Here is a 115343-nt window from a genome sequence, read left to right as displayed (position 1 = left end):
GGGCCGCGTTCACCGAACGTGGATGGCTGGACATGACCCACGTGCGCCGCGAACTCGAAGTGGCCGGTATTCGCATCGCGGCCGCCGGCGTCGACGATCCGCACCTGAAGCGTGATCGCTACGACACCGTCGCCGGAACACCCAATCCCGTCGCCCAGCTCAAGCTTGGTCTGACGCACTCGCCCGAACCTCGAGTTCTCGATCGGTTCGCCGACGACGGTTACGACCTTGTGCTCGCCGGCCACACGCACGGTGGTCAGCTGTGCCTTCCGTTCTACGGCGCGTTGGTCACCAACTGCCAGATCGATCGATCCCGGGTCAAGGGGCCGTCGAAGTGGGGCGCGCACACCCAGCTGCACGTCTCCGCGGGCATCGGCACTTCGCCGTGGGCTCCGGCACGCTTCTGCTGCCGCCCCGAGGCAACTCTGTTGACTCTGGTTCCGGCCACCAGGCGCGAACCGGAGCACGTCTCCGCACACAGTTCCGCAGAGTCTCCAGCGTCAGTTCTACGCAACTGACCTGCGGATTTAATGTCAGTCGACTCGGTAATGTAAGCTAACCGAGGTTCGACACGGGGTGTGGCGCAGCTTGGTAGCGCGCTTCGTTCGGGACGAAGAGGTCGTGGGTTCAAATCCCGCCACCCCGACAGTGAAGAACAGCAATCGAGGCCCTTCCGCTCACGCGGGAGGGCCTCGATTGCGTTGACGATAAGGTGAAGCCGTGGCATCCCAACCAGACTTTGCGCACAACGACATGGCGAGCCGTAGCCGACGCGAGAAAGCCGTCGGCCTGGCCAAGTTCGCCTGGGATCGCGATATCAGTAGCGCAGAGTTGCTCGAGATGCCCGACGATCGGCTGCGCAAACTCGCACGTGCGGCCGGCGCCAATCCGCCGAGCACGCGGGAGACCTGGACCATCGCGGCCGGACTGCTCGACGAGAAAGCTGTGTGGGCAGCCGCTAACCCTGACCGTCCCGAAGCTCGGCGTGAGCATCCGGACGAGAAGATCATGTGGGTGAAGAAGCCGATCGAGCCGTGGCTGTGACAGCCGAATTGAGCGCAGCTGTGACAGCCGAATTCAGCACAGCTGTGACAGCCGAATTGAGCGGAGCTGTGAAACGGTGATCGGGCAGGTTGATGAGGTGGTCGTCGACTGCTCGTCTCCTATTGCACTGGCGAAATTCTGGGCCGGCGTCCTCGGCGGACAACCAGTGGAGCGAAACACCGCATGGGCGTTTGTCGACCCACCCGGATGGACCCGCCTCGCGTTCCAGCGCGTACCGGAATCCAAGCTGACGAAGAATCGTCTACACATCGACGTCAGCGTGGATGACGTCGTCGCTGCAACCGAGGCCGCCGAGCGCCTCGGCGCAACTCGGGTCGGTACTGTCCAGCAGGACCCGGCCGGTACCTTTCAGGTGCTGCTGGATCCAGAGGGAAACGAGTGGTGCGTCGTCCGAAGTATCGGAAGGTGATTCACACTCCCGCTACGGTTTCGCGAGCCCAACGGTAGTCGGCCTTCCCACTGGGTGAGCGGAGGATGCTGGGTACCAGCACGATCGACCGGGGGATCTTGTACCCGGCGACATGGGTGCGGCAGTGCTCCGACAATGATTCCGTCGCAACATCTTCGAACCCCGGCCGAACCTGCACGACAGCGGCAACCTTCTCACCGAATCGTGCGTCGGGCGCGCCCGCTACCAAGGCGTCGAAAACTGCCGGGTGAGTTTTGAGCGCCTGCTCCACTTCTTCGGGGTAGACCTTCTCGCCGCCGGAGTTGATGCACATCGAACCGCGCCCGAGCAGCACGATGGTTCCGTCGGCTTCCATCGTGCCCATGTCCCCGAGTACCGCCAGCCGCACCCCGTCGACGACAGGAAAAGTTGCAGCAGTCTTGGCGGGGTCGTCGAAGTAGGCCACGGGGACATGGCCGGCCCTGGCGATGAACCCGGTTGTGCCCGAGCCTGGTTCGATGCGACGAAATTCGTCGTCGACAAGAATCATGTTGGGGTTGGATCGAATTCGCTTTGAACCGTCCTCACCGAATTCGACGACGCCGTCGTTGCCGGATTCCGAAGCACCGAAGGCATCCTTGATCACCAGTCCCGGTAATCGGGTTGTCAGTTCTGCCTTCAGGTTCGGGGAGAACAATGCGCCACCCGACCCGATCAGCTTGAGAGTCGAAAGGTCGTAGCGGCCTTCGCTTGCGGCGATGGCGTCGGCGATCGGCCGAGCAATCGCATCGCCGACGACCGTGATTCCGGTGATCTTCTCGGCCTCGACCAGTCGCAACACTTCCATCGGATCGAAGCTGCGGGTCAGTACTCGGGGCGCTCCCATGAGGAAAGCCGTGAGCAGTGAATAGATCGCGGCTCCATGCATGAGCGGCGGGATGAGTAGCAGCACAGTTGGATTGGTGTTCGCCACGGCCGCATCCACAACCTCTTCGAGGCTCCGACGCGGCGGCCCGCTGAGGTTCGCTCCGGACAGCGCGGCGAAGAAGAAGTCCTCGTGCCGCCACACCACGCCCTTGGGCATTCCGGTTGTACCGCCGGTGTAGATGATGAAATGGTCGTCGTTGCTTCGCGGGCCGAAGTCGCGAGCATCAGTCTGCGCGGCAAGGGCGTTCTCATAGTCGTCGCCGACGATCAGCACGTGGGAGATCTCCGGACACTGCGGAACCACGGCCAATGCCGTCGGCGCGAATTCCTCTTCGACGAGTAATGCCACCATTTGAGAGTTGGTGTAGATGTACAGGAGTTCTGCATCGGTATAGCGGAAGTTGACGTTGATCGGCACCGCTCTGATCTTCAAGCAAGCCAGGAGCGCTTCGACGTACTCGACGCAGTTACGCATGTGAATACCGACGTGCTGCCCCGGCTCGACGCCGACGGACTGCAGATGATGTGCGAGTCGGTTCGATCGCAGTTCGAGTTCGGCGTAGCTCAACCGCGAATCTTCCAGAATCAAGGGAACCCGATCGGGGATCGCATCGGCAACGGCCTCGAACAGATCGGCAATGTTCAGGGTCATCGAAATCCTCACTACACGCGTCTTCGCTTACCAGTACAGGTCTTTCGCGAAGCTAACACGTTGGTCGCACCCTGTAGTCCGAATTGCGTAGCGGTCCCGCTGAGCGAGACCTGACGCGCTGCTCACCTGATATCAACGGTGCGGATACCTCTCTGACCAAGCCCGATAGCCGGAAGGTAGGGTAGCCTAATGCATTCACGCACCACTCTCCGGAGCCGCACGTCGGTCCGGGTCGCCATGGTTGCCCTGGCGACTGTTTTTGCCGCTACGGCCTGCGGTTCTTCCGACGCCGGCGGCAACGCAAACGGCAACACCGATGTCGCAACCGGCGGCAAGCTGTTCAGCACCGCCGACACGGAAACCGCGAAGCTCGGCAGCGATGCTGCGCCCGGCGAGTTCCCACGCACCATCACCCATGCTCTGGGCGAGACCACCCTCGAGGCCAAGCCGACCCGTGTCGTCGTCCTCGACAGCGGCGAACTCGACGAGGTCCTCTCGCTCGGGATCACCCCGGTCGGCATCGCCAGCCCGGAAAGTGCCGCCGGTCAGCCGTCGTACCTGGCTGACAAATTGGTCGGCGTTCCCGATGTCGGCACGACCAACAACCTCAACCTCGAGGCGATCACCGCACTGCAGCCAGATCTGATCCTCGGCAGCAAGTTGCGCCAGGACAAGCTTTACCCGCAGCTCGCGGCAATCGCGCCGACGGTCTTCAGCATCCGCCCCGGCTTCCCGTGGAAGGAGAACTTCCTCCTTGCCGGTGACGCACTCGGCGAGGAGACCAAGGCCGAGCAGGTTCTCAACGACTACCAGACGCACGCGGATCAGGTCCGTGAGTCGATCGACGGTTCGCCGACCATCTCGCTGGTTCGCTTCATGTCCGGGAAGCTGCGCCTGTACGGCAACCTGTCGTTCATCGGCGTCATCTTGAAGGATGTCGGCCTGCCACGCCCGGCGATCCAGGACATCAACGAGTTGGCCGTCGAGGTCAGCCCGGAAACGATCACCGAGGCAGAGGGTGACCGAATCTTCTACTCCAGCTACGGAAATCCCGCAGACACCGGTCAGACCACCGTTGTTGCCGGCCCGCTGTGGGCAAGCATGGACGCAGTCAAGGAAGGCCGCGCCACCGAGGTGAGTGACGAGACCTGGTTCCTGGGCCTCGGCCCGACAGGCGCAGGCCTGGTTCTCGACGACCTGCAGGCCAAGCTCGGCAAGTAGCCGTCACCGACACAAAAAAGCCGCCCGACTCTCCGGAGTCGGGCGGCTTTTTTGTTCAGCGGTTGTCTTGCTCGAGGTGTTCGTTCATCGTCGAGTGCAGGTCGACGAGAAATTCCTCGAATCGACTGAGCAGTTCGGGCGGGTATTTCTCCATCATGGCGTCGAGTCGCACGGCAAGTGGGCCGAAGAACTCGTCCGCGAGGTCCTGCACATGCGCACTGCTGTGCAGCGTGACCACGCGACGGTCTGCATTCTCACGGGTCCGGACGATATGTCCCGCCTTCTCCAGGCGGTTGAGCAACGCGGTGGTTGCGCCCGACGTCAGCGAGATCCGCTCTCCGAGGCGGGCGGGCGAGAGCGGCGCCCCCTTCTCCTCGGCAGCGGTGATTTCCATCAAGGCAGTCGCGTCGGTGGAATGCAGGCCGAGCCACGACGCGAATCGATGACTGAATTCGGTGAACGTCCCACCGTACGCGCGGAATTCGTCCATCAGCCGCTCCCGCTCCACGGAGATGTCGCGCGGTGCTTCCACCCCGTGATCCCACCTTTCCTGTGCCAGACGGCGGCCGGTCGAGCCCAGCGCGCACGTTGACAACTTACCGCCTCAAATATACCTTCACTGTGAAGTTACTTCACAATGGAGGTTTATTCGTGAACATCTCACCCACCACTCGCAAGTGGTTGGGCCTGATCGCCATCGCACTCGGCGTGGCACTGATCGTCGTCGACACCACTATCGTCAACGTCATAGTTCCCTCGATCATCGAAGATCTCGGGATCAACTCCGTTCAGGCTCAATGGATCCAAGAGTCCTACGCAATCGTGTTCGCGGCGCTCCTGCTATTGGTCGGCAGAGTTGCGGACCTGGTCGGCGCCCGTCGCATCTTCATCGCCGGTGTCGTCGTGTTCGGCGCAACGAGCCTGCTGGCCGGACTGGCACCGAACGGCGGCCTGCTCATCCTGGCGCGATTCCTGCAGGGCGCCGGCGCGGCCATGATCCTGCCCACCTCACTGTCGCTTCTGAACGCGATGTTCACCGGCAAAGCCCGCGGCCAGGCCTTCGCAGTCTGGGGTTCCACCATCGGTGCTGCCTCCGCCCTCGGCCCACTACTCGGCGGCTGGCTTGCCGAACATGCCTCATGGCGTTGGGCATTCGGCATCAATATTCCGCTTGCTGCGCTCATTCTGATCGGCGCGGTGCTGTTCATCGCGCCCTCACCCCGCACCGCTGGGCGCATCGACGCCACCGGAGCGGCACTGTCCATCGCCGGCCTGGGCCTGCTCGCCTTCGGCCTCGTCGAGGGACGTACGTATGGGTGGCTGACGACGAAGGAACCCTTCGATCTGTTCGGCCTGTCATGGTCCAGCGGACCGTCGCCGGTTCTGGCGGCGTTGGTTCTCGCCGTTCTGTCGCTCGGTGCGTTCGCCTACCGTCAAACCATGCTCACCCGCAGCGACGATCCGTCGCGGGCGCTGATGGACGTACGGCTGTTCTCCATCTCGTCGTTCCGCAACGGCAACATCGCGACGCTGATCATCGGACTCGGTGAGTTCGGAATCGTTGCGGTGCTTCCTCTCTGGCTTCAGTTCACGCTCGGGTACAGCGCACTCCAGGCAGGGCTCGCGCTGGTTCCCATTGCCATCGGCAGCTTCGTCGCCAGTGGTGCGAGCTTCGGAATGGCGTCGAAGGTCTCGCCGTTGGGCTTGGTCCGTATCGGTTTGGCCCTCGAAGCGCTCGGTCTCGCCGGTCTCGGATTCATCGCGGCGACAGACAGCCCCTGGTGGACTATCGCCGCAGTGCTCTTCTTCTACGGCATCGGTGTCGGTTTTGCGACTGCGCAGGTGACCAACGTCGTGCTCGAGGAGATTCCCGAGCAGAGCGCCGGTCAAGGCTCCGGCATTCAGAGTGCGTTCCGCCAACTCGGATCCGCACTGGGCATCGCTGTCCTCACCACGGTCTTCTTCAGCACTCTCAATTCCACGCTGAACAACGACCTCACCGAGTCCGGTGTCGACCAAGCTCAGGCTGATCAGTTGACGCGTGCTGTCACCGACAGCGCGGGCGCCGCCATCGACTCGCTGGCCGGGTCACCGAGCACCGCTTTCGTCGCCGACGCTGCACAGTCTGCAATGACTCACGGGATCACACTCGGCGGATACCTTGCGGCCGGATTTGTCGTGGTCGGCCTGATCGCCACCGCGCTCATCCCGAACAAGCCTGCCCCGTCGACCGAGGAGGAAACAAAGGCAGCAGCCGACGCCTGACGGCCGGATCGGTGCAGTACGGTGCCGGTATGCGATTGCCCTGGTCACGGTCAGCACCGTCACGGTCAGCACCGTCACGGTCAGCACGGTCACGTCAGCCTGCAACGGTGCTCAGCGCGGCCGACATCGTGGCCGTCCGTGAGCAAGCACGCGAATTGGTAGTCCCCGGGTTCGCGACGTTCGATGAAATCTGCGAAGCCGCCCGAGACTGTGTCGAGGGCGGTTTCGAGAACGATGAACTCGGCAGACAGATCGACGCAGTAGTGCGTGAGGTCTGGGACCGAAGGCTCGGGGAGCAGACCCAGTGGGCGGGTCCCGGCGACTTCGAGCGCGTATCCGCCGCCTTCGCAGAACTCGAGCGCAACGGCATCGTGGCCCGCATGAACTTCACCTGCTGCATGCAGTGCGGCACTACCGAAATCGACGACGAACGCACGCCGTCCGAACCGGACGAGAACGGGTATCCCTTTGCTCAGTGGGCGTACACGTTCTTCCACATGCAAGATGCGGAGCGTCTCGGCGACGAGCCGTCCGATCTCTACTTGTCCTACAGTGCGTTTCGTCCGGCCCACGATCTCGATCCCGCGCTGGTCTCCGCCGCGTTCGGCGGCGACGAAACCGCCAAGGCACAGATGATCGCGCACACCGATCAGACCGTCGGGCGCCAGGTAGCCGACGCACTCCGAGCCCAGGGACTGAGCGTCGACTGGAACGGTGACAACAATCAGCGCATCCGCATCTCCGACGTGCGCTGGCGCAAACCACTACCGCAGTAGGAGATTCAGCTGGGTGGCAAGACGCGGTCGATGAACGTATTGCTGAAGACGCGGTGCGGGTCGTGTTCGTCCAGAGTGGCGAGAGCGAAGTCCCAGTTCCCGTCGCCACCGGCACGGAAGGTGGCAGGCACTGTGCTGGTGAGGAATTCGTCGTCCTGGTACGCAGCTTGATCGGTGAATGCCCATCCCTTGGACCACTCCGGACGGAAAGTCGCGTAATCGCCGGAGTAGTTCGCGACCATCCACCGTTCCATCTCGCGAAGGAACGCGGGCAATCCCGCGGTGCCGGGAATCGAGACCACGTTCATCCAGATCGCCGTATCCCAGTCCTGACGATCCGCCCGGGGCCGCACCGCTGACAGATCCGGCACGCCGGCGCTGTCGACAAGGACTTCGCCACTGTCATCGACACCACAGAGACGCACTTCGAACGGCATGTTGACGGGATACTGCCCCAGCGACGCGTAGTGCGTCATTCGCTCGTTCAACCAACTCGTCATCTCGTGGACGACTCGGCCGATGTTTGACCGCTTGGTGATCACCGCGCCGCCGCCCGCTACTACGCGCAACGTCGTGTGCCGCAGGTAGAACAGAACATCTTTTGACCAGCCCCACAGATCGTCGGTGTCGGTCAGCGCCAATCCTGCTGCTACAGCTCCGAACTGAGAGGCGCCGAACAGCGGTGTCGCAGCTTGAAGGCCCTGCGCCACCATCCCCAACGGGGTGGTGACTTCTTCGGGAATCGCGTCGGAGAAGAAGTAGTTGTACGGCCCGCTCACCTCTCGGGACTCCGGTGGTTTGACCGGGGTCGGCGTCCAGACCTTGAGCCACGGTGTTTGCGTGAACGGGAACCAGATCGCCTCCACCCGTCCGGATTTCTCGACAAAACTCTCGTAGGTACGCCCTGGCGAACCGGGAGCAGCAAAGAGTTCTTGCCACGGAATGTCGGTGAAACTCTGGCACCGCAGCCGATAATTCTCCCCGGCTTGCAGCGTCACGGAGGTGACGAAGGTTCGGCCCAGGTGAGTCAGGAAAGCCGTGATCTCGTCATCTGATCGGTGAAAAGTCTTCAGCCCGTAGCGATTGCTGCCTTCGTCCCACGCCACCACCGTGATCTCGGTGATCAGGTTGCTCAGCGACCCGTACGACTGGCCAGGGGTAATCGTCTCCCCCACCGCCGGATACGTTGCCCCGTGAGCGCCGATCGCCAGTGCCCCGGCGATGGACAGCTCACCGATCGCCGGAGAATTGGCCCACCCGAGCCCCTCGCGCTCGAGCGCTGTCAGAATCGCTTCGATACTGGCGCCGGCGCCCGCCGTGACTGTTGCGGGCGTGCCGTGCTGCACCACAACCGAATTCAAGTTCGCCATCGTATCGACCAGCAGAACTCGATCCGAAGGCGCGCCGGGCACCACCGTCAACGGACTCCACCCGTGCATCGTTCCCTTCGCACGCACTGTGTACCCGTTGTCGAACGCCCAGTTGGCGAGGGCGACGACGTCGTCGCTGTGACGCGCCGTCGCCGTCCACACACTCTCGAGCATGATTTCTCGCGACCAGTTCGCGTATGCCTGCTGTGACAACGGAATGTCCGACGGAAATCCGGGCGGTGGCGCGATGGTCGATGCCGAGCCCCAGGGAACAGCTCCCGCCGGTGCCCAGGAAATACCCGCGAGAGCAGCTGCGCCGACACTCGCTGCGAGAAATCCGCGCCGGCTCACACCGTCTTCTCTCGAGCTGTGCTCCGCCTTGCGCTCTGCTTGATGCACCACTGCTCACTCCGTCAGCCGACTCGGTTCATGTCAGGGACGAACGTAGAACAAATATGATTACGATGCCAGTGGTTCCGTAATAAAAGATTTAGATGCTCACTGCACCATCGGAGCGAAGACGGCGTAGATCGCTTCCGGGGCGCCGTCGAAAGCACTGATGATCAACCAGGCAGTCAGGACCGTCAGCGCCGGCCCGATCAGAATCTTCTCGAGGTTCCCACCTGCGCGGATGGACAGAAATGACGGCAGCCGTTGTTCCCACCACCGCTTGCCGCCGAGCGGAATCAGGGGCGCGAGAAACGGCACCCCTTCCTTGGTGATCGCATCGCCGAGACAGTGTGTGGCGCAGCCCAGTGCCACTGCAACACCTAGCCCGGTGGATCCGGCCTCACTCGGATACCACTGCCAGGTGAGGGCCGAGAGCACCAACGCAACGGCGGAGACGGCGAGCCACCCCTTCTCCTTGGCCAATTCACCCGCCAATCCTCGGATCGCCAGCCCGAGGCAGAAGAACAGCGTGATGATGATGGCGGGCTTCCCGAACTGAACAACCAGCGCCGAGACCCCGGCCCCAAGACCGGCGGCAAACAGCGCGGTGTGCGTGAGCGTCCGATGTCCACCACGACGCTTGCCGTCCTTCTTGCCTTTGGTGATGCGGTAGAAGGTCACCGAAATTGCGTCGATACCTTTGGCCAGCGCTTTGCTGAGCGGACCGAATGATCGGGAAACCGTCGACTGACCGGTATCGAGGTCGGGAAGCAAGGCGGCTCCCGCGCACACACCGGCAAAAGTCAAGGTTTCAGCGGTGGATGTGGGCCCTCCCCAATCGAGAGGCAACAACTCTGCAACCACCAACCCCACAGCAGCACCGGACATCGCGTGGGTGGGGCCCATGACCATGAAACACAACACCTTTCGAAACGCGCCCCGCATCAGGCCGTACCGGACCCTCTGCAAGACACCACACACATGACGCCGTCGGCGACGGCCCCGGCATGCTCGCCGAGACCGCCCCGAACGTAGCAAGTGCTACCGACAGGGTTGACCAACCTCCGGACCCGGTTGAGTACGGCCGTACCGTTCCAGGTCAAAGCGGTTCATGCGGAGCTTTTTTCGCTCGTCAGCCCGCAGCAACCGCGCATGACAGGGCAACGCCTTCCTCCAGCGGAGCGACGCCTGCCATGTTGAGCACCTCTGCCGGAACACCCTCGATCGCCGGAGCCCATTCGACGGTCGGCAACGCCGGCACCCCTTCACGCGCAATGAATGTCGCGGCGTCGCCAGGGACTTCGATCGTGATTGCGGCTGTGCCCGCCTCCTCGGCGCGCACAACCTTGCCCTCGTCGATGAGCTTCTGCAGCTCCTCGTCGGAAATCGGCGTCGCGGCACCACACGCTACTTCCGGTGCCACACCTGCCTCTGACGGAGCGGTCGCGATCGATCGCACCGCCACCGGCGACCCGTCGGAAATCGGGTTGGAAGCCCAGGCGATTCCCGGCGCCACGGCCATACCGAGGACCGCCACCGACGCCACCACCACACCGGTCCGGCTGGCCCGCTTGCCGTTCACTTTCAATCGCGTCATCGTTGTTCTCCTTGATCGAACGTTCTCGAATTCTCGGCGCGGTCGCATCCGAGAAACCCGAGGTTATGAAGCCAACACTGCAGATCTGTTGTCGGTTTCTTAGGAGTTGATGAGAATGCGGCGGCCCTCGCTCCGAGCGAGGCCCCAGGTCGCAATCCGATGGCACCATGGCTGGAGTGAGTACACGCGAGCGCATCCTGATCGTTGACGACGACGCGAAGGTTCTGAATTCGCTCGAACGTGGACTCCGATTGTCGGGCTTCGACACGGCAACTGCCGTCGACGGACGATCGGCCTTGTCATCGGTGAACAAGCAATGCCCGGCCGCACTCGTTCTCGACGTCAACATGCCCGGCCTCGACGGCGTCGGAGTGGTAACCGCCCTGCGCGCGATCGGCAACGAGGTTCCGATCTGCGTACTCAGCGCCCGAAGTTCCGTGGGTGACCGCATCGCGGGGCTGGAGGCGGGCGCCGACGACTACCTCACCAAGCCCTTCGAATTGGCCGAGCTCGTCGCCAGACTGCGCGCATTGCTACGACGCACGACGCGAGCCACTCCGTCGGTCGACCATCCGATCACGGTGGGACCGCTGACGGTCGATCTCCGTGGCCATCGAGCACACATCGACGGTAGGCGAATCGAACTCACCAAAAGAGAATTCGACCTGTTGTCGGTACTCGCCGAGCATGCCGGTGTCGTACTCAGTCGCGCACAACTCCTGCGACTCGTCTGGGGTTACGACTTCGCTGCCGACACCAATGTCGTCGACGTCTTCGTCACCTACCTACGCAAGAAACTCGAAGTCGACGGGGCGCCCCGCGTGATCCACACGGTGCGCGGAGTGGGCTTCGTCCTGAGGGCCGAACGATGAAGCGGCCGCTGTCACTTCAGACCCGGGTAGCCATCGCGTCGGGCCTGGCCGCCGGAATCGTGATTGCCGCGATCGGAATTGCGTTCGCGGTCTTCCTGCGCGTCAACGGATCCGAACAACTCGAACGCACTCTCGATTCCGTCACCCTGGGCGTCGCAGCGAGTGCGCCGAGCCCCCTGTTCATCGAAACACCAACTGCAACAACAGAACCATTCGTGATCAGCCCTGGATTCAACGCCACGACCGTCAGCGCCTTGGCTACCACCGATGTTCGCAGTCGGGATGTTCTCGTGCCCGGCGACAGCGGCGCCGCATTGGCCGTCAGCATCCCCGAAGATCCACTGACCCAGGCAATCCGTGAACAGCAGTTCCAAGTGGCCGCTGCGGCAGTGGTCGCCATCCTTGCCGCGGCCGGGCTAGGCTGGTTCCTCACAGGCCGAGCCGTCCGGCCCCTACAGCAATTGACCGAGACCACCAGTTCGATCGGCAACAACCTCGACGTCGAAGGACTCTCGCGCCGGGCACCGTCGGTGCGCGGAACGCGCGAAGCCGAAGAACTGTCGGAGGCAATCCACAGCATGCTCAGTCGCATCGAAACCGATAGAAGCCGCACCGAAGAGGCGTTGGAGTCGGCACGCGATTTCGCTCGCGTCTCCGCCCACGAACTACGCACACCTCTCACGTCGATGCGTACCGATCTCGAAGTTCTCGCAACACTGGATCTCACGGAAAGCCAACGCCGCGAACTGTCCAGCGAGTTGTTGGAGGCGCAGCGCCAGATCGAGCGCACCCTGACCGATCTCGAGACGCTCGCCCTGGGTGAAGTGGCCGATCCGGAGGATTGTGCCGACGTCGATCTCGTGGAGGTTGCCGATCGCGCCGTCGCTGACGCCGGCCGTTTGCACCCTCAGGTCGACGTTCGTTTGAAAGCACCGGAAGAACTTTCGGTTCAGGCCTTTCCCGCGGGCATCCGTCTGGTGTTGACCAACGCCGTCACCAACTCCGTTCGGCACGGCAATGCCGACGAAGTCGAGATCACCGTCCGATCAGGGGCTGCCACCGGTTCGGCGACGGTATTCGTCGACGACAACGGCACCGTGATCGCGCCGTCGGAACGCGAAGCGATGTTCGAGCGATTTGTTCGTGGTACCGGAGCCGGTGACGCCGGAAGCGGTTTGGGGTTGGCCCTCGTCGCACAGCAGGCGCGGCTGCACGGCGGTAGCGCGCGACTCGACGCGAGCCCCCTCGGCGGAACTCGATTGATTTTCTCGATCAACCCAATTCGACATGCAGAGCCTCGAGCAGTGGCTTGGCTGCCTCGTCGAAGAATCGGTCTTGGGTATCTCCACCGATCTGTACCAACGCCACATCGGTGAACCCGGCATCCGTGTACGCCTTGACTGCCTCCACGATGACATCGAGATCAGGGCCACACGGAATACTTTCCGCCACATCCTCTTTGCGCACGAACTGAGTCGCACCTGCGAAACTCGCCGGTGTGGGTAGTTCGGAGTTCACAGACCACCCTCCACCGAACCACCGGAACTGCTGATGAGCGCGAGCGATCGCCGTGTCGCGATCAGGATCCCACGAGATCGGAATCTGACCGATGGTCCGGCCTGCTGGCGCCAACCCGTACGCCCGGCCGTGAACGTGCTTCCACTGGTGCACCAGATCCGAATCCGGTTGCACGGCAATCAGATCATCGGCCATCGGACCGAAACGCTCGACGGACTTGTCGCCGGACATGGCCAGCGCCAGGGGAACCGGGTTCTCCGGGAGATCCCAGATCCGCGCGGACTGAACGTCGAAGTACTCCCCCTTCCAGCTCACCAGATCTCCGGCAAGCAGTGCACGAATAATGCTCACTGCTTCCTGCAGCATGTCGTGCCGGGTGTCGACGGACGGCCACCCCTCACCGACCACATGCTCGTTCAGGCTCTCGCCACTTCCCAATCCCAGTGTGAAGCGCCCGTCCGCGAGGATCTGGATCGTCGCGGCTTTCTGCGCGACCACGGCAGGGTGGTACCTGACGGTCGGACAAGTCACATACGTCATCAACCCGACTCGCTCGGTGGCATGGGCAACTGCTCCCAGCACCGACCAGGCGTAAGGCGCATGCCCCTGCTCGGTCAGCCACGGCGAGTAATGATCACTCATCACTTCGAAGTCGAAGCCGACTTCTTCGGCCCGAACTGCATGGCGGACCAGTTCTTTCGGGCCGGCCTGTTCGGTCATCAAGGTATAGCCGAATCGTGCCATCACTGATCAACTCCCGGTATCTTGGCCTGAAACGAGTTCGGAAATCACACTGCCGTCGAGGTGGTCGAGAAGGTCGCGGGCGTCGTCGTACACCCCCGCCGCACCCGCGCCGTCGAGTTCGTCGGTCGACATGCCGCCGCTGCGCACTCCCACAGCCACAACGCCTGCCGATGTCGCCGCCTTCATGTCCCAGACGGCGTCTCCGACCATGACCGCATCGCCCGCGTCGACACCTGCCTTCGCGAGCGCGATTTCGATCAGGTCCGGATCAGGCTTGGCCTCGTCGACGGATTCCGAAGAGGTCGCGGCGTAGATCATTTCGTCGATGTCGAGCGTCTGGCGCAACAACTCCAGTTCGTCGTCGGGCGCCGAGGTAGCGAGCACGACGTGCAGTCCGAGCGAGTGAACTCGGCGGATCAACTCTCGCGCTCCCGGCAGTACTCGGAGACGGTCAGCCGACTGCCGGTAGTACTTGGTGTGAAGTTCCTTGGCCCGAGGCCCGCACCCGTCGATGTCTTCGCCGAGCAACGTCTCCAGTAGTTGGTCTCCGTCCATACCGATGCTGCGGTGCACCCGCCAGGCGTCAACCGGGCGACCCACCTCGAAGAAGGCTCGTGACCACGCTTCTACATGCAGATAGTTGGAATCGACGAGCGTTCCGTCGATGTCGAAGAGAACTGCACCTGTTGCCATGGGAATTGACTGCCCAACACTTCCGTTCGCGAAACTTGTGCCCCGAGCATTCTCCGCTCGAGAAGCGGATCATGGAGAGTGCGGACAGCAGAAGTGCACGTCGAACAGGGGTGTCGTCATGGAGTCAGTGGTTGTGTTCCTTCTGGCATGCTTCGTCTACTGGTTCGCACTGCTGTAGTTGGGCAGACAAAAACGGACCGCTGCGGGGAAGTGATTTCCCTTGCAGCGGTCCGCATTCGGTAAACCTAGGCGATGCTCATGTCAGCGGGTCACTGACCTGCGCGTACACCTTCTTCGACGCGCTTGCCCAAATCTGCGTCGACGTTCTTCCAGTACTCGAAGACACGCAGTAGAACTTCTTCGCTGACGCCGGCAAGGGCGTGGCCGACGATGTTGCCCACCAGGCGCTCACGAGCTGCGTCGTCGAGAACTTCACGGACCAGCGTTCCGGCCTGCGTGAAGTCGCCGTCCTCGGCGTGCTCGATGTATCCGGCGCGCACTGCCTTGCCGTCGAACGACCACAGGCCTTCGTCACCGGCAACAGACGGATCGGCGTGAGGTCCGCCGTACGAGTTGGGTGCGTACACCGGCGTCGACGGGGAATTGAAGCTGTACCGCATGGCGCCCTCCTTGGAGTAGGAGTTCACCTCGTTCTTCGGGGCGTTGACCGGCAGGTCGGCGTAGTTGGTGCCTATGCGGTAACGATGTGCGTCGGCGTAGGAGAAGACGCGGCCCAGAAGCATCTTGTCCGGGCTGAATCCGATGCCGGGCACCACGTTCGACGGCTCGAAGGATGCCTGCTCGATCTGCGCGAAGAAGTTCTCCGGGTTACGGTTCAGCGTCCACTTGCCGACCTCGATCAGCGGGTAGTCCTTCTGGGACCAGACCTTGGTGAGGTCGAACGGGTTGAAGCGGTAGCCTTCGGCCTCGTCGACCGGCATGATCTGAACCTTGAGGGTCCAGCTCGGGAAATTACCGGCCTCGATGGCGTTGTACAGATCCGCGCGGTGGTAGTCGGGATCGCTACCGGCGAGGCTGTCTGCTTCTGCCTGCGTCAGGAACTCGATGCCCTGATCGGTCTTGAAGTGGTACTTCACCCAGAAGCGTTCGCCCGCAGCGTTGACCCACTGATAGGTGTGCGATCCGAAGCCGTCCATGTTGCGCCAGGTCTTCGGGATACCGCGGTCACCCATCAACCAGGTCACCTGGTGAGCCGTTTCGGGACGCAGAGTCCAGAAGTCCCACTGCATGTCGTGGTCACGAAGACCGGAGCCTGGCAGTCGCTTCTGCGAACGGATGAAGTCGGGGAACTTGATGGCGTCCTTGATGAAGAACACCGGGGTGTTGTTGCCGACGAGGTCGTAGTTTCCCTCTTCGGTGTAGAACTTCATCGCGAAACCGCGCGGATCGCGCCAGGTGTCCGGGCTGCCCTGCTCACCGGCGACGGTGGAGAAGCGGACGAGCGACTCGGTCTTCTTACCCGGCTGCAGGAACGCGGCCTTCGTGTACTTGCTGACGTCGTGTGTGATGACGAGTTCACCGAAAGCGCCGCCGCCCTTGGCGTGGACGATGCGCTCCGGGACACGCTCGCGGTTGAACTGCGCGAGCTTCTCGATCAGGTAGTGGTCGTGAAGGAGCACCGGCCCCTGAATACCCGCGGTCAGCGATTCGTCATCACTTGCGACCGCGATACCGAAATTGTTGGTGGTGGGCTTGGTCATGGCGAAGCCTCCTAGCGTTGTGGGCTGGGCGTCAGAGGAGCGGGGCTGCATCCGAGCCGAACGCATGGGCTGCATGCGAAGGGGCTGGCTCGGAGGTTCTGGACGCATCAATTCGATTCTGCGAGACCGTGTCCGACGCGGTGTCGGATTCGGCAGAATTCTTCAGGCAATCTTCGCAACGGCCCCAGAACACGACCTCGGCTTCGTCGATTTCGAAGCCGTGATTATCGGAAGGTTCGAGGCAGGGAGCTTGGCCGACAACACAATCGACGTCGACGACCTTGCCGCAGCCGCGACAGACGAGGTGATGGTGGTTGTCACCAGTTCTCGTCTCGAACCGTGCGGGTGAACCCGCCGGCTCGATGCGTCGCAGCAAACCTGCGTTCACGCATGCCTTGAGCACGTCGTAAACGGCCTGTGTGGATACCGATCCGAGCTGCTGCCGCACGAGTGCTGCAACAGAATCGGCGTCTGAATGCGGTTGGGCTGTAACCGCATCCAGCACGGCGAGGCGCGGAGCAGTGATCCTCAACCCGACGGCGCGAAGTTGCGCTCGGGGGTCGAAGTCATGCTCTCCGTCTCGCATGTTTCCCAGTATGCCGCTTTTCTGGAATTAGTCAAGAAAAGGATTGCCTAAGTTGAATCGAGACCGGCGTCACATACCCGGGACGGGAACAAATGCGGGGCGACCACCGTTGAACACCCTGTCGGCGTCCGAACAAGCCCCGGGCCCCACCCCTTTTGTCGCTGCGAGCGACCACCCGCCGAGAGGCGCCTGTGGGACGTCGACACCTAACTTTTTACACAACACGAGCAAGGCCGCCCAATCACTGAGGGCGGCCTTGCTCGTTCTTTCGCAGGTCAACCCCCTGCTATCGGTGCTTGGCTGCTCCCGTAGTCATTTTTCCGCCCAGAATCACGACGCCGTGATGAGTGCCCGATGCCAACCAGTTCGGCAGTGTCGGCCCCTCTGCCTCGACGCTCACGCGCGCATATCGGAACGACCCCGTCAGCCTGGCCGACGCGATCGCCAGACCTCCACCGGATTCCGGCTGCGCAAATCCCAACGCCCCGACAATCGGCAGACGCGGCCCGAGCATCCGCGTGTCCGAACGCACCCGCCATCCGTCGCCGGTTGCAATGAATTTCTGCTGCACGTCTCCGTCGAACTCGGCCAGGACCTTGGGTAGTTGCCAGTGGAACCGTCCGCCGTGCACCGACGGTTCCGAATCCACCGCGATGAAAGGGACCGCCATCCGCGGCATAGGCCCGATCCGTTTCCCTGGCGCATGCAAGACCGGACTGGCGAGGATCTCGCGATACGGGCCGACCGGCGAATCGAGGTAGTCCACCATCATTGCTACCGTCACCGGAATCGTTCGACCGTCTGGCCCGAGTTCCCGCGCCGCCGGCGTACTGCGGTGCCACCACAGTGTTGCGCGAACGGAAGCGGGCCACGGCGGCGGATCGCTCACCGGCCAGTCGACGCGGTCACTTGTCGATTCAGGCACGCTCCACATCGGACACCTTCTCAGCTCGAACGGTCAGGGGAAGCCGCAAAGCACCTGGTGCATGCGTCGGCACCACCGGGTTGGACGGCAACGTCGGATCGATACGTACGTATGGTTCGCCGGTCTTCGGGCGGGCGTCTGCGGCACCTCTGTTCGGCCACATCGCGCACGCTCGTTCCGCCTGCGCAGTGATGGTCAGGGAAGGATTCACGCCGAGATTCGCGCTCACCACCGAACCGTCCATGACGTGCAGGCCGGCATGTCCGTAAGCACGGAGATACGGATCCACGACGCCACTCGCCGCGCTGTCACCGATTGCGCAGCCACCCAGAAAGTGCGCCGTCATCGGGATATTCACGATCTCGGCGATGGAACCGCCCGGGTCGCCGTCGATCTTCTCGGCGACCTTGCGAATAGCTGTATGGCCCTGCGGAATCCACTGGGGAGGTGGATCACCCGGTCCCGGCCTACTGGTGAGGGAACGCCCGAATCGTTTGGTGTTCTTGGAAAGCTCGAGGGAGTTGTCGTCGGTCTGCATCACCAGCGCGATGACGGTTCGCTCGGACCAGTTCCGTACCGACAAGGACCGGAAGAACGCACCTGGGTGCCGTGCCGCGACCGCCAGAGTCTTCAGCACCCGGGGAGTTCGCCCGCCGCCGTCACTCAGGACGGTCTGCAGAAGTCCTATTGCATTGCTGCCCTTGCCGTATCGCACCGGCTCGATGTGCGTGTGATCATCCGGGTGAAAGGACGATGTGATCGCTACGCCCTGCGTGAAGTTCCGTCGACGCGACTTCGACGTTGCGGCCAGTACGGCTTCGGAATTGGTACGTACAACGGTGCCCAGAGTGTCCGACAGGTCAGGCAGGGCACCGGATTCCTTCATACCGAGCAGCAGTCTCGCCGTTCCGTACGTTCCGGCGGCTACCACCACCTGATCGGCGGTGAACAGAACTTCTCGCCGGCGGACGCCGTCCGTTCGCCTCGCGAGCAGGTGATAACCACCGCTTGCGCTCGGCCGAAGTTCGGTGACGGTCGTGAGCGGATGAACCCTGGCGCCCGCTTGCTCGGCGAGATGGAGGTAGTTCTTGACCAGCGTGTTCTTCGCCCCGACTCGGCACCCGGTCATGCATCCCCCGCATTCGGTGCAGCCGGTGCGTTCGGGCCCTTTTCCGCCGAAGAACGGGTCCGGCACGGAAACTCCTGCCTCCCCGAAGAAAACACCGACGGGGGTGGACGTGAAGGTCTCCCCCACGCCCATCTCTTCGGCTACGTCTTTCATCACCGCATCGGCCGGAGTGAAGGACGGATTGGTGCGAACACCCAACATCCGTTTGGCCTGGTCGTAGTACGGCGCCAGTTCGTCGTGCCAGTCCGTGATGTGCGCCCACTGACGGTCTTCGAAGAACCGCTTGGGTGGCTGATACAACGTGTTGGCGTAGTTCAACGATCCGCCCCCGACGCCGGCTCCCGCCATCACGAGTACGTCCGGAAGAAGGTGGATACGCTGAACCCCATAACATCCGATCCACGGCGCCCACAGGTACTTTCGCATCCGCCAACTGGTTTCGGGCAACTCGTCGTCGGCAAACCGTCGACCGGCTTCGAGCACCCCGACACGGTAGCCCTTCTCCGTCAGGCGAAGAGCGGCGACACTGCCACCGAATCCCGATCCGATTACCACCACGTCGTAGTGCGTCGTGGTCATGCCTGGACGCTTTCGATCTTGCGAGCGGAGTAGTTCTCACGATCGAAATGCTCCAGCAGCGAACGGAATTTGAATGTGAACGTCGGCCACTGCACCGAGTTGCGCCCCTCCGGATCGATGTACCAACTCGAGCATCCGCCCTTGTTCCACACCGTGTGCTGCAACTCGTGCTGAATTCCCTTGTTGTAGTGCACCTGTACCGACTCGTTGACATCAAGAGCGTCCAGTCGCTCACGTTTCATGGTGTTCAACGCGTCGTTGACGTACTCGGCCTGGGACTCGAGCATGTACACGATCGAACTGTGTCCGAGGTTGGTGTTCGGACCGTACATGAGGAACAGATTCGGGAACCCGCTGACCGCAGTGCCCTTGTAGGCATTGGGGCTACCGTTCCAATGCGCGGCCAGCGTTTCGCCACGTTTTCCGGTGATCAGATGCGCCACAGGCGGTTCCGTCGGCGTGAACCCCGTGGCGAAGATGATGGTGTCGACCTTGTGCTCGACTCCGTGCCCGTCGACCACCCCGCCCTCGGTGACCGAGACGAGCCCGCTGTCGACCAGGCTCACGTCCGCGCGGTCGAGGGTGCGCAACCAGTCGTTGGACAGAAGCATGCGCTTGCAACCGATCGTGAAATCGGGAGTCAGTTTCCGGCGCAACTCCGGATCTTTCACCTGTCTGCGCAGATGGAGGCGCGCGGCCGCCTCGAAGGCCGGCAGGACCCACGTCGCATGTGACATCGCGGCACCGAGCAACTCGCGAAAACCGTAAACCGCTCCGCGAACAACTTTCTGCGTAGCGGGAATCCGCGAATAGACGGCCTTCTGCGCCGCAGGCAGGGTGCGATCCATTCGCGGAATCACCCAGGCCGGAGTTCTCTGGAACACGGTGACATGGGCAGCAGGGTCGGCAATTTCGGGAACGAACTGGACTGCCGACGCTCCCGTTCCGATCACTGCTACGCGCTCACCACGCAGGTCGTGTTCGTGGTTCCACGTCGCCGAATGGAAAGTGGTACCGGAGAACTGGTCGAGACCGGGAAAGTCGGGAATCTTTGGAGTCGACAACGCCCCGGTCGCAGCGACCAGCGTCTTGGCCGTCAATGCCCCTCGGGATGTCCGAACACGCCACAGCGCCGCATCCTCGTCCCACACAGCAGCTTCGAGTTCGCAGTTCAGGACTACGCGATCCACGATGCCGGTGTCTGCCGCCACCTTCTTCAGATAGTCGTAGATCTCGGGCTGACGAGCGAAGGTATGACTCCAATCGGCGCTCGGCGCAAAAGAATACGAGTACAGCGCCGTCGGCACGTCACAGGCGCACCCTGGGTAGGTGTTGTCGCGCCAAGTGCCGCCGATGTCAGCTCCGCGCTCGATCAACACGACGTCCGCCGCGCGATTGTCGCGAAGCATTCTGGCTGCCAAGCCCATACCGGCGAATCCGGCACCGACGATCAGCGTTTCGACATGTTCGGGAAGCTTCACTTCTTCTCCACTCGGGATTGCCAGGCCGGCAACAGTCGCGCTCTGAGCGCGTCGTCGGCTTCGGGTGTACGGAAAAGGGCTGAGACTGCAAGACCGCGGACGAGTTCGATGGTGAGTTCGACCGACTCGGAATCGAATCGATCGCCGAACAACTCGGCGCTACCGAACTCGAGTGCCTCACTGACCTTGCGTTCGAGGGGCACCGTCGCCGCATGCAGAACAGGATCGGTTCGCGCCGCGACCCACAATTCGAGCGCAGCGTAGAACAGCGGCCCGGAGAACGCGTCCGCCAGGACCTCGAGACCTCGGCCGCGATCCACTTCAGCGGTGAGGATTTCTTCCAGTCGCTTGTCGACCAGATACTCGACGGCGGCAACGACCAGCGATTCCTTGGTCGGAAAATGATGCAGTTGCGTACCTCGCGAGACGCCTGCGCGACGGGCGATCTCCTGGGTGCTGGTCCGGGCGTAGCCCAGTTCGACAAGCGATTCGACGGCGGCGTCGAGCAGGCGCCCACGCATCGCGGCAGTTCGTTCGGCCTGCGTACGGCTTACTTTCGCATCGGAAGTGGTCTCGGTCACAAAACAACTGTAGAGCCGAAACGTAAAACAGTCCAGGCTGACTTCAAATCTTGATACGTAACATACCGATCAGTCAGCTCTGCCTGATAACGTCCTCGCATCGAGCGGAGGGAAACAATCGCTATGCCAGAGCAAACTGCATTTCCACACCGCCGTGTCGGACTGGTGGAAGACCACGAGTCGGTGGCTATCGGCTTGTCCGTGATGCTGAAGGACGAGCCGGATATCGAGTTGGTGTGCATCGCGACCACTGTGTCCGAGATGCTCGCTCAGCACGTCAGCTTGGATCTGGCAATTCTCGACCTCCGACTGGCCGACGGTTCATCGCCCAAGAGCAACGTCGAGGAACTGCGGGCCGCGGGGCTCGAGACATTGATCTTCACCGGGGCGGAAAACCCGTTCCTCGTTCGCTCGGCTGCCCGTGCCGGTGTGCTGGGCGTCGTGCGCAAGTCCGAACCGACTGCCGTCGTGATTGATGCAATACGCGCCGCCGCGTCGGGAAGGCAGGTGGTGACGACAGAGTGGGCTGCCGCAATCGACGGGGATCCAGGTCTCGACGAGGTGGGTCTGAGCCCTCGACAACTCGAGGTCCTCGAACTTTACGCATCCGGAGAGAAGGCAGATCGCGTTGCGCGACTCACCGGTTTGGCGCCGCAGACGGTCAACGATTACCTCCAACGCATCAGGCAGAAATATGCGGCTGCCGGACGGCCGGCCCCCACAAAGACAGATCTGTACAAACGCGCGGTCGAGGACGGGGTGTTACCGATTCCGGAACGCAGGAATCTCGGTAGAAATCTGACCTTGACTAACAATGACCTTCAGTAATGAAAAAGTTCGGTAACGATTGATTTCGCTGAGGCTGCCCCTGGAAATATGGGCAGAGGAATTGATGTCTGGGAAAAATGGCCAACTTCGACTTACATTCACCTGGTAAGAAGACGGCGCTGTCGGGGAGTCTGTCATTCCGCTAGACGAAAGAAAGACGAAACTCATGACCGTCACTGTGGAAAACTGCATGACACAAGACCCTGTCGGACCGCACCTTTCGGAGCGCGAAGTCGAGGTTCTCAGGGAATGGCTACTGAGTGATTCGAAATCACGCGTCGCTCAAAACCTCTACATAAGCGTGGGAACGGTGGGAACCCACCTGTCCCGGATTCGCGAGAAGTATGCCGACGTTGGAAGGAACGCACCGACGAAATGCGAACTACTCGTGCGAGCGATACAAGATCAGATAGTGACGATCGACGAACTCTGATCGACAAAGTTGCTTTCGACAAAACAGCCACTGCTTCGGACGAAATTCTCAGGCTCTTCGGCCGTTTCATCGGCGCAGGCTATGTCTGTTATCTGATATTGCTCGCCCCTGCCATTGCCGAAGCCACTGCGATGTCCGCGTCTTGGTGGACCCCGCTGGCAGTGGTCGCAACTTTCGGTAGTGGACTGGTATTGGGAGCATCGACGTTTCACGCAGACACCCGGTGGGTGAAACGAGCCGCGAGTGCAAATGCGCTCCTCTACGTCGTGGTCATCCTCCTGTGGTGGCCGGCCTGGAATGGTGAGCACGTCACGGATTTCACCTTGTGGATTTCCAATTTCCCCGGCGTCGCCAGCCTTGCGGCAGCTGCGGCTTGGCGACCGGCCGCTGCCGTCGTGCACCTTTTCGTGGCGGCAACACTCGCACAGTTGACCAATCACATAATCCGGACGAGTCCCACGACGCACCTGCTTGTTCCCGACCTCGCCTTCGCCTGGACATTTTGCGCGGTATTCGTCGCAGCGGCCGTCATGGCCTTGCGTACCGGTCGAGTGCTGGATGCAACTATCGCCACCACTCATGCCGCTGCGGCAGGCGCCGCCGCGGCCGAGGCCAAGTCCGTCGAACGCGAGAGATTCGACGCACTCATCCACGACACCGTGATGTCCACCCTGCTCGCTGCTTCGAGAAACGATGCCGATCCCTCGGTCATCGCTCAGGCACGAAGGACTGTCGAGAGGCTTGACGAACTCCGCTCCGGAACCGATCACGAGACGAGTTTCGACTTCGACGGAATCCTCGCTCAGTTGCGTTCAGCCGCTTCGGAAGTGGACGAAAACATCACGTTCGAGACCGCCCTGTCAGTCGGGTCCGATCCGAGCGGATACGCGCCCGACTCGATTCGTGCGATGGCCGGTGCGATGGCCGAGGCGCTGCGCAACAGCGTCAAGCACGCCGGAAGCAGTGCACGGCGTTCGGTCACGGTCACGGCAACCACCACCCACCTCGAAGTAGTCGTCGCGGACGACGGCGTCGGCTTCGATCCGAGCTCCGTCGAGACGCATCGCCTCGGAATCACTGTCAGCATCCGCGGCAGAATGCGCCAACTCGACGGCGGATCGGCAACCATTCGATCGTCACCCGGCCGCGGCACTTCGGTGACTCTGACCCTGAGCTTGCCCGCAGCGGTGATGGCATGACCAGACCGGACGGACGAGATGTCCGCGATCTCCTCGGTATGCACAGCCGTGCTGCTCGATTCATGGCTGCATGCTTCGCGCTCACCTGCGTGATCTCGGTCGCGTACACCTCCTCCGACGTCCGCGCAGTCTGGCCGATGGTCTTGGCAATTATCGTGTGCTCAACTGCGGCTTTCACACTCGTTCTGAGCCGAGGCGACCCGATGCCGCTGGGGCAGAGCGTTCTGGTGTCTCTGACTGGCGCCGTCACGAGTGGCCTTGTGTTGTCAGTGGTTCCAGTGCCCGTCAACGACATGACTCAATTGTGGATGTTCGGGATGTCTACGGCCGTTTTCACCTTCATGTGCGTTCGTGGGCGTACAGCACTCGCGTGGCTCGGGCTTGGGCTCATGGTGTTGGTGACCGCCATCTGGTCCTCCACTACCGGCCAGGGGGCCATGTACGGAGTGTCGTTGACGGTCATCAACGCGGGCCCTGTTCTGATGTCGACCTTCTTCGCGTACACCATCCGTCCTCAAGCCAGGGTTATCTACGAACTTCGGGAGCAGTCCACCCAACGAATTGCCTCCGCATCCGCTAGCGCTGCGATTCTCGAGGAACGCGACGCGCAACTCGACAGGCTCGATCTACTTGCGCGCCCACTCCTCGAACGGGTCGCTTCCGGGATTCCGCTGACAACCGCCGAGCGGCAAGAATGCGAACTCCTCGAGGCGCAACTCCGAGATTCGCTGAGGGCGCCTGGCTTACAACAGACAGATGTCATCGATGCTGTGCATGCCACTCGAAACCGCGGCGTCGAGGTAGTCCTGCTCGACGACCACGGAATGGATGGCGCTGACCCCGCCGTGCGCGACCGAATCCACGCGAGCATCGTCCGGGAACTCACCGCGATCACGCGAGGCAAAGTGACCATTCGGATCCTTCCACCTCGGCGCACCGCTATGGCCACGATGCTGGTCGACACTGAAGACGTTCGACGAATCGAGTTCGATCACAACGGAATGCAGCTGTTACGGCAGGGAGATCAGAGGGAACTCGGCACCTCGTCCATGTCCGTCGATCCGACTACAGACAGCGCCGTCTATCCCGAATAGCTTTCGAGGAGAGTGAGATTCACCGCGTCGATCACCAGGAGAAATGAATGATCTTCGAACTGCGTCCAGCACATGTTGCACGCGCCCTTGCCGCACTGTGTGCCCTTCCGATTCTGTGGACCTTCGCAGTCGAGGGAATCACCACGACAACGGAATACGACTACAGCACGGGCGAAGTATCCTCATCGAGCGACCTGGGCTCTCAGATCGGAAGCGTCGCGATCTGGATCGTCCTCGCGATCGCATGTGCCGCCGGTGCATGGCATCTGGAGAAACAGCGCATCGGTTGGCCGCCGGCGGCACACGAGCAGCTGGTCAAACTGCAGCTGGCATCACCCAACCGAGAAAAGTAAAGGTCCCTATCGCTTCCGATCGCCGGCGCGGAGAAGATTACTGGGAACCGTATGGCCCACTATCTCCTCTGCAACGGCAGCGGCACGAATGCTCGCATCCAGGTCGATACCTGTCGCAATGCCCATGTCTTCGAGCATGTAGACCAGTTCCTCAGTCGCGATATTGCCACTGGCACCGGGAGCAAACGGGCAACCGCCCAGGCCACCGGTGGACGCATCTAGGCTTCGAACTCCGTGCTGCACAGCCGCCAACGCACTGGCAAGACCAGCGCCACGCGTGTTGTGGAAGTGCACACCCAAGCCGAAGTCACCCACTCTTTCGCCGACAGCGTCGATCAACCGTCCGACGCGTCCCGGTGTGGCAGTGCCGATGGTATCCGCGATCGAGAACTGATCAGCGCCGAACTCTTTGGCCTGCTCCGCAATCCGCAGAACACGGTCCGGATCGGTTGGACCGTCGAACGGACAGTCCCAGGCTGTGGCCACGATGACCTCCACCCGTCCACCAGCCTCGTGGACGATCCGGACGACCTCTCCGATACGTTCGGTCGCTTGCTCCGTCGTCGACCGAGTATTGGCCTCGCTGTGGCTATTCGATGCCGACACCACATATTCGACGGTTTTCATTCCTGCAGCAACGGCCCGTTTCGCTCCACCGATTCCGGCGACCAATGCCGAGAACTCGATGCCTGGCCACTGGTGCAACTCTGCGGCCAACAACTCCGCGTCGGCCAGTGCCGGCACCGCACGCGCTGACACGAACGACGTCGCCTCGATGCGCGAAACACCTGTCGCAGCCAGAGCTTCGACAAGACGAAGTTTCTCCGCCAGCGAGACCGGGTCTTCGATCTGCAACCCATCCCGTGGCCCGACTTCACGAATGCTGACCGCGGGAACACCTGCTTCAGGTACCGACACGTCAGATCACGCCCTTCTTCTTCAGTTCTGTCTGCTCGTCGCCCGAGAGTCCGAGGAGCCCACCCCAGACCGAAGCGTTGTCGTACCCCGGCGACGCTGCTCCCGCGTTGCGAACGGATCCGGGTGTCTCACTGAATGTAGGCACGACGCCCAGGCCGAGGACGTTTTCCCCGATCCGCTCGTCGTAGTGGTCGACGAGCATCCCCCGTTCGATCAGCTGCGGATCCTTGACCACATCTTCAACCGTATTGATCGGCCCGGCAACAACTCCCACTTCCGTGAGGCGTTCCACCAGACTGGTGGGATCTTGGAGCGCAACCCAGGCGCTGATCAATTCGTCGAGCTCGTCCTGATGTTTGCCACGCGCAACATGATTGGAGAATCGGTCGTCTTGCGCTAGTTCCGGTCGACCCATGATGGTGCACAGACGCACGAAGAGCGTGTCCTGATTGGCCGCGATCACCACCCAGTTTCCTTCAGAGGTCTGGTAGATGTTGGACGGCGCGATACCCTCCAACCTCGTTCCCGAGGGCTGCCGGATGATCCCGCCCCGATCGTAATCCGGGATCGTGGATTCCTGCACCGCCAGACAGGATTCCGTGAGGGCGACGTCGACCACCTGACCACGGCCGGTCCGCTCTCGCGAGAGCAACGCCGCCAGCACTCCCTGAACGGCGAACATCCCACCGAGAGAATCTCCGAGTGAAAGGGCAATACGCGGGGGTGCCTGCCCTGGATAACCGTTCAGATGCCGAAATCCGCTGACTGCTTCGGCAACCGAGGCGTAGCCGGCACTCTTGGCTTGCGGTCCGCTCTGCCCGTAGCCGGATACCCTGGCCAACACCAACTTCGGATTGCGCGCGCTCAGCACGTCGAATCCCAGACCCCACTTCTCGAGGGTGCCCGGCCGGAAGTTCTCGACCACCACGTCGGCATGTTCGATCAGATTCAGAAACAGGTCGCGGCCCGCGTCGACGCGAAGGTCCAACGTCACACACCGCTTGTTGCGGGCGTGAACCGTCCAGAAGAATCGATGACCGTCCTGCTCTGCCTGACCCCAGGTACGAAGCGGGTCTGGACGGTCCGGTGATTCGATCTTGATCACGTCGGCTCCCATGTCGCCGAGCAATTTCCCGGCGAAGGGCCCGGCGATCAAGGTTCCGAGTTCAATCACCCGATATCCGTCCAGGGGCCCGGTGGGCGCACCTTCCGACACAGCTGCCTCCTCTGGGAACTTTTCTCCCTTTGAAGGCTACGTCACCACCCGGTATCGCAACATCATGTCGTGGTCTTCGTGATCGAGCATGTGGCAGTGCCAGACGTACCCCTGCAAGTCCCCCATGCCAGCTTCTCCGTGCGCCGAGTGATCTGCCATGGAACCTCTCGCGAAAGTTGCATCCGGATCGAAGCCCAACTCGTCGGCCGTCGGAAAGCGCACGATCACGCGGGTGATCGAGTTGGCATCCACGATGACCGTGTCCTTCTCCCCCGTTTCCCACACTTCGGGAGGCCGCAGCGAAGAGGTCACGAATTCCTCCGCCGACGGCGTCCACCGGACCCCCAAGTCAGGCACCGGATACCGCTGCATCAGTGCTGCAGTGTCGAGGCTCTGGCGTCCCACAACGCGGAACGCCACCAGGTGCAGATGAATCGGATGTGGTTCCGTGGTGATGTTGATCAGATTCCATTGCTCGACGGCCCCCTGACGTGGCAGTTCGATATCCGAATCGGTGAACCTCAAATTGTTGAGCGACATAGTGATCGACGGGTAATCCGACGGACGCGACAGCTGCATGATCGTGAGATTTCGCACCACATCCGGGGACGCCGGTTCGGCGGCAACGGAATTCAGCTGCTGCGGGATCGAGCCGGTGAATCCCTTTGCGCTGCCCACGTCGAACCGACAGAACACCGGCATCACCTGCGTGCCGCGTTGAGCCACCGCAAGGGGTACCGGTTCGTCGTTGCGCAATTCCACCGTTGTGCCCGGCTCGAGCATACTGAAGTCGACCAGCAGATCAGCGCGTTCACCCGGACTCAACCGGACGTGATCCGTCGGCGCCGGAGCGGCCAGTAAACCGCCTTCGGACCCGATCACCCAGAACCGCATACGATTTGCGAAGTGCAGATTCCACACCGAATAGGTTGCGGCGTTGAGCAGTCGCAATCGATACAGGCCGCGGGCAACCTCCACTTTCGGCCACACGACGCCGTTCACCACGCCAACGTCACCGGGTGTCGCCGGATCCCAGGAACCCTGCGGAGTGAGCCACGTGGAACGGACACTCTGTTGACCGTCGGAGGTGAAGACCTTGTCCTGCAGAATCATCGGGAGTTCGAACTCACCGGACGGCAGGCCGAGAGAATTCCCGGCGGCGCCCGTGTCAACGTCGTCACGGAGAAAATACATCCCGACCAATCCGGCATAGACGTTGAGGCGCGTCATTCCCATGGCGTGATCGTGGTACCAGAGATTGCCGGCGGCACGACCATTCGTGTATTCGTGGACCAAACCTTCGCCCGGACGCTGGATCAACTCCGGATGTCCGTCGAACTGTGGTGCAGTAACTCCTCCGTGCAGGTGAAGCGAGGTGGGGACCTGTGTGCGGTCGAGGTCGCTGACGCCGTGCAGACCCGGATCGACATCCGCGGCAAGCGGATACGCAGAAATGTCATTGGCATATCGGACTGTGACGAGCTGATCGACGTGAGCTTCGATGGTGGGGCCCAGATGATCCATTCCGCCGTAACCCAGCGACGGCGACGACGGTAGGTCCGGATGGAAACGGTGCATCGACGAAGCCGCGCGAAGCTCCAGGTTGCCACCCGAAATGCCCGGCAGGACAGGAAGGGTCTCCCGAAACGGTTCCAGCCGGGGTGACGGAAGTTGGAATGGGCGTAGCGGATCGATGTCAGGGGGTCGAGCTGTCGCTGATCCAGCGGACAATGCACTCAGGCCGGCCAGCAAGCCAAGCCCTTGAACAAACGATCGTCGACGGATCTTGTGTGACTCGTCCACTCACGGCCCCCTCACGCTGACGGCATCCGGAGCGGGTTACCCGTGTGCTCGCACGGTCAAACACCGACCACCTTCTCCAACCAACGTTTGAGAATGGGTAGAACATGAGCCGGTTGCATTGCCTGCGTGTGATCCAGACCGTCTAGTACCTCGATATCCCACCCTGCTGACCGAGCGGCGTCGAGGTCGAGATCGGCCGGCGCGACCCGTACCCCACCCCATCGGTCACCGTATTCGATGACGTCTTGCGAACCGACGAAACACATTCGCGGACAAAGGATGCGCCCTTGAATCGTTCGATCGTCGAATTCACCAAGTGCGAGGTACAGCGTCACGAACTGCCGGGTCTGCGCTCCGGTCAACGCGATGTCGATGGAGTTCCAATCGAACTCGTCCGGCGATGCCGTGGGCTGCGATGTGCGCCGGGGCGGTTCACTCGTCATGCGGTGTGTAGCTTCGGTAACCTGGAGCATCGCCTTGTACGGCCCATCCACCGGCGGGAAACCACCCATGACCAGTGCGGTCAGACGATCGGTGCGCAGCGCCAACTGCAATCCGCACAGAGCCAGCCAGGAGTATCCGTAGTAGGCGAACTGGTCGATCCCAGCCGAATTCGCCACAGCCAGAATGTCGGACGTGATGTTGTCGGGAGTGAGCGTGTCCGGAGCGGGCGACGCCATCCGGTGCCCTTCGTAGTCGAAGGCAACCACAGTGAAGTTCGACGCCAACCCTTCCATGAACGTTCGACCGAGCGAGGGGTCAACGCCCCAGGCGCGCAGTTCGTCAGCCTTGATGCCGGTAGCCGAAATCGGATTCACGGGCATCAGCACGGCGGGGCCATGTCCGAGAACCTCGACATCGATAGTTGTCCCGTCGTGAAGTCTTGCCTCAACCATGCCCATTCCCAAATCTTTACACTGTAAAGTAATTAAGAATAGCGCGACTCCACGAAAGCGACAAGATGAACAAACAGGCAGGCCGACGCGATATCGCACGCACGATTTCACTTCTGTGGCGTCAACCCGATACGCCTTCCGGCCGCCGAGGACCGAAGCCCGCGCTGTCCACGGACACAGTCGTTGACGCCGCGATCGAAGTCGCCGACGCCAACCCCACGACACCGTTGTCGATGCGCATGATCGGCGACCACCTCGGCCGCACTGCGATGTCGTTGTACACCTACATACCGGGAAAGGACGAACTACTGGACCTGATGTACGACCGGGTGCATGCCGAGCTACCGCCGATCGCAGACACCGGCGACTGGCGCATGGCACTGTCCGACTGGGCCGCCGCACTCTTCGCCCTACATACACGCCATCCGTGGACATTGGATGTCTCGTTGGCGCGCCCCGTCCTGGGTCCGCACGAGCAGGCAGGACTCGAATCACTCCTGTCCATTCTCTACTCCACGGGTCTCGATGCTCCGACCATCCGCCGATCGGTGAGCATGCTTTTCCATTTCATCCGGGGGTCCGCGCGGACCCTAGCTGAGGTCCGGAGCGCCTCGACCATCGGAGATTCCGAATCTCATTGGTGGGCAGAGTCTTCTGCTGCACTGGCCGATGCTGCACCGGATTTCGCAGACGACTTCCCCCACACGATGCGGTTGGGTCGGGAGGCCCCACCGGTACCGGGCGGCGACTTCTATCTTGAACGAGAAACCGAAGAGTCATTTACTCAGGGCCTACAGATCCTCCTTGACGGGATCGAATCGAGGATTCGAAAACACTCTTGACTCGAACGCATGTTCGAGTACGATTTGGGGAGGGGATCGGGGGATTCAATGAGTGTTCTGTTGTCGGATGTGGTGTCGGGTTCTGCGGTGGGGTTGCGCGGACGCCTGTGGCGGTTGTCTGCTTCTGAGTTGCGTACCGCTGCGGTGTCGGCGAGTGCGGAGATTCTTCGTCTCGAGGCCGTTCGGGTGGCGGTGGTGGACGAACTCTCGATGCGGCCGGATGATCAGGTGATCGCCAGCCGCGGGGTGGGTTGCTGGTTGGCGGCGAACACGATGCTGCAGGTTCGGGACGGAAAGAATATCGCCGCCCTGGGGGCTGCGCTACGGCCGTTTCCGGCGGTGGCTGCCCGGTTCGATGGCGGGGATTGCTCCTTCGAGCATGCCGTGTTGATCGTGGCGTTCTGCGAATCACCACCGAAGGGCATGCCGGAGGAAGCGCTCCCTCGCTGTGTCGATTTGTTGTTGGCTGCCGCGTCGGGGGTGGAGGCGACGACGACGAAGGTGCGGAGTGTTATCGCGACCTTGGAGCGAGTGTTCGAATCGGATGACATTCCGCCCGCCGAGGATGTGGATCGTAACGAGTTGCGGATCGCGTCGACATTGAACGGTCGGGTGGTGGTGCGCGGAGATTTCGATGCCCTCACCGGGGAAATGTTGTTGTCGGCATTGTCGAATCTGACGATGCCCACCCCGGCACCCGATGGAACCCCGGACGCCCGGTCCGCAGCGAAACGGACCGCGGACGGGTTCACCGAACTGATCCGCCGCTACCTGGACTGCGCCAAGACCGGTTTCGATGGTGGTCAACGTCCGCACGTGAACGTGCACATCAACGCCCGCGACTTCGCTGAGCATCGGGACTGCGCCGCAACATCCGCTGCTTCTGGTAGTGGAGTGGCTGTGTCGGATCTCGATGTCGGGCACATGCCCTGGCTGGGGCCACTGTCGGTGTCGCAGAGCAGACTCCTCGGCTGCGATTGTTTCCTCTCCACTGTCCTGCTCGACGATCACGGGGCGCCGTTGGATGCGAAACCCGGGAAACGGTTGGTCTCTGCCGAACAGCGAGTGGCGTTGATCGCCCGAGACAAAGGCTGCGCATTCCCCGGCTGCACATGCGTGCCCGCCTGGACCGATGCACACCACATCCGGCACTGGGCCAACGGCGGCCCGACGGTGATGAACAACCTTGTCCTACTGTGCCGTTCACATCACCGGCTGATGCACCGCAAAGCCGGGTTCGTCGGAAAATGGGTAATCCGCATCGGCGTCGACAACAAACCCTGGTTCATCCCACCACCCTCGATCGACCCGCAGCAGCACCCGCGGCCGGCGAACACCACATTCAAAACCTGAGAAGAACCTCAGGCACAACAGAACACGGCCCAGCACCGCATCGAGCAGATCTCGATGCGGTGCCGAAAGCCGTGAATTCCGTCAGACCGCCTGCGGAACTTTGGTGGCGCGTGGGAATCGCTCCCGAATCTCCGCTGGGGTGACAACTCTCGGGTCGAGGGGTTGCTCGTCACGCAGGTGGCGCTCCAACACCTTGCCAGTCATCGGCGCGATGACCTTCAGAGCAGTGGTCATGTTCTTCGGTGAACTGCCGACCCGGACCGCAGTTCGCACCGCGGGCGCAATTGCCCTGTCCAACAAAGCGGGTTGATCGAAGCCGCCCATGGTTCGCATCCAGCCCGGCAATGTTGCGATAGTGGCCGGCGCGACCAATCGGCTGAACGTCGCGAACTTCGTCTTCCCCTGCGCCCTTGGCGTTCTCAACAAGTAGTGCATCGCCCGGTTGGCACGCTCGGAGGTACACAATCTGGGCCTGACTTCAGCGAAGTACTCCCGTACCTCACCTCGCGAGCGCGGAACGTCGGACGCTTTGCATGTCTGCAGTTCGGCGGCGATCACGCATTCTTCCCAGTACCGCTGCTCTTCGACGGCGGAGAGTGGGCCCGGCCCGTACATCTCGTAGCACTTGAGCACCGAATGCCAACCGGTCACGTGGATCCACAGTTGTGACGCCGGATTGTTTGCACTGTAACGAGTTCCGGTGATCGGTTCGATACCCGTGGCCTGAGCGTGAACCGTCATGAGATGGTCGGACAACGCCAGTGCCGTCCGCCCGTCGGCAGTGGCGACGGTCAGGAAGTACGCCAAGGTTCGGTCGAGTCGCCCGGCGGGATCGCTGTAGATCCCGCTCATATCTGCCACCGCGGCAGCAAGGAAGGGGTCGAAGTGCTCGAGCACCACTGACCGCTGGAAACCGATCAATGCTGTCGGAGCCGCCCAGATCTTCCAACTGGGTGATCCTGGGCCGAAGAAGCCGTAATCCTCACGCGGTCGATTCATCGTCAGTTCAGACATTTCATTCCTCCCCGTTCGTTGACCCTGCACCGTTCATTTCGTAGGCACCAGACAAGGCGACTACTTGCTGCCAGACGTACTCGAATCGCTCGCCCGCGAACGCGGGGCGCCGAATAGATGCGAGAGCCAACCGCTGCTGATCTTCACTGGCGCTGGGTTTTCCGTGCAACTTCACCGCTGCAGCACTGAAGTCGCGGACCAGGACGTCGAAGATCTGATCCAGCACCCCATCGCTCCGCTGCCCCTCGTCCAATCCCAAGATCTCGGCTTGTTCGAGGATCAACTGGCCGTAGACGACGAGGGTGAAGAGTTCGGTGATCGCCAGGCCGAAGTCCAAGTCGACCTGCTGCGCCGCATCCGGTGCAGCTTCGGCAAGGAGGGTCACGAGAGCTTCGGCCTGCTCCACGAACAGTGCGACGTTGGGAACATCCGCAAACTTCGCGTACACCGCTCGCCAGTCGTCGAATCGAACCTTGGACAACCCCCGTGCCGGGCCCTGACGGAACAGGAACTCGTCGTCGGCTGCGTCGTTACGCGTCGGAATCGCCGGAAATGACTCGGGGGCAAAGAGGTACGCCGGCATGAACTTGGCGATCAGGGCGAGATTGACGGCGACGGTCCCCTCGAGCTTGGGCAGCCCGTCGACATCCATCTTGGCCACCGCGAGGTAGCTGTCCTTCTCGAAGCCCTTTGCCGCAGCGATGTCGGAGAGCAGTCCGATCACCTTCTGTGCCTCGGTTGTCACCTTCATCTTGGTGACGGGATTGAACAAGAGGTAGCGGCGGTCCTCGGGCGATGCGGTGCGGAAGTAGTCCACCGCACGATCCGAGAAGAGCCTCATCGCCAGCAGGCGCGCGTACGCGTCGACGAATTCACGTCGTACGTGTGGGAACGCCGTGACGGGATTGCCAAACAGGATTCGATTGTGCGCGTGGGTAATCGTCTCGTACAAGGCATGAGTCGACATACCGATTCCGCCGAAACACAGGTTGAATTTTCCGATGTTCACGGTGTTGAGTGCGGCACTGAATGCTGCCTCGCCGGTATGCAGGATATCCTCTGCCGCAACGGGATAGTCGGCGAGTGAGAACTCCGCTACGTACATCTGGGCCGGAACGATGTTCTTCACCACGGTAAATGCCGGATGGCCCGAGTCGGCGTAGAAGAATACGTACTGATCGGCGCCCTCCACTCCGTCGACGCGACCGAAGACAGAGACCGTGTTGGCGCAGTTGCCATTTCCGATGTAGTACTTCGAACCGCTGGCCAGGTACCCGCCGCTGCCGTTCGGCGTCAAGACCATGTCGGTGGAGTAGACGTCGGCGCCGTGCTCTTTCTCGGACAATCCGAATGCCGCAACGCCTCCGGAAGCCAAAGCGGAAGCTGCTCGCGCCCTTGCAGTCTCGTTACCGCTCTGCCACACCGGCCCCAGGCCGAGAATGGTCACCTGCCACGGGTACCAGTAGTTGAGTCCGTAGAAACCGAGGATCTCGGACAGCGCGGCGATACGGCTGGTATCCCAGCGCTTGTCGGAGTCACCGCCGCTGTCGCGGGTGGGGGTCAGGAAAGTCGCGAACAGGCCTTCCTTTGCCGCGAAGTCGAGGAAGTCGGAGTAAAAGGTCTTGTCGTGATAGTCGGCCAGAAGTCGATTCTTTCCACGCGCCTCGAACCAGTCGACGGTCGCGCCCAGCAGTCTCCGCGTGGTCGCGTCGAATTCCGGCCGATCGTAAGTGGAGGGATGGAGCAACAGATCATTCGGCACTAAAGAGGTCGACGCTGTCATCGCGGTTGTTCTCCTAGAGATCTCGGCAGAGGCGCCTCACTGACCGCCTCTTCGAATACAACGCCACCGTAACAATTGATGACGACGAATACAACGGTTGCGTATGATTCACGAAGAATTGGCAGGCAGATTAGGGTGGGAGCGGAGGTGAGGCACACGATGACCAGGTCACAAGCTGACGCAACGGATACACCGCGACGCAAATACGCCCCGCGCATGGCGCCCGAGCAACGACGCGAACAGCTCCTCGACGCAGCATTCGAGGTCACCGGCCGCGCAGGCCTGCACAACCTCAGCATGGAATCCGTCGCTGCCGAAGCCGGCGTCGGCAAGCCCGTCCTTTACACGATTTTCGATACCAGGACCGATCTCGTCGCCGCACTCCTGCGCCGCGAGCACGAGCGAGCCATCGCTCAGGTGCTCGAAACCATGCCGACGGATCTGAGCGAACTCGGCCCAGCGGCGTCATACACCGGAACCGTTGGCGCCTTCGTCGACGCCGTACTGGAGAACCCGACGCGCTGGCGCCTGATTCTGACGTCTGTGGAGAACGCCCCCAGCGAGTATCACGGCTTGCTGAAGCTCTCTCGCGGAGCTGTCTTCGCCCGCGCCGAAGAACTGGCGCGTGCCGGGATTGCCCTCGAACCGAAGCTCGAGAACCTTGATCCGGTTCTCCTCGCACACACGATGATGTCGTTTGCCGAAATGCTCGGACGGTTGGCCGTCAGCGACCCCGAAACCTATACCCGAGAACGCCTTTCCAGCTTTGCCGTTGCGCTCGCTCAGTCGGTCGGGCGTTAGCAGACCACTGAAACCTGTCGGTCGGATCTGCTTCAATACACGCATGACATCACCATCGATCGAACCGCTACAGCTTTTCGAAACGTCTCCGGGCAACTGGTCACTGATGCTCACCGACCAGCATTTCGGCAAGGTAGCAGCGGTATTCGAGCAGGTAGAGGGTTTCGAAGGCTCCGGCTACGACTGGGCGTCGGTCGCCCACGCAGTGGTAGGCCGCGATGCACCGCATCTGGAGGGCCGCTTCGGCACCGATCCCGAAGCGGGCATGTTTGTTGCGTACGGCAGCGACAACGAAGCTCTTGGTGAACTCGGAGTGCTTCTCGCCAAAGCGTATTCGGATGCCGAGTACCTCGGCGGCCTGGTCGCCATTTCCGAACTCGACTAGAGCTCCTGCTGAAACGACACCGGCCCCACACCTAGGTGCGGGGCCGGTACCGAACAAAAGATCTAGCCGACCAACAGCTCGGCAATCTGAATCGTGTTGAGAGCGGCGCCCTTACGGAGGTTGTCACCCGAAACGAAGAGCGCGAGTCCGCGTCCCTCCGGGACACCCGGATCCTGACGGATACGACCGACCAGCGACGCGTTGCCGCCGGCAGCGGCCAGCGGCGTCGGAACCTCGACCAACTCCACTCCGGCAGCGTCGGCGAGGATTTCCTTCGCACGAGCGACCGAGAGCGGGTTCGCGAACTCTGCGTTGATCGCGAGCGAGTGTCCGGTCACGACGGGAACGCGCACGCAGGTGCCCGAAACCAGCAGATCAGGAAGTCCGAGGATCTTGCGGCTCTCGTTACGGAGTTTCTGATCCTCGTCGGTCTCGCCACTTCCGTCGTCGACCAGCGAACCTGCCAGCGGCAGGACGTTGAACGCGATGGGGGCGACGTAGTTGTTCGGGGCCGGGAAGTCGACGGCGCTGCCGTCGTGAACCAGCTTCTCGGCGTCACCGACAACGGCGCGCACCTGGCCGAGGAGTTCCTCGACGCCGGCGATCCCGCTACCGGACACAGCCTGGTAGCTGGAGACGATCAGACGCTGCAGACCGGCTTCGTCGTGCAGAACCTTGAGCACCGGCATCGCTGCCATGGTGGTGCAGTTGGGGTTCGCGATGATGCCCTTGACCAGGTTCTTCGTGTCCTGCGGGTTGACCTCGCTGACCACGAGGGGAACCTCGGGATCCTTGCGCCATGCGGAAGAGTTGTCGACAACCGTCGCACCGGCCGCGGCAAAGCGCGGAGCCTGCGCACGAGACAGCGTCGCACCGGCGGAGAAGAGGGCGATGTCGATGCCCTTCAGATCCTCGTCGGACGTTGCTTCGGCATCCTCGACAACGATCTCTTCGCCGCGGAACGTCAGCTTCTTACCGGCGGAGCGTGCCGATGCAAAGAACCGCACCTTGTCCGCGGGGAAGTTACGTTCTTCGAGCAGAGTGCGCATGACGATGCCGACCTGACCGGTCGCACCGACAACAGCGATTGTTGTCATCAGAAATTACCGTCCTGTTCCTGCGTGTACTACGGCTTCTTCGTCGCCGCCGAGACCGAAAGCGGCGTGGATAACGCGCACGGCGTCGTCGAGTTCGGTGTCCTTGACCAGCACGGAGATGCGGATCTCGGAGGTCGAGATGAGATCGATGTTGATGTCGGCCTTGGCCAGTGCCTCACAGAACGTGGCCGTGACGCCCGGGTGGCTCCGCATTCCGGCACCGACCAGGGAAACCTTGCCGATGTGGTCGTCGAACAAGATCTGTGTGAAGCCGATGTCTTCCTGACGCTTGGTCAGGATCTCGACGGCGCGGGGGCCGTCGGCGGTCGGCAGCGTGAAGGTGATGTCCGTCTTGTTGGTCTCCACCTTGGAGATGTTCTGCAGCACCATGTCGATGTTGATCTCGGCATCGGAGACAGCGCGGAACACCTTGGCAGCATGTCCCGGTGTGTCCGGCAATCCGACAACGGTGATCTTGGCTTCGCCGCGATCGTGCGCGACTCCGGTGATCAGGGCCTCTTCCACAGGAATGTCCTCCATCGATCCGGACACGATTGTTCCGGGCTTGGTGGTGTATGACGAACGGACGTGCACAGGCACGTTGTAACGACGGGCGTACTCGACACACCGGAGCATGAGCACCTTGGCACCACACGCTGCGAGTTCGAGCATTTCCTCGAAGGAAACCGTCTCGAGGCGGTGAGCGTCAGGGACGATGCGCGGATCGGCGGAGAAGACGCCGTCGACGTCGGTGTAGATCTCGCAGACGTCAGCGTTGAGTGCAGCTGCCAACGCCACGGCGGTGGTGTCGGAGCCACCGCGTCCGAGCGTCGTGATGTCCTTGCTGTCCTGGCTGACGCCTTGGAATCCGGCGACCAGAACGATCGAGCCTTCGTCGAGGGCGGTGCGAACACGGCCCGGCGTGACGTCGATGATCTTGGCGTTTCCGTGGCTGCCGGTCGTGATGACTCCGGCTTGTGAGCCCGAGAACGAACGAGCTTCGGCGCCGAGGGAGTGAATTGCCATCGCTACCAAGGAGTTGGAGATGCGCTCACCCGAGGTCAGCAGCATGTCCATTTCACGGGCCGGCGGGGAAGGGCACACCTGCTGAGCCAGGTCGAGCAGCTCATCGGTGGTATCGCCCATCGCTGACACCACGACGACGACATCATTGCCGGCCTTCTTGGTCTCGACGATCCGTTCAGCGACTCGTCGGATGCGCTCGGCGGTTGCCACCGAGGATCCGCCGTACTTCTGGACGACGAGAGCCACGCGTTTCTACCTCCAGGTCGAAATTGTTTACAGATACCAGAGGTCGAGCTTACCGAGGTGGTCCTGGGACTTCCCGATGCGTACTGCTGTTCGCCTCAGATCCGCGCGGGATCAGTTGCGAGATCCGCGCTCGCATCAACGTCGCAGAACGCGAACCACCGGCAACGTAACCGACCACCGCGACGGCAACTCCGCAGGCGAGAAGCACGCGGATACTGCTGACCAGGGAAACTGCCAGCGCGTCGTACACCGCCACAGCCGCCTCGGACGACGGTATGTCTGAATTCTGTAAATAGACCCGGCGCACGACGGCCAGCGCCACCAGCAGGGCGATCATCGCCACCGCCGTCGCCAGCCCGACCAGGGACAGCGCGCGCATTCGCCCCGGTGCAACTGCGACGGCCGCAATCGCGCAGGCCACCGACGCCCACGGCAACCAGGCTGCTGCTCGGTCGAGAGTGTTCGAGAAATCCTGGGCCCGCACCAACTCGTCGGATTGCAGGATCTCGAACTGCGGATCGAGCGCCGGGAGGCGATCGATCACGGTGAATCCGCGATCGCGCAGGTTCGTCCTCAGTTCCGTCATGACCGGTTCGAGGGAGACGGTGACCGTTCCGCTTTCGTCGGCCCGAACTATGCCGTCGGCGGCTCGGCCGGTCACCATCGCGGCAAGTTGCGCGTGCGCTCGACGGTTGGCCGCGGTCCAGAGCGTCGCAAACTGGTCGCTCGAGACCAACGACTGAGCGGCCTCACGAACAAGTCTCTCGGCCTGTCTCGTCACCACCTGCGGAAACTCGTCCAACCGCTGCGTCAATTCCTCGGTCAGCCGATCAACGACCGCCGATTGGACAGCGGGGTCGGCAGCCAGCGGGGCAACGGACTCGACATAGCTGTCGGTGTCGTTCACCTGGGTGTGGACGAACAGCGCGAGCACCGAGCCGGCAAAACCGAGACCAGCGAGAACGATCAGCAGTGAACAGACGATCCAGCGGATCGAGCGCATCACGTGTGCTTGGCGCGCGCCGGTCGAATCTTCGCGGTGATGTGGTGAATGCGGTGATCGTCAGCGGGTATCCGGAAGGTCTCGGTAACCCGAACGGTCATCAGGTTGCGCCCGAACAACCCGGCGTCAAGGAGGTAGTCAGCCGTCAGGTCGTCCCCGTCGACCGTCCACTCCACCTCACGAATGTCGCGGATCACGCGATACTGAGGACCTCCGGAAAGGCTGCGCCGCAGATGATTCCCCGAAAATCCGGTCTTCAACCCGACCTCGCGACGTACCGCGTCCGGAGCCAGCGGTACGGAACTGCCATCGTGACTACGGAGCGCGTCGAGGTACGTGCTCGCCACGGCGATTCGGGGATCCATGGACGACAGTCCACCATTTTCGAGGCCGAAACGGCAGCACAATTCGGCGACAAATTGGACATGAGGGCGAACCCCACCGATTTCTCGCGAAATCCAGGAGTAGAGTGCTGTGCATGCAGCGCGCACTCCTTCTTGGTTGCCGCGACGGGGTCTGATCCAGACTGGCCTCCCGCCGCGGGGTTTTTGTGCGCCGGTCGACCAAGCCTTCCGGACTCATGGTCTTGACCAACAGGTCATCAGGCCAGGTCCACAATCCTGGAGATCACACCAATGTCCCCCGCTGACGCATTCACCACCGGCACTCGCACCATTACCCCGCCCACGAAGCCGGCACATTCCGACCAGCCTGCGTGGAACACGCAGAAGAACTCGTCGATGCCGACGTTCCGCTACCGCCCGTTCGCCGAAGAGGTCGAGACGGTCACGCTGCCCGACCGCACCTGGCCGGACAAGATCATCGACCGAGCACCCCAGTGGTGTGCCGTTGACCTGCGCGACGGCAACCAGGCGCTGATCGATCCGATGAGCCCGGCGCGCAAGCGTCGCATGTTCGATCTCCTGGTCCGTATGGGCTACAAGGAGATCGAGGTCGGATTCCCGTCCGCGAGCCAGACCGACTTCGACTTCGTTCGCGAGATCATCGAGGACGGCGCGATCCCGTCCGATGTCACCATCCAGGTGCTGACGCAGTCGCGTCCTGAACTGATCAAGCGCACATTCGAGGCGTGCGAAGGTGCCGAGAACGCGATCGTGCACTTCTACAACTCCACCTCGATCCTGCAGCGCCGCGTCGTGTTCCGCGCCGACAAGGACACGATCAAGAAGATCGCCACCGACGCCGCCGAACTGGTCCTGGCCGAGTCGAAGAAGTACCCGGACACCAACTGGCGCTGGGAATACTCGCCCGAGTCCTACACCGGCACCGAGCTCGAGTACGCCAAGGAAGTATGTGACGCCGTCACCGAAACCCTGGGTGCGACGCCTGCCAACCCGGTCATCCTGAACCTGCCCGCCACCGTCGAGATGGCGACACCCAACGTGTACGCCGACTCCATCGAGTGGATGCACCGCAACCTGGCCCGCCGCGATTCGGTCATCCTGTCGCTGCACCCCCACAACGACCGCGGCACCGGCGTCGCTGCAGCCGAGCTGGGCTACCAGGCCGGCGCGGACCGCATCGAAGGCTGCCTGTTCGGTAACGGTGAGCGCACCGGCAACGTCTGCCTGGTGACCCTCGCACTGAACATGTTCACGCGCGGCGTGGACCCGCAGATCGATTTCTCGAACATCGACGAGATCCGTCGCACGGTCGAGTACTGCAACCAACTGCCCGTCCACGAGCGTCATCCGTACGGCGGCGACCTGGTCTACACCGCGTTCTCCGGCAGCCACCAGGACGCGATCAACAAGGGCCTCGACGCCATGAAGGTCGACGCCGACAACCAGGACTCGGACGTCGACGACATTCTCTGGCAGGTCCCCTACCTGCCGATCGACCCCAAGGACGTCGGCCGCAGCTACGAGGCCGTCATCCGCGTGAACTCGCAGTCCGGCAAGGGCGGCGTCGCGTACATCATGAAGGCCGATCACGGTCTGGTGCTGCCGCGTCGTCTGCAGGTCGAGTTCTCGCAGTCGGTCCAGAAGATCACCGACGGCGAAGGCGGCGAGGTCTCGCCGAAGGAAATGTGGGACGTCTTCCACGAGGAGTACCTCGCCCCCGTCACCCCGCTCGAGCGCATGAAGCAGAAGGTCACCGCCTCCGAGGAGGACGGCGGCACCGACGCCATCACCGCCATCGTCAAGGTGAACGGCAAGGAGCAGGAGATCTCGGGAACCGGTAACGGCCCGCTCGCTGCCTTCGTCGACGCGCTGGGAAGCATCAACTTCGACGTTCGTGTCCTCGACTACTCCGAGCACGCAATGTCCGCCGGCGACGACGCCCAAGCGGCGGCCTACGTCGAGTGCGCAGTGACTGGCCCGGACGGTCAGAGCACCGTCGTCTGGGGTGTGGGTATCGCCACGTCGATCACGACGGCGTCGCTGCGCGCCGTGGTTTCGGCAGTGAACCGCGCGAGCTGACACTCACGCAATACGAACCCGGCTCTTCAACAAACCCTGGTCTCACCCGATTTTCGGGTGAGACCAGGGTTGTTTTCACGGCACAGAAGTTCTTCGGTCCGCGTTTTCGCTTCGGCATGACATAGGTCCCGAAAGAGTCGCTTAGCGAAGTTAACAAACAGGATTCACCCATCGAGGATGATGCAGCCGACCCCGGCACGTGAGATAGTCACCTCAGACAAATCCGACTTGTGAAATGGGGCTCGACAATGGATTCCTTTTGGGACTTCCTCTGGCTGATCATCATCAGCTTCGCGTTCATCGCGTACCTGATCCTGCTCTTCTCGATCATCACCGACCTATTCCGTGATCACAAGACTTCCGGCTGGGTAAAGGCAATCTGGATCGTCTTCCTGTTCTTCATTCCGCTGCTCACCTCGCTCGTCTATCTGATCGTCCGAAGCGACGGAATGGCCCAGCGCTCCATGGAGGCTGCTCAGCAGGTCAAGAATGCACAGGACAGCTACATCCGTGAGGTTGCCGGAAAGTCCCCGGCCGAGTCCATCGCAGATGCAAAGGCACTTCTCGACGCCGGCACCATCAGCGAAGAAGAATTCGCAGCGCTGAAGGCCAAGGCCCTCGCCTGATTCAGGCCCTCACTAATCAGTGAGGATTGCACTACCGAAACGGGAGCGACACTAATCGTGTCGCTCCCGTTTCGTATTCATTCACCATCCGCCGTTCATGCACCGACAGCCGTTCATGCACCGACAGCCGTTCATTCACCGACAGCTCGCGCGACGTCGCGAAAAGCGTCGAGAACCACTCCGATAGCCGGGCTGCGGTCGATGTGTAATCGAGTTGCCAATTCATAAACGCGTGCAGCGCGCACGCCTGCCACCGGTTTCCTCGACACTCCAGGATGTGTGATCGCGTAACGCGGCATCAAAGCCACACCGTGGCCCGCCGCCACCAACTCTTCGATAACTCGGAAATCGTTTATCCGATGAGCGACTCGAGGTTGGACCCCGGTGACGGACGCAACCGACAACAGAACGTCGTCGACCGGAAACCCGCCGCGCACGCTGATCCAGTTCTCGTCGGCCAATTGCTCCAACCGGACCGAATCCTGCTCGGCGAGTGGATGATCAGGCCGCAGCACCAGATCGATCGGTTCACGCATCAGCGGTTGCACGCTGACCCGGGGAAACGAGGTCTCGGCGCCGCGTTCGTCACGGTGAGTGAGGATCACGTCGTGATCGGCCAACAGTCCAGGGACGGCCGACGCCGGTTTGTCGACGTCGTGTGCGTCGATGTCCACGTCCGAGTTCTTCAGCGCCGTCAGGACGCCGGGCAGCAGGAGAGCTGCTCCGGAGGGAAAGAACGCGACTCGCACCTTGCCGCGCGGCGAGCCTCGGTACGACGCCATCTCGTCCGCTGCCCGGTCGAGCGCCGCCACCACGTCGTCGGCGCGGAGCACCAGCGCTCGACCAGCGTCGGTGAGGCGCAGCGTGCGCCCGTCCGGCTCGAGGAGCGAGACCCCCGCCTCTCGGCCGAGGATCTTGAGTTGTTGCGAGACGGCGGACGGTGTCATCGAGAGAGCGAGAGCAGTAGCGCCGACGGTTCCTCGGTCGGCGAGCTCACGGAGGATCCGCAAGCGCGTGGCATCCATACGGTGACGAATATCCATGTAGCAAAACTACATGGATAGTGCATCTATATTCGCTTGTTCTGATGCTTCGTACGGCTCACGATTAACGTCATGACTCCCCGCGACCGTCTCCTCGGCCTGACCGTGATCGTCTTGTGGGGTCTGAACTTCCTGGCCATTCGCGTCGGCCTGGATCATTTCCCGCCGTTCTTCTTCGCGGCGCTGCGGTTCCTGATCATCGCGATTCCGGTGGTCATCTTCGTGCCGCGTCCGCAGGTACCGCTCCGTTGGTTGCTGCTCTACGGATTCGGTTTCGGATTCGGCCAGTTCGTCTTCCTCTTCTGGGCGATGCATTCGGGGATGCCGACGGGTCTCGCATCACTGGTCCTGCAGTCGTCCGCGCCGTTCACCGTCGTCCTCGGCGCGTTCCTACTCCGCGAGAAGCTCAGCGTCTGGCAGGTCTCCGGGATCGCCGTCGCCGTAGTCGGTATGTCGTTGATCGGCTGGGACCGTTCACACCACGCGGCACTGCTGCCCGTCATCCTCACGCTCCTCGGCGGCCTGTCCTGGGCGTTCGGCAATCTCGGCAGCCGCTTGGCCGCGGCGAACACCGTCGGCGAGCCCGCACCGATGCGCTTGATGCTGTGGATGTGCGTCATCCCGCCGTTGCCGATGCTCGCCCTGTCAGCGGTGGTCGAAGGCCCCACCGTCGGATGGCACGCGCTCGGCACCGCGTTCAGCGCCGACGCCTGGCCGTCACTGGTCGGGCTGGCCTACATCATTCTGCTCGGCACTATCGCCGGATCCGGGCTCTGGACGATGCTCATGGGCCGCTATCCCGCCGGCATGGTGGCGCCGCTCTCCTTGCTGGTACCGGTAGTGGGAATCGGCGCGTCTTGGCTGTTCCTGCACGAGGATCCGAGCCCGTTGTCCCTGGTCGGGGCAGTCATCGTGATCGCCGGAGCGAGTGCCGCACAGATGAGGCGCAAGCCCGCGAACACTGTTTTCTCGGACACACCTGCAGCCTCACCACCGGCGCGACTCGGCGTCTGACGATGCCCTGTGCCAAACTCGGGCCGTGGGAACTGGACTATCGATCACAGTGCGCGGAAAGCTCGCCATGCGAGCTGCCGCAGCAGCATCTTGGGCATCGCAGAAGGCCGGTCGCGGCAAGGGTTCGATGATCGGCGGGTTGATCGCCCTCAAGATCGACCCGACGCTCATGACTCAGCTCGGACGCGGCAAGCGCACCGTCGTGGTCACGGGCACCAACGGCAAGTCGACGACCACGCGTATGACCGCCGCAGCGCTCGCGACACTCGGTGACGTCGCCACGCAGGCCGACGGCGCCAACATGGATGCCGGGATCGTGGCCGCTCTGGCCGCGCGTACGGACGCAACGCTGGCAGCACTCGAGGTCGACGAACTGCACGTCCCCCACGTAGCCGACGCCGTGAACCCGGAAGTGATCGTGCTGCTCAATCTCAGCCGCGATCAGCTCGACCGGGTCGGCGAGATCAACATGATCGAGCGGAAGCTCCGCGCGTGCGTCAACGCGCATCCGAACGCGGTGATCGTCGCCAACTGCGATGACGTACTGGTCACCTCCGTGGCATACGACGCCACCAACGTCGTGTGGGTTGCTGCCGGCGGCGGCTGGGCCGGCGATTCCGTCAGCTGCCCGCGCACCGGTGAACCCATCGTGTGGGAGGGAAAGCACTGGCGCAGTACCGGTTCCGACTTCGCGCGGCCCGAGCCGACATGGTGGCTCGACGACGACAATCTCTACGGCCCCGACGGCCTGAAGATTCCGATGACGTTGACTCTCCCCGGAAAAGCCAACCGCGGTAACGCCGCTCAGGCCGTAGCTGCTGCGGCTGCTTTGGGCGCAGATCCGGTCGGGGCAGTTGCCGCCGCGTCGACGGTCCAGGAAGTCGCCGGCCGCTACAGCACCGTCGAGGTCGGACCGCACTCCGTCCACATGCTGCTCGCGAAGAATCCCGCCGGTTGGCAGGAAGCGCTGTCGATGATCGATCCCACGGTGGACGGACTGGTGATCGCGGTGAACGGTCAGGTGCCGGACGGCGAGGACCTCTCCTGGCTGTGGGACGTGAAGTTCGAGCACTTCGAAGGCGTCAAGGTAGTGGCCGCCGGCGAACGCGGAACCGATCTCGCCGTTCGCCTCACGTACGCAGGCGTCGAGCACACCCTCGATCCGGATCCGTTGCGCGCCATCGCTTCCTGCCCTCCCGGACGCGTGGAGGTACTGGCGAACTACACAGCCTTCCGTGACCTCAACACCGCCATCGCGAAGGAGTCTCGCAATGTCTGACTCGACAATTCGCATCGGACTGGTTCTCCCCGACGTCATGGGCACCTACGGCGACGGCGGCAATGCCCTGATCCTGCGTCAGCGTCTGCGGATGCGCGGTTACGACGCCGAAATCGTGGACATCACCTTGAGCGATCCGGTCCCCGACTCGCTCGACGTGTACACATTGGGTGGCGCCGAGGATTCCGCTCAGCGACTCGCAACGCGCCATCTCGCGAAATACCCTGGCCTGCAACGCGCCGCCGAGCGCGGCGCACCGGTTCTGGCGATCTGCGCTGCAATTCAGGTGCTCGGCAACTGGTACGAAACCTCCAGCGGCGAACGCGTCGACGGTGTCTCGATGCTCGACGTCACGACCTCTCCGCAGGAGAAGCGTTCCATCGGCGAGGTCATCACGAAGCCCTTGATCGACGGGCTCACCGCGCCTCTCTCAGGTTTCGAGAATCACCGCGGCGGAACAACTCTGGGTAGCTCAGCCTCTGGATTCGCACGTGTCACCCATGGTGTCGGAAACGGCGTCGGTGACGGATTCGAAGGCGTCGTGCAGGGTTCGGTGATCGGGACGTACATGCACGGACCCGCCTTGGCCCGGAATCCGGAACTCGCGGACCTCCTGCTCATGCGGGCCTTGGGCGTCAACGAGCTCGAACCCCTGCATCTGCCCGAGGTCGACAAGCTCCGCAAGGAGCGGCTCGCGATTCGCTGAGCCTGTCGTCCGTTCGGACGACTGTTGGTGGGCGGCGGCACCTCGTAGCCTCATTCCATGCGTCTTCGTGTGGCGATCTGTATTGCGGCGACTGCGATCATTGCCGTCGGGTGTTCGACGCAGGGCAGTGGCGGGCCCAAAGAAGCAGGTGGGACCCAGGAAGTAGGCGGGCCCCAGCAGGCAAGTGTCACTGCTGATCCGGTTTCAGAGGCGAGCGCAACGGCGCCTAACATCATCGTCCTGGACGCCTCGGGGTCGATGAAGCAGGACGACGCTCCCGGTCCTCGAATCGATGCCGCCAAGAACGCGATTCACACTCTTGTCAGTGGTCTTCCAGACGACACAGCGCTCGGTCTGATCGCGTACGGCACCGCCACAGGTAGCAGCGACGCCGAGAAGGACGCGGGTTGCCGCGACATCAAGACCGTCGTGCCACTCGGACCGCTCGATCGAAATGCATTCGCAGCGGGAATCGACGGGTTGTCCGCGTCGGGATACACGCCGATCATGGCTGCGCTTCAACAAGCCGCCGCCGCACTCCCGACCGATGGCGAGCGCACGATCATCCTCGTCTCCGATGGAGAGGACACCTGCTCAACCGAACCTCCATGTGAGTCCACGGAAGCGATACCTCACGATCCTGACCTGACTATCCACACAATCGGATTCAAGCTCGACGCCGCTGCGTCCGGCCAGTTGAAGTGCATCGCCGACGCGACCGGGGGCATGGCGATCGACGCCGCCAACGCAGCGCAACTCACCGCACGGCTGGCGGTTGCCTCGAATCCCGAATCCGCACGGGAGCGACTCTCCACCAGCGGCTTCCGTGACCTTCGGATCGGCATGACGGTGGAGGACGCACGGAAAGCGGCCGGCGATCTGGTGTCGGTATCGAAGACCGGAACGGTGGTGGTCGAATGGCAAGACTGCGAATTGACCTTTACCGATGGCGTTCTCGTCGAAATTGCACCCCGGACCGGTGCTGTCACACTGGACGGACTGGCCGTCGGCCAGAAGATGCAGCGCGCCGCCGAACTGTACGGTCCCTTCACTGCCACAACCAATTCCGACGGCGAATCGGTTGCAGTCTTTCCGGCCGACTCCGAAGCAGGAACCGGGTATCGCATCACCTTCACACCCGAAGGCAAGAAAGCGGATGAGGGAACTATCACCCGCATAGTCCTCTGCCGGTGCTTGCCCGCGACTGCGGGATCGTCGGCGGGCGGTACACCCACCGAGATCGTGAATCTTGTTGCCGTCGACGGTTCCGGCAAACCCAAATCCGGTTGGAGTGTCAAGACACCGGCCATGAAGATCAGCGAGTGCTACGGAGCATCTCAGTCGGCCGTCACGCCGGGAGTCATCACCTGCGGAAGCACCGCAGACGGGGCGGACGCGTGTTGGGTCGGCCCGGAGCCCGATTCGATTCTCTGCCTGCAATTTCCCTGGGGAACAGAACTGATCACCGCTCGAGGCGTGGACGGCGTCGAGGCCTATCCGCCGCCCGCCGGCCCGACTCCCTTCGGGCTCGAACTCGAGAACGGCCTTCTCTGCCGCGTCCGGCACGGCGGTTCGTGGCCCTCTGCCGAATCCGACCCCCGTCTGGCGGGCGCCTACTCCTGCCGAGGGCAAGGGACGGATACACCCATCGTATGGGCCGAAAGCACCTATCCGATCGATCGTTCCGAAGATCGGTGGACCGTGCTGGTCGGACCGTCGAAGGGACCGCTGGAGACCGTCGCCGTCACCAAGGCGATATTCCTTGCCGCCGAATGAGCGCTCAGACGGTTTCGGATTTCCCCTCGGTCAGAACCAGTTCCACGGCCAACAGCGCGGCGCAGGCCAGTCCCGCAACCAGTTCGGGCACCGCGGTGTAGGTACCACCGAGCACGACGACGATCGCGACCGAGAACGGCATGAGGGTGCGTACCGAGGAGTCATGTAGTCGAATGTGGATGAACCACAGGGCGGCAAGGATGACCGCGACCGGAACGGTGACGGCAGCACCCGTCACCAACGCGCTGCCGTCACCGTGATGAGTCCAGAAGTCGACGCGCGAAGCCAACCCCGCACCGATGGCGGCAGCGGCGGCGAAGATGAAGTAGTGACCGAACCCCCAGACGAAGGGTGAGACGTTGTCACCGCCGATCACTTCGCCTGCATTGCGTTGGAAGTAGAGCCACCACAGGCTGAAAACAATCAGAATGCCGCCGATCACGACGTAGGTGACCTGCGCTGCCGGATGCTCACCGTCGACCGCGTCCTGAATCGCGATGGTGGTCGAGAGGATCGTCTCGCCCAGAACGATGATGAAGAACAACGAGTACCGCTCCGCGATGTGATGCGGGTGCCACGGCGTCATGCCCGGCTTCTCCGACCAGATCGGTACCGCGAATTCGCACAGAACCAACACCAGGAACGTCGGGACGTAAATGGCGGATGGAACGAAGTAGAAACCGATCCAACCGATCTGGACCAACACGATTCCGAGAGCGTATCGACGAGCCGTGAGCGCATGTTCGGGGTCGTTCCGCGACACCCTGAGCCATTGGATGACCAGGGCTATTCGCATGATGACGTAGCCGACGATGATGAGCAGGGCGTCGTCGTTGAAGAAGCGGACGATGCCGGCTGCAAGGACCAGCGATCCGAGGATCTGGAAGATGGTCAGCAGCCGGGCGATTCCGTCGTCGTTGTCGTACGCCGAGGTGAACCACGTGAAGTTCAGCCACGTCCACCAGATCGCGAAGAATGCCATCGCGAAGTGCCCGACGCCCGAAGCCGCGTGCCCTTCGCTGATCGCGTGGTGCAGACCGGTGGCCGCTTGAGCGACCGCCACGACGAAGCAGAGGTCGGTGAGCAGCTCGAGCGGCGTCGCCACCCGATGCGGCTCGTGCGGATCCCGCGGAACCAACGGCCGGATGAACGAACTGGTGCGATTCACGAAGGGCAGAGTAGCGCGATGATTGCCGACGCGCTGCCCGTGACTGCAACCTGTCGTCTCAGATATTCACGCCGACGCCCCGATCTGGGCTCGGATTTCCAACTGATCGGCGAGTTCGGCGCCTATCGCCCCCGCGCTCCCCAAGGTGAAGGCGATCTGCCGTCCCCACAGGAAATAGCGGTGAATCGGGTAGTCGACGTCCGCGCCGATTCCGCCGTGCAGGTGCTGGGTCGCGTGCACCACACGCAGGCCGCCGCGCGACGCCCACCATTTGGCGACCAGCGCCGCTGCTTCCGCTTCACTCTCGACTCCGCTGTCCATCAGCCAGGCAGCGCGGTGCGTGGTCAACCTTGTGCTCTCGGTGTCGAGGTACGCGTCGGCGGCCCGGACGGCAACTGCCTGGTTGGTCGAGAGTGGACGACCGAATTGCACTCGCTCGGAGGTGTATTTCGCCGTCATCCCCAGCGCTTCCTCGCAGACGCCGGTAGCCAGGGCCGCAAGAGCCACCCGTGCACGCCGCAACGTCCTGTCTCGAACCACCGCGCCGTCTGCGGGAAGTGCGTCAGCTGCAGTAACCGCAACCCCGTCGAACTGCACAGCGCTGTTGCTCTCGCGGTTCGTCACCGCAAGCGGTGTACGCACCAGCGCGTCCCGGTCCGTGGGCACGATCATGACGCTGACACTGCCGTCCGGCATCGTCACCGGAACCACCAGCGCGGCCGCGAACTCCGCGGCAGGCACGGAGTCGACGTGGCCTGACAGAACCCAACCGTCAGGCGCCGGTTCGGCGCGAACCGCCGTCTCGGCGTTGTAGCCGGTGTCGAATGCGCCGGTGACGATCACCGAGCCGTCGAGCAGTCCCGGAAGCCACGACGCTTTCTGCTCCGTGCTGCCGAACTCGGAAATCGGCAGCGCCGCCGTGGAAATCACCGACCAGAGCGGCACCTGGGCGACCCGGCGGCCCTGTTGTTCGAGCACCGCAGCCAGGCCGAGCATTCCGAGTCCTGCTCCCCCGACCTCTTCCGGCAGAGCGATTCCCAGAACGTCGGAGTCGGCGAGGAGCTTCCACAGTTCGGCGTCGAAACCGCTGGTGCTCTCCACTTCCCGCAGTCGGCCCACTCCGCACTTCGCCGAGAAGATCGATTCACTCAGATCCCGCACGGCGGACAAGTTGTCGTCGAATTCGAATTCCATGTCAGCTCTTTTCGTTCTGTGCAGCGGGCCGGCGACGCGCAGCAAGCGCCATGCCCAGGCATTTTGCGGCGACAATTTCACGCATCACTTCGTTGGTACCACCACCGAAGGTGTTGTTCTGGGCGCGCCGACCCAGGTTCTCGACCCGCCCTTCCAGTACCGCTCCGGGTGTACCGGGGCGCAGTAAGCCCTTGGCACCCAGCACTTCCTGCAGCATGCCGTACGCACTGACGACGGCTTCGGTACCGAAGATCTTGGCCGCGGCCGAATCCCCGCCGCCCAAGGTGTTGGCGGCGACGTCCGCCACCAGTCGCAGGTTCATCAGGTCGGCGGCGCTGAGCAGCGCGTAGACTTCCGCCAATTTCTCACGTACCCAGCCGATGTCGTAGACGTGGCCGTCACCGGCGGGTTCTGTCTTTGCCCACTCGACCACCTCGGCGAAGAGCTCGTTGGCGATGCCACCGCGTGCTGCCAGGGCAACACGTTCGTGGTTGAGCTGGTTGGTGATGAGCTTCCACCCCTGATTGAGCTCACCGACGACATTGCTGATCGGCACCCGAACATCTTCGTAATAGGTTGCCGAAGTGCTGATTCCGCCCACGGTGTGAATTTCGGTGACCGAGAACCCCGGCGAATTGGTCGGTACCAGGACCACGGAAATGCCCTGATGCGTCGGCGCGTCAGGATCGGTGCGAACGGCAAGCCAGACCCAGTCGGCAAACACACCGGCGCTGGTGAAGATCTTGTTGCCGTTGATGACAAGCTCGTCGCCCTCGATGCGGGCGCGTGTTTCGAGTGCCGCGAGATCGGTGCCCGCATTGGGTTCGGTGTAGCCGATGGCAAAGATCAATTCACCCGCCAGGATCGGACGCAGGAAGAAGTCCTTCTGAGCTTGCGTCCCGTGCTTGATCAGAGCGGGTCCGACGGTGTTCAGCGTGACCAGTGACAGCGGCGCATTCGCGCGAATCACTTCGTCGTAGAACACATACAGAGCTTCGGGGTTCTCACCCCGACCGCCGAATTCCTCCGGCCACCCCAAGCCCAGCCAACCGTCTTTACCCATCCGGCGCAGGATGCGATCGAAGACGGGGCCGCCTTCGGTCTGATCCACGAGAGCACGGCGGTCTTCGTCGTTGATGATCTCTGCGAAGTATGCGCGCAATTCCTTGCGCAGAGTCTTCGACTCCTCCGACAAATCCAAGTACATGGTGAAGCTCCTAAGATCTACGAACGCGGCAGGCCGAGTACGCGCTGCGCGATGACGTTGAGTTGGATTTCGACGGTTCCGCCGCCGAACAGAATCGAGGGAAGTCCGATGTGGTCTATTGCGTAGTTCGCCGCCGGGTCGACAACTGCGGCGCGCGGTCCGAGCAGTCGCAACAGGTCCCGCGAGCCCTGGCGCTGCGCCAGGGCGTTGTACACCTTCGACACGCTGATCTCGGCGCCCGGTTCCTGACCCGCCAGTCGCGCCGACACTCCGCGCAGATTCATCGCGGACAATGCCAACTCACGAGAGATACTGCGGCCGAGGCCTTCCACTGCATCTTCGCGGGGGCAGTCGTGGCTCGCTTCGGCAATCACCTGACGGAACAACCGACTCGAACCGTGGTGCAGCGTGCTGCCCATGCTCAAGCGTTCGTTGGACAGCGTTGTCGCAGCAAGTTTCCACCCTTGCCCCGGTCCGGCCACCAGGCAGTCGTCCGGGACGAAGACGTCGTCGAGGAATACCTCGTTGAATTCCGACTTGCCGGTGGCTTGCTTCAGCGGACGTACGTCGACGCCCTTCGAGGTCATGTCGACCAGGAAGTACGACAGCCCACGATGTTTCGGAGCGTCCGCGTCGGAACGCGCCAGGCATACCCCCCAATCTGCCTCGTGCGCACCCGAGTTCCACACTTTCTGACCAGACAGGACCCAGCCACCGTCGACCTTGCGCGCTTTCGTGCTCAGACCGGCCAGGTCTGATCCCGCGCCCGGCTCACTGAACAGCTGGCACCAGATGATGTCGGCGCGCAGCGAAGGCTCGACGAACCTGTCCTGCTGCTCGGCGTTGCCGTGTTCGAGAATCGTGGGCAGCACCCATTCCCCGATCACCGTGGACGGTTGAGCCCAACCTCGCATCGCGAATTCATGTGCGATGACGGCCTGTTCCCTCGGTCCCGCTCCCAGCCCGTACGGCGCCCGATAGTGCGGGGCAACCAGTCTGGCGTCGGCAAATCGGGCGCGTCGAGCGCTCCCCTTGGCCGGCGCCCAACTGGCGCTAGTGGTTCCGTCGTCGGGCAGCAGCGCAACCTCGTCCAGAACCCTACGAACCTGCTCTCGTAACTCCGGCAGCATTTCCGGGTCGACAAAGGAGAAATCCCGTTCCGAATCGGCAGACCGGTCTCCCAACGTGTGTGCCCACTTCACCTCGGAACCCGCCACTGCCGCGATACTGATCGCCCGCCGCCAGTACAGATGCGCGTCATGCTCCCAGGTGAATCCGATTCCGCCGAGCAAAGTTACACATTCGAGGGCGTTCTCGATGCCGACGGGCAAAGCGGCCAACGCAGCTTGAGCCGAGACAAGTTTCTGCTGATCCTCGTCGTGGTCTTCGGATCGAGCGGCGTCCCACGCTGCGGCACAGGCAATCTCGGAGCGGACCAGCATCATGGCCGCCTTGTGCTGAACTGCCTGGAAGCTTCCGACCGGACGGCCGAACTGCTGCCGGGACTTCACATAGTCGACTGCGGTCCGTAGCGCCCACCCGGCGATACCGCTCGCCTCCGCAGCCAACACCGTGTTGACGATCAGTTCGGTTCGGTGCGCCTGGAGGCCGTCGACGATCAGCCCAGCCTCGACCTGGTGATCGGTCAACGTCAGTGTTCCGATCGACCGTGTCAGATCCACCCCGTCTTCGATCACCACCGCAGCGGAAGTCGACGGTTCGAGCCGGAACCACAACTCGCCGTCTTCGCTGTTCGCCCGCACGAGAACGACATCAGCTCCGGGCAGACCTAGAGCTGGGTCGGCAGAACCGCTCACTGTCCACCCAGCGTCGCTGCGAGCCGCGCGCAATCTCGTTCCGGTGCAGACTGCTCCGGTTGCACCGGCGGCCAATTCGGTCAGCATTGTTTCCGCAGCCGGGCCCGCAGCTGTTGCGAGAATGCCGCTCGCGATGACCGTCGGAACGTACGGTCCCGGATAGAGCGCATCACCCAATTGCTCGACTACCACTGCAAGTTCGGCAAGACCCGCCCCGTCACCGCCGTACTGCTCCGGCAGGTGCACTGCGTGCAGGCCCTGACGGACCAACCCATCCCACGAGTCCGGCCGATCACCGGCGGCGTACCGCTTGACGTTGCTCCGCGTATCGGCGATTCCACCGAAGCGGTTCGCGAATGCGGCTACCGCTTCCGCCAGGTCACGGTGATCTTCGAGCAGGGGTAGTGCCATGGCAGGTTCCTCAATCTTCGATTCTTGTCAGATGCGTTCGAGAATCAGGCAGGTGGTTGCGGCGGACGCGCAGATCGCGATCAGTGCGATGGACTTGTTCCGGCGCTCCAATTCGTCGATGACATTGGCCAACAGTCTGATTCCGGTTGCACCGGCCGGGTGGCCCAGTGCGATTGCGCCGCCGTTGACGTTCAGCAATTCGGCATCGACGCCGTGAACCTGCGCGAACGACATCGGTACCGAAGCAAATGCCTCGTTGACCTCGAACAGATCGATGTCGTCGATCGTCAGACCAGTGCGTCCGAGCACGATGTTTGCCGCGTCGACGGGACCGTCGAGCATGAACTCGGTGTCACCGCCGATGACGCACTGCGCCAGTATCTTTGCGCGCGGCCGCACGCCGAGGGCCTTGGCTCGATCCTCGGACATCAGCAGAGCTGCACTCGCACCGTCCGAGACCTGCGAAGACGTTCCAGCGGTGTGCAATCCGTCCTCTTGAACGGTGCGCAGCTTCGCGAGCCCTTCGAGAGTCGATTCGCGCAGACCCTGATCACGGTGAACCGGAACGTCAGAGCCCGGAGCGACCACATCGATGATGTGCGAGTCGAAGCGTCCTGCCTCCCAGGCTGCTGCGGCTCGCTGCTGCGAGCGCAGCCCGAAGGCGTCGAGATCTTCGCGGCTGAAACCGCGCTTGACAGCAATCCGATCGGCCGCGGTGTACTGGTCGACGGTATCGAGTGACCACGACTCCGGACGCGGCGTTCCCAGGCCGGTACCCACCTTGTACGTCAACGGAGCTCGGGACATCAACTCGACACCGCACGCCACACCCACGTCGACTGCACCGATGGCAATTTGGCCGGCAATCAACTGCACCGATTGCTGCGCTGTGCCGCACTGCGCGTCGATCGTGGTGCAACCCGCTTTCAACGGAAGGCCCGCATGCATCCAGGACGTACGCACGATGTTTCCGAACTGCTCACCGAGAGGCGTCACACAGCCGCCGATGACCTGGTCGACCGCGTCAGGATCCACGCCAACCCGATCCAGCACACCTTTCTGCGCATAACCCAACAGTTCCGCCGCGTGGACTCCGGACAGCCAACCCTCACGCTTGCCGAACGGCGTTCGTGCTGCGTCCACGATGACGGGCTTCATGCCAACTCCTCGGTTCGTAGTGCCGGGTTCTCCGGTAATGCTGCGCCGTCCAGACCGCGTACGGTCAGGGACCACTCGTCGATCAGGTCCAAGCTGACGCTCGAGCGCGCGGTGAACTCGGTGTCGCAATCACACAGCGCTGTGACCGCTTCCACCATTTCTTCCATAGATTCGACCTGATCCGGCCGGATAGTCTCACCGACCAGGACTTTGGCGCCCTCACTGAGCACCGCTGCCCGCGGTTGAACCGTGTTGACGCGAACCCCCTGGCCGTAGAGTTCCACGCCCATGCCGTTGCTCATCCTGTTGAGCGCTGCTTTGGAGGCGCCGTACACGGTCATGGCAGTTCCCGGTTCGACCCACGTGAACGGCGGGCCATGCCACGGTTTGACGGTGCCACTGGACACGTTCACGATCCAGCCGTATCCGTTTGCCACCATCCCCGGCACCACGGCTTGCATCAGATCGAGCGGTGCATGGACATTTGCCTCGAACATCAAACGTCGTCGCCGCAGTGGGTAATCCGACAGCGGCTGATAGATCGCCGCTGCCGCGTTGTTCACCAGGATGTCGATCGTCCCGCCAAGCTTCTCGATCGCCAGCGGCACAACGGTGTCGCGCTGCTGCTCGTCCGTCAGATCTGCGACAACTATCTCGACTTTGGTTCCGTACTTGGCAATTCGAGCCGCAGTCTCTTCGAGACTGCCCGGCAGGGTTGCATGCGTGCCGAGCGTCCGAGCCACGAGGGCGACGTCGGCACCCTCGGCTGCCAGTCGCTCCGCGACGCCCGCACCGATTCCGCGACTGGAACCGGTGACAAGCGCTCGGCGGCCGTCAAAGCGCCTCGTCATGCTATTTGAACTTCGAGGCGAAGCGATCGATGCTCTCCGCGATCCGTGCAACTTCGTCTTCACGCAGGCCGTGACTCATGCCGAGTGTCATTCCTCGGGCGAAAACCGCGTCGGCTTCCGGCAACCCTTCGGCCGGCTGACGGAACTCGATGTTGTTCATCATCGGGTGACGAGTGACGTTGCCGCTCCACACAGTTCGTGTGTCGATACCGTCGGCCTCGATGGCTTCCTGCAGGTCGCTGCGCGTGAAGGGGGCGTTCTCGTTGATCATCACCGGGTAACACAGCCACGCCGTATCGAGACCGTCGAGTTCTACCGGCGTCGTGAAGAATTCAGGATGGGCGCCGTATGCCGCCGTGAAGGCCGCAAACGTTGCCTTACGCGTCTTGTAGTTCTCTTCCAGCTTGTCGAGCTGCACGACACCGTAGGCTGCGCCGAGTTCGGAGGGCTCGAAGTTCCATGACATGAGCTCGAAGATGAAGTCGTTGTCGTAGTCGACGCCGTCGAGTTCTTCACGGAAGACTCGGCCGGACTTGGTACTACCGAACAGATTCGGCTCACTGCGACGACCCCAGCGGCGAAGCAGGAGCGCCTTGTCGCGGCTGGCTTCGTCGTCGACGCACACCATTCCACCGGTTCCCGCGCACGTGATGATGTGTGCCATCGAGAAACTGGTGACGACGATGTCCGCCCGGGAGCCGGTGGGAGTGCCGCGGAGCGTGGCACCGATCGCGTCACACGAATCCTCGATCACCTTGAGTCCGTGACGATCTGCGATATCACGAATGACGTCCCAGTCCGGGCAGTTGCCGGCGAGGTTCGGCATGAGGATGGCACCGGTTTTTTCGGTGACCATTGCCTCGATCTTGGTGACGTCGACGTTGAACGTGTTGGGTTCCACGTCCACGAACACCGGCACCAGACCGGCACGCACGATCGGTGCGATGTCGGTGGAGAACGTCAACGGCGACGTGATGATCTCGCTTCCCGCAGGCAGTCCGAGCAGCTCGACTGCCAAGTACAAACCCGAGGATCCCGAGTTGCACATGACGCCGAACTTCTTGCCTGCCAAGGCCGCGATACGTTCTTCCATCTCGAAGACGTTCTTGCCGATGCGCAATCCTTGATGCCCGCTGCGCAAGACGTCGACAACCGCCTGTATTTCTTCCTCGCCGTGTGTAGCCCTGGCGTAGGTGATCCGCTCACTCATCTGGTTCCTGCTTTCTCGAATTGGCGGCAGATTCAGCGATCTGCCGAGAGGACGAGCGCACTGTGCGGAACGGGAGAGCCGCCGGTCACGAGCACGTTGTCCAGAGTTTTGGTGGGTTGATTGGTGGAAGTGCCGCGGATCAGGCGTACACCTTCGGCAATACCGTTGACGCCGTGGATGTATCCCTCACCGAGTTGACCGCCGTGGGTGTTGATCGGCAGGCGACCGTCCAGCTCGAGATTGCCGTCGGCGATGAAGTCTTTTGCCTCGCCTCGACCGCAGAATCCGTACTCCTCGAGTTGAAGCAGAACCATCGGGGTGAAGGCGTCGTAGAGAATTGCGGCATCGATGTCGTCCGGGCCGATACCGGCCTGGTCCCACAGTTGGCGCGCCACGAGTTCGACTTCCGGCATGCTGTCGATGTCTTCGCGGTAGTAGCTGCTCATCGAAATCTGTTGTGGACCTACACCTTGCGCAGCACCGCTGATGATCGCTGGTTTGTGCGGCAGGTCGCGGGCGCGCTCCGCGCTGACGATGACCAGCGCCTGTCCGCCGTCACTTTCCTGACAGCAGTCGAGCAGGCGGATGGGGTCGGCGATCATGCGCGAGTTCTGATGATCCTCGATGGTGATCGGGCGTTCGTAGAACCAGGCCTTCGGGTTGTTCGCGGCATGCTTGCGTGAGAGAACCGAGATCTGACCGAAGTCGGCGCTGGTTGCCCCGTACTTGTGCATGTAGAGCTTGGCGAGGAAGGCTTCCTGCTGCGCCGGCGTCAGAAGCCCGTACGGGTTGATCCAGTTCCGATACTCCTGGTCCGTCGACGCGTTGTACGCAAAGGGCGGTGGCCCGGCGCCGAATCGGTGGCCTGATCTTTCGTTGAAGGCACGGTAGACGACCACGACGTCGGCGACACCACTGGAGACGGCAAGCGCGGCTTGTTGAACCGGTGCGCAGGCGCCGCCGCCGCCGTGTGGAATACGACTGAAGAACGTCAGTTCCGGGATCCCGAGAGCGCGTGCGACCGCAATCTCGGGATTGTTCTCCATGGTGAACAGCGCAAATCCGTTCACCTCTTCTGCCTCGATGTGAGCGTCGTCGAGCGCGGCGATCACGGATTCGCACGCCAACTGCCATTCACTGCGGCCGGAGTTCTTGGAGAACTCGGTGGCGCCGATCCCGGCGATGGCGGCTTGCCTCGAAAATCCTCGTGTCATGCGATTACCCTTTCCGCCGGTTCGAGGGTCACGTCGGCTGTCACGTGCGTTCCGCGAGCGTTCTTGCCGAGAACCGTCACGGTGAGCGTCCGGCCGTCGGTGTCGATCACTTTGCCGGTGAACGTCATGGTGTCTCCGGGAAAGTTCGGAACACCAAGCCGTAGTGATGTTTTGACGATTCGCGATCCCGGGCCTGACCAGTCGGTGATGTAGCGGTCGATGAGCCCGTTGGTGGTGTTGATGCTCATGAAGATGTCGGGAGTTCCGCGATCCTGCGCCTTGCCCGGATCGTGATGCACGTCCTCGAAATCCTGAGAAGCGATCGCCGTGGCGACGATGAGCGTTCGGTCCAACGGCAGTTCGAGGCTGGGAAGGGTCGAACCTACCTCGTAATCAGAAAGATTCGTCATTGCACCGATCCCCGTCGCCTCAGTTGCGGCAGCATCTCGCTGTGAGCGTGCTCGGAGAACGCCACTTCGAGTTCCATACCGAATTCGAGTTCCTCGTGATCGATGCCCGCGATGTCGGCAACCAGACGCGTGCCTTCTTCGAGATCGACGAGTCCGACGGCGAGCGGGTACTCGAAGGCAGGATCCTTCGGGTGATGAATGACCGTGAAGCTGTGCAACGTGCATCGCCGCGTGGATTCGACTGTGTCCCAACTGAACGAGCGGCATTCCGGGCAGGCGGGCGCTGGCGGGTGGCGCAGAGTCTTGCAATCCGCACACCGTTGGATCTCGAGGCGACCCTCTTTGGCCGCGGAGAAGAAGAAATCGTTGTCGTCGGTGACGGTGAGTCTCGGCACCGCGGTGTGGCGGGAGCCAGTCTCGCTCATGCGATTACCTCCTGGGCTTCTGGCTTGGTATCTGTCTGGGCATCTGGTTTGAATCTGAGCAGTCGAAAGCGCTCTTCGACCAGCGTCTTTCCGTCCTGGTCCACGTACTTCTTGAACAGAGTGATGAAGCACCCGTGACCGAGAGCCGTCTGTTTGAACGGTGAGATCGCTTCGATGGTGAAATATGCGGTGACGTGGTCTCCGGGACTCAACTCCGCGAAATACTCCTGCTCGACGTTGGTCGCGACTACGGACGTGTAGCCGGCCTCGTCCAACAGCCCGAGTAGTCGTGAATAGGCGAAATCCTCGGAGGCTCCGTCGGCGCGAAGTTGTTGGACCTGCCGATAGCGGCGGTAGCCCGCCATCACCCAGGTCGAGATCATGGCGGGTGGGCAGACGACGTCTCGACGACCGGTGCTGCGAGCAGCTTCGGCGTCGACGTAGATCGAGTTGCGGTCGTCGTGTGCCTCGACCCAGTTGCGGATCATCGCCTCGTTGACGGCGTAGCGGGCGACGCGGGGTGGTTCGGCCTCTGCGCCGATGAAATTCGGAAACTGCGTCTGCAGGCTCTGCACTGAAATCCTCCGTGAACGAAAGTTGAGCAAGCGCTTGATTTTGAAGCTAGCATAGGAATCCGGAAGTGGAAACACGCGATCTCACCGACGAATTGGTTCGAGCCGGAGCCATCAGGCAGGATTGCGCTACGTTCGACGCCGGCAGCCCGGCACCCGCGAAACCCTGCCCTGAGCAGGACCGACAACCAGTGGAGATTTCAGTGGCATCACCAGATCGTCGGGAGAAGATCCTGGAGAGCTCAGCCGAGCTGTTCGCCAGGAAGGGTGTCGCCACCACGACCGTTCGCGAGATCGGCGACGCCGCTGGAGTGTTCTCGGGCAGCCTTTACCACTACTTCAAGTCGAAGAATGCGATAGTCGCCGAGCTCATGCGCGGCTTCATCACCGACATTCAACTCCGCTTCGATCAGGTGGAGAAGACGGCGAACGACCCCGAGGACGTCCTACGCGGCCTGATCCGCGAGACCCTGGTCGTCATCGAACTGCACCCGCACCCGACGGCGATCTACCAGAACGATCGGGCATATCTACGCGACAACGATCTCCTGCAATCCGTCGACGGGCCTTCCCGCCAAGTCCGCGAGCACTGGATGAAAGCGATCGCCGAAGGCGTCGATCAGGGAATCTTCCGCAAAGACGTGGCCCCGGAGATTTTCTATCGATCAGTACGAGACACCCTGTGGTCGACCACGCATTGGCCGGACCGCCAGAAGTACACCACCGAAGAGTTCGCGGATCTGATGATCACACTCTTCCTCTCGGGATTCAGGGTCGCCTGACGAGATCCGGCAGGTCCAGATGTTTCGGGGTTCGCCCCTGCGGCAACAGGATCGACACTACGAACACGACCACGGCGCAGCCCGCGCACACAAGGTAGGCGACGGAGAATCCGGTCCACGACGTGGAATGTTCCGAACCGCTGATCACGAACGCGGCGAGGATCGTTGCCACCGTCGCGCTGCAGATCGTGCTTCCGGACGTCCGCAGAAGTGAGTTCACCCCGTTGGCTGCCGCCAGTCGCTGTCGAGGCACGGCAACCAGAATCAGCAGCGAGAGCGTGCTGTAGACGATGGCGGTCCCGACTGCTGTGATACCCAGTGCTGCAACCACTCCCCACAGCGGCTTACCGGCAACGGCGTGAATCCCGTACCCGCCGGCGAGGAACACGGCACCGGTCAACATCGCGGTCCGTGAACCGAAGCGGTCGGTGATCCGCACCGCAACCGGTGAGAACAGCACCATCGCGATACTCGCCGGAATCTGGCAGAGCGCTGCTGCGATGATCGACAGGCCGTACCCGGCGCCCGGCCCCTTCATCCCCTGGAGGAGTTGTGTAGTGATCAGTGTGTTCCCGAAAAATGCGAACCCGACCAGCAGAGCCGCCAGATGCGGGATCAACACCGCACGCTTCACGAGAGCACGGACGTCGACCAGCGGATTGACGTTGCGCCGCTGTTGAATTACCCAGAGCGTGAACAGCACCGCCGACGCGGCCAGCATGGAGATCACCGCTCCGCTGGTCCATCCCCAACTCGATCCCTGAGTGATCGGCACGAGCAGAGCGATCATCGCGGCGCTCAGACCGACAGCCCCGACGCCGTCGAATCTTCCCGACGGATTCGGCTCGGACTCTCGAATGAACAGCACCGCAGCAAGAGTCACGGACAGCCCGATGGCGGTGGTTACCCAGAACAGGACGTGCCAGTTCGAGTACTGCGCGATCATCGCAGAAAACGGTATGCCCAAAGCGGTTCCGACGCCGAGCGTCGAACTCATCATGGCCACTGCGCCGTTGACCTTGTTGCGTGGCAATTCGTCACGCAGCATGGAGATTCCGATGGGGATGACCGCCGACCCGGCTCCCTGCAACGCTCTCGCGAAGATGAGGACAGCGATGTCCGACGACAGCGCACACAACATCGAGCCGAGAGTCATCATCGAGAAGGCAACCAGAAGCATCTTCTTCTTGCCGAACATGTCGGCGAGCCTGCCGAAAATGGGAGTGACGACAGCGCCGACCAGCAGCGTTACCGTCACCAGCCAGGACACCGCCGTACGTCCAGCGCCTGTGAAGTGCGGCAACTCCGGCAGCAGTGGAACGATGACCGTCTGCAGAACAGCCTGGAACACGGCTGCGGCGACAACGATGGGGAAGAGAAAGCGGGAGCGCGGCTGCGCGAGACTCGCGTCGGGGGTGGTGGCTGCAGGCGTGCCCGGCGGACGGTCGAGCGTCGTCACCCCACACCGCCTGTTCCCACTAGGTAAATATCCGTTCACCTACATTAGGTGAACGGATATTTACCAAGCAAGAATTGTGATGCCGCTCACCCGTCGAGCAGCTTTTGGACAAGTGGTGCGTACAGCGCAACCACTTCGTCCTGGGTGCCGGTGGCATGGCCGGCCATCATCCGTCGGCGCATGATCGCCACTCCGACCACCATCGACATCGCCAGTTCCGCGCGCAATCTCGCGTCGGGGCCGGACAGGCGAGCGGCGAGGGTGTCGATCATCTGCGTCGAATAGTTCTCGCGCAGCTTGCGGTTGCTCTCTTCACTGACGCCGCTCATGAACAACAAGCTCATGGACAGCGGCTTGTACGACTCCAACGGCTTGGTGAACAGCGAGACCATGCGCTCGCCGAGCGAGTCGTTCGGGGCGTCGAAGACCGTGACCGCCGCTGCCCGGAAGTCGACCAACTCGTCGTACAACTGCTCTTTGGAACCGAAGTACTTGATGATCAGCGGAGCGCTGACGCCTGCGTCTTCGGCGATGTCCTTGAGCGTGATTTCGCGGTACGGCCGAGTCGCGAATGCTTTCCCGGCCGACGCGATGATCTGCGCACGCGTCTGCTCGGACGTACGACGCACCTGCTGACCTTGCTCCGTGCCGCTCATCAAGCGTTCCGCGACAATTCACGACGGCCGGACAATGCCCGACCCAGCGTCAACTCGTCTGCGAATTCGAGATCGCCACCCATCGGAAGACCCGAAGCCAACCGAGACACCGTCAGCCCCGGAATGTCTCGCATCATGCGAACGAGATAGGTAGCTGTCGCCTCACCCTCCGTGTTGGGGTCGGTGGCGATGATGACCTCGGACACGTCGACGCCGTCCTCCTGATTTGCGATGCGAGCCAACAACTCCCGGATACGCAACTGGTCAGGCCCGATCCCCGAGAGCGGATTGAGCGCACCGCCGAGCACGTGGTAACGACCCTTGAACTCACGGGTGCGCTCGACAGCCTGGACGTCCTTCGGTTCCTCCACGACGCAGATCACCGTGCGATCGCGACGTGCGTCGGCGCAGATGCGGCACTTCTCCTGATCGGACACAGTTCCGCACACCGTGCAGAACTGAACGCCGTCACGGATGCGCTGCAATGCATTTTTCAAACGGTCGATCTCGGGAGGCTCCACGGAGAGCAGGTGAAAAGCGATGCGTTGAGCGCTCTTCGGCCCGACTCCGGGAAGCTTCCCGAGTTCGTCGATCAGATCCTGAACCGGACCTTCGTACACGCGTTCTCGTTTCTAGAAGCCGGGGAGACCGGGAAGGCCTCCGCCGAGTCCGCCGGCCAACGGGCCGAGCTTCTCAGCAGCGACTTCCTGTGCTTTGCGCGAAGCGTCCTCGATCGCGCCGATCACCAGATCCTGCAGCGTCTCGACGTCTTCAGGGTCGACGACCTTGGGATCGATCTGCAGACCGACAACCTCGCCGGTGCCCTTGACCGTGGCGACAACCAGTCCGCCACCGGCCTGACCGGTCACTTCGGCCTGAGCCATTTCCTGCTGCGCCGCCATCAATTGCTGCTGCATCTGCTGAGCCTGAGCCAACAGAGCAGACATGTCCGGTGCTCCACCTGGTTGCACGAGCGGTCCTTTCTACAGAGTTATCCCCACCAGCGTAGTCGGTGCGCGCTACCGTGAGCGGGTGCGCCGGAACCAGTCAGACACCGTAAAACCGTCAGGTAGGTCAAACATGGCATCACGTGTGTTCCGCTCCACTGCCCTGATCGCCGTGGTCGGGGCTGGGCTTCTGAGCGCTGCGTGCACGATTCCGACCGAGACTGCCGAGGCCACGACTTCGGTCGAGGTGTCTCCGCTGAGCACTGTGGCCGCTGACGTCCCCGCTGCGCTCACCGGCAAGGTCGTCTTCCTCGATCCCGGGCACAGCGGGGCGAACGACGACAGCATCAACACCCAGGTCCCCACGGGCCGCGGCGGCACCAAGAACTGCCAGACCACCGGCACCAACACCGATGCCGGGTTCCCCGAGCACACCTTCAACTGGGAAGTCGCGAGCCTGGTCAAGAGCGAGCTCGAAGGACAAGGCGCAACTGTCGTCCTGAGTCGACCCGATGACGTCAGCGTCGGATCATGCGTCGACGCACGTGCCGAAGCTGCCAATTCCTCCGGCGCCGACGTAGTGGTGAGCATTCACGCGGACGGCGCAGCAGCGGGGGCCGAGGGCTTCCACGTTTGCTACTCCGCGCCCCCGCTGAATACGGTGCAGGCCGGCCCGTCCGTCGCCTTTGCCGAAACCATGCGCGACTCACTCGTCACCGCCGGGCTCACCCCGTCGACCTACATCGGTGACGGCGGGTTGGCGCCACGCGCCGATCTGACGGGTCTCAATCTGTCGCAGCGGCCGTCGATTCTGGTCGAACTCGGCAACATGCGAAATGCCGACGAGGCAGCGCGCATGACGAGCCCGGACGGTCAGCAGGAGTACGCAACCGCCGTCACCAGCGGAGTCACCGCCTTCCTGACAACCCCCTGACCTGGCTTCTGTGGAGAAATCCTGATTGTCCACAGGAAAGTCGGCACCGCCCCGCTAGCCAGCTCACCTGGATACGGTTCTGCCATGGGGCCGATACTTCAGGTAGATTTCGCTGCTCTGCAGCAACTTTCAGCTGATCTGTCTCGAATTGCGGATCAGATCTCGGGGATCGATTCCGCCGGCCCGATTTTCGAAGCCGCGGCGGCCCTGAATTCGTCCGCTGTCGCGGCGGTGTCGACTGGGAATGCCGGCGTCATCGCCGACGCGTACCGGCACCTGGCTACGCAATTGGGACTCATGGCGTCGGGAACCGCTGCCGCAGCACGTCTGTACGACGCTGCCGAGGGCGAAGTGGTGTCCGAACTGCGCGGAGCCTACTGATGCAGCCCACCGTCTCTCAGCTTCGAACGTGGTCACCGGAGAAATTGCGCACGAGCACTTCGGAACTGATCGACATCGACCGGCAGATCGAAGCTCTCGGCAATGACGCCGGACGCAGCATCGACGCCGTCCGCGAATTCTGGCAGGGACAAGCGTCGAGCGCGGCGGCAGTGCAGTGGTCTGGCATCTCGCTTTCCTCGTCGCGGCTGTCGATTGCGGTTCGCGTAGTTGCGGATCTGTATGGCGGAGCGGCCAATACGATCGGGGCGGCGCGAAAATCAGTTCTGGACCTGGTCGAGGAGGCGACTCTCGAACACGGCTTGACGGTGTCAGACAGTGGAGCTGTATCGGCGCCTGAGGCGAAGCAGCCGTGGAATCTGGCCGACGTCATGCAAGAATCCGAAAACGCCACGGCTGCAGAGATTTTTCAGCAGAGGATCTCCACTGCATTGACGGCACTCGACGATGAAGACAACCGGGCCGCGACTGCTCTGGGTGAGGCATTCCGGGAGATCGGATCACTCCTTGGCAATCAGACTGATCGCCTCAACCGCACTGTCGTCGACATCATCGATGGGAGGTCGACACTCCCCGGGACACCAACGGAGCTACACCGACTGTGGGAATCGCTCACTCCCAACGAGAAAGACGCGTTGGCGAGGTGGGATCCGTCCATCGGTAGCCGCGACGGCCTTCCCGCTCTAGACCGGGACTACTACAACCGGCGGTACCTCTCTGCGCTCGAGCAGTTGCCGGATCGAACGGTAGCTGCCGGATACACGGCCGTGCGCGGCGAACTGCGACCGGACACGTTCCTTCTCTCGGTCACGGATGGGCACGCCGTAGTGGCAGTCGGTGATCCCGATGCCGCCGACAACGTCGCAACACTGGTTCCCGGAACCGGCTCCGGGCTGTCGGGCGTCGGCGGAGATCTGCAACGAACCAAGGCCATGTACGACGCGGCGGTCGCGGCGGCGCCAACGGAAGCCACATCAGTGATCCTGTGGTCCGGATACGACGCTCCCCCAGGCATTCCCGATGCAGCCTCGGATCGGTACGCCAACTCCGCGGCGCCGAGGCTGGACAGCTTCCAGGACGGGTTACGAACCTCGCATGACGGTCAGCCGTCGCACAACGTGGTGATCGGTCATTCCTACGGCAGCACCGTCGTCGGTGCTGCGACTACCCGTGGCGCTTCTCTCGACGTCGACGAACTGGTTTTTGTCGCAAGTCCTGGCGTCGATGTCGAGCGTGTGAACGAACTGAGCCTGGACGGCGTCGACTCGGACGAGGTGGCGCGCCATGTTCATTCGACGACGGCCTTCTGGGATCCGGTCCAATTGATCCCCAAGATCCTCGGAGTCCACGGGTTCGACCCGTCGGATCCGGAATTCGGCGCGCAGATATTCGCCGGATCACCCGGGCAGCCTGGGTTCGGAGTTCACAGCGACTACTGGGAAAGCGGAAACCCCGCACTCACCGAATTGGGGCGGATCATTACCGGCCCATGAAAGAAGGCGCCGTACCGGTGAAGGTACGACGCCATCTCGGTGATGCAGGATCAGTTAGACGAGTTCGCGCTTGAGGTTGTCAAGGACCTGGGCCTGGATGCGCTGCAGACCCTTCGGGGCGAACGTGCGCTCGAAGAAACCGCCGATACCGGTGGCACCCTGCCACTGGGTGAGCGTCGTCACCGTCGTTCCGGTGCCGTTGGGGGCAACGGTCCAGGTGGTGACGAGACTGGAGTTCGCGTCCTTCTCGGTGATGACGTTGCCGTCGACCGTAACGGTGGCCTTGACGTTGCGCGAGCGCTTTTCCGTCGCCTTCAGCGTCCACTGCGCGACGGTGCCGTCACCCTGGCCGCCTTCGACGACCTTGTAGTCGAGGTACTGCTCGGACAGGATCCGCGGGCGAACCGTCTCGTAGTCCGCGAGCGCCGCGAGCACCTTGTCGGGTGCTGCTGTGACGACTATCGAACTCATTGCATTGACCTGACCCATATGCCCTACGTCTCCTTGCTCGACCAACGCGGCTCGATACCGCGAATGACTACCCGAATCCGCACCTCGAACTGCGCAGATATTCCTTTCCATACTGCCTGCTGCGCCCGGGTATCTCGACCATCTACCCATTCCGTGTGAGCTGGTTCACCACTCGGAGCATTTACCGAGTTCGATTGCAACAACTCGATCAAATTCGGGCATTAATACCCCTCCGGATAGCTTGCACACGCAACTACCGATAGCGTCAGGGTGTGACTCTCTCGTTCAATGGGGTAGTTCAGAAGTTAGATCGAATCCGGACAAAGCAAGGCCCGGGTTCCGATGCTGCGCGTGAAATGGGGTTCGAGCAGCACAGAGAAGGCGTCGAACGCCTACTCGCGTCATACCGCGCCATTCCCGCCGATGCTTCTGTACGCCTGGCAAAGAAGACATCCAATCTGTTCCGCGCTCGCGCCAAGACGTCGGCCCCCGGCCTCGACGTCAGCGGTCTGGCAGGTGTCATCGCCGTCGATGCGCAGGCGCACACAGCCGACGTCGCCGGCATGTGCACCTACGAAGACCTCGTCGACGCGACACTGCCCTACGGTCTGGCGCCACTGGTCGTACCTCAACTCAAGACCATCACCCTGGGCGGTGCGGTGACGGGCCTGGGCATCGAGTCCACCTCGTTCCGCAACGGCCTGCCACACGAGTCGGTGCTCGAAATCGACGTACTGACCGGGAGCGGCGAGATCATCACCGCTACGCCGGACGGCGAACATGCCGAACTGTTCTTTGGTTTCCCCAATTCCTACGGCACACTTGGCTATTCGACGCGATTGAAGATCGCACTCGAACCCGTCAAGAAGTACGTCGCCCTGCGTCACGTGCGCTTCGATTCGTTGAAGAAGCTCGAAGAAACGATGGATCGCATCGTCACCGAGCGCGAGTACGACGGGATCGCCGTCGACTACCTCGACGGGGTGGTCTTCACCGATTCCGAGAGCTACCTCACACTCGGCGTACAAACCGACGAGGAAGGCCCGGTCAGCGATTACACCGACCAGGACATCTTCTACCGGTCGATCCAGCATCCGTCACTCACACAGCCCAAGACGGATCGCTTGACCATTCGGAACTACCTGTGGCGCTGGGACACCGACTGGTTCTGGTGCTCACGGGCTTTCGGTGCACAGAACCCGAAGATTCGACGCTTCTGGCCCAAGCAGTACCTGCGCAGCAGCTTCTACTGGAAGCTGATCGCCCTCGACCACAAGTACGACATCGGAGATCGCCTCGAACAGCGCAAGGGCAAGCCCCCGCGCGAACGCGTCGTCCAGGACGTCGAGGTACCCATCGAACGAACCGCGGACTTCGTCTCGTGGTTCCTCGAGGAAATTCCGATCGAACCACTGTGGTTGTGCCCGTTGCGTCTTCGTGAGCCCAGCCCGGCCGCCGCCTCAGCTTCTCGGCCGTGGCCCCTCTACCCCCTCGAACCCAAGCGCACCTACGTCAACATCGGCTTCTGGTCTTCGGTGCCGATCGTTCCCGGCGAGCGCGAGGGGGCAGCAAATCGACTGATCGAAGAAAAGGTCAGCGATTTCGACGGACACAAATCGCTCTACTCCGACTCCTACTACTCGAAGGAAGACTTCGAGGAGCTGTACTACGGCGGCGACCGGTACATCGGACTCAAGGAACGCTACGACCCGAAATCCCGTTTATTGGATCTATTCTCTAAGGCGGTGCAACGTAAATGACCACGTTCAAAGACTCCAAAAGCCAGGACAAGCTCTCTATTGCCGAGATTCTCGAGACGCTTTCTGACGGCATGCTGCCGCTTCGATTCACCGCGTACGACGGCAGCACCGCCGGTCCCGAAGATGCCGACTACGGACTGCACCTCAAGTCGACTCGCGGAACCACTTATCTCGCAACGGCGCCCGGCGACCTCGGCATGGCCCGCGCGTACGTCTCCGGCGATCTCGAAGCCGAGGGTGTTCACCCCGGTGATCCGTACGAGATCCTGCGCATCATGGGTGACGAACTCCACCTCAAGCGCCCGTCGGCACTGACACTCGCCAGCATCACCCGCTCACTGGGCTGGGATCTGTTGCGGCCCATCGCCCCGCCGCCCCAGGAACACCTTCCTCGCTGGCGTCGCGTCGCAGAAGGACTGCGTCACTCCAAGACTCGTGACGCCGAAGTCATCCATCACCATTACGACGTCTCCAACACCTTCTACGAGTACGTCCTCGGCCCGTCCATGACGTACACCTGTGCCGCCTACGACAATGCGGAACAGACGCTCGAAGAAGCCCAGGAGAACAAGTACCGCCTGGTGTTCGAGAAGCTCGGACTCCAGAAGGGTGATCGACTTCTCGACATCGGTTGCGGCTGGGGCTCGATGGTTCGCTATGCGGCCCGACGCGGCGTCAAGGTGATCGGCGTGACTCTCTCACGCGAGCAAGCGGATTGGGCACAGAAGGCCATCGAGGACGAGGGCCTCGCCGATCTCGCCCAGGTCCGTTTCTCCGACTACCGCGACGTGGCCGAAACCGGATTCGACGCAGTGTCCTCCATCGGCCTGACCGAGCACATCGGCGTCGGAAACTACCCGGCGTACTTCGAGTTCCTCAAGGGCAAGCTGCGTGAAGGTGGGCGTCTGCTCAACCACTGCATCACCCGTCCGGACAACCGAAGCAGTGCCAAGGCAGGCGGATTCATCGACCGGTACGTCTTCCCCGACGGGGAGCTCACCGGTTCGGGTCGCATCATCTCCGAGATCCAGAACGTCGGTCTCGAGGTGCGCCACGAGGAGAACCTGCGCGAGCACTACGCACTGACGCTCGCCGGATGGTGCCAGAATCTCGTCGACAACTGGGACGCCTGCGTCGCCGAGGTCGGCGAGGGAACCGCACGCGTCTGGGGCCTGTACATGGCCGGCTCACGACTCGGGTTCGAGCGCAACGTCGTTCAGCTGCACCAGGTTCTGGCCGTCAAGCTCGGCCCCAAGGGTGAGGCGCATGTGCCGCTTCGCCCGTGGTGGAAGGCCTAGGGAGCTCCGCTCCCTGTGAGTGGTTAAGGAGTCTCTGCACTCCTTAACCACTCACAGGCCCCGCAGGGGTTCTCCCCTCTTCTCTCCCAACCTCCCCGCCGCAAGACCATCTCCACCTCGTGCGCAACCTGGCACGGGGTCTTCATCACCTCGTCGAATCCGTAGACCAACCGCGGACGACCTGCCAGCTCTGCCGCGTTGTCACGACGGCGATCACGGAATGCCACCTCGGCCATGGAATGCGCCCACCGACCGTCGAGACGCACGATCAGCGGCACACCCACTTCGCTGTAATCACAATCCTCGTACAGTGTGCGACCGTCGACGCGAACCGGTGATTGGCGTCTGGCCGACGGCAACCCGTGTGCCTGCTCCACATCCACCGCATAGTGATATTCGAGAGTCGATTGCACCCCGTCTGCCAAAAGCTTCACCGCACTTTCGAGGGCCTTCCGGTATCTACGGGGTGAGCGCTCCTCCATGCGTCGGCGGATGTCCGTCAAGCGGATGCGGCCGTTGGTGACTGTGGTGATGAGGCTGACATAGGCCTCGCGCGGAGTCGGTTCTGCGACGGCCAGATCGAGTGCTGTATCAGCCTTGCCGGTGCGCGGCATCTGCGCGTCGACGCCGATGTGACGATGAGCCCTCGAACGGTGGACCACAACGCCGGGATGGAGGACAGTGCCGATCAGGGGTGATGGATGTCGGTCGGCGCCGAGGCCACGAACGAAAGTGGCGGCCTGAGAGATTGCAGACTTCCCGTACGGAACGGTGATATGTACGGGTGCAGTGCTGTCCGGCCGACACATCGACCATTCCTCAGCGGCGGTGCGATGGCTGAGCATCGACGACCCGCCGCCGTACAAGAGCGCGGCCTCGAGTACGGCATACCTGGTCAATGGGCCCGTGGTGACGGAGTAGACGCCGCGAAGAACAGTTTGCCAGCGTCCGACCTCAACTCGTTGTTTCACGCGAGAGCGAGGAAATCCGAGCGTGTGAAGTTGAGTGTGAGTGACCAGTCCGTGCTGAGCATCGACGACGGTCTGCAATGCATCGATTTCTGTATGTGAAGGCATACGACGAGCCTGCAAATACATACAGTCGGATTTCGCCGAGAAAACCAACCTGTGGATAAAGCTGTGCGCGGTTAGGAAGTGTTGAGACTCCCTAACCGCGCACGGGGGCTATGCCCCTAGCGAAGCCGGCGGGGTGAACCGCGGGCCGTACTGCGCAGCGAGTTCCTTTGCACGAGCGACGAAGCCGGCCGTGCCGCCCTCGTATCCGACGATGAACTGGTGAACGCCACCGGTCCAGGCCGGGAATCCGATGCCCATGATGGAGCCGATGTTGGCGTCCGCCGTGGTGATCAGGACGTTCTCGTCGAAGCACTTCTGCGTCTCGATCGCCTCGATGAACAGCATGCGGTCGATGAGGTCCTGGATCGGGGCGTCGGAGGTTCCGGAGTTGAAGTTCTCGCGGAGTCCGGACCACAGGCCGGTGCGCTTGCCCTCGGCGTAATCGTAGAAGCCGGCTCCACCGAGCTTGCCCTTACGATCGAACTTCTCGACGAGGGTGTTGATGACCTCGCCGGCCGGATCTGCCGGCAGTTCCTTGCCCTCGGCCTTGGCGGCGTCGGCAGATTCCTTGCGAATCTTCTGCATGAGGGTGAGGTTGAGCTCATCCGAAAGCTGAAGCGGCGCAGCCGGGTAACCGGCCTGCATACCGGCCTGCTCGATGGTGGCAGGCTCGACACCCTCGGCGAGCATGCCGATGGCCTCGTTGATGAAGGTGCCGATGACACGTGAGGTGAAGAAGCCACGCGAGTCGTTGACCACGATCGGCGTCTTGCGGATCGCCTGGACGTAGTCGAACACGCGAGCCAGAGTCTCGTCGGAAGTCTTCTCACCGCGGATGATCTCCACCAGCGGCATCTTGTCGACGGGCGAGAAGAAGTGGATGCCGATGAAGTCTTCCTGACGCTTCACGCCGGTGGCGAGACCCGTGATGGGCAGCGTCGAGGTGTTCGAGCCCAGCAGTGCCTTGGGATCGACGATGTCCTCGATCTCCTGGAACACCTTGTGCTTGAGTTCCTGGCTCTCGAAGACCGCTTCGATGACGAAGTCGACGCCGGCGAAATCTGCCGGGTCAGCCGTCGGGGTGATCTTGGCGAGGAGTGCGTCGGACTTCTCCTGCGTGGTCTTGCCGCGCGAGAGTGCCTTGGCCTCAATGCCTTCGGCGTACGCCTTGCCCTTGTTGGCAGCCTCGATGCTGACGTCCTTGAGGACGACGTCGAAGCCGGCCTTCGCGGAGACGTACGCGATGCCCGCGCCCATCATGCCCGCGCCGAGGACGCCGACCTTCTTGATGGTGGACTTCTCGATGCCTGCCGGACGTGAACCGCCGCCGTTGATCGACTGCAGGTCGAAAAAGAACGCCTGAATCATGTTCTTCGCGACGCGGCCGGTCACCAGCGAGGTGAAGTAGCGAGCCTCGATGAGGAGCGCGTTGTCGATGTCGACCTGCGAGCCTTCGACGGCTGCGGCCATGATGGCGCGCGGAGCCGGCATCGGAGCACCCTTGAGCTGCTTACGCAGGTTCGCGGGGAACGCCGGAAGGTTGGCAGCGAATGCCGGGGTGGACGGGGTTCCGCCAGGGATCTTGTAGCCCTTGACATCCCACGGCTGAACGCCGCCTTCGGGGTTGGCCTTGATCCATGCCTTCGCAGCCGGAACCAGTTCTTCTACCGAGCCGACGACCTCGTCGATGAGGCCGACTTCCTTGGCCTGAACGGGTCCACGCTGCTGCCCCTGGAGCAGGACGCCCATGAGCGCGTTCTGCAGACCGAGCATCCGCACGGTGCGCACGACGCCGCCGCCGCCGGGCAGCAGGCCGAGGGTGACCTCGGGCAGGCCGATCTTGACGCCCTTGACGTCTGCCGCGATGCGGTGGTGGGTCGCGAGAGCGATCTCGAGGCCGCCGCCGAGGGCCGCGCCGTTGATGGCGGCGACTACCGGCTTGCCGAGAGTTTCGAGGCGACGCAGGTCTGCCTTGATCTCGACGCTGTGGTTGTAGATCTCCTCGGCCTGCTCGGGGCCGACCTTGATCATGTTCTTGAGGTCGCCACCGGCGAAGAAGGTCTTCTTGCCTGAGGTGATGACGGCACCGGTGATGGAGTCCTTCTCGGCGACCAGGCGGTCGACGGTGGCCTTCATCGACGCGATGTACGCGTCGTTCATGGTGTTTGCGCCCTGGTTGGGATCGTTGATGGTGAGCACGACGATGCCGTCGGCGTCCTGGTCCCAGTTGATGATGTTCTGATCAGTCACTTTGCTTGACTCCTGGTAAGCCTCGTTGGAAGGACGGACGCCGCGTCAGACGCGCTCGATGATGGTGGCAACGCCCATACCGCCGCCGATGCACAGGGTGATGAGGGCGCGCTTGCCGCCACGACGCTCGAGCTCGTCGACCATCGTTCCGGTGATCATCGCGCCGGTTGCACCGAGCGGGTGACCCATGGCGATCGCGCCACCGTTGACGTTGAGCTTCTCGTCCGGGATGTTCAGGTCCTTCTGGAACTTCAGGACGACGGAAGCGAATGCCTCGTTGATCTCGAAGAGGTCGATGTCGTCGACCGTCAGGCCGGCAGCTGCCAGAACCTTCTTCGACGCCGGCGTCGGGCCGGTGAGCATGATGGTGGAGTCGGCGCCGCTGGTGGCGGTGGCGACGACGCGAGCGCGCGGCGTCAGACCCATGTCCTTGCCGGCCTGCTCGCTACCGACGAGCACGAGGGCAGCGCCGTCGACGATTCCCGAGCTGTTGCCGCCGTGGTGAACGTGGTTGATCTTCTCGACCCAGTGGTACTTCTGCAGCGATACGGCGTCGAATCCGCCGATTTCACCGATCACACCGAACGCGGAAGCCAGGCCGGCAAGGTTCTCGGCCGTGGTGCCCGGACGCATGTGCTCGTCGTTGTCGAGGATGGTGATGCCGTTGATGTCCTTGACCGGCACTACCGACTTGGCGAAGTATCCGCCGGTCCACGCCTTGGCGGCGAGGTCCTGCGAGCGCACGGCGTATGCATCGACGTCGTCACGCGAGAAGCCCTCGATGGTGGCGATGAGGTCTGCGCCGACGCCCTGCGGCACGAAGTAGTTGTCGTAGTTGGTGGCGGGGTCGAGCGCCCACGGTCCACCGTCGGATCCCATCGGAACGCGGGACATCGACTCGACGCCACCGGCGATCACCAGTTCGTCCCAGCCGGACCGAACCTTCTGAGCTGCCATGTTGACGGCTTCGAGGCCGGAAGCGCAGAAACGGTTGAGCTGAACGCCGCCGACGGTGTCCGGCAGTCCCGCATCGTTGACTGCAACGCGGGCGATGTCCATTCCCTGATCGCCAACGGGGGTGACGACGCCCAGGATGAGGTCGGAGATCCGATCCTCGTCGAGGTCGGGAAAGCGCACGCGCAGTTCCTGGATCAGACCCGTGACCAGCGAGATCGGCTTGACCGAGTGCAACGACCCGGTCTTCTTGCCGCGGCCTCGCGGGGTACGGATGGCTTCATAAATGAATGCCTCTGTGGTCACTGTGAGGTGTTCCTTCCGTGTAATTCGTCGAACCGGTCTGCAGATCGTCCGCGCCGCCTTCGGTGGTGGCGCATGGCCGAGGTACAGACCTCAGCCCTTTCACTGTAGAACGTGTTCCAAATTCATGGGAAGGACCGAAGCGATCCTGCTAGGTGACCGAGGTGATCCGACGCGCGAACGCCTGCCCGCTTCGGTTCATTTCGAGAGCGCCCCCGGAAGCACTCACGGCACGATGCGATACGGCAACATCATGTCGTGATCTTCGTGATCGAGTAGATGGCAATGCCACACGTATCCCTGGAGCCGACCGGTGTTACTCGCGTCGTGGTTGCTCATGCCGTGGTTACTCATACCGTGGTGCCCGTTTCCCTGATGCGCCTGATCACCGCCCGTCATCCCACCGCCCGTCATCACAGCGCTCGGAAGACGATCGAACATCGCGTCGGGATCGAAACCCAGCTCATCCTCGGTGGGGAATCGCACGATGATCCGGGTGACAGTGCCGCCGTCCACCCTGACGGTGTCCTTCATCCCCGCTTCCCACGGCGCCGGCGCGATCATCGGCCCCGCCTCGAACCCGTCGGGCGACGGAGTCCACTTGTTGCCGATCACCGGCTGCGGATGGCGGATCAAGTACTCCAGCGTCCGCATCGGTGTCCTGCCGAGAATCCGGAAATTCACCAGGTGCAGGTGTATCGGATGCGGGTCCGGCGTGGTGTTGACGATGTTCCACTGCTCGACGGTGCCTTGCCGCGGCCTCTCGACGTCCGTGGTGCTGAACGTCAGGTTGTTCAGCGTCATCTGAGCCGGTGGATTCCGCAGTTCCAGTTGCTGGCTCACTGTCACCGTGCGAATTACCGTCGGCTGCTCCAACGGGGCGAGAACGTCACGTTGTCGGCGCCCACCGCGCAGTTGCGACGGAACACCACCGGTGAATCCGCGCCTGGAGTCGCCGCGGAACCGGCAGAACAGCGGCATAGTCACTTCACCGATGACAGCGGCGGGTAGCGGGGGCGCCTCGTCGTTGCGAAGCTCCACCGTCGAACCCTCCGACAGTCCGGTGAAATCGACGAGGAGGTCGTACCGCTCCCCCGGTGCGCAGCGGAAGGCATTGACCGCGACGGGTGCGTCGAGCATTCCGGCGTCGTTGCCGATGACCCAGAACGTCATCATGTTCGAGAAGTGAAGATTCCACACACTTGCCGACGACGCATTGACGATGCGGAAGCGGTAAAGGCCCCGAGCCACAGACAGTTCCGGCCACACCTTGCCGTTGACCAAGCCGACGTCGCCAACCGCGCCGCCTTCCCACGATCCTTCCGGGATCAAGATGGTGGATCGGCCGTTCTGGGCGCCTGTCGGCGTGAAGATCTTCTCCTGCAGGATCAACGGGATCTCGAATTCCTCGGCCGGCAACCCCAACGGATTTCCCAGTTTGCCGGTGTCGAATTCATCCCTGATCAGATAGTTGCCGATCAGACCGGCGTAGACGTTGAGCCGGGTGATGCCCATCGCGTGATCGTGATACCAGAGGTGGGCGGCTTCCTGACCGTGCGAAAAGTGATGCATCGCAGCCTGTCCCGGCATCACCAGCAGTTCCGGGTGGCCGTCGCTCTCAGGTGAAGTGACTCCACCGTGCAAGTGCAACGACGTCGGCGGTTTCGCACGAAAGTCGGCCTGCATTCCGTGCAGCGTCATATCCATGTCCGCTGCCAACGGATGTCCGGTCAGATCGTTCTCGAACGTCAACATGATCGGCTCGCCGGAATGCGCCTCGACGGTCGGGCCCAGATAACCGCCACCGATCTCTCCGCTGCGGTACGACAGTGCCGGGGACGATGGAAAGTCCCGATGAAAGGCATGTTGCCCCACTTGCGCTGTCAGCGTGATCTCGTTTCCGGAAAGCGTCGACAACGAGGGTAGTTCGTCACAAAACGGCTCGAACTCCGGCGAATGAAAAATCAACGGCGACTCGATGTCCGCGCTCCCGGTTGGAACAGCACTTGCCTTTGTACCCAATGCAACCGCCACCGTGCCGACTGCCGACCCCTTCAGAACCGACCTTCTCGAAACCCCGATACCCATACATACCCCTCCCCATCGAAACGGGTTGCGTTCTCCGGCAAGGAAAACGCAACCCGTCTCTCCACTTCGATCTCGGAAAATCCCCCGTCTACTTTCCGTCGATCGCCTCCAGCACCGAATCGATCAGTGACTGCGGAAGTTTCGACGGCGGAGAGATTTCCAGTTCTCCCGGAGCGCCCGGCATCGTCCAGACAGTTCTGTGCCGAGCGATCGCGAGCTTCTCCCGTGATCCGTCCTGATTGACCTTGAAGTACTCGAACTCGAGGTCGATCCCCCTCTCGTAGAGGGCAGTCAAGGACATCGTGACCAGGACGTCGTCGAACGGCATGACCTCGCGCAGATGCTCAACTCTGGTGTGCACACAACGCAGTTCCCCGAGAGCGCCTCTGGCCGCCATGGCCTCACGCTGAGAACGGGCGAGGAACTTGTCCCGAACCCTCGACTGCCAGATGTAATAGTTACCGAAGTAGATGTTGCCCACGACGTTTCCGTCCTGCATCGTCGTCGAGAACACCTCGGATTCGAGCAGGTACGGATTGCGCGGCACCATCGGAGCCGAGCGGATCAAGGAACCACGATCGACGTCCTTCGGTTGTGTGGGGACAGCGACGTTCTTCGCCCCCGTCGGAATCGTCATCGGCTCGATGAAATCGTGGAAGTACTGCGGCATCGGCCGTGCCGCCACCACACCGTGGGAGAGGATTTCCACCCACGTCGTCTGCATCGCACTCCACCCGATGTGAGTGCGCGTCTCGCCGTCGACCCGGCACCATTCGACATGCAGATTGGTGGTTGCCCGATCCGGACCGGTGAGCTCGGTGATCCAGATCGTCCCCTCGACAATGTCGTCGGTGTACAGGTTCGCATCGATGAACACCTCGGAGTTGTTGGTCACCATGCCCCAACGACCCGTCGCCATGTCCTCCACGATCTGCTTCGAGATCGGTCCGGTTCCCCTCTCTCGCAAAGCGCCCAACCACAGCGCGAAGCTCGCGAACCCCACTGATCCACCGACGTTGCACGCGTCCCGGAACCCGACGGGGAACCGGATCGACACCGCCGGGTAGCCGCTCCGAGCCACCACATGCACGTCGGAGCCGTAGGCCATCGGATCGAACTGCGCGAGAGACTTCGCCGACAACGGGCCGGTGTCGAACTGTGGTGCCGGGTCCTGCGCCGACTCTTCGGCATCCGCCTCGTCCGAAACACGCTCTTCGGCATCCGCCTCATCGGTCACGAAAGCGAGAATCCGCTCCTCGTTGTCCGTCAACAGAGCCGGAAAGGTCAGAACCACCACGCTTCCCTCTGCGCCGCCGCGGAAGGTCACTGCGTCTTCCTCCCTGGCGCCCATCGCCAGAGAAACCGACATCTGCCCCGTGGCCTTTCGGATCGCCTCGGCCGCCGCCCACAGCCTGGTTCCCGCACGATCGAGTGATTCGCCGCCTGCGATCAACTCGTCGAGCAGCGGAATCCGCGCCGAACCCAGAAGCGCCTTCCACTGCACGACGGTTCGGGAGCGAATCGGTTCGATGTCACACCCCTGAGGCCAGTCGCCGGCCGAACTGAGTGACTTGCTGCCGTCGTGCGAGAGCGAGACATCCACAGAGGGCGGAATATCACCGACAACGACGGGCTTTCCGGTTTCCTGCCATTCGATGGCAAAGGCATTACTCATTTGATCACCACATCCTCATCGAGATGAATGTTCACGGCCGCCTCGGCGATCGGTTTCTCCTGCTCGTGGCGTTCCGACTTGGTCAACTCGTGAATCCCCGGGGTGTGCGCGACCACAACCCGCGGGCTCTTCACTCCCAACGCCCGGCTGTGTTGCGCGAGCTTGTCGAGAATGATCTGTGCGTCGCGCGCAGTCGGATCCGCGATTTCCTCAGCCGTAGGACGGCTTTCGTCGTGGGAGAGAATCTGGGAGCGATATCCCTCGAGCTGCATCACCACTCGTCCGTCCTTCACCACCGCCACGTCGGCTTGCATGTGGGTCTCTGTCTGCACCTTGTCGTAGGCGTACGCGGTGAACGAACGAGCCTCGAATCGTCCGTCGTACATGTCGATTCGCGCAATGTTGACCGGAAGGCAGATCTCCCGCGGAACCATGATCTGGCCCGATTGGAGCAGGGAATCGAGGAAATACGGATCACCGAGGAGGTGCTGCTTACGGTCGGCTCGCGAAATAGCACTGAAGAGAATGTGCTCGGAATCGAGGCTCGAGATCTCTTCGAGTCGGCGGAAATCGCCCTCCTGGAACAGCAACCACGAGTAGAGGTCGTCCAACGGATCGATGTCGAGCACCGGTCGCGGCAACTCCTTCTCGAACTCCGGCAGTGATTCGTCCAGGCCGAAGATGAAGTCGGCCGAGAAATGGGGCCGCCCGTACCCGGTCCGTTCGGTGCCGATCGTGACATGCACCCGCGTTCCTGCGGCATCACGATCCTGCTCCACGACGCTTGCCTTGATCTCGACTCTGGTGCCCTCGACCGTGTCGACGACGATCGGTCGATCCAGTTTGATGTCGTCGATGCGGACGCGACCCAGGGTCACGCGTCCGGTGACATACGCCGCCGCCTGCGACATCGCCTCGAGCCCGAACACCGTCGGAAGCAGCGCCGATCCCTTCCAGACATGATCGAGGACAAAGGGATCCGCCGAGGTGGACAACGTCGTCCGGGTCACCAGTTCTACTTGAGGCTCGAATGTCACCACTTGGTCGATGTAGCGCGACACCGCCGGCAGAACCGGTGCTGCAGGCGCCCAGGTGTCGAGACCGCCGAGTCGACTGGTCACGACGATACGACTCGCCTCGGGTCCGCTGTCGACCAGGCGAAGGAAATGATCCACTCCCGCAGCCGTCGAAATCGGCATGACACCCATCTTCGCGAGGTGGTTGACACTGCCCATGCGGGCGCCCATTCCGGTCTCTCCCCACACGCTGTACGCGAGCGAGAACGTCCGAGTCTTCGGGTGCCCGGCGGCATACCGCACCACCATTTCGTCGAGAAGCTCGTTTCCGTATGCATACCAGCTGTTTCCGGGCATACCTGTGAATCCGATGATGGAAGAGAAGCCCACGAACAGCTTCAAGTCACGATCAGCGAGCGCTTCGACGAAGTTGGCTGCGCCCAGGACCTTAGGTGCAACCTCCTCGAAAGCCGCAGCGCTGTCGACTCTCTCGAACCGCCGCGGAACATTTGCCCCCGCACCGTGGACAAACCCGGTGATCGGCCCCACCTCGACCTCGATCTGGGCGACGACGCCGGCCACCGCCGCGGCATCCGTGACGTTGCAGCGATAGTAGTGAGCGCTCAAACCGGCAGACGTGAAGTCCGCAAGAGTGGAGGCGATTTCGTCGCCCGCTTGTCGCTGAGAGCTTCCGATCAGCACCAGTTCGGCGCCGGTCTTTCGACCGAGGGCCAGAGCACATTGGGCCATGATGCCTTTCGCGCCACCGGTCACGACCACGACATCCGAACTTCCCAATCCGCTTTCGCGGACGGTGTAGTCGTTCGAGGCGAGAACCCGCGGTTGCAGTGCCGTGCGTCCCATCTCGGCGTCGTAAGTCGCGAACACATAGGGTGCAACCGAATCCAACTCGGAGACGACAGTGGCTGCCACCTCCGCGTCCGCAGTCGAGCCGTCGAATCCTATGACGCGCACATCCAGTTCGGGACGCTCGTGATGCACCGAAGCGGTGAACGCCGCCACACTCGGCACCGGCGCTGGATTGCTCAACTCGACATCGGTGAACTGAACCACTGCCAATGTGGTTCGCGCGCCTCCACTTTGCTGCGCCGGAACTATCTTGTACATGTGTTCGATCCCACGGCGCAAGCCGCTTTCGGTGACGGAATCATCGGTCACGCGCGGCATTACGGCAACCACGTGGTGTGCATTCGCAGAAGTGCTGTCGGAGAATGTGCGAATGTCGACCTGAGCACCACGACCTCGAAGTTCGGATTCCAACCTTCCGACCAAACCGGCGTCGTCACCGATGACGACAAACGTCGTGTCCGTGAGGTCTCGGACTCCGTGCAACGCTGTCTCGCTCCGAACCTTTTCCAGGGTGTAATCGCGAACCCAGGTGAAGCTGTCGGCTGATATACCCTTTGCCTTCGCCGGCAGCGCCCGCGTAGCCGGCTGCTGCTGCCCCGACTTCTCCTTCGCGGACCGATCGAGCACTTCGATCAGTTCACCCAGGCTGACGTTGACGAGTTCGGCCGGATCCAAGTCACCCTGAACACCCAACCGTGTTGCCACCGTGGCGATTGCATCGGCGGCCTTGATCGAGTCCATGTTCAGGTCGTCCAGAAGGTGGAGATCGACGTCGAGAGACTCCACCGGAAATCCGGTGTCCTCCGCGATTACCTCGAGCAGTATTCGCGACACGTCCGACTGCGCCGAACTCGCTGCTGGAACGTCAGAACCGGGATGCGGTGATGCCGCAAGGATCAGCGATGCTGCTTCTCCGATGGTGGCGTTGGCCAACTCGGCAGGGTCGAGGTCGACAACCTCGAACTGATGTGCAACCTTCGAAATAGCCTCTGCCGCACTGATCGAGTCGAGATTCAGATCATCGAGCAGACGCAGATCCGTCGTGATCGACTCGGCGGGGAATCCCGTCGTATCGGCGAGGATCCTGATCAGCTCACTTTCCACGGACCCGGCGCCCGCAACAGCCGGCTCTTCGACTACCGGAGCCGAAACCGGCGAAGGAGCTTTCGCTGCTACAGATTCGTGGCCGTTGGTGACTGCCCGCGAAGTCGGAGCAGATGGAACAGATGGAGAAGATGGAGAAGTCGCTCCACTGCCTACATCCGCGCGAATGACGTCGACGAGGAAGGTCCCGCGTCGGCTCAGGTAATCGGCCAGCGCCGCAGCCGGATCCCCGCCGGACGTACCAAGTGCGAGCGGTTCGGGAGCAGAGGTAACCGTCAGCTTCGCCTCGGCCAGGTTCTCGATGAACACCTTCTGATCGGCAGGAACGAATTCGCGCACGAACCGGCCGTCGAAAAGTTCGTTCCAGCGGACCTGAGCGCCGTGTACGTACATCGCGGCCAGTGCGACGTTGAAGTCCTCGTCGCGTCCGGACTTGGACGCAACGGGGAAGCAGCGCACGCCGTCGGTCCCATTGATCGCCTTGGTGAGCCCGGTCAGCACACGGCCGGGTCCGACCTCGACGAGCAGGTCCACTTCCTGCGAGATCCCACTTACCGTCTTGACCCAGTCAACCGGTGAGACAACCTGTTTGGTGACCAGTTCGCGAAGTGCCAGTGGCGTCTGTACGCGTTCCCCTTCGACGCAGGAATACACGGGGCAAGTCAACGAATCGACTTGCTCGTCAACGGGCGCAGTGGACTTCAGCTCCCGTTCGGCCTCGTTCATCATCTCGGAGTGGAAAGCATTCGACACGGCAAGCGCCTGAGCCGACACTCCGCGCGTCTTCGCGATGGCAACCACATCGTCGACCGCGTCTTTGGTACCCGAAACCACACTCTGCGTGGGCGTATTCAGATTCGCGACGGTCGCGTAACCCTTTGCCTCCGCGATGATCGCCTCAGCCGTCGATCGGTCGCAGGTCAGGCTCGCCATTGCGCCGTTTCCACCACCACTGACAGCCATGGCCGCGCCCTTCGCCGCAGCCAAGGTGATCAGCGTCTTCTGGTCGTAAGCTCCGGCCGCGTAGAGCGCAGTCAACTCCCCGAGACTGTGGCCGGCGACAGCACTGGGTGTGACACCCAATCGGCGGAGGTACTCGAACCAGAGCAGCGACGCCAAGGCGACGGCGGGCTGGGTGAACTGTGTCTGGGCGAGGTCCCGCTTCCACTTCGCCAATTCCGCAGCGTCAGCGCTCTTGACCGGGTTCCGCAGAATCCGCGGCGTGATCGCCTCCGCTCCAACTCCCTCCAACCAGCCGTCCGCCTTGGTCGCCAGTTCGCGCGCCCACTCGAAGCGCTCGATCAGCACGCGAGCCATCTCGAGTTGTTGGGATCCCTGTCCAGGGAACAGGAATCCGATGTCGTGGCGGACGCTGTTAGAGATCGAGATCTCGTTGCTCACCACCTTGACCTGGCCGGAAGCTGGAGCGGAGTTCTCGCAGATCACGGCAAGCTGACGCATGCGTTCGGCCAACTGCGCGGGACGTCCGGCCACCACTGCGGCACGGAAGGGCGCGGTCGGCGAGATCACTCGCGAGAGTTTCGCCGAAAAGTCCAGCAGCTCGGCAACACTCAACGGAACCGCCAGATCTGCAACATCCCGCGCTCGGGTCGCCAAGTCCACCGCGGAATCTGCAGAGAGTACAAATACCTCGGTGTCCTGATACGACGCCATCATCGTGCGGACGTCTTGCGAGGGTGTCAGCTTGCTGGACGGTGCATCAGCCGATTCGATCGCGACGTGGCAGTTGATACCGCCGAAACCCATGGCTTGCGCACCGGCACGCATCTTCTCCGACGGATCTCTGATCTCGCCGTTGACAAGCGGAAAGAGTGCCGGCGCTTCGGTTCCGAACGCCGGGTTCGGGTCGGTGCAACCGGCGAGCGGCGGAAGGATTCGTTGATTGACGGCCATGGTCGCCTTGATCAGCGCAAGGATGCCCGACGCCGCCTTCGTGTGCCCGATCAGCGACTTCAGTGAGGTCATGCCGATGCTACGAGCCTCGACTGGTCCGTCCGTCTGCGCGGCCTGCTGGACGCCGGCCAGTTCGACAGGGTCCCCGACGGGAGTACCAGTTCCGTGTCCTTCGACAAAGGCAACCTCGCTGGCCGCGAATCCCGCTCCCGAGTATGCGCGACGGATCATTTCGGCCTGAGTTTCGGCGCGGGGCTTGGTAATTCCACCCTTGCCATCGGTGGAGATGCCCCAGCCGCGAATCGTCGCGTACACGTAGTCGCCGTCCGCCCTGGCGTCCTCGAGTCGTTTCAAGGCCACGAATCCGCAACCTTCACCCGGGATGAATCCGCTTCGGCTTGCGTCGTACACGTTCATGTCGCCGCGTGTCAGTGCACCCAAACGGGCGAATCCCACCAGTTCCAAAGGATCCAGGCTGACGTCGACTCCACCTGCCAATACGAAGTCGGCCGCGCCGGACGCCAGCTTTTCGGCTGCAGTCGCCACCGCGAGCATTCCGGACGCGCACGCACCGTCCACGACGTACCCGCCGCCGTTGAAGTCGAGGTAATTGCAGATACGGCCGGCGATCGTATTCGACAACATGCCGGCCAGAGTGTCTTCACTCGGCTCCACCAACGGGCCTTTGTAGACCTCTTCCATCGTCTCGGCGAGAGCATCGGCGACGGAACTGTCCAACTGGCGCGCTTCGGCTGCCACAGCGAGTGCGCGCTTGACGTAAGGCCAACGCAAACGCATCGACCACATCCGGGATTCTTCACCGGTGAGGGAGTTGCCGACGATTGCGGCGCTGCGTCCAGTTGGCACCGATCCTCGGCTGTAGCCCGCGTCCGTCAAAGCCCCGAGTGCTGTTTCCAGCGCCAACCAGTGTGTGAGATCTGTCGACTTGAAGGTTCGCTCCGGTATCCGGCGACCGACCCAGTCGAATTCGAAACCGTCCATGAACGCGCCGCGGTCGGCGTATGTCTTGTCGACGTCGTCAGGGCTCGCGCTCCAGTAGTCGTCGAGCGACATCCGCGACTCGGGAAACTTTCGGAATTGCATCCGTCGCGCGAGGACGTTCTCCCAAAATCCTTGCAGATCATGGGCACCGGGAGACCACATGCTCATCCCGACTATCGCGATCGCGGGATTAGTTGAATCTTCAGTCATCTTACACTTCCTATTTTCGCGCGCATCCGCGGGAGACTCAATCGACCGAAGACTAACCACGCGTTCAGCCGTGTGTAAAACGCAGATTCACCTCAAGGCATAAACAAATAACAAAGGTCGTTCAGCTCCGTGAACATGTGTCAGCAATTTAACAGCAATCGAGAATTAGCTGTAACTCGGAGTTACTTATTTGCCTCGTCGCCGGTCAAGCAGTGGTTTGAACATCCGTACCGGACACCGGTTTCACGGCCACCTCTTTCTCAAGATCGGCAAATGCTCAGTTGAGTGCGCACCGAAATGCCGCAATGCCGAATATGTGGCCAATTCGCCGAATGTCCCAAATTGGTCGATCACCGCAAAACAAACATCCGACAACTATCAATCTGAACATTCGTGACACACCGAGAATTAGCAACAGCACGCGAATGTCGATCAGACAACGAGAAATTCCAGATATTCTTCGGCGACCATCGTCCGAATCGATGTTTCGTTACACCGGAATTGAGCGAACGAATGTGCCAGCAAACCGGCCACACACAATTCAGCTTTGCCGGGCCGAGCCCGGTGCCCTTTCGACACGTGCGCACACAAAAGGAACGGCACTTATAACAATTCGATCACACAGTGGTGCCGCGGCATTCCGACAGCCGTTTCACGCGCACGGACCGAGTCGGCAACTCAGCTTTCGAGGCGGCGTGCCCCGAGGACGTCCTTGAGGAGTTCCTTTGCAACGTCCTCGGGATCACGTCTGGCAGTCGGATCAGCGGGCTCAGCCGCCTCCGCGAACATCTCGTCCTCGTCCTCCGGCGTTGCAGGCGGAGGAGTTGCCTCGTAGTCGACCTCAGGAGCAGGGGCCGGTCCAGGGTCTTCCGGATAGTCGGGGGCCTCAGGCGGCGGAATGTCGTCCGAATCTCCGCGCTGGGGCTGCGGGGCCTTGGGCTGCTGCGCTGCACGCTCCTGACTGGGGCGCGAGAAGCGGGGCGCAGCGGCCGGGCGGCTCGCAGCTTCTGTCGCCTTGGGTGCGCTCGATGCTGCCGGCGCTGTGGGCGCACCTTCTTGGTACTCGACTTGCCAAGTGCCACCGAACATCTCGGCAAGGACCTCGCAGATGACCGCCGCGTTGTGCGGTTGCGTCACACGAGCACCCAGGACCGGCGAGCCGTGAGCGATGACCACAACATGTCCACGCACGTCGTGAACCGTCGCAGCGGACAGCATGGCCGGAAGAACCTTGTTTCGTTCACCGACCTTGTTGCGCAAGGTGTTCCACGATTCACGGAGGGTCTCGACTGTGGGGCCCGCCGAGACCGGCGCAGCTTCTGCAGCCGCCGGCTCCTCGTACTCGGGCTCGGGCTCGTAGTCGGGTTCCGGCTCGGCAAGCCCGATCAGCTCTTCCGCTTCGACCGGAGCAGGAGCCGGTGGTTCAACCACAGGAGCTTCAACTATTGGAGCTTCGGCAACCGGAGCTTCAACCACTGGTGCTTCTACCACCGGAGCTTCAACCACTGGTGCTTCAACCACCGGAGCTTCAACCACTGGAGCTTCGGCAACCGGCGGTTCCACGATCTCGACGGTGGGAGGCTCGACCGCGGGAGCTGCCGCTACCGGAGGTTCGACGACAGGAGCCTCGACGACCGGCGGCGCCGCCGGAGCCGGGGCGGCTGGTTCCGGCGGTGCCTCAGGCTCGGCCTTGCGTTGGGAGGGCCGTTGGAACTTGGAAGCAATCTCCGGTTCGAGCGGCGGCACGGTCGGTGCCGGCGTTGCTGCCGCGCGAGGGGCAGCGGCAGCCGCGACTCCGGCAGCCGGAATACCTTGTTCCAGGCGCTCGAGCCGCTGCAACACAGCCGACTCGGTGTCGGAGGCCGAAGGAAGCAGCATTCTCGCGCACATCACTTCGAGCAGCAGCCGCGGCGCCGTCGCCCCACGCATTTCACTGAGACCAGCGTGGACGGTTTCGGCGAAACGGGTGAGCGTGGCCGGGCCGACTCGCTGAATCTGTTCACGCATCGTGACCAGCTCGGCCTCCGGCGCATCGACCAACCCTCGTTCGCTTGCATCGGAGACTGCCTGCATCAAAATGAGATCGCGTAGACGTTCGAGGAGATCGAGCGCGAATCGGCGTGGGTCGTGACCGGCGTCCATCACCCGATCGACAGTGCCGAACAAGGCGGCTCCGTCACTGGCAGACAGGGCGTCTACTGCTTCGTCGATGAGCGCGACGTCGGTGACTCCGAGAAGAGAGAGCGCCCGCGGATACGTGACACCTTCTTCGCCGGCTCCCGCGAGCAACTGGTCGAGGACACTCAACGAGTCGCGAGGCGAACCGCCGCCAGCCTTGATGACCAGGGGATAAACAGCAGGCTCGACCGGTACGCCTTCCTGTGCGCAGATCTTTTCCAGGAGTCCGCGCATGGTCGACGGCGCCAACAGGCGGAACGGGTAGTGGTGTGTACGCGAACGGATGGTCGGGAGAACCTTTTCCGGTTCCGTCGTCGCAAAGATGAAGATGAGGTGCTCCGGCGGCTCTTCGACGATCTTGAGCAGCGCGTTGAAGCCCGCCGCCGTCACCATGTGTGCCTCGTCGATGATGAAGACGCGGTAGCGAGAAGCGGCGGGGGCGTGGAACGCCTTGTCTCGGAGTTCTCGGGTGTCGTCGACGCCACCGTGACTTGCGGCGTCGAGTTCCGTCACGTCCAGGTTGCCTGTGCCGCCCGGGCCAAGCGAAACGCACGAGTCGCATACATCGCACGGCGTCGACGTCGGTCCCTGCTCACAGTTCAGCGAACGCGCCAGGATTCGCGCCGACGACGTCTTTCCACAGCCACGCGGGCCGGAAAACAGATAGGCATGGTTGATGCGTCCGGTGTCGAGGGCCGTGCTGAGCGGTGCGGTGACATGCTCCTGCCCCACCACCTCGGCGAAGGACGCGGGTCGATACTTCCGGTACAGGGCCACGCGCAAAGACTACCGGCGACCCACGACAGGTGATCCGGTGCGGGTGCAACGCCGACTTCTCCCGAAACATGTTCGCAACACAATCGCAGTGCGGAGGAAACCGCACGCACCCATCGTGGGTTCCGTGCACGCGGGCTGGTCCGCATGCGTGAGGAGAAAACTGTGCCCGCCACCATCGATGCCGGAGCAACTGCCTGGTTGCTCGTCAGTACTGCACTCGTACTTCTGATGACGCCAGGACTCGCGCTCTTCTACGGCGGCATGGTCCGCTCGACCGGCGTGCTCAACATGATCATGATGAGCTTCGTCTCCATCGCACTCGTCACGGTCGCGTGGTTGTTCGTGGGCTACAGCCTCGTGTTCGGCGACGATCACGGTGGCATCATCGGCGGACTCGAACACATCGGCATGGCGGGCATCGACCCGTCGACCGTGCACGGGAATGTCCCGGAAGTGTTGTTCGCAACCTTCCAATTGACGTTCGCAATCCTTACTGCAGCACTCATCAGTGGTGCGATCGCCGACCGCGCGAAGTTCTCCGCCTGGATGATCTTCGTCCCCATCTGGTCCTTGCTCGTCTATGTCCCCGTCGCTCACTGGGTGTGGAATCCGCAGGGATGGCTCGCCCAGATGGGCGCACTCGACTACGCCGGTGGCCTTGTGGTCGAAATCGTGTCCGGAGCGTCAGGCCTGGCATTGGCACTGGTCCTCGGCCAGCGGATGGGTTTCAAGGCCGAGTCGATGCGTCCGCACAATCTGCCGTTCGTCCTGCTCGGCGTCGGTCTGCTCTGGTTCGGTTGGTTCGGATTCAACGCCGGGTCGGCCCTTGCGGCCGACGGTATGGCCTCGCAGATCTTCCTCAACACACTCGTCGCCGGCTGTACCGGACTACTCGGCTGGCTGTTCGTCGAGCAGAACCGTGACGGACACCCCACGACGTTCGGCGCAGCTTCGGGCGTCGTAGCCGGTCTGGTCGCGATCACCCCGTCGTGCGGAACGGTGAACATGTTCGGTGCGCTCGTCATCGGTCTGATCGCGGGCATCGTCTGCTCGTACGCCGTGGGATGGAAGCACAAGCTCGGCTACGACGACTCCCTCGACGTCGTCGGCGTGCACCTCGTCGGCGGAATCGTCGGCTCGTTGCTGATCGGACTCCTCGCGACGGCCGTGATGACGGGCGGTCCGGAAGGTTTGTTCTTCGGCGGTGGATTCGCGCAGCTGGGCAAGCAGTTCGTCGGTGTCGTCGTGGTCGCGCTCTATGCCTTCGGTGTGACCTACGGTCTCGGAAAGCTCATCGACAAGACCTTCGGCTTCCGTATTTCGCGTGAAGACGAGGCCCGCGGAATCGACGTTGCCCTGCACGCGGAGTCCGCCTACGAGCACGGAGTCCTCGGCCACGGTCCGATCGGCGGACAGAACCCGAGCCCGTTCCTCCAGCGTCAGCGTGAGGAACGGGAGAACCGCGAGCGGGACTGACCGCCGTCACCGGTTTGCGATTTCCTCCATCAGGATCGGAACGCCGACATTGCAGGAGTGAATCCCGACGACGGTGGTCAGTTTCAGCACCTCGAGAATCTCCTTCGGGGTCACTCCCATGTCGAGCGCAGCGCGAATATGGCGTCGTACGCCGGGTGCGTACATGTGTGTGCTCGCCGCATCGACGGCTATGCACAGCAACTGGATCACCTGAGGTGACAGCACCCCACTGTTCCAGGGCTGCATTGCTGTCTTCATATACAGCTCGGTCCACTCGGGATCCAGCTCCGAAAGTCCGTCCCACAACGGATTCCAGCCACCCGAATCCTTCATAGCCTGGGTCACGGGAAAAGCTTCACTTGCTCGAACGTCAGTCATCGATCTCCTCAGACAATCGAAAATGCTTGATTCAGTTCACGTTTGAGAATCTTTCCGGTTGCCGTCATCGGTAGCGACGGCACGAACTCGATGCGGCGCGGATATTTGTAGGCGGCCATCTGTTCCCGCGACCATTCCACGAGATCCGATTCGGAGATCTCTTCACTCGGCTCTCGGATCACGAACGCGACAACTTCTTCGCCGAGGCTCGTGTCCGGCACCCCGACGACGGCGACGAGTGAGACGGCTGGGTGGGTGAGCAGAACCTCTTCGATTTCGCGCGGGTAGACGTTGAATCCTCCCCGCACGATCATGTCCTTCGCGCGGTCGACGATGTAGTAATTTCCGTCGGTATCGACCCGTGCCAGATCCCCGGTGCGAAACCATCCGTCGCACATTACTTCCGCCGTCGCCTCGGGTCGGTTGAAATAGCCCTTCATGACGTTGTGCCCGCGAATGGCCAACTCTCCCACTTCATCGGGGCCGGTGATCGTACGCCAAGAGTCATCGACAAGCCGCGCTTCGACGCCCCAGATCGGCACGCCGATCGAACCGGGCCGGGGGTCGCTCTCCGGGTCACTGAACAAGGCCAACGGAGAGGTCTCGGACAACCCGTACCCTTCGAGGATCTGAACACCGAAGCGTTCCCTGAACTGTGTCAAGATTTCGACGGGAAGCGCTGCACCACCGGAGATCGCGCACCGCATGTTCTGTGCAACGGTCTCGATATCCACCCCGGATTTCACTACCTCGTCCAGCACGCCGAGCAGTCCCCAATACATGGTCGGGACGCCCGCGAAGACCGAGATCTTTTCGCGTTCCATGATCTCGAGTGCCGCGGTCGCATCGAAGCGCGGCATCAACACCAAAGTGGCACCGACGCAGATTCCCGCATTCATGGTCACTGTCTGGCCGAACGAGTGGAACAACGGCAAAGTCAGGAGATAACGCTCATGCATGGACGGAACGCTCTCGAACAACCGGTTGGTCGACAGTGCATTCAAGACCATGTTGCAGTGAGTGAGTTCGGCGCCCTTGGGCTTTCCGGTCGTGCCGCTGGTGTAGAGAATGACCGCGGTGTCCGTCGGTTCACGAACAACCGCGGCTGCAGGCGTTTCCGTGCCGGACACGGATGCCAGTGCTTCGCCTAGAGTCTCGACTCCGAGGATCGACGACGGTGCACCCGGCTCGGTGCTGATCACGATCAGGGCCGAACAGGTCTCGCTCTGCTCGAACCCGGCGATGGCGTACTCGGCGATCGGTAATTCGGGACTTCCCTCGAAACAGAAGTACAGCTTCGCTTCCGAATCAGCCAGGTGATAGGCAATTTCGCGCCCCTTGAGCAGGATGTTCAGAGGAACGACGACGCCACCGGCCTTGAGAATGCCGTAGTAGACGATCGGGAACTCGAGAACGTTCGGGCAGGACAACGCCACCTTGTCACCTGGCTCGACACCCCGCGAGACGAGCAGATGGGCGATGCGATTCGCGTAGGCGTCGAACTGCGCATACGTCAGCCTCGCTTCCCCGAGAACCAGCGCATCCCGTTCCGGGTACCGCCGGGCCGAGTCTTCCAGCAGAGCAGCAAGATCAAGCATGACTGTGTTCCTCCTGCGCATCGGAATCCGTGGCATGAGACGAGGCAGCGCGCGACACCGACTCGAGCAGTTCCCGCACCAACGATTCCGCCCGCGGCCAATACCCGTATCCGGACGCCGGATTGAGATGTCCGACCTCACCCAGATCCAGCAACCGACTCCCCCATCCTTCAGCCAAACCCACAACTCGGCGATACCCGGCGAGCGGATCGTTCCGACTCGCCGCGACCGTGCTCGGAAAAGGCAGACGCTGACGCGGTATCGGTAGCCACCCGTTCCGATCGAGCTCCTCGAGAGACGGATAGGACTCGGGTAGAGGAAGTTCGAGATCCGCCGGCGTGACCAGAAGTGCGCCGGCAACATCTCGATGATGCGCCCTCGCCCAGTGGGCAACTGTCATGACTCCGGCGCTGTGCGCGACCAGGACCACCGGGCTGGAAACACTAGTCAACACCTCGTCCAATGCCGCAACCCTGGCATCGCGACTGAGCTTGTCGGTCTCGAGGGGAGGAACCGTCAGAACGTTGTCGAGCCTGCGCGCGAGGTGAGTCTGCCAATGATCCTCGACATGATCGCGCAGGCCGGGAACTATTACTACCGTGGGTGATTCATCCATCAGGAACTCCGAACATCTGCTACTTCAGTGGCGCCGGGGATCTCGGGCCGATTCTGCAACGTAGCCAGCCGCCTCATCCCGGCGGGATAGGCACGCTTGCCGGCTACCAACGCGAGGGCCGCGACGACATAGACGAAGGGCGAAAGCTGTAGAGCGCCGAGAAGACCCAGGTGATCGGCGAGGATGCCGACCACGAAGGGACCGAGCGCCAGCCCAAGAAGGTTGTTGGCAACGGTGAGCGTTCCCATGGCCGACGCTCGAATCGAGTGATGGGTAAGGTTCGCGACCATAGCTGCCGTCGGCCCCGACGAACCGGCGGAGAAGAATGCACCGATACCGAGCAATACGAGTTGCGCTGTCCCCGTATCCAACCGGAGCCCGATACTCAGCGTCACCAACGAGATGGCGCAGTAGACGATGGCGGTGGTCCATTTCCGCGCCGAATCGTCGCGGCTGAATCTATCTGTGATGAACCCGCACACCACCATCCCACTTCCGACCAGGAGGACGAACACGGAAGCTGTGACGCCGGCCTTGTCCGGGGCCAAATCGTAGTAGCGATTGAAGAAGCTCGGCAACCACGCCAGAAGTACAGCGGCGGTGAACATCTGGAGACCACCACCGATGTAGGCGAACAACACGGCGGGATTGGTGAACAGCGAGGACACCGGCGCACGAAAACCGTCGTGTCTCACCGCTTCCCCGGCGGCATCCGGCGCGGCCTCGACGGCGTAAGCGGTGAGCTTCTTCTCGGTGACGAGGGCACGGAACAGCGCAACCAGAATCAGACCGAAGATCGCCATGGCGGCAAAAGACCACCGCCAACTGAACTGGACTGCGATGCACCCACCGATTGCCACACCGATGACCGAACCGAACGATCCACCGGCCATGAAGGCACCGGCAAGAGCTGCGTGCACGCGGGGCGCAAACACACTGAGGACCACGGCGATACCCACGCTGCCGTACGCCGCTTCACCGACACCTACCAAGAATCGGGCGCCCAACATCTGTTCGTAGGTCTGAGCGATTGCGCACAGCAACGTCGCGACACTCCACAACACCGCCATCAAGATCAAGCTCTTGACGCGGCCCCAGCGGTCCGCGAGCAGCGACAACGGGAACGTCAACAGCCCGACCATCAATGCCACCACGCTGCTCAGGGAGGCGAGGTGCGAATCGGAGAGATCCCAGTCCGCTTTCAGGATCGGGAAGACTGCACTGAGCACCTGCCTCGACATGTAGTCCGAGAGCAGAAGACCGAAAGCCAGGGCGAAAACGATCCACGGGTATAACTTTCGTCGTCCGCCGATTCCGAGCGCGGTGTCCACACGTGGCGTGGCGGGAGCTTGCAGTCCCATGACTCTCCTAGAAGTACTCGAGGTAGACGGGGGGGATTCGGGGGTACGAACCGTCGCGGTTCGTACCCCCGGAACTGTTGTACGAGAGGGTGCGAACTCAGGCGTGCTGCGTGAATCCCAGCTGGCCGATCCGGCGGTTGGGCGCGTAACCCAGCTTCGCCAACGTCTCGTCGGTGTCGGCATACGTCTCACCGATCCGGTAGATGTCCCGAGCTTCCTTCGCGGTAGCCACCTCGCGGCCCAATTCGCCTGCAATGCGCACCAACTGCTCGATCTGCTGCACCGACGTCATCTTCTCGCCCTTGCGGCCCCAGATGGTGTCCTCGTTGCCGCAACGAGCGTGCAAGCCCATCGCGATGGCCATCGTGTTCACCGGCAGGACGCTACGCATCAGCGTTTCCAGCGTCAGGCACGCACCGTCGGGAACACGCTGGACGAAGTTCATCATGTTGTACGGGTTGGGGCCGTCGAAGCCGCCGCCGATTGCCACCCATGTGAGGTTGACCGGGCCGGTGTAGATGCCGCGTCGGATCAACCGCTCCACCGTTTCGAGCTGCGGGATACTGGACAACTGGAAATGCGGCTGGATTCCGGCGGCCTGCAACCGGCGCAGGTGCTCTGCCACCCACTCCGGACCGGCGGGCACGGTCATTTCCCGATACGTGTCCGCCAATTCCGGACGCTGCATCGACGTACCCGCGATGTCGTCGTCGGTCATCAGTTCCATGATGTTCATCTGGCTGGTGTTGATCGCGATCGTCACCTGATCGGGAGCCGGCTCCAATTCCGCCAGCATGTGACGCACGTCGTCGGACAACCACTTCGCATCGGCGCCTTCGCCCTCCGGGGCAAACGAGATCGAGCCGCCGACCTGCAGAATCATCTCGGGAACGGCCTCACGCAAGCGGCCGAGAAGCTCGTTGAACTTCGACAGTCGCTTCGAGCCCTTGCCGTCGAGTTCACGCACGTGGATGTGAAGAACGGTGGCACCGGCGTTGAAGCAGTCGACGGCTTGCTGGACATGCTCGTCCATCGACAACGGGAGGTCTTCTGCAAAATCGTCCGGCTCCCACTCCGGTCCGTAGGGAGCAACGGTGATGACAAGCTTGTCCTGGGTTTCGGGGAACAGTGAATCGTCGTGGAAATGCATAGCGTGACTCCGATCGAGTGAATGAATTATCTTCGGGGCTGGGAAGAGAGATCAGAACGGTGCGTCGCCGATGATTCCGGCGCGCTCCATCTTTCGAACCGCGGGCCAGTAGTCCTGCACCGCGTAATGCTGTGTCGACCGGTTGTCCCAGATCGCGACGCTGTTCTCGGTCCAGCGCCACCGAACCTGATACTCGGGAATCTGAGCCTGGCTCGCCAGGTAAGTGAGCAAATTCCCGGCGCCGGGGGCGTAATCGATTCCGTAGCGGACGTTCTCGGGCGTGTGATAGTTCACGAGGTGTGTGGCGAACGAATTGACGAAAAGAATCTTCTCGCCGGTCTCCGGATGTGTTCGTACCACGGGATGTTCGGCGTCGGGAAAGCGTTCCTTCAGCTGGTGCCGCTGATCGATCGGCATCCGAGCGCCGAAGGTCGACTCGATACTGTGCCTGGCACGCAGATCCTTGATCTGCTCCTTGACCCGCGCCGGCAGATTCTCGTAGGCGAGTGCCATGTTCACCCAAATCGTGTCGCCGCCGACCGGAGGTGTTTCCACACAACGCAATACACATCCCATGGGCGGGTTCACGCGCCAGGTGGCGTCGCAGTGATACGCATTCTCGAAATGCTCCGGCGGGCTGTCCAGGTCTTTGTAGATGCGGACCAGGCCCGGGTGGTCGGGGTCGCTGCCCAGGGCCGGATGATCCTCGAGCTCACCGAATCGCTGGGCAAGCTCTACGTGCTCGGCTCTGGAGAAGTTCTGGTCGCGAAAGAACAGAACCTTGTGCTCGAGCAGCAATCCCTTGATCTGGGCAAAGAGTGCAGCATCTCGCGCGACCTCGCCGAGATCCACCCCGGACAACTCTGCCCCGATCGAACAGGTCAATTTCTCGACGTGGATCATGCTGGTCGACGAGGGAAGGTTTTCTGTCAACGTTGCGGTGTTGGTCATGACAATTCCTCTGGGAAGTGCTGTTTCGGTTCAGACGGAGAAGACGGAGGAACCGATACTGCGACCGGACTCCATGTCGTGGTGCGCACGCACCGCATCTTCGAGGGGGTATCGCTGGTTGATCTCGATCGTGATTCGCCCGGATTCGACGTGTGAGAACAGTTCGCCCGCCAATTCGGCACGTTCCTCGGGATCTGCGATGTAATCGGCAAGTGCCGGACGTGTGAGGAAGAGAGATCCCTTGACGGCCAACTGCATTGCCTGAATCGGCGGAGTCGGCCCGGACGCCGTTCCGAAGCACACCAGCAGCCCGCGCCTGGCAAGGCAATCGAGAGAGATGTCGAACGTGGATTGCCCGATACTGTCGTAGACAACCGGCACGCCGACGCCCCCGGTGATCTCCTTGACACGCGCTACGACGTCCTCGCGGGTGTAGATGACGACTTCATCGCACCCGTGAGCTCGGGCAACGCTCGCCTTCTCGTCGCTCGACACCGTTCCGATCACTTTGATTCCCAACAGTTTTGCCCACTGGGTGAAGATCAGTCCAACCCCGCCCGCCGCAGCATGCAGCAACACGGTGTCTCCCGCTTTCAACGGGTAGATGCGACGCAGAAGGTAGGCGGCGGTCAGTCCTCGCATGGTCATGGCGGCCGCGGTGTCGAAGGCGATGCCGTCGGGTAGCGCGATCAGGTCGGACGACGCCATGATCCGCTCGGTGGCATACGCGCCCAGCGGACTGCCGGTGTAGGTCACGCGGTCCCCCACTGCAAAATCGACTACTCCCTCGCCGATCTCTTCGACCACACCGGCGCCCTCAACGCCCATCCCGGCAGGCAATTGCGCAGGATAGAGGCCACTTCGAAAGTAGGTGTCGGCGAAGTTCAACCCCACCGCTTCATGACGAACCCGAATCTCTCCGGCACCCGGTCGTCCTACCTCGATCTCTTCCCAACGCATGACGGACGGTGTGCCGATCTCATGGAACCGAATGGCGTTTGCCATCAATGCTCTCCAATTCTGTGGGCGGGCTCGACTCGATTACGGTCGAGCTGTATTCGTACGCAACAACTTCCAGAAGTCGGTGCTCGACTTCGCGGTCGTGCCGAACTGATGTGAACAAAACTATGTGAGATCCGGCTCACATGCTTAACTTGACGAGACACACAACACAACATTTCGGGACATCGAGTAAAGGGGGCCCTATGAAGCCACTCGCCCGCTACGCGTCACTGAACCGATACGTCGACCTGTGCCGAACAGTGGACGTGGACGCTGTGGCCCTCATGAGAAGTGTCGGCCTGAGCCCGGCAAGCCTGGCGAACCCCGACCAATGGGTACCGGCCGCCTCCATCGCATCGCTCCTGGAGCGATCGGCAGCGGAGTCCGGACACGAAGACTTCGGGCTTCTACTCGCCGGCCTGCGTCGACTGTCCAATCTCGGTCCCCTCAGCTTGGTCATCAGGGAAGAACCAGACGTCAGGAGCGCACTCGACGTATTGATGCGATACGAGCACACGTACAACGAGTCATTACGCATTCGACTGAACGAGGTCAACGGACTCGCCACCCTGCGAATCTCGCTCGAGGTCGGCGAACCGGTCGACACCAGACAGAGCGTCGAACTCGCAGTCGGCGCGACGCTGCAGATCCTGCGAAGTTTCCTGGGTTCTCGATGGCATCCGGTCAGCGTGGGATTCACGCACAATGCCCCGAAAGATACGAGCACGCATCGACGAATCCTCGGCGACACCGTGGAATTCGATCACGAATTCACCGGCATCGTTTTCTTCGCCGCTGACCTGGATGCGGCAAACCAACTGTCCGACGAGTTGCTCCGGCCGTACGCTCGCCAGTTCCTCGATTCACTTCCCGCATCGGAAACCTCCGACACCCTCAGCCGCACCAAGGAATTGATCGAAGTTCTGCTTCCGACCGGCCGCTGCTCTGTCGAGCAGGTGGCACGAAGCCTCGGGTTCGACCGGCGGACACTGCACCGTCATCTCGCCGAATCCGGAGATACGTTCACGGCCGTTCTCAATTCGGTCCGAAGCACCCTCGCGGAACGATTTGTCGCCAACCCTCGCTATTCATTGACCGAAGTGGCGGTGCACCTGGGGTTTTCGACGCAGGGTAGTTTCTCGCGCTGGTTTCGCACTCAGTTCTCGACGAGCCCGAGCGCATGGCGGACTCAACGCTCGATCAGCTGACCAGCACGACTCCGACGTAGGCGATCGTCGCCACCCACACGGTGGAAATCGCGGCCAGAACGAATGGTCGGGCGCCCACTCCACGAATGACGCTCAGCCGCACCCCCAGCCCGAGAGCGAACATCGCAGCAGCCAACAGCGCCGTCTGCACGGTCTTCGCCAATCCGAGAAGCTCATTCGGCAACATTCCGGTGGAGCGCAAACCCATGCAGCCGATGAATGCCACGACGAACAACGGAATCAGCGGGGGCCGCTTGGTGTCGGTGTTGTCGACCATCGTGCGTTGCCGAATGCTCAGAAACGCCATGACCGGCGCCAACATCAATACGCGCGCAAGTTTCACCACGGTCGCGACCCCCAACGCGGTGGCGCCGAGAGCGCTGCCGGCAGCCACTACTTGTGCCACTTCGTGGATCGACCCACCGGCCCACATGCCCGCATCGATCTCGCTCATACCGAAAGCATCGGCCAGCAAGGGGATCGTCGGAATCATCAGAGTTCCGAAGATCACCACCAGCGCTACAGCGGTCAGCAACTCTTCCTCTCGCGCATTCACCACACCGTCCGCAGCAGCCACTGCGGCTGCGCCACAGATCGAGAAGCCGCAGGCAATCAGAATCCTCTGCGACCAACTCAATCCCAGAAGCTTTCCGGCATACATGGTCCCGGCGATACCGAGGAACACTATCGCCACCACAACGGCGATCACTCCCCAACCCAAACCGACGATGTCGGAGAACATCAATTGCAGCCCGAGCAGAGCGATACCCACCCGAAGTAGCCGTTTCGCCGAGAATGTCAGGCCAGATTGGAATTTCGCCGGCAAAGAGACGGCATTCGCCAACACCGCACCCTCCACGATCGCAATCAGCAACGGACTCACGGCGGAGGTGAACTGACCGGCTATCAGCGCGACCGTGGCACCCAAGGCGCACAACGCAACTCCGGGCACCAATGCAGCCACACTCGACCACCGTCGTACTTCTGACGAAGGGGCGACTGCGGGTTTCTCGGCCACGGACTTCACATCACGGTTCACTCATCCAGCGTCCTTGAGCCACCATCGCTCCGGTAGGGCGATTTCTACCATCACGACATATCAGATCGATATGGAATAGATGCTGGGTATAGCCTGTCTGCATGACCAGAAGGTGGCCCGACCTCACCACACTCGAGCTACTCGTCGGCATCGATGATCACGGAAGCCTCAGTGCTGCAAGCCGTCTGGCTCACATCGCACAACCGAATGCCAGCCGCGCCGTCAAAGCCCTCGAGCGGCAGCTCGGGATGCCACTCATACACCGAAGGTCGACGGGGGCGACTTTGACTCCGCAGGGGACCGTCATCGTCCACTGGGCGCGCCGCGTCCTCGCCAACTCGAGGCAGCTTCTCGACGTCGCCGAAGGGATGCGGACCGAACGATCCGCGGAATTGACCGTGTGTGCCAGCATGACCGTCGCCGAACATCTGATCCCGGCCTGGCTCGGCGTCTTTCGATCACTGCATCCTGGTGTCACCGTCCACCTTCAGGTCTACAACTCGACACGCGTACTCGAAGCCGTCGAAGTAGGAATGTGTGACCTCGGATTCGTCGAGTCACCGACCGTTCCGAAGAGCCTGCCCAGCGTCACCGTCGCGCGTGACTCGCTGGTCGTGGTCGTTCATCCGGATCATCCATGGGCGCGTCGACGAAAGCCGCTGACCGTCGCCGAACTGGCAGCGACACCGCTGCTGGTGCGTGAGCCCGGATCGGGAACCAGAACGACTCTCGACCTGGCGTTACACGAATACGAGCGCGGTGCACCGTTGTTGGAACTGGGTAGTTCGGCCGCGATTCGAACCAGCGTGCTCGGTGGCGTCGGCCCGGCGGTACTGAGCACGCTGGCCGTCGAGGACCAGGTGAAGCAGGGAGAACTTCGGGTCGTAGCCGTCGAAGGCTTGGAACTCGACCGATCCCTGCGTGCAGTGTGGCGCCCGCCGCGTCAGCTCGAGGGCCCCGCAGGCGACCTGATGAAAGTAGTGCGTGCCAGCGGGTCCCGGAAATCCTGAAAGCGGCTACTTCTTGTCGGCCTTCGCTGCCGCCTTTGCGGCCTTCTTGAACTCGCGGACCTCGAGCAAAGACTGTTCGTCGACCACGTCTGCAATCGAGCGCCTCGACCCCTCGAGCCCGTAGTCGCCGGCCGCTTGGCGCCAACCTTTCGGCTCGACGCCGATCTGTTTTCCGAGCAACGCCAGGAAGATCCGGGCTTTCTGATCCCCGTAACCGGGTAGGGCTTTGAGCCGCTTCAGCACTTCCTTGCCGTCGGGATTTCCCGAAGTCCAGATCGCCGCGGTGTCGCCGTCGTAGTTCTCGACGATGAACTGGCACATGAGCTGGATACGCTCGCCCATCGACTTGGGGAATCGGTGCACAGCCGGAGGCTCGGCACAGATGGCGATGAACTCGTCGGTGTCCATGTCGGCGATACGCCTGACGTCGATACCGCTGAGCCGATCCGCCAGCTTCTTCGGACCGAGGAAGGCCGTTTCCATCGGAACCTGTTGATCGAGAAGCATTCCGATCAACAACGCCAACGGGTCCTCGGCCAGGAGGGCATCAGCTTCGGGGTCACCGACAAGGTTCAGTTGAAGTGCCATGAGTCCGATACTGCCACGTCAGGCGGCAGTTGTGACCGGCGCCGACGTATCCGGAGCCGGAATCTTCCACTTCTTCCAGCCGAACAGAACCAACGTCGAGACCGCGGCAAGCGTGAAGACCCAGAGGTAGACGCCGACGGTCGGAATCCGCAGATACTCGGGCGGCACGAACATGAACAGGCCCATTCCGACAAAGCGATCCGTACCCGGAATGACCGACGGGTCCCACCAAGTGTGAGACCAGTTCAAGACTGGGAGCAGGAAAACGAACGGCGCCACCCACGCCCAGCGCTTCTTCGACACCATCGCGTAGTGCGCGGCGAGGACGACCAGCGGGACGAACCACACCCAGTGATGACCCCACGAGAACGGCGAGACAGTGGTCGCAGTCAACCCCGTCATGGTGAGGCCGAGCAATTTCTGGCCGTGCCGGTGAGCAATCCACGCGGCACCGAGTCCGAGGCATACCGCCAGCGCACTGAAGACGAGGACCAGGACCCGCGACGGCGTCGGAGTGTGAGTGAGCTGAGCGATCAGACCGGACACGGACTGGTTGCTCGGAGCATCCGTCGGTCCGACGCGTTCGCTGTCGACAAGAGTGCCGGTCCAGTACTTGTACGCATCGTTGTAGATCACGACGAAACCAATCGCGACGGTCGCCGCGAACGTCACGACGGCCGTCACCAACGCACGCCATTGACGAGTGATGAAGAGGTACGCCCAGAAGAAGGCCGGGGTGAGCTTCACGCCGGCGGCGATGCCTGCCCCGATTCCTCGGAGCCGACTCTTCTCGTCCCGACCGAGGTCCCACACGATCAAGAGCAGCAGGAAGATGTTGATCTGCCCGAGCCAGAGCGTCGTACGTATCGGTTCCATGAACAGAAAGATCGTGGTGGCCAACGCACTGACGGCGTACGCCTTCACGTCGAGCCGATAACCGAGGTACTTCCAGCACAACACGATCACTGCGAACAACGCAGCGATGTTCAAACCCGTCCACACGACAATCGCCTGTTTGAACGAGAGCACCGCCCACACCGTGAACAGCAAAGCCGCAAACGGGGTGTACGTGAACATCATCCCTTCCAGGACTGGCCCGTCGTACAACGGAAGGCCCTGAACCACAACGCTGCCGCCGTGGCGGTAGACGTCGAGATCGAGGAAATTTTCGAAGATCCCCCAGTACCGCGTATTCATCGGCACGGCGAAAAGAACCATCAGCACGGACGCGACTGCCAGAACACCGAGCACAGAGAATCCGAGAACACCGACACGGAGACTGCGTCGCGGTATGTCAGCTTCGATGACCGACTCTGATTTCGCGGTGTGCGCCTCGAAAGAGGGTCCATCCGAAGCGTTGATCGCGCCCGTCACTACAACCTCCGGGATTTACACCCTATGTCGGGAATTGATGCTCCGAACGGTACAAGACGAGACCGAAAAGTACCGACCGGGCACGCCGCTTAGAGAACTCAGATCTCGGAGAGACGCGATTCGGTGGCTGCGAGCAGGACACACGTCGCCACGCCGTCCATGGCAACTTCGAGTTCAGCCGTGGACGGGAAGCTCGGGGCCAACCGGATGTTCCGGTCGTCCGGATCCGTGCTGTACGGGAAAGCCGATCCGGCAGCGGTGAGCGCGATACCCGCGTTCTTCGCCAGTTCGATGACGCGCTTGGCCGTGCCGTCGACCACGTCGAGGCTGATGAAGTATCCGCCCTTCGGCTCGGTCCAGGACGCGACCTTCGAAGCACCGAGACGATCCTCGAGGATCCGCAGTACGAGCTCGAACTTGGGTGCGAGGAACGCGCGATGCTTCTCCATGTGCGCACGAACGCCGTCGGCATTGCCGAAGAAACGCAGGTGGCGAAGCTGATTGACCTTGTCAGGTCCGATGCTCTTCTTACCCAGGAACTTCTGGTACCAGGCAAGGTTTTCCGCCGAGCTACCGAAGAAGCTCACACCAGCGCCGGCGAAAGTGATCTTGGACGTCGACGCGAACACGAGCGGACGGTTGGGGTGTCCGGCCTCCGCTGCCATCGAGAGAATGTCGTAGGAAGGTGCGGTCTCGCCGACGAGAGGATGCACGGCATATGCGTTGTCCCAGTACAGGCGGAAGTCCGGCGCGGCCGTCGGCATCGACGCGAGCGTCCGGACAATTTCTTCGGAGTACACGGCGCCGGTGGGGTTCGCGTAAACCGGAACCGCCCACATGCCCTTGATCTGCGGATCTGACGCAACAAGTTCGGCGATCTTGACGACATCCGGGCCGTCGTGGTTCATCGGCACCGCAATCATCTCGATGCCGAGGGACTCGGTGATCGCGAAGTGGCGGTCGTAGCCCGGTGCGGGGCAGAGAAACTTGATCTTCTCTTCCTGTGCCCACGGCCGGGCCGAATCCGGAGTGCCGTGCAGCAGTGAGAACACGACGTTGTCGTGCATGATCTCGAGGCTCGCGTTGTTGCCGGCGAGAAGGTTCGCAACGGGGATACCCAGCAGCTCACCGAAGATGGCGCGCAGTTCCGGCAGACCGGTGAGTCCGCCGTAGTTACGGCAGTCGGTGCCGCTGCCGTCTCGGAAGTCACCGTCGCCGGGCAGCGTCAGCAGCTCTGCTGAAAGGTCGAGTTGTTCCGGGGAAGGCTTACCGCGGGTCAGATCGAGTGCGAGCTTCTGCGCCTGGAGCTGCGTGTACTTCGCGCTCTGGCTCTCATGCTCGGAGGTGAGTTCTTCATGGCTCATCAACCCGATCTGGGTTTGGATAGGCATCCGGAGCGGCCTTTCACCGACGAGGCGGGGTCGGGTATGTGAAAAAATAGAGGACCCCGCGCACCCGGCAGAGCCCGTTGACCCTTGCTGCCTTCCGGCCCTGGGGGAGTTCACAGGATGCGCGCCGCGCGGGATCCAATGAACAGTGTAGACGGCTTTCGTCGGCCGCTGCACACCACCTACCGGGGTGGAGATGCAAACCCTGAGATCCACCGGTTCTTCGCAGGTCAGGTACCCGTTTAACGCTTCACGCCTGCAATTGGGTATGCTGCTCCACGGAGGATTCGCCTAGTGGCCTATGGCGCTCGCCTGGAACGCGGGTTGGGTTAACGCCCTCAGGGGTTCAAATCCCCTATCCTCCGCCAGGGAAGTCCCCGACCAGTCTTGGTCGGGGACTTTTTCTTTGCCACGAAGCATCGCCGAGCAGCGATACTGTCGACGAATGCGTCCCTCGACAACTGGCCGGGTCATCGCAGCAGGTACCGGCCTGATACTGAGTGCACTTGTCGACGCCCCCGTGAAAAAGTGGATGTCTCACCGCCGAACACCTGCCTACGCCGCCGGCCTCGTGGTCGCCGCGGCCGTTTATCCCGTGGCTCGGCAGGGACAAGCTCGGCAGGGACGCCTGGTCGACGTCTCCATTCCCGTTCGCGAATGGAGTGCAGTGTCCGCAACATTTGTGGTCTTCGTCGGCGCACTGGTTCTGCAGCCGAGTACCGCACGGCGACTGGTTGCAGCGAGCTGGGCCGTCCACCCGATTTTCGACCTACTTCACGAGCGTGGTCCGGAATCACGTCTGCCGGATTGGTACCCCGCAATTTGCGCGGGATACGACCTCGGAGTCGCTGGACTTCTTGCTGCCGAACCACGCAATTTCGTTTGACAGACTCACGAACTCGAAGCCAGACTTTCCGTCCAACCCAACAATCGGGAGTACGCGTGATTGCCGGCCAGACCAATCTGCTCGCGGATTGCAGCAGTTGCTTCGGCCTGTGCTGCGTCGCACTCCCCTTTTCCAAGTCCTCCGACTTCGCGACCAACAAGAATGCCGGCGACCCCTGCAAGAACCTGCAGCAGGATTTCCGCTGCGGCATTCACACCGGATTGCGAAAGAAGGGCTTCACCGGTTGCACCGTGTACGACTGTTTCGGTGCGGGACAGAAGGTTTCACAGCAGACCTACGACGGCATCAGCTGGCATGATGCCCCGGAGACCGCGTCAGACATGTTCGAAACGTTCCCTGTCGTACGCCAGTTGCACGAACTGCTCTGGTATCTCGCCGAAGCCCGCTCGCTGAAGCAAACCCACTCGATACGAAAGGAACTCGACGCTGCACTCGCAGAGACGGAAAGCCTGACCAACGGCACGCCTTCGCAGATTCAAGCCGTCGACGTCTCAGCACACCGAGCGACAGTCAACACACTGCTCTTGCAGACGAGTAACCTTGTGCGCTCGCCGATCTCAGGCAAGAAGGGTCGCAAACTCGACCACCGCGGCGCAGACCTCATCGGCGCCAGATTTCGTGGTTCCGATCTACGTGGAGCCAACTTTCGCGGGAGTTACCTGATCGGTGCAGACCTCCGCGACTGCGAACTCGATCGAGCTGATCTGATCGGTGCAGACTTGCGCGGCACCGACATTCGCGGCGCAAAACTCCGCGGCAGTATCTTTCTCACTCAGTTCCAGATCAACGCGGCGGTTAGCGATTCGGCTACCACACTCCCCGATTCACTGACCCGCCCCAGCCACTGGGCCTGAGCCCGACTGTCAACTCCGTCGACGGAGAACGACCTTGTTAGCTTCCGGATCGACGGACACCCACGGCGGGTCACCGTCGGTTCCGTCCTCACGATGCATCAACGCGCTCTGCCGCTGTTCGAATTCATGATGCTTGGACCCCTGAAACAGGGCAGCAACCTCTTCGAAGCCCGCAGCCGAGACCGGACGAGTCGTGCGCCCCCTGGTCCACGGCAGTGCGCGGCCACCGGTAAGCCGGTTCCAGAGAGTCTCGGCGAACGCGAACAGAACCAGCAGCACGAGCAAGCCTGGCAGCGTCAACGCGAACAGAGTGCCCATGAAAGAAGTCTAGCGGCGAACGCCCCAGGTCCCCTCAACTTTTGATCAGCCACCTTGTTGTGGCCATGCGGTGGATGATCTGCCAGAATGCAAGCTGTTACGACTAGTAACACCTTCGGGGGGAGGATTTCACGTGAGCTTGATACTTGCAGCTACCGACCGTTCGGAGCTTGCCCAGACACTCGGGGCCGAATTAGTACATTTTGGTCATCAAACACAGCTCGTCCGCACCGGGCGCCGCCTACTCGACGACCTGGACACCGACAGTTTCGATATCGCCGTGATCGATCTCTTGTTGCCGGACATCGACGGCTACGAGATTGCACGACAGATCCGCTTGCGCAGTTCGATGCCGATCATGATGTTGGTGGATACCCACGAGGACATCGACGAAGCACCACATGGCGCTGTCTCGGACTTCGTACTGAACCCGATCGATTCTCACGCGCTCGATCTTCGGGTCACCGCGATCCTTCGTGAAACCGCGCATCCCGCCGCCGGAAAACACCAACGTCACGGTGACCTGCTCCTCGATCGACGTGCAATGACGGCGACGATGGGCGGAAAGCTGCTCGTCCTCAGCCGGACCGAATGGCGGGTACTCCTGGAACTGTCGACCGAGCCTGGGCGCGTGTACTCGCGTGATCATCTGATCCGAAACGTCTGGGGTTCCGACCACGAAAAGACACGTGTGGTCGACGCGACCATTCTCAGCTTGCGGTCCAAACTCGAATCCAATCCCGCGAAACCGAAGTACATCAAAACCATCCGGGGGTTCGGATATCGCTTCGGCCCGGTCGAATGAACTCGCCTTCGTGTCGGTGGCGCTCGATAGGCTCTTGTCATGGGTTGGTACACACCACAATCGGTCGCCCCGGATCTCTCCGACATCCTGGTGTGTGGCTGGACGGCGTGCGCAGAAGGTGAACACCTGCTCGTGCCCGATGCTTGCATGGACGTGCTGTGGATACGTGGCGTCGGCATACGCGTCTGTGGCCCCGAAACCGCTGCATGGTCATTCACTCTTCCGCCCGGAACACGCTCCGTGGGTGTTCGATTCCGCCCTGGATCGGCATCGCCGATGTTGCGAACCTCGGCGTCCGAGCTTCGAGATTCTCGCGCTGACCTCAGCGCTGTAACCGACGCACGCACGGAAAGAATACTGTTGAACCGCTTGGAAAATTCCGAAGACCACGAACAAGTCTCGATCCTCGAAAGCGCTGTCCGGAGTTGGGCAAGTTCGAGTTTCCGTCACGATCCGGTGATCAACCACGTCCGCACCGCACTGTCCGAACATTCGTGGAATGTCAGCACTCTCGCCGACGCGGCGGCACTGACTTCGCGCCAACTCCAGCGTCGATGCAACGACGCCTTCGGATACGGCCCTGCAACGCTGCGCTCGATCCTGCGCCTCCAGCGTTTCATGGCGCTCGCCCGCAGTCGACCCGCACTGGGCCTCGCTGAATCCGCAGCCCACTGCGGATTCAGCGATCAGGCCCACTTGACGCGTGAATGCCGCCGAATCTCTTCGCTGACCCCGGCAGCTCTACTGCGAACCCAAGCCCCCGACTGGCACGGGTCGGAAACCGTTGTCGCGCTGGCAGAGGGAGACGCGGTCGCATGATCGCTACCGCGCTCCCCCGCCGTCACTTCTGACTGAAAAGCGTCCTGGCAGACCACAGCCCGCCGAGGGAGAGCACTGCGACCGTCATGTAGTAGTAGCTCGGAGCGTCGAGCGAGCCTGTTGTACTGATCAACCAGGTCAAGACCAACGGCGCGATTCCGCCGAGCAAGGTCACGCCGAGGTTGTACGACAAAGACATCCCGGTAGCCCGGATCTCCGCTGGGAACAGCGAACTCATCAAAGCAGGCAAGGGGCCGAAGGCAAACGCCATGATGACGCCCAGGGCCGAAACAACCAGGACGAGCGTCAGAGTCGAGGGGTGATCGACCATCAGTTTGAAGAGCGGCCAGGCCAGGACGATTGCCGCAACGGCGGCCCAGGTCATAACTCTCGCAGGTCCGACCCGGTCTGCAAGATGACCGATCAACGGCACGGTGATCAAGGTGACCAGTCCGGCGACGATTCCGCCGAGGTAGCCGGCAGAGGCGGATACTCCGAGGTTCTTCACGGCAAACGTCGGCATGTACAAGATGAGGTAGATCGAGATCGTCGCGACGCCGACTACTGCCGCGCCGGTCAGCACCCGGCCGAGATGCCTGGTCAGCGTCGTCTTCAGCGGGGCCTTTTCCGGGACGCTCGTCTTGAAATCGTCCGTTTCATCGAGCTTGGCGCGGATGTAGAGACCGACCGGCCCGACGATGATGCCGAAGAAGAACGGAACGCGCCAGCCCCACGAGTAAAGCGCTTCATGCGAGAGATGGGTATTGAGCACGTATCCGAACAACGATGCCAGGAAAACCGAAGCACCCTGGCTGGCAACCTGCCAGGAAGAGTAGAACGCCTTCTTGTGCGGTGCAGTTTCCACGAGGAAGGTTGTAGCAGTACCGAATTCACCGCCAGCGGAGAATCCTTGAATGAGTCGCGAAACCAGGATGACGACGCCGGCCCACGGCCCGATCATCGAGGTCGTCGGCGCCACCGCCATGATGAGCGTGCCGATCATCATCAGCATCATCGTCAACGTCAAGGCGTTCTTGCGCCCGCGACGGTCGGCATAGCTTCCGAGAACCATCCCGCCAAGCGGCCGGATGACGTACGAGATCGCGAACGTCGCGAACGTCAGTATCAAGCCGAGGGTGTTGTCGCCGCCGGGAAAGAAGTTATGGGCGATGACCACTGCAAATGATGCGTAGACGATGACGTCGAACCATTCGAGCGCAGCGCCGAGCGAACTGCTGATCACCGCCTTGCGAGCAGCGGCCAGGCGTTCCGGGGTGACTGCTCCGGAGGTTGGCGTAGTTGCCGTGGACATGGTTTTCCTTAGGGGGGTGAGGGTGGGTCAGGCGCGGGCGTGAGCGATGACGTTCCGAACGAACTGCTCGCACTGTGCCAATTGGTCAAGTGTCACGTACTCGTCAGGTGCATGCGCCTGAGTGATGCTTCCCGGCCCACACACAACAGTGGGGACACCGATACTCGCGAACATCCCGGCCTCGGTGGCGTACGCGACCTTTTCGTCCGAGGGCCGACCACCCCATTGTTCGACCAGTGCGGCCGCCGAAGCATTCGCATCCGTCTCCAGGGGAGGAACCGAGGCCGACACGTGCATCGTCACGGAGGCTGACGGGTTTTCTTCCTGCATCAGGTTTTCGATCCGATTCGCCTCGGAGGCAAAGCGTTCGAGCAAATCTGCGGCGCCAGCTGAGCTGATGCTCCTGAATTCGAAAGTGATGGAGCAATCCTCGGGGACAGTGTTCACTGCGATCCCGCCGGATACGAGATTGACCGAACACGTCGTCCAGGCCACGTCGAATGCGTCGTCGTACGGGCCGGACGCACGGAGCTCGTCGGCCGCGCTTCTGACGAATCGAATCAACTCCGCGCCGTATTCGATCGCGTTGACTCCTCGCGGAGTAAGCGACGAGTGCGCCGAAACACCATGCAGATCAACACGTATGACGTTCATCGACTTGTGTGCGCGAATGACCCGCATCTCCGACGGCTCTCCGACGACGCACACATCAGGGCGCAGGTTCCGGGAAACAACCTCCTCGACCAACCCGGCCGCACCGATGCAGCCGACTTCCTCGTCGTAGGAGAATGCAAAGTGAATCGGCTTCGCCAGCGGCCGAGCAACGATGTCGGGGATCGCCGCGACAACGATCCCGATGAACGACTTCATGTCGCACGTGCCGCGTCCGTACAGACTTCCGTCGCGAATTTCGGGAGTGAAAGGGTGGCTGCTCCAGTCTTGATCGTCGACCGGCACTACATCTGTATGGCCGGAAAACATCACTCCACCGGCAGTGCTTCCGTCAGGAGGCGTGAATGTTGCCAACAGGTTCAGCTTGGAACCCTCGTCGTCGGAAACGAGTATCGGCTCGACCCCGTGGCGACGTAGTTCCGCGGCGATGAGATCGATCAACGGTCGATTGCTCACGGCACTCGTCGTATCGATTCCGATGAGGCGCTGCACCCAGTCGAGACTTCTCTCGGTTGGAACAGCGGACAACGTGGTGGACGACATCTGGGTTCTCCTTTCACAGCACGAACGCGGTGGGCACTTGCCACCGCGTTCTGCCCTTCGAGCATGAATGAAGTGATCCCAGACACAATGAAGATGCACGATACTTGCAATATGATCGAAGAAACGCAGGATTCCGCCGTGCTCGACGACGTCGACCTCGCCCTGATCAATTGCCTGCAACTCGACCCGCGAGCGTCGTGGCGCACGGTTGGTGACGCGCTCAAAGTTGATCCGGTTACCGTCGCGCGCCGCTGGCAACGGCTACAGGACTCCGGCACCGCCTGGGTCTCCGCGAGGGCAACCGGCCACGGCCGTCCGGAATCGTGTCTGGCTTTCGTGGAAGTCGACTGTACGACTTCGAACGCCTTGGCGATTGCGGAACATCTTGCCCGCTGGCCGCAGGTTCTGAGCGTCGAACACACAAGCGGCCCAGGCGACTTGACTCTTCTCGTCGAGGTCAGAGACATGGCTTTCCTGTCGCGTTTCCTGCTTCGCTCACTCGCGTCGGTGCCCGGGATCGTCAGTTCGCGTGCGCACCTCGTCACCGAGGTCTTCGCGATCGGAGACGACTGGAAATTGCAGGTACTCGATGCCACGCAGCGGGCGGTGATGACAGACCGGCCTGTGCGCTACAAATATGCGCCGACGGATCAGCGCCATCACGGGAAGACTTTCGACGCGGTCGACCGCCAATTGATATTGAAGCTGGGCAAGGACGGTCGATCCTCGATTGCCGAGCTCACGGTCGGTACCGGCCTCAGCGAAAGTACGGTCAGGCGGCGACTTGCCGAACTGACGTCGCGCAACCAAATCGTGTTCCGCTGCGACGTGTCTCTACCGCTGTCCGGCTGGCCCCTCGTGACCTGGGTGTGGGGATATGTCGATCCCACGGACCGGTCGACGATTCGTGCTCTGGTGGAGCGAGTGTCTGGAACACGAGTGTGCATGCGGATATCCGGTGGACGCGCCAACACACTGCTCGCGATCGCCGCACACTCCCTTCGCGAAACTCCCATTACCGAAGTACAACTCGCACAAGAGGCACCGGGCCTGGTGGTGCTGAACAGGTCAGTGGTGCTGCGATCGATGAAAAGGGTGGGCCGACTTCTCGATGACGAAGGCAAGAGCGCCGGGGTCGTACCGATGGACATCTGGGCGGAAGCCCCGGAGATCGAGTGAATGTCCGAAATAATCAATCATGACGCGCCGCGGTGGAGAAGGATTGCTGTCATGACTTCAACAGAGATCTCCCCCGCCCAGCGTTATCGGGATCTGGCCGCCGGATTCACGGCGCGGATCGACGCCGTACCCGCCGACCGCTGGGACAACGATTCCCCCTGCGAGGGCTGGACCGCCCGCGACGTGGTGAGACACGTGCTCGACAGCGAACGCGACATGGTCAAGGTAGTCGGCCTGGAATTGGCACCCGGTCCGTCGGTCGACGACGACCCGTCGGCAGCCTGGGCGGCCGTCCGAGATTCGATGCAGGCCATTCTGGACGATCCGGCAAAGTCCACCCTCGAATACGACGGGCACTTCGGCCGGACCAACCTCGGGGCCACGGTCGAGGGGTTCTTGTGTTTCGATCTGGTCATCCACGGTTGGGATCTCGCAGCCGCGACCGGCACCGATACGACGATGCGTAACACGGACGTGGAGTGGGTGTCGGAGATCGCCGCGGGCCTCGGCGAGTCGATCCGCATGAGCGGTGTGTGCGGCCCGGAAATACAGGTTCCGGACAACGCTGACAAAGCGACGAAACTCCTTGCCTTCCTCGGCCGGAAGGCGTGAAAAAGTACCCCTGACGTGGGCATTACTTCCATACACATGTAATGTCGCGGTATGCCGGAACGCCGAAAATCCTCCACGAGTCCAGACCTGCTTGCGGCGGCATTGTTCGATGTCGCCGCGGAATCCGGACTGGAAAATGCCAGCGTTCGCGAGGTCGCAAAACGGGCGGGTGTCTCGATCGGCGCAGTGCAACATCATTTCTCGACCAAGGACGAGATGTTCGCATTCGCACTGCGAACACTCGTCGATCGATTGTTGACCAGACTGGCCGAATCGTCCGCCGACGCGGACCCGCATACCGCCCTGTTCCAGGCGCTCTCGCAACTCCTGCCCCTCGACGAGCAACGCACGCGTGAGGCGCATGTGCTCGCCGCGTTTGCCGTGCGCGCCGCAACCAGTGAGTCACTCTCCGAAATCCGCCGGACAACCCTGTTCACAATCCGCACCGGCATCTCGACAGTTCTGATCGGGATCGGAACTCCGGAAGCGGAAACCAGAGCGGCACTTCTACTTTCAACCGTCAATGGATTGGCCCTCGACGCACTCGGAAGCCCCGCCATGTATCCGCCGCAGTACCTCGATCACGCTTTGGAAACCCAGATCCGCCTCACCCTGCACGACGCCGAGAACCCGCTCGCCTCCGTCGGGCTCGCCAGCTGACGTGGCAGGAGCAGGACGCTTCGCGCCGAGCCCGTCCGGCGATCTCCATCTGGGAAACCTCCGTACCGCCCTCTTGGCCTGGCTGTTCGCCCGCACCAGCGGGCGCGACTTCCTCATTCGCGTCGAGGATCTCGACCGTGTCCGACCCGGCTCGATGGAGCGACAACTCGACGATCTGCGCAGGCTCGGCCTCACATGGGACGGCCCAGTCGTCTTACAATCGCACCGTCTTCCCTTGTACCACAACGCTATCGAGCTACTACGCGAGCGCCACCTGACCTATCCCTGCTTCTGCACACGCAAGGAGATCCTGCAGGCACCGTCCGCTCCCCATGCTCCCGATGGCGCCTATCCCGGCACTTGCCGGAACCTGTCGGCGGCCGAACGCGCCGAGAAATCGGCAAGCGGCCGATCCCCCGCGCTGAGGCTACGGGCCGACATCGATTCGTTCACCGTGCACGACGAACTGTTCGGCGAGGTGACGGGGCAAGTCGACGACGTCGTCCTGCTCCGCGGAGACGGCGTACCCGCCTACAACCTCGCCGTTGTCGTCGACGACGGTGCGCAGAACATCGATCAAGTGGTCCGCGGCGACGACCTCCTGACCTCGGCGCCGCGTCAGGCGCACCTTGCTCAACTGCTCGACATCGAACCGCCGTCGTACGCCCACGTTCCTCTCGCGTTGAACAGTGAAGGCAAACGACTCGCGAAGCGCGACGGCGCAGTGACTCTGGCCGATCAACTCGAGGCCGGACGCAGTGCCGAACAGGTCCTGACAATGATCGCGTCGAGCATCGGTCTCGCTGAACCCGGCGAAGTTGTCACACCACCCCAATTGGCGGATCGATTCGACTCTCGCAAGATCCCCCGAACCCCGTGGATTTTCCCGGCGAAGTAAGTGAAGTTTCAATCGACACCTCGTCGGGACAAAAGCTCGATTGTCCGATATGACAAAGCCGTCCGCAATAGCTATTCGTTGGCAATTCTCGATTAGTGAAGTACGGTCGAGACTGGCGAAGGAAATTCAGGGCGAGTAGTCCCTGCAAAACTACGCCCGGGATCTGAACCTGGGATCCGACTGCAGTACCCACTTGCAGCATCCACGCTGACACGCACGTGCGGCACGGGCGACTCAGGACGAAAAGGAATACGCATGGTCCGCGAGCTTCGCGAGGCACTCGACGACCATCAATTCGAGGTGTTGTATCAACCCCAGGTCAATCTGAACTCGTCAGCAATTATCAGCTATGAAGCACTTCTGCGGTGGCGCCATCCGCTTCGAGGGTTGATCGAACCCCAAGATTTCATGCGCTCCGCCGAATCCTCTGGGCTCATCATTCCCATCGGGCTGCAGGCTCTGGACATGATCTGTGCCCAAACAGCGTCGTGGCCTGAGCACATGATGGTCGCGGTCAACTTTTCACCTCGCCAACTCGCTACCCCGCACGCCGCTCACGAGATCCTCGGAGCGCTGGACAGTTCAGAAACCCCACTGAGCAGAATCATCGTGGAAGTCACCGAACTCGGCGTCGTGGGTCGGCATGCCGCCGAGACCCTTCACGTCTTGCATAACGAGGGAATTCGAATCGCGCTGGATGATTTCGGGGCGGGCTTCGCGTCTTTCTCCGCGTTGTCGGAATTGCCGCTCGACATTCTCAAGATCGACCAATCCTTGACCTGGGCCGTCAGCGCAGCGGGTCGTGCTGGAGACCGCGCCTTCATGGTCATGGAGTCAATCGCCGACATCGCTCGGAAACTCGGGCTTGATTCGATAGCCGAGGGCGTCGAAACTGCCGAACACGCAGCCAACGTCTTGCAGGCCGGCTGCGACATGGGCCAGGGCTATTACTTCGGGAAGCCGCTTCCTGCGTCGTCCATAGTCACTCCCGTGTGAGCGCCAGCCACTTCAGTACGACGCCACTTCAGTACGACGACGATGCGCTCGCGATGAGTGCGACCACGAGAATCACGGCAAAAATGGCCAAGAAAGTTGCTCCGACCGCAATTCCGGCTATCGCAAGCCCGCGTCCCTCTTGACCTGTCTGCTTGATCTGATTGAGCGCGACGATTCCCAGAATGATTCCGATGATTCCGCCGAGACTGTAGAAGCAACCGCCTGCAAGCGATACCACCAACGACGCAATTGCGAGACCATTGGTGCCGACTGGCTGCATCGGCGGGATGTATCCACCAGCGAATTGGTTCGGTTGACCGTACGCATTCGGCGGTTGACCGTATTGGGGCTGTCCGTATTGAGCTTGTCCGTATTGTCCGGGTTGCTGATATTGATTCGGCTGATATTGATTCGGCGGCGGCAAGTATGGATTGGGTTCACCAATTCCACCCGGCTGAGGCGTATTACCGGTCGGGTTGTACGACGGCGGCGGATAACCCGGGTACTGCTCGTTGGGAGTGGTATATCCGGGAACTTCAGGTGAAGACTGCGTTTCGGACGGGGACACGCCGTACCCCTCGGGCGGCAGGCTCGGAAATTCTCCGTATCCAGGTTTTGCCTGGTAATCGCTCGAAGAATCGTCGTTGTTGCCCCCGGAACTCGTCATACAACGCAGCCTAAACCACAGGTGACCTCCGAATCCAAGTGAGCAGATGTCATCCACATCGCTCTTTGATCCCAGTAGGGTCATATCCACTGTCACACTCGAGCGCGATATTTACGACTGAGGGGAACACATGACAACCGGCGGGTACGACCCCAACCAGAATCCAGAAGGAGGGAAGCAATTCCCACCCCAGGATCCATATGGCCAGCAGGGAACACCTCCTCCCGGAAGTTACCCACCTCCCGCAGGCCCCCCGCAGGGCGGTAGCTACCCGCCTCCTCCACAGGGCGGGAACTTCCCGCCCCCTCAGGGTGGCAACTACCCGCCGCCCGGTGGATACCCGCCGCCTCCGCAGGGCGGCAACTTCCCGCCGCCTCCGCAGTTCAACGACCAAGGTGCGTACGGCGGAGGAAATCGACTGCCCTCGGGTGCTCAGCCGGGTGATCTGTGGATTCGACTCGGCGCCCGCATCATCGACGGAATCATCGTCGGCATCATCGCCGCGATTCTGGCTCTCTTGGTCAGTGACTCCGACAGCTTGATTCTGATCTCGGGACTGTTCTCGGGAATTCTGACCTTCGCTTACTTCATCGCAATGGAAGTAACGCAGGGTCGGACTTTGGGAAAGATGATTCTGGGCCTTTCAGTGCACGGTCCGGGCGGCGCACCTCGCCCCTCCGTCCAGCAGTCTGCGATTCGCAACGCCTTCACGTTGCTCTCGATCATTCCGATCATCGGCGGAATCCTCGCGCTGGTCGCCTACATCGTCATCGCGGTCACCATCAACAACAGCCCCACCAAGCAGGGCAAGCATGACGAGCTCGCTGGTGGGACTCAGGTAGTCAAGGGTTAGGTAGACATATATGACAACCGGTGGGCAAGACCCCAACCAGAACCCAGAAGACGGGAAGCAATTCCCACCCCAGGATCCGTACGGCCAGCAGGGAACACCCCCTCCGGGGAGTTATCCTCCACCGGCCGGTCCTCCGCAGGGTGGAAGTTATCCCCCGCCCGGCGGAAACTACCCGCCGCCCCCACAGGGCAACTTCCC

The 115343-nt window shown here is 62.0% G+C and carries 103 protein-coding genes, 2 tRNA genes, 1 other RNA gene and 2 pseudogenes (1 of these 108 running past the window's edge); 45 read left to right on the top strand and 63 right to left on the bottom strand.

From position 1 onward, the window contains the following. From QMA15_RS21520 to QMA15_RS21505, 4 genes are all read left to right on the top strand, one after another. Positions 1–518, top strand: the 3' portion of a protein-coding gene (locus tag QMA15_RS21520; protein ID WP_003943461.1) for a metallophosphoesterase. 451 nt of this gene lie to the left of the window's left edge; 518 of the gene's 969 nt are visible here — the last part of the coding sequence; the start codon falls outside the window, past its left edge; it ends in the stop codon at positions 516–518. Between the two features lie 54 nt (positions 519–572). Further along, positions 573–646 (top strand) — tRNA-Pro (locus QMA15_RS21515). Between the two features lie 74 nt (positions 647–720). Beyond that, positions 721–1044 carry a hypothetical protein gene (locus QMA15_RS21510; protein WP_019746603.1) on the top strand — a complete coding sequence of 108 codons (324 nt, stop codon included), beginning with the start codon at positions 721–723 and terminating at the stop codon, positions 1042–1044. A gap of 76 nt (positions 1045–1120) precedes the next feature. Continuing rightward, entirely contained in the window at positions 1121–1474 is a 354-nt protein-coding gene (locus QMA15_RS21505; protein ID WP_084325664.1) for a VOC family protein, read from the top strand. A gap of 1 nt (position 1475) precedes the next feature. Here QMA15_RS21505 and QMA15_RS21500 read toward each other — a convergent pair whose 3' ends face one another. Then, entirely contained in the window at positions 1476–3032 is a 1557-nt protein-coding gene (locus tag QMA15_RS21500; RefSeq protein WP_060939228.1) for an acyl-CoA synthetase, read from the bottom strand. Between the two features lie 189 nt (positions 3033–3221). On the opposite strand from QMA15_RS21500, the gene QMA15_RS21495 reads away from it, so the two are divergent. Further along, positions 3222–4253, top strand: a complete 1032-nt coding sequence (locus QMA15_RS21495; RefSeq protein ID WP_020968250.1) for an iron-siderophore ABC transporter substrate-binding protein — start codon at positions 3222–3224, stop codon at positions 4251–4253. A 55-nt stretch (positions 4254–4308) separates the two neighbouring features. On the opposite strand, the gene QMA15_RS21490 is transcribed toward QMA15_RS21495, so the two are convergent. Further along, positions 4309–4785, bottom strand: a complete 477-nt coding sequence (locus tag QMA15_RS21490) for a helix-turn-helix domain-containing protein (protein WP_020905958.1) — start codon at positions 4783–4785, stop codon at positions 4309–4311. Positions 4786–4904: 119 nt separating this feature from the next. On the opposite strand from QMA15_RS21490, the gene QMA15_RS21485 reads away from it, so the two are divergent. Then, positions 4905–6518 carry a DHA2 family efflux MFS transporter permease subunit gene (locus QMA15_RS21485; protein WP_279162992.1) on the top strand — a complete coding sequence of 538 codons (1614 nt, stop codon included), beginning with the start codon at positions 4905–4907 and terminating at the stop codon, positions 6516–6518. A 107-nt stretch (positions 6519–6625) separates the two neighbouring features. Beyond that, positions 6626–7294, top strand: coding sequence for a hypothetical protein (locus QMA15_RS21480; protein WP_046377835.1), 669 nt, complete (start codon positions 6626–6628; stop codon positions 7292–7294). A 5-nt stretch (positions 7295–7299) separates the two neighbouring features. Here the strand turns inward: QMA15_RS21480 and QMA15_RS21475 are convergent, their stop codons facing one another. From QMA15_RS21475 to QMA15_RS21465, 3 genes are all read right to left on the bottom strand, one after another. Beyond that, positions 7300–9066, bottom strand: a complete 1767-nt coding sequence (locus tag QMA15_RS21475; protein WP_113683530.1) for a cholesterol oxidase substrate-binding domain-containing protein — start codon at positions 9064–9066, stop codon at positions 7300–7302. Positions 9067–9162: 96 nt separating this feature from the next. After that, the gene (locus QMA15_RS21470) at positions 9163–9966 is read right to left on the bottom strand and encodes a metal-dependent hydrolase (RefSeq protein WP_007732353.1); all 804 of its coding nucleotides are present in this window, start codon (positions 9964–9966) and stop codon (positions 9163–9165) included. A 220-nt stretch (positions 9967–10186) separates the two neighbouring features. After that, on the bottom strand, positions 10187–10651 hold the full coding sequence (locus QMA15_RS21465; RefSeq protein WP_019746594.1) for a hypothetical protein: 465 nt from the start codon (positions 10649–10651) through the stop codon (positions 10187–10189). A 167-nt stretch (positions 10652–10818) separates the two neighbouring features. Between QMA15_RS21465 and QMA15_RS21460 the strand changes: the two genes are divergently transcribed. Both QMA15_RS21460 and QMA15_RS21455 read left to right on the top strand, forming a co-directional pair. Beyond that, complete coding sequence (locus QMA15_RS21460) at positions 10819–11523, top strand: response regulator transcription factor (RefSeq protein ID WP_003943475.1); 705 nt, start codon at positions 10819–10821, stop codon at positions 11521–11523. After that, positions 11520–12899, top strand: coding sequence for a HAMP domain-containing sensor histidine kinase (locus QMA15_RS21455; RefSeq protein ID WP_070796476.1), 1380 nt, complete (start codon positions 11520–11522; stop codon positions 12897–12899). Before QMA15_RS21460 ends, QMA15_RS21455 begins: the two co-directional genes overlap by 4 nt. Here the strand turns inward: QMA15_RS21455 and QMA15_RS21450 are convergent. From QMA15_RS21450 to QMA15_RS21415, 8 genes are all read right to left on the bottom strand, one after another. Then, positions 12796–13785: an LLM class F420-dependent oxidoreductase gene (locus tag QMA15_RS21450; protein ID WP_020723628.1), complete on the bottom strand. Its 990-nt coding sequence runs from the start codon at positions 13783–13785 to the stop codon at positions 12796–12798. The two genes, QMA15_RS21455 and QMA15_RS21450, sit on opposite strands and share 104 nt — an antisense overlap. Before the next feature lie 6 nt (positions 13786–13791). Next, positions 13792–14478, bottom strand: coding sequence for an HAD family hydrolase (locus tag QMA15_RS21445; protein WP_042950480.1), 687 nt, complete (start codon positions 14476–14478; stop codon positions 13792–13794). 269 nt (positions 14479–14747) lie between these two features. Further along, complete coding sequence (locus tag QMA15_RS21440; RefSeq protein WP_020905949.1) at positions 14748–16199, bottom strand: catalase; 1452 nt, start codon at positions 16197–16199, stop codon at positions 14748–14750. A gap of 31 nt (positions 16200–16230) precedes the next feature. Next, entirely contained in the window at positions 16231–16785 is a 555-nt protein-coding gene (locus tag QMA15_RS21435) for a Fur family transcriptional regulator (RefSeq protein ID WP_019746588.1), read from the bottom strand. A gap of 286 nt (positions 16786–17071) precedes the next feature. Continuing rightward, positions 17072–17719 carry a hypothetical protein gene (locus tag QMA15_RS21430; protein WP_020968243.1) on the bottom strand — a complete coding sequence of 216 codons (648 nt, stop codon included), beginning with the start codon at positions 17717–17719 and terminating at the stop codon, positions 17072–17074. After that, positions 17703–19418: a GMC family oxidoreductase gene (locus tag QMA15_RS21425; protein WP_084325669.1), complete on the bottom strand. Its 1716-nt coding sequence runs from the start codon at positions 19416–19418 to the stop codon at positions 17703–17705. The genes QMA15_RS21430 and QMA15_RS21425 overlap by 17 nt, the downstream gene beginning before the upstream one ends. Continuing rightward, a complete protein-coding gene (locus tag QMA15_RS21420; RefSeq protein ID WP_020905936.1) occupies positions 19415–20899 on the bottom strand; it encodes an NAD(P)/FAD-dependent oxidoreductase in 1485 nt (494 codons plus the stop codon). Before QMA15_RS21420 ends, QMA15_RS21425 begins: the two co-directional genes overlap by 4 nt. Next, positions 20896–21420 carry a TetR/AcrR family transcriptional regulator gene (locus QMA15_RS21415; protein WP_020968240.1) on the bottom strand — a complete coding sequence of 175 codons (525 nt, stop codon included), beginning with the start codon at positions 21418–21420 and terminating at the stop codon, positions 20896–20898. The genes QMA15_RS21420 and QMA15_RS21415 overlap by 4 nt, the downstream gene beginning before the upstream one ends. Positions 21421–21603: 183 nt before the next feature. On the opposite strand from QMA15_RS21415, the gene QMA15_RS21410 reads away from it, so the two are divergent. From QMA15_RS21410 to QMA15_RS21390, 5 genes and pseudogenes are all read left to right on the top strand, one after another. Then, complete coding sequence (locus tag QMA15_RS21410) at positions 21604–22308, top strand: response regulator transcription factor (RefSeq protein ID WP_047888091.1); 705 nt, start codon at positions 21604–21606, stop codon at positions 22306–22308. A 211-nt stretch (positions 22309–22519) separates the two neighbouring features. Further along, positions 22520–22741: pseudogene (locus tag QMA15_RS21405) on the top strand (helix-turn-helix transcriptional regulator); the annotation flags it as partial. Beyond that, positions 22684–23940 (top strand): ATP-binding protein, encoded by a 1257-nt coding sequence (locus tag QMA15_RS21400; RefSeq protein ID WP_020968239.1) that lies wholly within the window; start codon positions 22684–22686, stop codon positions 23938–23940. The pseudogene QMA15_RS21405 and the gene QMA15_RS21400, both read left to right, overlap by 58 nt. Beyond that, positions 23937–25034 (top strand): hypothetical protein, encoded by a 1098-nt coding sequence (locus QMA15_RS21395; protein WP_042950473.1) that lies wholly within the window; start codon positions 23937–23939, stop codon positions 25032–25034. The genes QMA15_RS21400 and QMA15_RS21395 overlap by 4 nt, the downstream gene beginning before the upstream one ends. 47 nt (positions 25035–25081) lie before the next feature. After that, positions 25082–25387 (top strand): hypothetical protein, encoded by a 306-nt coding sequence (locus QMA15_RS21390; protein WP_042950471.1) that lies wholly within the window; start codon positions 25082–25084, stop codon positions 25385–25387. A 6-nt stretch (positions 25388–25393) separates the two neighbouring features. On the opposite strand, the gene QMA15_RS21385 is transcribed toward QMA15_RS21390, so the two are convergent. From QMA15_RS21385 to QMA15_RS21370, 4 genes are read right to left on the bottom strand one after another with little or no spacing between them, the layout of a single operon-like run. After that, a complete protein-coding gene (locus QMA15_RS21385) occupies positions 25394–26305 on the bottom strand; it encodes a hydroxymethylglutaryl-CoA lyase (RefSeq protein ID WP_290286356.1) in 912 nt (303 codons plus the stop codon). A 1-nt stretch (position 26306) separates the two neighbouring features. Next, positions 26307–27521 carry a CoA transferase gene (locus QMA15_RS21380; protein WP_019746577.1) on the bottom strand — a complete coding sequence of 405 codons (1215 nt, stop codon included), beginning with the start codon at positions 27519–27521 and terminating at the stop codon, positions 26307–26309. Positions 27522–27557: 36 nt separating this feature from the next. Further along, positions 27558–29324 carry a multicopper oxidase domain-containing protein gene (locus QMA15_RS21375; RefSeq protein ID WP_290286353.1) on the bottom strand — a complete coding sequence of 589 codons (1767 nt, stop codon included), beginning with the start codon at positions 29322–29324 and terminating at the stop codon, positions 27558–27560. 56 nt (positions 29325–29380) lie between these two features. After that, positions 29381–30220, bottom strand: a complete 840-nt coding sequence (locus tag QMA15_RS21370; RefSeq protein ID WP_029537443.1) for an alpha/beta hydrolase — start codon at positions 30218–30220, stop codon at positions 29381–29383. Between the two features lie 65 nt (positions 30221–30285). Here QMA15_RS21370 and QMA15_RS21365 point away from each other — a divergent pair, with 65 nt between their 5' ends. Next, a complete protein-coding gene (locus QMA15_RS21365; RefSeq protein ID WP_019746574.1) occupies positions 30286–31062 on the top strand; it encodes a TetR/AcrR family transcriptional regulator in 777 nt (258 codons plus the stop codon). Between the two features lie 48 nt (positions 31063–31110). Beyond that, a complete protein-coding gene (locus QMA15_RS21360; RefSeq protein WP_290286348.1) occupies positions 31111–32415 on the top strand; it encodes an HNH endonuclease signature motif containing protein in 1305 nt (434 codons plus the stop codon). 81 nt (positions 32416–32496) lie between these two features. On the opposite strand, the gene QMA15_RS21355 is transcribed toward QMA15_RS21360, so the two are convergent. After that, positions 32497–33429 carry an oxygenase MpaB family protein gene (locus tag QMA15_RS21355; RefSeq protein WP_279162990.1) on the bottom strand — a complete coding sequence of 311 codons (933 nt, stop codon included), beginning with the start codon at positions 33427–33429 and terminating at the stop codon, positions 32497–32499. 1 nt (position 33430) lies between these two features. Next, positions 33431–35212 carry an acyl-CoA dehydrogenase gene (locus QMA15_RS21350; RefSeq protein ID WP_290286346.1) on the bottom strand — a complete coding sequence of 594 codons (1782 nt, stop codon included), beginning with the start codon at positions 35210–35212 and terminating at the stop codon, positions 33431–33433. Positions 35213–35371: 159 nt separating this feature from the next. On the opposite strand from QMA15_RS21350, the gene QMA15_RS21345 reads away from it, so the two are divergent. Further along, complete coding sequence (locus QMA15_RS21345; RefSeq protein ID WP_279162988.1) at positions 35372–36013, top strand: TetR/AcrR family transcriptional regulator; 642 nt, start codon at positions 35372–35374, stop codon at positions 36011–36013. Between the two features lie 43 nt (positions 36014–36056). Next, positions 36057–36398 carry an Imm51 family immunity protein gene (locus tag QMA15_RS21340; RefSeq protein ID WP_021332919.1) on the top strand — a complete coding sequence of 114 codons (342 nt, stop codon included), beginning with the start codon at positions 36057–36059 and terminating at the stop codon, positions 36396–36398. A 62-nt stretch (positions 36399–36460) separates the two neighbouring features. Here the strand turns inward: QMA15_RS21340 and QMA15_RS21335 are convergent, their stop codons facing one another. From QMA15_RS21335 to QMA15_RS21320, 4 genes are read right to left on the bottom strand one after another with little or no spacing between them, the layout of a single operon-like run. Continuing rightward, a complete protein-coding gene (locus QMA15_RS21335; protein WP_290286343.1) occupies positions 36461–37495 on the bottom strand; it encodes an aspartate-semialdehyde dehydrogenase in 1035 nt (344 codons plus the stop codon). Between the two features lie 6 nt (positions 37496–37501). Then, on the bottom strand, positions 37502–38767 hold the full coding sequence (locus tag QMA15_RS21330; RefSeq protein ID WP_019746567.1) for an aspartate kinase: 1266 nt from the start codon (positions 38765–38767) through the stop codon (positions 37502–37504). 49 nt (positions 38768–38816) lie between these two features. Next, a complete protein-coding gene (locus QMA15_RS21325; RefSeq protein WP_290286339.1) occupies positions 38817–39770 on the bottom strand; it encodes a hypothetical protein in 954 nt (317 codons plus the stop codon). Beyond that, positions 39770–40135, bottom strand: coding sequence for a hypothetical protein (locus QMA15_RS21320; RefSeq protein ID WP_073512825.1), 366 nt, complete (start codon positions 40133–40135; stop codon positions 39770–39772). The genes QMA15_RS21325 and QMA15_RS21320 overlap by 1 nt, the downstream gene beginning before the upstream one ends. A gap of 270 nt (positions 40136–40405) precedes the next feature. On the opposite strand from QMA15_RS21320, the gene leuA reads away from it, so the two are divergent. Together leuA and QMA15_RS21310 are read left to right on the top strand one after the other, a co-directional pair. Continuing rightward, positions 40406–42214, top strand: a complete 1809-nt coding sequence (leuA, locus tag QMA15_RS21315) for a 2-isopropylmalate synthase (protein ID WP_290286334.1) — start codon at positions 40406–40408, stop codon at positions 42212–42214. A 248-nt stretch (positions 42215–42462) separates the two neighbouring features. Next, positions 42463–42840, top strand: coding sequence for a PLDc N-terminal domain-containing protein (locus QMA15_RS21310; protein ID WP_020968226.1), 378 nt, complete (start codon positions 42463–42465; stop codon positions 42838–42840). 131 nt (positions 42841–42971) lie between these two features. Here QMA15_RS21310 and QMA15_RS21305 read toward each other — a convergent pair whose 3' ends face one another. Further along, positions 42972–43865, bottom strand: coding sequence for a LysR family transcriptional regulator (locus tag QMA15_RS21305; RefSeq protein WP_020905920.1), 894 nt, complete (start codon positions 43863–43865; stop codon positions 42972–42974). 90 nt (positions 43866–43955) lie between these two features. On the opposite strand from QMA15_RS21305, the gene QMA15_RS21300 reads away from it, so the two are divergent. The 4 genes from QMA15_RS21300 to QMA15_RS21285 are packed head-to-tail and all read left to right on the top strand — an operon-like array spanning position 43956 to position 48658. Next, complete coding sequence (locus QMA15_RS21300) at positions 43956–44897, top strand: EamA family transporter (protein ID WP_019746562.1); 942 nt, start codon at positions 43956–43958, stop codon at positions 44895–44897. A gap of 25 nt (positions 44898–44922) precedes the next feature. Beyond that, positions 44923–46176, top strand: coding sequence for a MurT ligase domain-containing protein (locus tag QMA15_RS21295; RefSeq protein WP_021332917.1), 1254 nt, complete (start codon positions 44923–44925; stop codon positions 46174–46176). Further along, on the top strand, positions 46169–46882 hold the full coding sequence (locus QMA15_RS21290) for a glutamine amidotransferase (RefSeq protein ID WP_019746560.1): 714 nt from the start codon (positions 46169–46171) through the stop codon (positions 46880–46882). The genes QMA15_RS21295 and QMA15_RS21290 overlap by 8 nt, the downstream gene beginning before the upstream one ends. A 57-nt stretch (positions 46883–46939) precedes the next feature. Continuing rightward, complete coding sequence (locus tag QMA15_RS21285) at positions 46940–48658, top strand: VWA domain-containing protein (RefSeq protein WP_279162980.1); 1719 nt, start codon at positions 46940–46942, stop codon at positions 48656–48658. Positions 48659–48662: 4 nt separating this feature from the next. Here the strand turns inward: QMA15_RS21285 and QMA15_RS21280 are convergent, their stop codons facing one another. From QMA15_RS21280 to QMA15_RS21230, 11 genes are all read right to left on the bottom strand, one after another. Beyond that, positions 48663–49826, bottom strand: coding sequence for a low temperature requirement protein A (locus QMA15_RS21280; protein WP_020905917.1), 1164 nt, complete (start codon positions 49824–49826; stop codon positions 48663–48665). A 66-nt stretch (positions 49827–49892) separates the two neighbouring features. Then, complete coding sequence (locus QMA15_RS21275; protein ID WP_279162979.1) at positions 49893–51020, bottom strand: acyl-CoA dehydrogenase family protein; 1128 nt, start codon at positions 51018–51020, stop codon at positions 49893–49895. A gap of 1 nt (position 51021) precedes the next feature. Continuing rightward, positions 51022–52227, bottom strand: coding sequence for an acyl-CoA dehydrogenase family protein (locus QMA15_RS21270; RefSeq protein ID WP_020905915.1), 1206 nt, complete (start codon positions 52225–52227; stop codon positions 51022–51024). Between the two features lie 17 nt (positions 52228–52244). Continuing rightward, complete coding sequence (locus QMA15_RS21265; protein WP_279162978.1) at positions 52245–54455, bottom strand: acyl-CoA dehydrogenase; 2211 nt, start codon at positions 54453–54455, stop codon at positions 52245–52247. A gap of 27 nt (positions 54456–54482) precedes the next feature. Continuing rightward, positions 54483–55613: a steroid 3-ketoacyl-CoA thiolase gene (locus tag QMA15_RS21260; protein ID WP_279162977.1), complete on the bottom strand. Its 1131-nt coding sequence runs from the start codon at positions 55611–55613 to the stop codon at positions 54483–54485. Then, complete coding sequence (locus tag QMA15_RS21255) at positions 55610–56464, bottom strand: SDR family NAD(P)-dependent oxidoreductase (RefSeq protein ID WP_047888077.1); 855 nt, start codon at positions 56462–56464, stop codon at positions 55610–55612. Before QMA15_RS21255 ends, QMA15_RS21260 begins: the two co-directional genes overlap by 4 nt. A 1-nt stretch (position 56465) precedes the next feature. After that, entirely contained in the window at positions 56466–57674 is a 1209-nt protein-coding gene (locus tag QMA15_RS21250; RefSeq protein ID WP_134998541.1) for a DegT/DnrJ/EryC1/StrS aminotransferase family protein, read from the bottom strand. 32 nt (positions 57675–57706) lie between these two features. Then, entirely contained in the window at positions 57707–58888 is a 1182-nt protein-coding gene (locus QMA15_RS21245; protein WP_047888076.1) for a lipid-transfer protein, read from the bottom strand. After that, positions 58885–59298, bottom strand: coding sequence for a hypothetical protein (locus tag QMA15_RS21240; protein ID WP_020968218.1), 414 nt, complete (start codon positions 59296–59298; stop codon positions 58885–58887). The genes QMA15_RS21245 and QMA15_RS21240 overlap by 4 nt, the downstream gene beginning before the upstream one ends. Next, positions 59295–59723, bottom strand: coding sequence for an OB-fold domain-containing protein (locus QMA15_RS21235; protein ID WP_047888075.1), 429 nt, complete (start codon positions 59721–59723; stop codon positions 59295–59297). The genes QMA15_RS21240 and QMA15_RS21235 overlap by 4 nt, the downstream gene beginning before the upstream one ends. Beyond that, positions 59720–60298, bottom strand: coding sequence for a MaoC family dehydratase N-terminal domain-containing protein (locus tag QMA15_RS21230; RefSeq protein WP_041814552.1), 579 nt, complete (start codon positions 60296–60298; stop codon positions 59720–59722). Before QMA15_RS21230 ends, QMA15_RS21235 begins: the two co-directional genes overlap by 4 nt. A gap of 65 nt (positions 60299–60363) precedes the next feature. On the opposite strand from QMA15_RS21230, the gene QMA15_RS21225 reads away from it, so the two are divergent. Then, positions 60364–61077 (top strand): TetR/AcrR family transcriptional regulator, encoded by a 714-nt coding sequence (locus QMA15_RS21225; RefSeq protein ID WP_020968216.1) that lies wholly within the window; start codon positions 60364–60366, stop codon positions 61075–61077. Here QMA15_RS21225 and QMA15_RS21220 read toward each other — a convergent pair. The 4 genes from QMA15_RS21220 to QMA15_RS21205 all read right to left on the bottom strand — a co-directional run bounded on the left by QMA15_RS21220 (position 61064) and on the right by QMA15_RS21205 (position 64163). Beyond that, positions 61064–62536 carry an MFS transporter gene (locus tag QMA15_RS21220; protein ID WP_134998542.1) on the bottom strand — a complete coding sequence of 491 codons (1473 nt, stop codon included), beginning with the start codon at positions 62534–62536 and terminating at the stop codon, positions 61064–61066. The two genes, QMA15_RS21225 and QMA15_RS21220, sit on opposite strands and share 14 nt — an antisense overlap. Before the next feature lie 86 nt (positions 62537–62622). Further along, complete coding sequence (locus tag QMA15_RS21215; protein ID WP_007731538.1) at positions 62623–63192, bottom strand: TetR family transcriptional regulator; 570 nt, start codon at positions 63190–63192, stop codon at positions 62623–62625. After that, positions 63192–63812 carry a recombination mediator RecR gene (gene recR / locus QMA15_RS21210; protein WP_003943917.1) on the bottom strand — a complete coding sequence of 207 codons (621 nt, stop codon included), beginning with the start codon at positions 63810–63812 and terminating at the stop codon, positions 63192–63194. Before recR ends, QMA15_RS21215 begins: the two co-directional genes overlap by 1 nt. 12 nt (positions 63813–63824) lie before the next feature. After that, a complete protein-coding gene (locus QMA15_RS21205; RefSeq protein WP_003943929.1) occupies positions 63825–64163 on the bottom strand; it encodes a YbaB/EbfC family nucleoid-associated protein in 339 nt (112 codons plus the stop codon). A 109-nt stretch (positions 64164–64272) separates the two neighbouring features. Between QMA15_RS21205 and QMA15_RS21200 the strand changes: the two genes are divergently transcribed. From QMA15_RS21200 to QMA15_RS21190, 3 genes are all read left to right on the top strand, one after another. After that, positions 64273–65073, top strand: a complete 801-nt coding sequence (locus QMA15_RS21200) for an Rv3717 family N-acetylmuramoyl-L-alanine amidase (RefSeq protein ID WP_080910567.1) — start codon at positions 64273–64275, stop codon at positions 65071–65073. Between the two features lie 84 nt (positions 65074–65157). Continuing rightward, the gene (locus QMA15_RS21195) at positions 65158–65454 is read left to right on the top strand and encodes a hypothetical protein (protein WP_021332904.1); all 297 of its coding nucleotides are present in this window, start codon (positions 65158–65160) and stop codon (positions 65452–65454) included. Continuing rightward, a complete protein-coding gene (locus tag QMA15_RS21190) occupies positions 65454–66965 on the top strand; it encodes an alpha/beta hydrolase (RefSeq protein WP_134998543.1) in 1512 nt (503 codons plus the stop codon). Before QMA15_RS21195 ends, QMA15_RS21190 begins: the two co-directional genes overlap by 1 nt. A 54-nt stretch (positions 66966–67019) precedes the next feature. On the opposite strand, the gene QMA15_RS21185 is transcribed toward QMA15_RS21190, so the two are convergent. After that, positions 67020–67454 (bottom strand): SRPBCC family protein, encoded by a 435-nt coding sequence (locus QMA15_RS21185; RefSeq protein WP_019746544.1) that lies wholly within the window; start codon positions 67452–67454, stop codon positions 67020–67022. Positions 67455–67792: 338 nt separating this feature from the next. On the opposite strand from QMA15_RS21185, the gene QMA15_RS21180 reads away from it, so the two are divergent. After that, complete coding sequence (locus QMA15_RS21180; RefSeq protein WP_279162985.1) at positions 67793–69196, top strand: FAD-binding oxidoreductase; 1404 nt, start codon at positions 67793–67795, stop codon at positions 69194–69196. Then, the gene (locus QMA15_RS21175; protein WP_003943932.1) at positions 69193–70494 is read left to right on the top strand and encodes a class I SAM-dependent methyltransferase; all 1302 of its coding nucleotides are present in this window, start codon (positions 69193–69195) and stop codon (positions 70492–70494) included. Before QMA15_RS21180 ends, QMA15_RS21175 begins: the two co-directional genes overlap by 4 nt. 23 nt (positions 70495–70517) lie before the next feature. Here the strand turns inward: QMA15_RS21175 and QMA15_RS21170 are convergent, their stop codons facing one another. The 7 genes from QMA15_RS21170 to QMA15_RS21140 all read right to left on the bottom strand — a co-directional run bounded on the left by QMA15_RS21170 (position 70518) and on the right by QMA15_RS21140 (position 87911). Further along, positions 70518–71570, bottom strand: a complete 1053-nt coding sequence (locus QMA15_RS21170; RefSeq protein WP_279162976.1) for a hypothetical protein — start codon at positions 71568–71570, stop codon at positions 70518–70520. A gap of 108 nt (positions 71571–71678) precedes the next feature. Continuing rightward, positions 71679–73820 (bottom strand): 3-hydroxyacyl-CoA dehydrogenase NAD-binding domain-containing protein, encoded by a 2142-nt coding sequence (locus QMA15_RS21165; protein ID WP_003943799.1) that lies wholly within the window; start codon positions 73818–73820, stop codon positions 71679–71681. A 45-nt stretch (positions 73821–73865) separates the two neighbouring features. Beyond that, on the bottom strand, positions 73866–75080 hold the full coding sequence (locus tag QMA15_RS21160; protein ID WP_003943886.1) for an acetyl-CoA C-acetyltransferase: 1215 nt from the start codon (positions 75078–75080) through the stop codon (positions 73866–73868). A 222-nt stretch (positions 75081–75302) separates the two neighbouring features. Continuing rightward, the gene (locus QMA15_RS21155; protein WP_290286308.1) at positions 75303–77165 is read right to left on the bottom strand and encodes a multicopper oxidase domain-containing protein; all 1863 of its coding nucleotides are present in this window, start codon (positions 77163–77165) and stop codon (positions 75303–75305) included. A gap of 88 nt (positions 77166–77253) precedes the next feature. Then, positions 77254–78840: a hypothetical protein gene (locus tag QMA15_RS21150; RefSeq protein ID WP_141487926.1), complete on the bottom strand. Its 1587-nt coding sequence runs from the start codon at positions 78838–78840 to the stop codon at positions 77254–77256. After that, the gene (locus tag QMA15_RS21145; RefSeq protein WP_290286304.1) at positions 78837–84956 is read right to left on the bottom strand and encodes a type I polyketide synthase; all 6120 of its coding nucleotides are present in this window, start codon (positions 84954–84956) and stop codon (positions 78837–78839) included. Before QMA15_RS21145 ends, QMA15_RS21150 begins: the two co-directional genes overlap by 4 nt. 678 nt (positions 84957–85634) lie before the next feature. Continuing rightward, the gene (locus QMA15_RS21140; protein WP_134998548.1) at positions 85635–87911 is read right to left on the bottom strand and encodes a DNA polymerase III subunit gamma and tau; all 2277 of its coding nucleotides are present in this window, start codon (positions 87909–87911) and stop codon (positions 85635–85637) included. A gap of 162 nt (positions 87912–88073) precedes the next feature. Here QMA15_RS21140 and QMA15_RS21135 point away from each other — a divergent pair, with 162 nt between their 5' ends. Beyond that, entirely contained in the window at positions 88074–89387 is a 1314-nt protein-coding gene (locus QMA15_RS21135) for an ammonium transporter (protein WP_003943791.1), read from the top strand. 6 nt (positions 89388–89393) lie between these two features. On the opposite strand, the gene QMA15_RS21130 is transcribed toward QMA15_RS21135, so the two are convergent. The 7 genes from QMA15_RS21130 to QMA15_RS21100 form a co-directional block, all read right to left on the bottom strand. Next, positions 89394–89765, bottom strand: a complete 372-nt coding sequence (locus QMA15_RS21130; RefSeq protein ID WP_020905896.1) for a carboxymuconolactone decarboxylase family protein — start codon at positions 89763–89765, stop codon at positions 89394–89396. An 8-nt stretch (positions 89766–89773) separates the two neighbouring features. Then, positions 89774–91363: a long-chain fatty acid--CoA ligase gene (locus tag QMA15_RS21125; protein WP_290286299.1), complete on the bottom strand. Its 1590-nt coding sequence runs from the start codon at positions 91361–91363 to the stop codon at positions 89774–89776. Continuing rightward, positions 91356–91979, bottom strand: a complete 624-nt coding sequence (locus QMA15_RS21120) for an alpha/beta hydrolase (RefSeq protein ID WP_019746533.1) — start codon at positions 91977–91979, stop codon at positions 91356–91358. The genes QMA15_RS21125 and QMA15_RS21120 overlap by 8 nt, the downstream gene beginning before the upstream one ends. Continuing rightward, positions 91979–93340 (bottom strand): MFS transporter, encoded by a 1362-nt coding sequence (locus QMA15_RS21115; protein ID WP_279162971.1) that lies wholly within the window; start codon positions 93338–93340, stop codon positions 91979–91981. Before QMA15_RS21115 ends, QMA15_RS21120 begins: the two co-directional genes overlap by 1 nt. Before the next feature lie 97 nt (positions 93341–93437). Next, positions 93438–94490 carry a 3-keto-5-aminohexanoate cleavage protein gene (locus QMA15_RS21110; RefSeq protein ID WP_003943988.1) on the bottom strand — a complete coding sequence of 351 codons (1053 nt, stop codon included), beginning with the start codon at positions 94488–94490 and terminating at the stop codon, positions 93438–93440. A 51-nt stretch (positions 94491–94541) separates the two neighbouring features. Beyond that, a complete protein-coding gene (locus tag QMA15_RS21105) occupies positions 94542–95393 on the bottom strand; it encodes a TauD/TfdA family dioxygenase (protein WP_279162984.1) in 852 nt (283 codons plus the stop codon). A 78-nt stretch (positions 95394–95471) separates the two neighbouring features. Continuing rightward, positions 95472–96446 (bottom strand): quinone oxidoreductase, encoded by a 975-nt coding sequence (locus tag QMA15_RS21100; protein WP_134998551.1) that lies wholly within the window; start codon positions 96444–96446, stop codon positions 95472–95474. Between the two features lie 200 nt (positions 96447–96646). On the opposite strand from QMA15_RS21100, the gene QMA15_RS21095 reads away from it, so the two are divergent. Next, a complete protein-coding gene (locus QMA15_RS21095; RefSeq protein ID WP_021342611.1) occupies positions 96647–97651 on the top strand; it encodes an AraC family transcriptional regulator in 1005 nt (334 codons plus the stop codon). On the opposite strand, the gene QMA15_RS21090 is transcribed toward QMA15_RS21095, so the two are convergent. After that, positions 97644–98690 (bottom strand): putative sulfate exporter family transporter, encoded by a 1047-nt coding sequence (locus QMA15_RS21090; protein ID WP_134998552.1) that lies wholly within the window; start codon positions 98688–98690, stop codon positions 97644–97646. The genes QMA15_RS21095 and QMA15_RS21090 overlap by 8 nt on opposite strands. Before the next feature lie 101 nt (positions 98691–98791). Here QMA15_RS21090 and QMA15_RS21085 point away from each other — a divergent pair, with 101 nt between their 5' ends. Further along, positions 98792–99700, top strand: a complete 909-nt coding sequence (locus QMA15_RS21085) for a LysR family transcriptional regulator (protein WP_020905889.1) — start codon at positions 98792–98794, stop codon at positions 99698–99700. Positions 99701–99706: 6 nt separating this feature from the next. On the opposite strand, the gene QMA15_RS21080 is transcribed toward QMA15_RS21085, so the two are convergent. The 4 genes from QMA15_RS21080 to ffs form a co-directional block, all read right to left on the bottom strand. After that, positions 99707–100288: an HhH-GPD-type base excision DNA repair protein gene (locus QMA15_RS21080; protein WP_019746526.1), complete on the bottom strand. Its 582-nt coding sequence runs from the start codon at positions 100286–100288 to the stop codon at positions 99707–99709. Between the two features lie 18 nt (positions 100289–100306). Next, on the bottom strand, positions 100307–101662 hold the full coding sequence (locus QMA15_RS21075; protein WP_279162969.1) for a glycosyltransferase 87 family protein: 1356 nt from the start codon (positions 101660–101662) through the stop codon (positions 100307–100309). A gap of 98 nt (positions 101663–101760) precedes the next feature. Then, positions 101761–103053, bottom strand: a complete 1293-nt coding sequence (locus QMA15_RS21070) for an aminotransferase class I/II-fold pyridoxal phosphate-dependent enzyme (protein WP_019746524.1) — start codon at positions 103051–103053, stop codon at positions 101761–101763. A gap of 41 nt (positions 103054–103094) precedes the next feature. Further along, positions 103095–103194, bottom strand: an RNA gene (ffs, locus tag QMA15_RS21065) — signal recognition particle sRNA small type. A 136-nt stretch (positions 103195–103330) separates the two neighbouring features. Between ffs and QMA15_RS21060 the strand changes: the two genes are divergently transcribed. The 3 genes from QMA15_RS21060 to QMA15_RS21050 all read left to right on the top strand — a co-directional run bounded on the left by QMA15_RS21060 (position 103331) and on the right by QMA15_RS21050 (position 104811). Next, a tRNA-Ser gene (locus QMA15_RS21060) sits at positions 103331–103418 on the top strand. A gap of 77 nt (positions 103419–103495) precedes the next feature. Next, a complete protein-coding gene (locus QMA15_RS21055) occupies positions 103496–103936 on the top strand; it encodes a hypothetical protein (protein WP_019746523.1) in 441 nt (146 codons plus the stop codon). Between the two features lie 56 nt (positions 103937–103992). Next, a complete protein-coding gene (locus tag QMA15_RS21050) occupies positions 103993–104811 on the top strand; it encodes a pentapeptide repeat-containing protein (protein ID WP_021332889.1) in 819 nt (272 codons plus the stop codon). Positions 104812–104820: 9 nt separating this feature from the next. On the opposite strand, the gene QMA15_RS21045 is transcribed toward QMA15_RS21050, so the two are convergent. After that, complete coding sequence (locus QMA15_RS21045; protein ID WP_007731580.1) at positions 104821–105129, bottom strand: DUF6191 domain-containing protein; 309 nt, start codon at positions 105127–105129, stop codon at positions 104821–104823. A gap of 133 nt (positions 105130–105262) precedes the next feature. On the opposite strand from QMA15_RS21045, the gene QMA15_RS21040 reads away from it, so the two are divergent. Together QMA15_RS21040 and QMA15_RS21035 are read left to right on the top strand one after the other, a co-directional pair. Further along, entirely contained in the window at positions 105263–105934 is a 672-nt protein-coding gene (locus tag QMA15_RS21040) for a response regulator transcription factor (protein ID WP_019746521.1), read from the top strand. A 39-nt stretch (positions 105935–105973) separates the two neighbouring features. Then, complete coding sequence (locus tag QMA15_RS21035; RefSeq protein WP_019746520.1) at positions 105974–106753, top strand: helix-turn-helix domain-containing protein; 780 nt, start codon at positions 105974–105976, stop codon at positions 106751–106753. A gap of 22 nt (positions 106754–106775) precedes the next feature. Here the strand turns inward: QMA15_RS21035 and QMA15_RS21030 are convergent, their stop codons facing one another. Further along, positions 106776–108065, bottom strand: coding sequence for an MFS transporter (locus QMA15_RS21030; RefSeq protein WP_020905883.1), 1290 nt, complete (start codon positions 108063–108065; stop codon positions 106776–106778). A 27-nt stretch (positions 108066–108092) separates the two neighbouring features. Next, positions 108093–109280, bottom strand: coding sequence for an acetylornithine deacetylase (gene argE / locus QMA15_RS21025; protein WP_060939271.1), 1188 nt, complete (start codon positions 109278–109280; stop codon positions 108093–108095). Positions 109281–109391: 111 nt separating this feature from the next. Between argE and QMA15_RS21020 the strand changes: the two genes are divergently transcribed. From QMA15_RS21020 to QMA15_RS21000, 5 genes are all read left to right on the top strand, one after another. Then, entirely contained in the window at positions 109392–110459 is a 1068-nt protein-coding gene (locus QMA15_RS21020; protein ID WP_259120530.1) for an Lrp/AsnC family transcriptional regulator, read from the top strand. A gap of 51 nt (positions 110460–110510) precedes the next feature. Next, complete coding sequence (locus tag QMA15_RS21015) at positions 110511–111071, top strand: TIGR03086 family metal-binding protein (protein ID WP_182262107.1); 561 nt, start codon at positions 110511–110513, stop codon at positions 111069–111071. 51 nt (positions 111072–111122) lie between these two features. Next, the gene (locus QMA15_RS21010; RefSeq protein WP_019746515.1) at positions 111123–111731 is read left to right on the top strand and encodes a TetR/AcrR family transcriptional regulator; all 609 of its coding nucleotides are present in this window, start codon (positions 111123–111125) and stop codon (positions 111729–111731) included. 1 nt (position 111732) lies between these two features. Beyond that, positions 111733–112629: a tRNA glutamyl-Q(34) synthetase GluQRS gene (gene gluQRS / locus QMA15_RS21005; protein WP_019746514.1), complete on the top strand. Its 897-nt coding sequence runs from the start codon at positions 111733–111735 to the stop codon at positions 112627–112629. 255 nt (positions 112630–112884) lie between these two features. Further along, positions 112885–113625, top strand: a complete 741-nt coding sequence (locus tag QMA15_RS21000; RefSeq protein ID WP_019746513.1) for an EAL domain-containing protein — start codon at positions 112885–112887, stop codon at positions 113623–113625. Between the two features lie 28 nt (positions 113626–113653). On the opposite strand, the gene QMA15_RS20995 is transcribed toward QMA15_RS21000, so the two are convergent. After that, positions 113654–114292, bottom strand: a complete 639-nt coding sequence (locus QMA15_RS20995; protein ID WP_113683491.1) for a DUF4190 domain-containing protein — start codon at positions 114290–114292, stop codon at positions 113654–113656. A gap of 130 nt (positions 114293–114422) precedes the next feature. On the opposite strand from QMA15_RS20995, the gene QMA15_RS32815 reads away from it, so the two are divergent. Beyond that, positions 114423–115145 carry an RDD family protein gene (locus QMA15_RS32815; RefSeq protein ID WP_020968189.1) on the top strand — a complete coding sequence of 241 codons (723 nt, stop codon included), beginning with the start codon at positions 114423–114425 and terminating at the stop codon, positions 115143–115145. Between the two features lie 10 nt (positions 115146–115155). Next, positions 115156–115343, top strand: a pseudogene (locus tag QMA15_RS20985) (RDD family protein); the annotation flags it as partial.

The sequence above is a fragment of the Rhodococcus sp. APC 3903 genome, assembly GCF_030407755.1.
Classification (GTDB): domain Bacteria; phylum Actinomycetota; class Actinomycetes; order Mycobacteriales; family Mycobacteriaceae; genus Rhodococcus_F; species Rhodococcus_F erythropolis.
This window is presented reverse-complemented; position numbering and strand designations above follow the sequence as displayed.

Coding starts and splice junctions, on each gene's coding strand:
- QMA15_RS21365 (WP_019746574.1), top strand. CDS start 30,286: ATGAACAAACAGGCAGGCCGACGCGATATCGCACGCACGATTTCACTT.
- QMA15_RS21360 (WP_290286348.1), top strand. CDS start 31,111: ATGAGTGTTCTGTTGTCGGATGTGGTGTCGGGTTCTGCGGTGGGGTTG.
- QMA15_RS21150 (WP_141487926.1), bottom strand. CDS start 78,840: ATGAGTAATGCCTTTGCCATCGAATGGCAGGAAACCGGAAAGCCCGTC.
- QMA15_RS21290 (WP_019746560.1), top strand. CDS start 46,169: ATGTCTGACTCGACAATTCGCATCGGACTGGTTCTCCCCGACGTCATG.
- QMA15_RS21200 (WP_080910567.1), top strand. CDS start 64,273: ATGGCATCACGTGTGTTCCGCTCCACTGCCCTGATCGCCGTGGTCGGG.
- QMA15_RS21310 (WP_020968226.1), top strand. CDS start 42,463: ATGGATTCCTTTTGGGACTTCCTCTGGCTGATCATCATCAGCTTCGCG.
- QMA15_RS21105 (WP_279162984.1), bottom strand. CDS start 95,393: ATGATCCACGTCGAGAAATTGACCTGTTCGATCGGGGCAGAGTTGTCC.
- QMA15_RS21070 (WP_019746524.1), bottom strand. CDS start 103,053: ATGCCTATCCAAACCCAGATCGGGTTGATGAGCCATGAAGAACTCACC.
- QMA15_RS21450 (WP_020723628.1), bottom strand. CDS start 13,785: ATGGCACGATTCGGCTATACCTTGATGACCGAACAGGCCGGCCCGAAA.
- QMA15_RS21235 (WP_047888075.1), bottom strand. CDS start 59,723: ATGAGCGAGACTGGCTCCCGCCACACCGCGGTGCCGAGACTCACCGTC.
- QMA15_RS21470 (WP_007732353.1), bottom strand. CDS start 9,966: ATGGTCATGGGCCCCACCCACGCGATGTCCGGTGCTGCTGTGGGGTTG.
- QMA15_RS21335 (WP_290286343.1), bottom strand. CDS start 37,495: ATGACAACAATCGCTGTTGTCGGTGCGACCGGTCAGGTCGGCATCGTC.
- QMA15_RS21120 (WP_019746533.1), bottom strand. CDS start 91,979: ATGGATGAATCACCCACGGTAGTAATAGTTCCCGGCCTGCGCGATCAT.
- QMA15_RS21110 (WP_003943988.1), bottom strand. CDS start 94,490: ATGCATTTCCACGACGATTCACTGTTCCCCGAAACCCAGGACAAGCTT.
- QMA15_RS21035 (WP_019746520.1), top strand. CDS start 105,974: ATGGGTTGGTACACACCACAATCGGTCGCCCCGGATCTCTCCGACATC.
- QMA15_RS21305 (WP_020905920.1), bottom strand. CDS start 43,865: ATGGATGCCACGCGCTTGCGGATCCTCCGTGAGCTCGCCGACCGAGGA.
- QMA15_RS21240 (WP_020968218.1), bottom strand. CDS start 59,298: ATGACGAATCTTTCTGATTACGAGGTAGGTTCGACCCTTCCCAGCCTC.
- QMA15_RS21080 (WP_019746526.1), bottom strand. CDS start 100,288: ATGGCACTTCAACTGAACCTTGTCGGTGACCCCGAAGCTGATGCCCTC.
- QMA15_RS21130 (WP_020905896.1), bottom strand. CDS start 89,765: ATGACTGACGTTCGAGCAAGTGAAGCTTTTCCCGTGACCCAGGCTATG.
- QMA15_RS32815 (WP_020968189.1), top strand. CDS start 114,423: ATGACAACCGGCGGGTACGACCCCAACCAGAATCCAGAAGGAGGGAAG.
- QMA15_RS21115 (WP_279162971.1), bottom strand. CDS start 93,340: ATGGGACTGCAAGCTCCCGCCACGCCACGTGTGGACACCGCGCTCGGA.
- QMA15_RS21195 (WP_021332904.1), top strand. CDS start 65,158: ATGGGGCCGATACTTCAGGTAGATTTCGCTGCTCTGCAGCAACTTTCA.
- QMA15_RS21465 (WP_019746594.1), bottom strand. CDS start 10,651: ATGACGCGATTGAAAGTGAACGGCAAGCGGGCCAGCCGGACCGGTGTG.
- QMA15_RS21425 (WP_084325669.1), bottom strand. CDS start 19,418: ATGACCACGACGCACTACGACGTGGTGGTAATCGGATCGGGATTCGGT.
- QMA15_RS21460 (WP_003943475.1), top strand. CDS start 10,819: ATGGCTGGAGTGAGTACACGCGAGCGCATCCTGATCGTTGACGACGAC.
- QMA15_RS21085 (WP_020905889.1), top strand. CDS start 98,792: ATGACCAGAAGGTGGCCCGACCTCACCACACTCGAGCTACTCGTCGGC.
- QMA15_RS21320 (WP_073512825.1), bottom strand. CDS start 40,135: ATGGATCCCCGAATCGCCGTGGCGAGCACGTACCTCGACGCGCTCCGT.
- QMA15_RS21455 (WP_070796476.1), top strand. CDS start 11,520: ATGAAGCGGCCGCTGTCACTTCAGACCCGGGTAGCCATCGCGTCGGGC.
- QMA15_RS21180 (WP_279162985.1), top strand. CDS start 67,793: ATGGGGTTCGAGCAGCACAGAGAAGGCGTCGAACGCCTACTCGCGTCA.
- QMA15_RS21350 (WP_290286346.1), bottom strand. CDS start 35,212: ATGACAGCGTCGACCTCTTTAGTGCCGAATGATCTGTTGCTCCATCCC.
- QMA15_RS21255 (WP_047888077.1), bottom strand. CDS start 56,464: ATGACGAGGCGCTTTGACGGCCGCCGAGCGCTTGTCACCGGTTCCAGT.
- QMA15_RS21370 (WP_029537443.1), bottom strand. CDS start 30,220: ATGGTTGAGGCAAGACTTCACGACGGGACAACTATCGATGTCGAGGTT.
- QMA15_RS21445 (WP_042950480.1), bottom strand. CDS start 14,478: ATGGCAACAGGTGCAGTTCTCTTCGACATCGACGGAACGCTCGTCGAT.
- QMA15_RS21325 (WP_290286339.1), bottom strand. CDS start 39,770: ATGCGCTCGATCCGCTGGATCGTCTGTTCACTGCTGATCGTTCTCGCT.
- QMA15_RS21015 (WP_182262107.1), top strand. CDS start 110,511: ATGACTTCAACAGAGATCTCCCCCGCCCAGCGTTATCGGGATCTGGCC.
- QMA15_RS21095 (WP_021342611.1), top strand. CDS start 96,647: ATGAAGCCACTCGCCCGCTACGCGTCACTGAACCGATACGTCGACCTG.
- QMA15_RS21430 (WP_020968243.1), bottom strand. CDS start 17,719: ATGTGGAGCGTGCCTGAATCGACAAGTGACCGCGTCGACTGGCCGGTG.
- QMA15_RS21020 (WP_259120530.1), top strand. CDS start 109,392: ATGATCGAAGAAACGCAGGATTCCGCCGTGCTCGACGACGTCGACCTC.
- QMA15_RS21415 (WP_020968240.1), bottom strand. CDS start 21,420: ATGCGTGGGCGCCTGCTCGACGCCGCCGTCGAATCGCTTGTCGAACTG.
- QMA15_RS21100 (WP_134998551.1), bottom strand. CDS start 96,446: ATGGCAAACGCCATTCGGTTCCATGAGATCGGCACACCGTCCGTCATG.
- QMA15_RS21500 (WP_060939228.1), bottom strand. CDS start 3,032: ATGACCCTGAACATTGCCGATCTGTTCGAGGCCGTTGCCGATGCGATC.
- QMA15_RS21215 (WP_007731538.1), bottom strand. CDS start 63,192: ATGAGCGGCACGGAGCAAGGTCAGCAGGTGCGTCGTACGTCCGAGCAG.
- QMA15_RS21275 (WP_279162979.1), bottom strand. CDS start 51,020: ATGGAATTCGAATTCGACGACAACTTGTCCGCCGTGCGGGATCTGAGT.
- QMA15_RS21030 (WP_020905883.1), bottom strand. CDS start 108,065: ATGTCCACGGCAACTACGCCAACCTCCGGAGCAGTCACCCCGGAACGC.
- QMA15_RS21440 (WP_020905949.1), bottom strand. CDS start 16,199: ATGACCAAGCCCACCACCAACAATTTCGGTATCGCGGTCGCAAGTGAT.
- argE (WP_060939271.1), bottom strand. CDS start 109,280: ATGTCGTCCACCACGTTGTCCGCTGTTCCAACCGAGAGAAGTCTCGAC.
- QMA15_RS21340 (WP_021332919.1), top strand. CDS start 36,057: ATGACATCACCATCGATCGAACCGCTACAGCTTTTCGAAACGTCTCCG.
- QMA15_RS21355 (WP_279162990.1), bottom strand. CDS start 33,429: ATGTCTGAACTGACGATGAATCGACCGCGTGAGGATTACGGCTTCTTC.
- QMA15_RS21185 (WP_019746544.1), bottom strand. CDS start 67,454: ATGGGTCAGGTCAATGCAATGAGTTCGATAGTCGTCACAGCAGCACCC.
- QMA15_RS21495 (WP_020968250.1), top strand. CDS start 3,222: ATGCATTCACGCACCACTCTCCGGAGCCGCACGTCGGTCCGGGTCGCC.
- QMA15_RS21260 (WP_279162977.1), bottom strand. CDS start 55,613: ATGAAGCCCGTCATCGTGGACGCAGCACGAACGCCGTTCGGCAAGCGT.
- QMA15_RS21145 (WP_290286304.1), bottom strand. CDS start 84,956: ATGACTGAAGATTCAACTAATCCCGCGATCGCGATAGTCGGGATGAGC.
- QMA15_RS21345 (WP_279162988.1), top strand. CDS start 35,372: ATGACCAGGTCACAAGCTGACGCAACGGATACACCGCGACGCAAATAC.
- QMA15_RS21300 (WP_019746562.1), top strand. CDS start 43,956: ATGACTCCCCGCGACCGTCTCCTCGGCCTGACCGTGATCGTCTTGTGG.
- QMA15_RS21285 (WP_279162980.1), top strand. CDS start 46,940: ATGCGTCTTCGTGTGGCGATCTGTATTGCGGCGACTGCGATCATTGCC.
- QMA15_RS21155 (WP_290286308.1), bottom strand. CDS start 77,165: ATGGGTATCGGGGTTTCGAGAAGGTCGGTTCTGAAGGGGTCGGCAGTC.
- QMA15_RS20995 (WP_113683491.1), bottom strand. CDS start 114,292: ATGACGAGTTCCGGGGGCAACAACGACGATTCTTCGAGCGATTACCAG.
- QMA15_RS21395 (WP_042950473.1), top strand. CDS start 23,937: ATGACCAGACCGGACGGACGAGATGTCCGCGATCTCCTCGGTATGCAC.
- QMA15_RS21270 (WP_020905915.1), bottom strand. CDS start 52,227: ATGTACTTGGATTTGTCGGAGGAGTCGAAGACTCTGCGCAAGGAATTG.
- leuA (WP_290286334.1), top strand. CDS start 40,406: ATGTCCCCCGCTGACGCATTCACCACCGGCACTCGCACCATTACCCCG.
- QMA15_RS21245 (WP_047888076.1), bottom strand. CDS start 58,888: ATGACACGAGGATTTTCGAGGCAAGCCGCCATCGCCGGGATCGGCGCC.
- QMA15_RS21045 (WP_007731580.1), bottom strand. CDS start 105,129: ATGGGCACTCTGTTCGCGTTGACGCTGCCAGGCTTGCTCGTGCTGCTG.
- QMA15_RS21190 (WP_134998543.1), top strand. CDS start 65,454: ATGCAGCCCACCGTCTCTCAGCTTCGAACGTGGTCACCGGAGAAATTG.
- QMA15_RS21400 (WP_020968239.1), top strand. CDS start 22,684: ATGCGAACTACTCGTGCGAGCGATACAAGATCAGATAGTGACGATCGA.
- QMA15_RS21010 (WP_019746515.1), top strand. CDS start 111,123: ATGCCGGAACGCCGAAAATCCTCCACGAGTCCAGACCTGCTTGCGGCG.
- QMA15_RS21250 (WP_134998541.1), bottom strand. CDS start 57,674: ATGAGTGAGCGGATCACCTACGCCAGGGCTACACACGGCGAGGAAGAA.
- QMA15_RS21125 (WP_290286299.1), bottom strand. CDS start 91,363: ATGCTTGATCTTGCTGCTCTGCTGGAAGACTCGGCCCGGCGGTACCCG.
- QMA15_RS21170 (WP_279162976.1), bottom strand. CDS start 71,570: ATGCCTTCACATACAGAAATCGATGCATTGCAGACCGTCGTCGATGCT.
- QMA15_RS21000 (WP_019746513.1), top strand. CDS start 112,885: ATGGTCCGCGAGCTTCGCGAGGCACTCGACGACCATCAATTCGAGGTG.
- QMA15_RS21175 (WP_003943932.1), top strand. CDS start 69,193: ATGACCACGTTCAAAGACTCCAAAAGCCAGGACAAGCTCTCTATTGCC.
- QMA15_RS21410 (WP_047888091.1), top strand. CDS start 21,604: ATGCCAGAGCAAACTGCATTTCCACACCGCCGTGTCGGACTGGTGGAA.
- QMA15_RS21265 (WP_279162978.1), bottom strand. CDS start 54,455: ATGGCACTACCCCTGCTCGAAGATCACCGTGACCTGGCGGAAGCGGTA.
- QMA15_RS21435 (WP_019746588.1), bottom strand. CDS start 16,785: ATGCGAGACGGAGAGCATGACTTCGACCCCCGAGCGCAACTTCGCGCC.
- QMA15_RS21390 (WP_042950471.1), top strand. CDS start 25,082: ATGATCTTCGAACTGCGTCCAGCACATGTTGCACGCGCCCTTGCCGCA.
- QMA15_RS21055 (WP_019746523.1), top strand. CDS start 103,496: ATGCGTCCCTCGACAACTGGCCGGGTCATCGCAGCAGGTACCGGCCTG.